The sequence below is a fragment of the Xanthomonas cissicola genome (genome assembly GCF_008801575.1).
Taxonomy (GTDB): domain Bacteria; phylum Pseudomonadota; class Gammaproteobacteria; order Xanthomonadales; family Xanthomonadaceae; genus Xanthomonas; species Xanthomonas cissicola.
Genome location: NZ_VZPL01000013.1, coordinates 1 through 100,937 on the forward strand (window position 1 = coordinate 1; position 100,937 = coordinate 100,937).

Genomic DNA, 100,937 nt, shown 5'->3' on the forward strand with positions numbered 1-100,937 from the left:
CGGCCTGCTTCAGCGTGGCGATGATCTGTGTCTCGGTGAACTTCGATGTGCGCATGGAACCTCCTGACTTGGGAACGATGCCAGAAAGATCTACTTATGCGGTGTCTGCGGATCGGGGGAGCTTACGAGAGCATCAGGGACGGAGGTAATTAAACGGCGGCCCTGGCCGCCAGCCTGGCCTGCAGCAAGGCGCAGCATCAGCGGCAGCGCGCTCAACGGCATCGGCGCACAGGTAGGCTTGAGCGGCGGTACCCGACAGACCGCAGCAACTGTCGGTGGCCAAGCGGTGGCCGGTCGTGCCAGCGGCAGCGCCGGCAGCATCCGAGTTGCGACAGGCACCAACGGCAGCACCGGCACGCAGGTCGGCGCCGACACGCAGGACGCCACGCTCGCCACCTCGGGCGGCATCGTCAAGATGTCGGTCGCACCGGTCATGTCCAACGACAGCGGCCTGGTGCGCAGCAGCGTCGATCAGACGCATGTGCAGACCAGCGCCGCCGGGACCGGTGTCACCGCAGGTACGAACGACACCCGCACGCGTGTCGATCCCGCCACCATTCCCGTCACCAACATCGTTGGCGGCGGCCAGACGTCGCTGACGCAGATCGATCTGCCCATCGGCGGCCTGTATCGCCTGTCCAATGGCACGGCCACCGACCGCACCGCGATGGGCCGCGCGGCAACCGGCCTGGTCGGCATCAACGCCTGGCGCAGCAACGGCCCGGGCCGTCGCTACCTGATCGAGACCGATCCGCGCTTCGTCAATTACGACAACTTCATCAGCAGCGACTTCCTGCTGGACAAGCTGGGCGTGGACCCGGAGTGGACCCGACGTACCCCGATTTTAAGTAGCACCTCAGTTTTGGAGTCCAACTCGCCCGGAGATTTGGACATGACGTTACCAATCCGTACGGCCTTAGTAGAGCTTTGACTTGCTCAGTTGCGTCGTCATGGCTTGCACACATGCTCTGGCAGGCTGGCGAACGTTGACAACTCACCTCGACCGTCATGACGCAACATCGTTTAAACACATCGCAATGGTTCGGTCTTCTCGGCTGGCTGGTGCTGTGCTACGCGGTCGCCGCGCTGGGCGCAATGGCATCAATCCAGGCGGCCAGCTTTTATGCGCAGCTGCAGCGGCCGGCATGGGCGCCGCCGGGTTGGTTGTTCGGGCCGGTGTGGACGGTGCTGTACGGGATGATGGCGGTGTCGGTGTGGTCGGTGTGGCGCCGTGGGGGATGGGCTGGCGCGCGTGTGGCGCTGACTCTTTTCTTGGTGCAGCTGGCGCTCAATGGGCTGTGGAGTTGGTTGTTCTTTGCATGGCATCTGGGGGCGTGGGCGTTTACGGACATCGTGGCGCTGTGGCTGGTGCTGGCGGCGACCATCGGTGTGTTTGCGAAGAGGCAAGCTCTGGCGGCGTGGTTGTTGGTGCCGTATCTGGCATGGGTGAGCTTTGCGGCGGCGCTTAATTTCTCGGTCTGGCAACTCAACCCTCAGATGCTTGGCTGATCTTCGCTGCTGACCTTGGCTCGCACCGATTCGGGTTTCCGATAGCGACGATCTGTTGCTTGATGCGAAGTGGCCTGTTGCTCGAAGCAACCTGATGCCTGCAGCGATGTGATGCCTCGGGCGCAACCGATCCAGCTAGCTATATGGCTTCAGCCAAGCACATGACTCGACCAATGAAGGTCAGAAACCTGCGCAGCACGGCTCTGCAAGGCCGATCCAAAAGTTTCCATAGCAATCAATTGCTTGCGCGCTCAGTGCTTAAATCCCTGAGCGGCAAGGTTTTCTGTTCCATGCGCCGGGCGCGTGCACCTGCCCATTCACGCAACGCTTGACAGGCCTCGTCCCGGTGATGTCTTTTGCATGCATGGGTAACGCCTCCGCCATAGCTTCGCTTCTCTGCCAGCCGCTGCTGCGGGTCGGTGCATGCGTGACTGGCATTACCACCATCATTACTACCGCCACCATTCGCCCGGTGCGGTCCGTCGTCTTCGCGTAACTTCCGAAAACAACGGCCCCGCACCCGGATCAGGATGCGGGGGCTTCCCTCTCTCATCCGATGCGGACGGGGCCTCCCCAACGAGGTCTGTCGATGTCATCGCATGCTGTTTCGTTCGAACCCGCTGCTGTTCTTGCGTCCTCTGCGCGCACTGTCGTGCACAAATTCGGCGGCACCTCGGTGGCAGATGCCGAGCGTTATCGGCATGTGGCCCAGCTGCTGCTTGCACGCGACGAGACGGTGCAGGTCACCGTGGTCTCGGCGATGAAGGGCGTCACCGATGCCTTGATCGAACTGGCCGAACTGGCGGCGAAGAATCGCCCCGAATGGCGCGAGCGGTGGCACGAAACGCGCGCACGCCATCGCGGTGCGGCGGTCGCCTTACTCGGCGAGCATTCCGGGCCAACGGTGGAGTGGCTGGACGAACGCTTCGCGCATCTGTCGCAGATCCTCGGCGCGCTTGCGGTCATCGGGGAATTACCGCGCGAAGTGCTCGACCGCGTGCAAGGACTGGGCGAGGTGTATTCGGCGCAGTTGCTGGCCGATCACTTTCGCGCGATCGGCGAAGGCTGCGCAGTGCTGGACGCGCGCGATGTGCTGGTGGTCAATCGCGGCGAACTCGGTGTGGATGTGGACTGGGAGGCGAGTGCGCAGCGCCTCGCAACCTGGCGGCAAGCGCATCCGCAGACGCGCGTGGTGGTGACCGGATTCGTGGCGCGCGACCGTGCCGACCGCATCACCACGCTGGGCCGCAACGGCAGCGATTATTCGGGTGCCATCTTCGCTGCATTGTTCGATGCAGACGAACTGCATATCTGGACCGATGTGGATGGCGTGCTGTCGGCCGACCCGCGCGTGGTGCCCGAAGCGGTGCAACTGGAAACACTGAGCTACGACGAGGCCTGCGAGCTGGCATATTTCGGTGCGAAGGTGGTGCACCCGCAAACGATGTCGCCGGCGATCGAGCGCGGCCTGCCGATCATCATCCGCAACACCTTCCAGCCCGAGCATCCCGGCACGCGCATTACTGCCAGTAGCGCGGTGAGCGGGCCGATCAAGGGTCTGACGTTGAGCCCGGATCTGGCGGTGCTGAATCTGGAAGGCACCGGTCTGATCGGTGTGCCGGGCACGGCCGAGCGCGTGTTCGCCGCGCTGCGCACCGCGCAGGTGTCGGTGGTGATGATCTCGCAGGGTTCGTCGGAACATTCAATCTGCTGCGTGGTCAAGCAGCACGAGTCCGAGCGTGCACGCAACGCATTGTTGCAAGCGTTCGCGCATGAACTCACGGTCGGGCAGGTGCAGCGCGTGCAGCTGACCACCGGCATCAGCGTGCTCGCAGCAGTAGGCGATGGTATGGCCGGTCAGCCGGGTGTGGCGGCGCGCTTGTTCGAATCGTTGGGGCGAGCCCAGGTCAATATCCTGGCAATTGCGCAGGGCTCCTCCGAACGCAATATCTCGGTAGCGATCGATGCGGCGCACGCCACCAAGGCGTTGCGCGCGGCGCATGCCGGTTTCTGGTTGTCGCCGCAGACGTTTTCTGTGGGCGTGATCGGCCCGGGCAATGTGGGCGCGGCATTGCTGGACCAACTGCGCAACGCGCAACCGCAGTTGTTAGGCAAGGCCAATCTTGATCTGCGCCTGCGCGCGGTGGTCTCACGCGGTCGCATGCTGCTGGACGAACGCGGCCTGGTCGGCGACTGGCGCGATGCGTTTGCATCGTCCGCAACGCCCACCGATCTGGAACGCTTCACCACGCATCTGCTGTCTGCGCATCTGCCGCATACGGTGATCATCGATTGCAGCGGCAGCGCCGAAGTCGCAGACCGTTATGCGGGCTGGCTGGCAGCCGGCATCCACGTGGTGACGCCCAACAAGCAGGCGGGGTCCGGCCCGCTGGCGCGCTATGAGGCGATTCGCGCAGCGGCCGACGCCAGTGGTGCGCGCTTCCGTTATGAAGCCACCGTGGGCGCCGGTTTGCCGGTGATCACCACACTGCGCGACCTGGTCGACACCGGCGATGCAGTCACGTCCATCGAAGGCATCTTCTCCGGCACGTTGGCATGGTTGTTCAACAAGTACGACGGCAGCGTGCCCTTCGCCGAACTGGTGACGCAGGCGCGCGGCATGGGCTATACCGAACCGGATCCGCGCGACGATCTGTCCGGCGTGGACGTGGCGCGCAAGTTGGTGATCCTGGCGCGCGAAGCAGGGCGCTCCATCAGCCTGGAAGATGTGCAGGTTGAAAGCCTGGTGCCGGAAGCGCTGCGCCAGGCCAGCGTGGACGATTTCATGGCGCGCTTACCGGAAGTGGATGCCGCCTTTGCGCAGCGTCTGGCCGACGCGCGTGCGCGCGGCAACGTGCTTCGCTATGTGGCGCAGCTGCCGCCGGACCGCGCGCCCAGCGTGGGTCTTGTCGAGCTGCCGGCCGATCACGCGTTCGCCAATCTGCGTCTGACCGATAACGTGGTGCAGTTCACCACGCGGCGCTACTGCGAGAACCCGTTGGTGGTGCAGGGCCCGGGTGCCGGTCCGGAAGTGACCGCGGCAGGCGTGTTCGCCGATCTGCTGCGCGTGGCGGCAGGCGAGGGCGCGCGGCTGTGACGCATGCTGTTGTCAGCCAGGCCGGCGTGAGCCAGGCGGCCGTGGCGCAGGCGCAGGGTAGCGATCACGCTTCCCTGGGCAAGCACGGCTTGCACGAAGCGCGCGCCTTCGCGCCGGCATCGGTTGCGAATGTCGCGGTGGGATTCGACCTGCTCGGCTATCCGATCGATGGAATCGGCGACACAGTGACCGTGCGCCGTATCGACGCGCCAGTGGTGCGCATCGCTGCGATTCGCGGCACGACGGTGGCGCTGCCACTGGATGCCGAGCGCAACACTGCAGGCGCTGCACTCATTTCGCTGCGGTCCGCCTTGCAACTGCCTTATGGATTCGAAATCGAGATCGACAAAGGCATTGCGCTGAGCTCGGGCATGGGCGGGTCTGCCGCGTCATGCGTCGCGGCGTTGGTGGCGGCAAACGCGCTGCTGGCCTCGCCGTTGGATCACCACCAGCTCTACCAATACGCGCTCGATGGCGAAGCGGTGGCCAGCGGCAGCCGCCACGGCGACAACCTGGGGCCGCTGTTTGTCGGTGGCTTGGTGCTGTGCACGCTGGAGCGCCTGGTACCGATCGCGGTGCCGCTAGCGTGGCATAGCCTGCTGGTGCATCCGGATGCAGTGCTGGAAACGCGGCGCGCGCGCGAAGCCTTGGCAGGAAACTATCAATTGCGCGAATTCGTCGCGCAGAGCACCAATCTGGCGTTGGTGTTGGCCGGTTGCCATGGCGACGATGCAGACCTGGTACGCGCAGGCTTGCGTGATGTGCTGATCGAACCGCGTCGCGCCCCATTGATCGCCGGCTTCGCCGAAGCCAAACAGGCAGCGCTGGACCACAACGCCTTCGGCGCCAGCATTTCCGGCGCCGGGCCGAGCGTGTTTGCCTGGTTCGAATCGCGCGCCGCGGCCGAAGCTGCGGCACCGGCAGTGCAGGCCGGGTTTGCGGCCGTAGGGTTCGATAGCCAGGCCTGGGTCTCGCCGATCGCAAGTCCTGCGGCGCGGTTGCTCGAATGAATCGGGACGCACGCAATGACAACGCGCCGCAGGCAGCCGGTAGCAGGTCTGGCCTGCAGCTTGCCACACGTCATTTAGTCGACGACGACTTCGCTGATCTGCATGACCGGGGTCAGGTCGGTGTAGTTGGCGATGTCGGCGAGGATTTCCTGTGCATGCGGCCCGAAGCTGGCGTTGAAGGTCTCCACCGACTCGCAAAAGATGTGGCACATGCCGATGAACGCCGGCGGGCTGCCGGCGTCGCCGCCGCTGATGCCTTTGTCCACGGTGTATTTCAAACAGGCCGCGCCCATGCGCGCGCTCACCAGCGGCATGTGCCGGTCGCGGTAGTAGGCGTGATCGAAGCGGGCGCCGTCGCGGTACGGGTACATCACACTGACCTTGATCATCTGCCGACTCCACGGAAGGGTGCGCGCAGCATAGCCCCGCGCCATCGACCGTACGCAACCCTGCGGCCGAACGCCGGCGCAACGCGACGCCCGGCGACGTCACACGCGGCACCGCTTGTCACGGGCACCGCCCAGCCTTCGCTTTATCTGGAGTCATGCTGATGTTTATCTCCACCCGTGGCGGTGCCCCCGCCGCAAGCCTGAGCCAAGCCATTGCCGCCGGGCTGGCACCCGATGGCGGCCTCTACGTGCCGCAGACCCTTCCACCTGCCCGTACGCTGGTTGCGGGCGCCGGCCTGGCCGACACCGCCACTGCGCTGTTGCAGCCATTTTTCGAGGGCGACGCACTGGCGGCCGAACTGCCTGCCATCTGTGCCGAAGCCTTCGATTTCCCGGCGCCATTGGTGGCGCTGGGTACGCCGGGCGATTACGCGCTGGAGCTGTTTCATGGCCCCACGGCGGCGTTCAAGGATTTCGGTGCGCGCTTCCTGGCGGCCTGCCTGACCCGCTTGCGCCGCGCTGAAGACCGCCCGCTCACCATCCTGGTCGCCACCTCCGGCGACACCGGCGCCGCCGTGGCCGCCGCGTTCCATCGCCAGCCCGGCCTGCGCGTGGTGGTGCTGTATCCGGACGGCCGCGTGTCGCCGCGGCAGGCGCATCAGTTGGGGTGTTTCGGCGACAACATCCAGGCCCTGCGCGTGGCCGGCTCGTTCGACGACTGCCAGGCGATGGTCAAGCAGGCCTTGAACGATGCCGCGTTGCAGACGCAGGTGCCGCTGAGTTCGGCCAACAGCATCAGTCTGGGCCGGCTGCTGCCGCAGATGAGTTACTACGCGCATGCCGCCCTGCAGCATCATGCAGCGTCGGGCAGCGTGCTCAATCTGGTGATACCCACCGGTAACCTGGGCAACGCGCTGGCGGCGATCATCGCGCGCGCGCTCGGGGTGCCGTTGGGCCGCATCGCGCTGGCGTCCAACGCCAATCACGTGTTGCCGGACTATTTCGCGGGCGATGCCTACGCACCGCAGCCCAGCGTGTCCACCCTGGCCAATGCGATGGACGTGGGCGCGCCGAGCAATTTCGAGCGGCTGCGGTGGCTCTACAACGGCGACGATGCCGCCTTGCGTGAGGAATTCCGGGCCTTGTCGGTGGACGATGCGGCGATTCGCAACACCGTGCAGCAGCGCTTCGCGCGCTACGGCGAGGTGCATTGCCCGCATACCGCCACCGCGGTGCATGTGCTCGAACAACTGCGTGCCGAACGCGCGGAGAGCGGCACTGGCGACTGGGCGGTAGCGGCCACCGCGCATCCGGCAAAGTTCGAGGGCGTGGTGGAGCCGCTGATTGGCCGTTCCGTAGAGGTTCCGCCGGCACTGGCCGCACTGCTGCAGCGCCCAGCGCATGCCGAAGCATTGGCGCCGGACTACGCCGCCCTTCGGCAGCGCTTGCTTGTCGATGCCAGTTGACCCAACGCGTTCAGCCACCGGGGTTGGAAAGTGGCCCATATGCGGCTATTTCTAGGGGGTGCGGCCCCGCTGTGGCGCCGCGTCCGCTGTGGGTTGTTGCATGTCTGATCGAATGATTGCCGTTGCCGCCGTCTTGTGCGGGTGGGCAGCGGCCGGTGCGGCCAGTGCGGCCGATGCATTGGCTGGATCGCCGGTCCCGCCACTGGGCGCCCTGCGTGTGGGTCTGGTCGAGGCGCTGGCGCGCCAGGCGCCGTCGCTGGACCGTCAGGTGCTGGCCCTGGCCACAGAGGCGCTGCAATGCGCCCGCCAGCACCAGCAGGTGGGTGCCGAACGGGTGCTCAGCGTCATCGACTACAGCCGGCCCTCGACCGAGCGCCGGCTCTGGGTGTTCGATCTGGACAAGCAACGCCTGTTGTTTCGCGAATGGGTCGCGCACGGGCGCAATACCGGCGAGAATCTGTCGGCGAAGTTCTCCAATAACGACGGCAGCTTCCAGTCCAGCCTGGGCGCATTCACCGCGCAGGAGTCGTACACCGGGCACAACGGTTACTCGTTGCGGCTCAAGGGTCTGGAGCCGGGGTTCAACGACCACGCGCGCGACCGCGCCATCGTGATCCACGGCGCGCCCTATGTCAGCGAAGCCATCATCCGCACGCAGGGCCGGCTCGGCCGCAGCCTGGGCTGCCCGGCGGTGCGGCCAGCGGTGGCCAAGCAGTTGATCGATACATTGCGCGACGGTGCGTTCGTGTTCGCCTACTACCCGGATCGCGCCTGGCTGCGCCAATCGCGGCTGCTGAGCAGTGGCTGTGGCGGTGCGGCAGCGCGTGCAGTGGCCGGGCGCTGAGTGATCGCAGGCGGGTGCCCGACGCCAGTGTGCGCTCGGCGTGAAGCACGGCGCCGCTTTCGAATCGGTCGGTAAGTCGCTGCGCGGCTGTCAGCATGCGGATGGCTTGCATCATTTTGGAGCGGCTGCCTGCAAGCAACTGCGTCGCCTCAGGCGAGCGCTGCCGAGCGGCACCGACGCCGACGAGTGTGCAATCATGCGTGATATTGGCGGGCTGTGCCGGATCGACCGCCTGGACACTGGGCGCCGCCGTGTCAATCGGTCAACCAGTCGCACGGGTAAGCGCACACTGGCGCTCACGCGATCCCACCAGCCTCACACCGTATCGCCGGCGAGACGGCGCAGGGCGGCGTAATCCAGGATCTGCACCACCTGCAGTTGCGGTAGCGCGATCAACTGCTGCTGCCGCAGCTTGGTGAAGGTGCGGCTCACCGTTTCCACGGTCAGCCCCAAGTGGTCGGCGATGTCGCTGCGGCTCATCGGCAGCGCCACGGTATCGCCGCTGGCGCCAGGCTGGGTGGAGCGGGCTGCAAGCCGGAGCAGGAAATGCGCCAGCCGTTCGCTGGGTTGCAGGCGCGCCAGCAGCAGGCCGGTGTCCTGCGCGGCGGCCAGTTCCATGCTGGCGCGTTGCAGCAGCTTGCGTTCCAGCTGCGGGTAGCGCTCGCGCAGCTGGCGCATGTGCGCCATCGGCGTGCGGCACACCCAGCTGTCGACGATGGCTTCGATATCGTGGCGGTGCCGCGCGGTTTCGGTGAGCCCGACGTAGTCGCCGGGCAGCACGAAGCCGGTGATCTGGCGACGTCCGTCGGCCAGCGTGCGCACCATGCGCAACGCGCCGGAGGTCACGGTATAGACGTTGTGCCGGGTCTCGCCCGCACGTACCAGGGTGCTGCCGGGCGCATAGGCCGCTGCATGGGTGACCTGGTCCAGTGCGTCCATTTCCTGCGCCGAGAGCGCCGCACAAATGGCCCGGCCGCGCACGGCGCAAAGGGCGCAATCTGAGGTGGGCGTGCCGCTGGCGGATGCCGCGCTGGGCGCCGGGCAGGTCGCGCTGGGGTCGGAAAGCTGCCGGTATATGGGCCACGCACTGCTGGGACGCATTGAATGATACGCCATGCGGTCAGCGCGGCCGCCCAGCCGTTAGAATTGTGCGTTCGCCACATTGTCCTGCAGGAGTTTCGCTCGTGATCAAGCCCCGTACGCCGCCCGGCATCATGGAATTGCTGCCGCGCGAGCAGATCGCGTTCCAGCGCATGCTGGACGTCATCCGCCGCAACTACGAGCGGTTCGGGTTCCTGCCGGTCGAAACGCCGGTGTTCGAGCTGTCCGATGTACTGCTGACCAAATCCGGCGGCGAAACCGAGCGCCAGGTGTATTTCGTGCAGTCCACCGGCGCGCTGGCCAATGCCGCCGCTGCGGCCGATGAGGGCGCCGAGAACGGCGGCTTGCCGGAGCTTGCGCTGCGCTTCGACCTGACCGTGCCGCTGGCACGCTACGTCGCCGAGCACGAGCATGACTTGAGCTTCCCGTTCCGGCGCTACCAGATGCAGCGCGTGTATCGCGGCGAGCGTGCGCAGCGTGGGCGATTCCGCGAGTTCTACCAGTGCGACATCGACGTCATCGGCAAGGATGCGCTGAGCATCCGCTACGACGCCGAAGTGCTGGCGGTGATCCATGCGGTGTTTGCCGAGCTGGGCATCGGCGACTTCAAGGTGCAGTTGAACAATCGCAAGCTGCTGCGCGGCTTCTTCGAAAGCCTGGGCGTGGCCGAAGGCGAGTTGCAGCTGGCGGTGCTGCGCGAGGTCGACAAGATCGACAAGCGTGGCGCCGATTACGTGCGCGACACACTGGTGGGCGAGGGCTTTGGCATTCCTGCCGAGCAGGTCGCCAGGATTCTCGCCTTCGTGGCGGTGCGCTCCAACGGGCATGCCGATGCGCTGGCGCAGTTGCAGGCGCTGGAAGGCTCGGTCGGGGCCAGCGCGACGCTGGGCGAAGGCATCGCCGAGTTGCGCGAAGTGCTGGAGCTGGTCAAGGCGCTGGGCGTGCCGGAGAGCGCGTACTGCCTGAACTTCTCGATCGCGCGCGGGCTGGACTACTACACCGGCACCGTCTACGAAACCACCCTGACCGACCACCCGCAGATCGGCTCGATCTGCTCGGGCGGCCGTTACGACAGCCTGGCCAGCCACTACACCAAGTCCAAATTGCCCGGCGTGGGCATCTCGATCGGCCTGACCCGCCTGTTCTGGCAGCTGCGCGAGGCCGGCCTGATCCAGGGCATCGCCGAAAGCAGCGTGCAGGCGATGGTGGCGCTGATGGACGAGACCCGCCTGGACGACGCGCTGGATATCGCGCGCCGGCTGCGCATCGGCGGCATCAACACCGAAGTGCAGATGGAGCCGAAGAAAATCGGCAAGCAGTTCCAGTATGCGGCTCGTGCCGGCATCCGCTTCGTGGTGCTGGCCGGCGACGACGAACTGGCCCGCGGCGTGGTGGCAGTGAAAGACCTGGTGCGCGAGCAGCAGTTCGATGTGGCCCGCGATGAGCTGGCCAGCACCTTGCAGGTGGAGCTGGAGCAGGCCAGGGCGATGCTTGTGCCGGTGCTGTTCGGTCCGGCTGATGCGTGACTCGATCGAAATCGTGCTGGACGCGCCGGTGTTCTTCGCCAGGCAAGACGAGGAGCAATTTTTCAGTTGGCTCGCCGCCTTGCCCGCCTACGCCGGGGTCGAGGGCAGGGGCCGTCAGTTGCATCTGGAATTGACCGTGCCGGTAGATCCCGCGACGGTTGAATCCTTGTTGGTGATCTGTCACCGATGGGAGATCGACAACGCGCCTCTGGCGCCTCTGAAAAGTGAGGCGGTGTCCTGGCACGTGTTGTGGGCTCCCACGGCACCGAAGGGGAATGGCGCCTTCTAGGGCAATGCCGCGGTGGTGATGCTCGTTGAGGCGTCCGGCCCGGTCACGTCATCGTTTGTGATCGTCACCCGGGCAGCTTCGATTTCGCTAGGACTGTCGGGGGCCGAATGATCGGCGTCATGCATCAGCCTTAACGTTCTCGATTCTCCAGACCCAGGCGGGGTGACAATGCTGCCTGCTTGCGTTAATGTACTAACACGCTATTACATTAACGCAATGAAACAACGACCCGCCACCCGCGAAAATACCGACGTTGCCGCCTCGCTGACGATACTGGCCGATGCGCTGGCATGCCTGCGCGCGCCCGAGGCGGTCGAAGCGTTTCTGCGTGACCTCTGCACGCCCGCCGAGCTGGAAGCCATGGCCGACCGCTGGCGGGTGGTGCCCTTGTTGATCAAGGGCGTGCCGTATCGCGAAATCCACGAGCTGACCCAGGTCAGCGTGACCACCATCGGGCGCGTTGCGCGCACCCTGGACCACGGTGCCGGCGGCTATGCCGCGGCCCTGCGCGAGCAGTCGTCGCGCCCCGACGACTCCCACTGAGAGAACAAGATGAGTGCTTCCACGGCAGCGCCGGCACGTGACCGGTTGCGTATCGCCATCCAGAAGAGCGGCCGCCTGGCCGAGCCGGCGCGCAGCCTGCTGGCCGCCTGCGGGCTGAGCTGGCGGCAGAGCCGCGACAAGCTGTTCTGCTACGGTGAGTCGTTGCCGGTGGACCTGCTGCTGGTGCGCGACGACGATATCCCCGGCCTGATCGCCGATGGCGTCTGCGACTTGGGCATCGTCGGCCAGAACGAGCTGGAAGAGCAGGCCGCCGAGCGCCGCCGTCATGGCTTGCCGGCCGCCTATCACGCGGTACGTGGGGTCGGCTTCGGCCAGTGCCGCCTGATGCTCGCCGTGCCGGAAGAATGGGACTGGCACGGCGTGGCGCAACTGGCGGGCAAGCGTATCGCCACCAGCTACCCGGCGATCCTGGCCGATTGGCTGGAGCGGCAGGGCATCGAAGCGACGGTGGTGGAGTTGTCCGGTTCGGTGGAAATCGCACCGCGCCTGGGCACTGCCGATCTGATCTGCGATCTGGTCTCCAGCGGCGCCACCCTGGCCGCCAACCAGCTCAAGCCGGTCGAACTGGTGATGGAAAGCGAAGCGGTGCTGGCCGGCGCGGTGCGCGAACCTGCCGATGCGCGTGCCGGCCTGCTGGCAATGCTGCTGCGGCGCATGGACGGCGTGCTCAAGCTGCGCGACAGCAAGCTGCTGATGTTCCGTGCCGAACAGACCAAGGTCGATGCGCTGCGCCGCCTGCTGCCCGATGCTGATCCGCTGGTGCAGTTGCCCGACGATGGCAACGGCGCGCTGCGCTTGCAGACCATGTGCCACGGCGCGGTGACCTGGCAGCGCCTGGAAGAACTCGAACGCGCAGGTGCGCAAGGCTTGATGGTGTTGACGGTGGAGCGCTCGCTGGCATGAAGATTCTCGATTGGTCCCAACTCGACGGTGCCGCACAGACCGACGCATTGACCCGCCCGGCGCAGACCGTGGCCGCACGCACGCGCGATGCGGTCGCCGCGTTGATTGCCGACGTACGCACGCGCGGCGATGCCGCATTGCGCGAGATCACCGCGCATTTCGATGGCGTGTCGCTGGACAGCTTCGCAGTGAGCGAAGCCGAATTCGCCGCCGCCGAAGCGGCCGTCCCACCGGAGCTGCGCCAGGCCATGCAGGATGCGGTTGCACGCATCGACACCTTCCACCGCGCCGGTATGAGCGGGGGCTATGCGGTGGAAACCGCGCCCGGTGTGGTGTGCGAAAAGATCGTGCGTCCGATCGGTCGTGTCGGTTTATACGTGCCGGCCGGCAGCGCGCCGTTGCCGTCGACGGCATTGATGCTCGGCGTGCCTGCGCGTCTGGCCGGATGCCGCGAGGTGGTGTTGTGCACGCCGCCGCGCAAGGACGGCAGCGTGGACCCGGCGGTGCTGGTGGCCGCGCGGCTCACCGGCGTGCGCCGCGTGTTCAAGCTCGGCGGTGCGCAGGCGATCGCGGCGATGGCGCATGGCACCGAATCGCTGCCCAGCTGCGACAAGCTGTTCGGCCCGGGCAACAGCTATGTCACCGAAGCCAAGCAGCAGGTGGCCCAGTCCGGTGCGGCGGCGATCGACATGCCGGCCGGCCCCTCGGAAGTCTTGGTGATCGCCGATGCGGGCGCGCAACCGGCGTTCGTGGCTGCTGACCTATTGTCGCAGGCCGAACACGGCCCCGATTCGCAGGTGCTGTTGCTCTCCGACAGCGACGCGTTGATCGATGCGGTGCAAGCGCAGCTGGAACTTCAGCTGGCGCAACTGTCGCGTGCCGACATTGCGCGCCAGGCGCTGGCGCAATCGCGGCTGATCAAGGTGCAGACGCTGGATGAGGCGTTTGCGATCAGTAATCGCTATGCGCCGGAACATCTGATTCTTGCGCTGCGCGAACCGCGCGGATGGTTGGCGCAAGTCGAAGCGGCCGGATCGGTGTTTCTCGGCGATTACACGCCCGAAGCGCTTGGCGACTACTGCAGCGGCACCAATCATGTATTGCCGACCAGCGGTGCGGCGCGCGCCTACAGCGGCGTGAGCGTGGCCAGCTTCCAGAACATGGTCAGCGTGCAGGCAGCCAGCAAGGCCGGCATCGACGGTATCGGCGCATGCGCTTTGGTCCTCGCACGGGCCGAGGGGCTGGATGCGCATGCCAACGCGGTGGCGCTACGCATGGGAGTGGCGGCATGAGCGCGTCGTCGATTCTGGATCTGGTACGCGAAGACCTGCGTGCATTCGCGGGCTATTCGTCGGCGCGCACCAGCGCGTTGCAGGGCGATGTGTGGCTCAACGCCAACGAGTCTGCCTGGGCCAATCCCGCCGATCCCGACGCCAGCACACGGCGCTATCCCGACCCGCAACCCAAGGGCCTGCGCAGCGCGCTTGCGGCGCTGTACGGTTGCGCACCCGAGCAGCTGTTGATCGGCCGCGGCAGCGACGAGGCGATCGATCTGCTGGTACGTGGCCTGTGCGTGCCAGAGCGCGATGCGGTGCTGGTCACGCCGCCGGTGTTCGGCATGTACGCCGTGTGCGCACGGCTGCAGAACGCGCCGCTGGTGGACGTGCCGCTGGTCGATGGGCCCGACGGTTTCCATACGGATATCCCGGCGATCGTGGCAACGGCATTGTCTTCGAACGCCAAGTTGGTGTTCCTGTGTTCGCCGTCCAATCCTGCTGGTTCGGCCATCGCGCTGGACCAGATCGAACAAGCGCTGCAGGCCTTGCAAGGCAAGGCGCTGGTGGTGGTGGACGAGGCCTACGGCGAATTTTCCGATGTGCCTTCGGCGGTCGGCCTGCTCGGGCGTTACGACAATCTCGCCGTGTTGCGCACGCTTTCCAAAGCGCATGCATTAGCGGCGGCACGTATCGGCACGCTGATCGCCAATGCCGAGTTGATCGCCTTGCTGCGCCGCTGCCAGGCGCCGTACCCGGTGCCTATACCATGTGCAGCCATGGCCGAGCAGGCTTTGTCTGCGCCAGCGCTGGAGGTTACCCGCCGCCGCATCGCCGAGGTGCGTAGCGAACGCGAACGTATGCACAAGGCGTTGGTGCAGCTGCTTGGCGTACGTCAGGTCTATCCCTCGCAAGGCAACTTCCTGCTGGTGCGTTTCGACGATGCCGAAGGCGCATTCCAGGCGCTCCTGGAGGCCGGGGTGGTGGTGCGCGATCAACGCGCAGTGCCGCGCCTGGCCGACGCGTTGCGGATCACGCTGGGCACGCACGAACAGAACCAGCGCGTGCTGAGCGCGCTACAACGCACGCAGGAGGCCGCCGCATGACCCCGATTCTTTTTGTCGACCGCGACGGCACGCTGATCGCCGAGCCGGCCGATTACCAGATCGACGCCTACGAAAAATTGCGCTTGGTCGATCACGTGATTCCGGCGATGCTCAAGCTGCGCGATGCCGGCTATCAGTTCGTCATCGTCAGCAACCAGGATGGGTTGGGCAGCGAGAGCTACCCACGCGCGTCCTTCGACGGCCCGAACAATCTGATGCTGCAGATCTTCGCCAGCCAGGGCATCGAATTTCGCGAAGTGCTGATCGATTGCAGCTGGCCTGCCGACAATGCGCCCACGCGCAAGCCCGGTATCGGCCTGATGGTGCCGTATCTGCAGGACCGCACCATCGACTGGGCACGCTCGGCGATGGTGGGCGACCGCATCACCGACATCCAGTTCGCGCAGAATCTGAATATCCGCGGGTTTCAGCTGCGCACCGATGAGTTCGGCGGCGAGTGGGACTGGTCCGGCATCGCCCACGAGCTGGCCGATGCGCCACGCCGTGCGCTGGTCCAGCGCAATACCAAGGAAACCAGGATCCGCGTCGAACTGGATCTGGATCGTGTCGCCGAGCCGAAGACTGCCACCGGTCTGCCGTTCTTCGACCACATGTTGGAACAGATCGGCAAGCATGGCGGTTTTGCGCTGGAGATCCGTGCCGAAGGCGATCTGCATATCGATGAGCACCACACCATCGAAGACACCGGCCTTGCGCTGGGCCAAGCGCTGCGTGAAGCGCTGGGCGATAAACGCGGCATCGGCCGTTACGGCTTCGATCCGGAAAGCAGCCCCTGGCGTGTCGCGGGCGACACGCCGCAGCACGGCTTCACGTTGCCGATGGACGAAACCATCGCAAGTGCGGCGCTGGATTTCAGTGGCCGCCCGTATTTCGTCTTCGAGGGCGAATTCAAGCGCGAGCGCGTCGGCGACATGCCCACCGAACTGGTGCCGCATTTCTTCCGTTCGATCTGCGATGCGTCCGGCTTGAATCTGCATCTGACCGTGCGTGGCGAGAACGATCACCACAAGGTGGAAGCCTGCTTCAAGGCCTTGGCGCGGGCATTGCGTCAGGCGATTCGCCGTGAGGGCACCGCGTTGCCGACCACCAAGGGCGCGCTATGACCGACGTTGCGCTGATCGATGCCGGTGGCGCCAACCTGGGCTCGGTGCGCTATGCATTGGAGCGCTTGGGCGTCGACGCGCGCTTGGTGCGCGATGCGGCTGGCCTGCAGGGCGCGCAGCGGGTGATCCTGCCCGGCGTCGGGGCGGCGCCAGAGGCGATGTCGCGTCTGCGCGCGCAGGGCTTGGTCGAGCCGTTGCGGGAACTGCAGGTGCCGTTGATCGGCATCTGTCTGGGCATGCAGTTGCTGTTCGAACATTCCGAAGAAGGCGATGTCGAGTGCCTGGGTCTGCTGCCGGGCATCGTGCGGCACATGACGCCTGCGCTTGGCATTCGCATTCCGCACATGGGCTGGAACCAGCTGGTGCCGATGCGCGACTCCGCGTTGCTGGCCGGTCTGCCCGAGCGCGCCAGTGCATATTTCGTACATGGTTACGCGGCGCCGGTGACGGCCGACACCGTGGCCGCCTGCGATCACGGCGGGTTGTTCACCGCCGTGGTGCAGAACGGGCTGCGCTGCGGCGCGCAATTCCACCCTGAGCGTTCGGCCGAGACCGGTGCACGCATCCTGCGCAATTTTCTTGAGATGAGCTTCCCATGAGTTTCACCGTTTACCCGGCGCTGGATATCCGCAACGCTCGCGTGGTCCGCCTGTTGCAAGGCGATTACGCGCGCGAAACGCAGTACGGCGACGACGTGCTGCCGCGTGCGCAGGCATTCGCCGATGCCGGTGCGCAGTGGATGCATCTGGTCGATCTGGATGCGGCCAAGGCGGGCGGCTACACCCTGGCCGGCACACTCGGCGAGATTGCGCGTGCCACCGGCTTGCGCGTGCAGACCGGCGGCGGTGTGCGCTCGCGCGAGGATGTGGCGCGCATCCTCGACGCAGGCGCCGCACGCGTGGTGATCGGCTCATTGGCAGTGCGCGATAGCGAGATGGTGGTTGGCTGGCTGCAGGAATTCGGCGCCGATCGTCTGACGATTGCGCTGGACACGCGCCAGGACGCCGATGGCGTCTGGCAGTTGCCGGTGCACGGCTGGACCGAAGCTGCAGACGCCACGCTGGATCAATTGGCCGTGCGCTACGCGCAAGCCGGGCTGCAGCATTTGCTGTGTACCGACATTGCCCGCGACGGCATGCTGTCCGGCCCCAACATGGCGCTGTACGGGCATTTGCGCGCGCTGACGCCGCAGTTGCAGGTGCAGGTCTCCGGGGGCGCGCGCAATCTGGCCGATGTCGCCGCTGCCAAGGCCGCGGGCTGCGCTGGCATCGTGCTGGGCAAGGCCTTGCTCGAAGGGCATCTGAATCTCGACGAGGCACTGGCATGCTGAGCCGTCGCATCATTCCGTGCCTGGACGTGCGCGATGGGCGCGTGGTCAAGGGCGTCAAGTTCCGCGATCACATCGACATGGGCGACATCGTCGAACTGGCATTGCGCTACCGCGCGCAGGGCGCCGACGAGCTGGTGTTCTACGACATCGGTGCCAGCCCGGAAGGACGCTCGGTCGACTACACCTGGGTCGAGCGGGTGGCGCGGCTGATCGATATTCCGTTCTGCGTGGCCGGAGGTATTGGCGATGTGGAAACAGCGCGCGCGGTGCTGCACGCCGGTGCCGACAAGATATCGATCAACTCGCCCGCGCTTGGCCGCCCGCAATTGATTTCCGAGCTGGCCGATGCCTTTGGCGTGCAATGTGTCGTGGTCGGCATCGACTCGATTCGTGAGGAAGATGGTCAGTGGCGCGTGCGCCGCTACACCGGCGATCCGAGCAAGACCCAGGCGCTGCCGATGCGCACGCTGGATTGGGTGGCCGAAGCGCAGCGGTTGGGCGCAGGCGAAATCGTGCTCAATTGCATGGACAACGACGGCGTGCGTCGCGGCTACGACATCGTCCAGTTGCGGCAGGTGCGCGCGTTATGCCGCGTGCCGCTGATCGCCTCCGGCGGTGCAGGCGAAATGCAGCACTTCGCCGATGTGTTCGACCAGGCCGATGTGGATGGCGCACTGGCGGCCAGCGTATTTCACAGTGGTGCGATTCCGATTCCGGAACTCAAGCAATTCTTGCGCGCGCAACAGATCGAGGTACGCGATGGGCAGTAACGAAGTGGCGACGGGCGACCCGCTCGCAACGCTGGATTGGAGCAAGGGCGAGGGCCTGTTGCCGGTGATCGTGCAGGACGCCGACAACCTGCGCGTGCTGATGCTGGGCTACATGAATGCCCAAGCGTTGGCCGTGACCCAGCAGCGCGGTGAAGTCACCTTCTTCAGCCGCAGCAAGCAGCGCTTGTGGACCAAGGGCGAGAGCTCGGGGAACGTGTTGCGCGTGGTGTCGATCCAGACCGACTGCGATGCCGACACGTTGCTGGTGCAGGCGCGCCCGCATGGCCCGACCTGTCACCTGGGCCGCACCAGTTGCTTCCCGTCTGCGCCCGGGCAGTTTCTGGGCAGCCTGGATGCGCTGGTGGCCGAGCGCGAGCGCGAACGACCGCACGGTAGCTACACCACCAAGCTGTTCGAGCAAGGCATCCGTCGCATCGCGCAGAAGGTAGGCGAGGAGGGCGTTGAAACCGCGCTGGCCGGTGTGGTGCAGGACGATGACGCGTTGCTCGGCGAATCGGCCGATCTGCTGTATCACCTGATCGTGCTGCTGCGCGCACGTGGACTGGGGCTTGGCGATGCGGCGGCGTTGCTGGAGTCGCGGCATCAATAACGCGGTCGCGTAGGAGCGCACCCGGGCGCGGCGCGTTATCGGTAACGCCCATCGCGCCCGGGTGCGCTCCTACAGGGTACGTGTCGGCGTGTCCTTCGCGCTGTGCGCCTCGCGATGGCATGTACAATTTCCGCTGATCTTCGCGCGGGAAAACGCATGCAACCTCGCTTCGCTTTGTTGGCTATCGGCTTGCTCGCAGCAAGCGCTTACGCGCGCGGCACCACGGTCGATGGCATCGTCTATGAAGAACGCGACGGGCGCGCCGGCCGCAGCGCGGATGAGCCGGGCGTCGCCGATGTGGCGGTTTCCAATGGCGAGCAAATCGTACGTACCGACGCACAGGGGCGCTACCGCCTGCTGGTGCGCGACGGGCAGACGGTCTTCGTGATCAAGCCGGGCGACCGCCGCTTTTTGCCCGCCGCCGACGGTCTGCCTGCATTCTGGCGCCACTACGCACCGCGTGGTTCTGCCAAGCATCGGTACAGCGGTGTCGCCGCGACCGGCCGCAACACGCGCAACTGGGATTTCGCGCTGACGCCACGCGCAAACACCGCGGCCGATGGTTTCCAGATGCTGGTGTTTGCCGACAGCCAGACCGCCAGCCTTGCCGACGTTGGCTACTACCAGCGCGACATCGTGCAACCGATCATCGACAAGACCACCGCCAGGCTGGGCACCACGCTGGGAGATATCGTCAGCGACGATCTAAGCTTGTATCCGGCTTTGAACAAGGTCACCACGCAGCTGAGCGTGCCGTGGTTCCACGTGCCGGGCAACCACGATCTCAACCTGGACGCGCACGACGATGCGCAGTCGCTCGACAGTTGGCATGCGGTCTACGGTCCGGACACCTATGCGGTGGAAGAGGCCAATGCCAGCTTCGTGTTCCTGGACGATGTGATCTACACGCCGGGCAACAAGCAGGCCTACATCGGTGGCCTGCGCGAAGATCAATTCGCGTTCCTGCAGAATTATCTGGCGCAGCTGCCACGCGACAGGCTATTGGTGCTGGGCATGCACATCCACCTGTTCGATGCAGTGCCGGGACAGGAAACCTTCCGGCATGCCGATCGCCGTCGCCTGTTCGCATTGTTGAAAGAGTTTCCGCATGTATTGGTGCTCAGCGGCCATAGCCACACCCAGCGCCAGGTGGATCACGGTGTGGACGAAGGTTGGCAAGGTGCACGCCCGCTGCACGAGTACAACGTCGGCGCTGCCTGCGGTGCGTTCTGGTCGGGCGCCAAGGATGCCGACGGCATTCCCGATGCGACGATGAGCGATGGCACTCCCAATGGCTATGCGGTGCTGCAGGTTGCCCCCAGCGGCAACTACACGCTGGCTTATCACGCCGCGCGCGCGGCCGACGATGCGCAATTGCTGCTGCACGCGCCCAAGGTACTGCGCAAGGGCGCGTATGCGGCGTGGGGCATCTACGCCAACGTCTTCATGGGCCAGGACGACACCGTGGTCGAGATGCGCATCGATAACGGCGCATGGCAGCCGATGAAGCGGGTAGAGCGTGGCGATCCGCGCGTGCTGGCAGAGAATGTGCGCGACGATGCGGCGGACGCGTTGCGCGGTTACGACCGCTCGCCGGAGGCCACGCCGTCCACGCATCTCTGGCGCGGCGCATTGCCGACCACGCTGGCGGTGGGCGAACACACCGTCCAGGTGCGCGCGACCCTGCCCACTGGGCAATACAGCGCGAGCACGGTGTACCGCCTGCAAGCCGCTGAGCCGTAAGGCGGCTAACAGTGACAGTCGCCTAATGCCCTTCCCCCACCGGCAGAAGGCGCTCAGAAGGGTGGATGAGGGGGCGCGCAATGCCTGACATCACCCAATCCTGCGGCACCTCGCGCCAAGCATCCAATCGCACCAAACGGTTGCTTGTTACCTTGCTCTTGATGCAGCGACAGGGCGCTGTGTCTGCGTGATCCAGCATGGACACAAGCGCGGCTGCGACATCGCGACGTTGAAGCATGCGTCAGCTGCGACGCAGCCTCCCTGATCGCCACCAACACAAACGCCTCCACAAGGGAGGCGTGTTGGGATCCGGGCTGGCAGGCGTTGGCGCGCTGGCGAAGATCGGTGCTGGCTGGCGGTTGCTGGCTGGCTGCGCGAGTGTAGCGATGCCCGGTCAGTGCTGCCGAAATGAGAATTAGTCTCAGCAATCGCCGTGGTTATCGCTTGGATGCTGCAGGTGCAGTTGGCGGCGTGGTTGGCGGGTTCGCGGGTGCCGGGGCCTTCGAACCAGGCGCGGCGTCCACGGGCGCATCGTCCGGTGAGTCGGTTGACTCGACGCCCTGGTCCGACTCGGTCTCCATGTCCACTGGCGGATACGGATACGCCACTGCCGGACCGAGATGCACGCCGGCACGCCAACGCGCCAGCACCGGCGCGATGCGCTTGCCCAACGACTGCTGCGGCAACGAGGGCTGCTCGCCTTCCTGCTTTTCGCGTGCGGTGATGGCGGCTTTGGCGATGTCGAATGCGGCCAATGGGTCGTCGCTCTGGTTCATCGCATCGATCAACCAAGCTTGCCCGAAATAAGTGGCGTTGGAGGTATTGCCGCAACCGAACGAGGGCCGGTCGGCGCGCGCAGCGGTGAGGATCAGCGTTTGCGGCGAACGCAGTGCGGGAATGAAACCTCCCGAATAGCAGGCCGATAGAACGATGACGCGATTGTCGATGCCGGCTTCGTCCAGCGCCTTGCGCAGATCCTGCGGGCTGATGAAATCCTCTTCCTTGTCGTCCACCTGCACGTACAGGCTGTGGTCTTCGGTACCGTGGGTGGTGACGAACAGCAGCAATGCGTCTTCCTTGCGATCCATATGCTTGCCGATCGCGGCAAGCGTGTCGTAGAGATTGTCGTAGGTCGCCAGTGGGGCGTAGGGATGTTCGCCCAGGTTGTCCGGGTTGTTGACCAGCGTGACCACGCGCCCGCGCGCATCGAAGCGTTGCTCGAACAGCTGCTTGAGGTAGAGCGTCTCGTTGCGGAAGACATCGTCGCTGGCATCGCCGGCAAAACCGACTACGTACAGATCGGTGACGCCTGGGCGCTGCTGTTGCAACGCTTTCAGCGCTTGCGCCAAGGCGGCCTGATCGACCGGATCGACCTCATCGTGGTTCTCGGCAGGCTGAGCCTGCAACGCCGCACCAGCGTCCGGATGGCAGCCGGCCATCAACGCCACCACGACGATCAGCGCGGAAAGTCGACGCCATACTGCATGTGGTGCGAAAGGGGAATGCAGCGACATGGCGCGCCGAGGTCCAGAGAAGACAGGGTGGAGCGGCGGAGCACGATGCCCGCAGTGCAGACCATCACCCCCGACAGAGAGATGCATGCGGCGCGTCGCAGCTGGAACATCTCAGCGGCCTGCGCAGCGCCAACGCCCGATCGCGCTCAAACGGCCAGGAGCGCAATCGGCTTGCAGATCGTGCTTACAGCACCAGCTGGCTGAAACTCTCCACGCGCTGGTGGCTGCCGACCTCGTCGGCCGAACGCGGCGTGGGGTAGTCGTCCAGGCGATCCAGCAGCGCGGTGCGCATGCCGGCACGCTTGGCGGCATCGAGTTCTTCGATCACATCCGACAGAAACAGGATCTCCGGCCCCGGCACGCCAATGCGCTCGGCGATGCGGCGGTAGCTGGCGCTTTCGCGCTTGGGGCCGACTTCGGTATCGAACCAGTCGGTGATCAGTCCGCTCAGGTCGCCCGCGTCGCTGTGCGCGAAGAACAATTTCTGCGCCGGCACCGAGCCGGACGAATACACATACAGCGGGATGCCCGCTGCGTGCCAGGCTTTGAGCTGGATCGCGGCATCGGCGTAGATATGCGCAGTGAAGTCGGCCGTCTTGTAGCCGTCGCCCCAGATCAGGCCCTGCAAGGCCTTGAGCGCGGTGTGCTTGCGGTCCTCGTCGATCCAGGTCTGCAGCGTGGTGATCAGCACCTCGTCCGGCACGTCCTCGCCGATTTCATCGGCCACCTGGTTGAGCCAATGGCGCACCTGCGGATGATTGCCGTGGTCGCGCACGTAGGCCGGCATGGCACGGCGCGCATACGGGAACAAGACGTCCTTGACGAACGAAATGCTGCTGGTCGTACCTTCGATATCGGTGAGGATCGCTTGCGGTCGTGTCATCGTCAGCTGGCCTTGTGAGGTTTCTCGGGGGCGTAGCGGGGGAATTGTTTGGCGATTTCGGTGCCGGTGAAGTGCCCGACCCAGCCGTCCGGCTCGGTGAAGAAGCGGATCGCCACGAAGTGCGGTTCCGGTCCCATGTCGAACCAGTGCAGGGTGCCGTCGGGCACGGCAATCAGGTCGTCCTTGACGCATTCGATCTCGTAAACCTTGGCATCGACGTGCAGCGTGAACAGGCCCGAGCCGGCGACGAAAAACCGCACTTCGTCTTCCTTGTGGAAGTGTTCGTCCAGAAACTTGGCGCGCATTTCTTCGCGCTTGGGGTTGTCCGGCGCGATGCTGACCACGTCCACGGTCTTGAAGCCGCGCTCGGCACTGATGCGGTCGATATCGGCGCGGTAGGCATCCATCACCTGCTCGGGCGTTGCGCCCGGTTCGACCGGCGCGCTGGCATGCCAGCGTTCGAAGGTCACGCCGATCTTGACCAGCTCGGCGGCGATCGCATCGCCGTCGCGGCTATCGAACTCGGGTGTGGCGGGATTGGTGTCGGCAAAGATACGCAGTCGGCTCATGGCGGTCTGGCTCACGAATGGGGGGCGGGCATTACTCAGCGCGTGCCGCGCAGTTTCAGCAGTTCGAGTTCGCAATGCAGCAGGAATTCGAACGCTTCCAGATGACGACGTGCCTCGGCCATGTTGCGGCCCCAGGCATACAGGCCGTGTCCTTCGATGAGATACCCCCACATGCTCTGTTTGTCCAGCAAGGCATCGACCTGCGCGGCCAGCACCTGCATGTCCTGGGTATTGGCGAACACCGGCACTTCCATCGCGGTTTCGTGGGTGGTGTTGCCATCGAAGGCCTTGAGCAGTTCATAGCCTTCCAGCCGAATCACGCCGCTGCCTGCATACAGGCGGGAGGCAATCGTCTGCACCGGCGAGTGCGTGTGCAGTACGCAACCGATCTCCGGGAAACGGCGATACAGCTTGGTGTGCAGCAGGGTTTCGGCAGACGGGCGCAACGGGCGGCCGACGGCCAGGCCATCGAAGTCCACCACCATGATGTCTTCTTCGACCAGGCGACCCTTGTCGCGGCCGGAGACGGTGATGGCCGCGTGCTGTTCGTCCAGACGGTGGGAGAAATTGCTGCTGGTCGCGGGTGTCCAGCCGGCATGGGCCAGCTCGCGGATATTGGCGATCAGCAGATGCGCCAGCTCGTGCAGACGCGCGGCGCTATAGGGCAGGGGGGCAGTGGTCGCATTCATGGACCTATTCTACTGCGCCCCCGGTGCATGGGCAGGTGCAGCGCAGCAGGCGTCGTCCTGCCGCGCCGACGCCGGATCATGCGTGGGCTCAGCGGCCGTCGCGCAGACGGCTGTGGCGATACCCGTAGCCGAAGTAGATCACCAGCCCGACCAGGGTCCACAGGCCCATCAGCATCCAGTTGTGCAGCGTCATTGCCGACAGCAGCGCAAGGCAGCTCAACACGCCGGCGGTGCAGATCAGCCAGGCGGCCGGCATGCGGAACGGACGCGGCAGTTCCGGGTGCGTGCGACGCAGGATCAGCACGCCGGCGCAGACCGCCGCGAAGGCGATCAGCGTGCCCATCGACGTCAGTTCGCCCAGCACATCCAGCGGGAACACCGCTGCCAGCAGCGCGATGCCGACACCGGTGATGACGGTATTGACATGCGGGGTGCGGTACTTGGGGTGGATGCGGGTGAAGATCGAGGGCAGCAGGCCATCGCGCGCAATGATCATGAAGATGCGCGGCTGCCCGATGATCATCACCAGCACCACCGACGACAGCCCGATCAACGCGCCCACTTCCACGACCACGCGCAACCAGGCCAGCTGCGGATGCGCTGCCACCGCGGTCACCACCGGCTCGTCGGTGCCGAGCAAGGTGTACGGCACCAAGCCGGTCATGACCGCCGCCATGGCGATGTAGAGCACGGTGCAGATCACCAGCGACAGGATCATGCCGATCGGCAGGTCGCGTTGCGGGCGATGCGATTCCTGCGCTGCCACCGACACCGCTTCGAAGCCGATATAGGCGAAGAACACCATCGCTGCGCCGCGCAGCACGCCTTCCATGCCGTATTTGCCCGGGCCTTCGTTGGCCGGAATGAACGGGTGCCAGTTGGAGGTGTCCACGTATTTCCAGCCCACCGCGATCACCAGCAGGATCAGGCCGGTCTTGAGGATCACCATGGCCATGTTCATTGCCGACGACTTGCGGATGCCGACGTAGCACAGCCAGGTCAGCAGCAGCACGATGCCGGCCGCCGGCAGGTTGGCGATCGCCCCGGTGGGTTGCAGTTTGCCATCCAGCGGCGCGCTGACGAATGCGGCCGGCAGGTGGATGTCGAAATGCTCGAGCAGGCTCAAGAAGTAGCCGGTCCAGCTGACCGCCACTGCCGAGGCGGACACGCCGTATTCCAGCACCAGCATCCAGCCGATGAACCACGCGGCCAACTCGCCGAAGGTGGCGTAGGTGTAGGTGTAGGCGCTGCCGGAGACCGGCACCATCGCAGCGAATTCGGCGTAGGCCATCGCACAGAACGCACAGCACACCGCTGCGAGCACGAACGAGAGCATGATCGCCGGGCCGGCATGGTCGGCCGCCGCTTGGCCGGTGATGACGAAGATGCCGCCGCCGATCACCGCCCCAATCCCCAGGGCTGTCAGCCCCCAGGGGCCAAGCGCGCGTTGCAGGCCCAGCCCATCGGCCGCCTCATGGCTGGCGTGCGGGTGTTTGGTGGCCCAAAGTTGTTTGAACATGAAGCGGTTCCGGCTTGGCGCTACGCGCGATCATTGAACAAGAAGACCGGCGTCGCGCACCGGTCTTGAGAGAAGGTCAGGCCCGTTTCGCGAGGCGACTGTGGTGGATGCCGTAGCCGAAGTAGATCGCCAGGCCAATCACGGTCCAGCCCACGAACACCTTCCAGTGTTCCTGGAAGGCCTGGAAGAACAGGAACAGACAGGCCAACGCGCCCAGCGGGCAGATCACCATCGCCAGCGGCACCCGGAACGGGCGCGCCAGGTCGGGCTTGGTGAAGCGCAGCACCAGCACGCCAGCGCAGACCGTGGCGAAGGCGAGCAGGGTACCCATCGAGACGAGTTCGCCCAGCACGTTCAACGGGATCACCCCGGCCAGCAGCGCGGCGACCACGCCCACGAAGAGCGTGCCGACGTAAGGCGTGCGGAATTTCGGGTGCACCTTGCCGAACAGCTTGGGCATCAGCCCATCCTTGGCCATGGTGTAGAAGATGCGCGGCTGCGCCATCAGCATCACCAGCACCACCGATGACAGGCCGGCGATGGCACCGATTTCCACCGCGGTCTTGAGCCAGGTCAGTTGCGGATGGGCTTCCAGCGCGGTGGCCACCGGCTTGGCGGTGCCGAGCTGGGTGTAGGGCAGCAGGCCGGTCAGCACTGCGCAGACGATGATGTAGATGATGGTGCAGATAGCCAGCGACACCAGGATGCCGATCGGCATGTTCTTCTGCGGATCCTTGGTCTCGCCGGCGGAGGTGGAAACCGCGTCGAAGCCGATGTAGGAGAAGAACACGATGGACGCGGCGCGAAACACCCCGTCCCAGCCGAACTGGCCAGGGCCGGTATTTTCCGGGATGAAGGGGTGCCAGTTCGCCGGGTCGATATAGGCAATGCCGAAACCCACGAACAGGCAGATCACCACGACCTTGATCGCCACCACGATCGCGTTGGCGAACGCCGACTGAGTGACGCCGACGTAGCACAGGATGCTCACTGCGGCGACGATCAGCACGGCCGGCAGGTTGACCAGGTTGCCGGAGCTGACAAAGCCGTGGCCGTCCCAGGCCAGCGGCGCACCCGCCAACTCTGCGGGGAACGGCAACCCCAGGGTCCCGGTGATGAAGCTGATCAGGTAGGCAGACCAGCCCACCGCAACGCTGGAGCCGGCGAACAGGTATTCCAGCACCAGACACCAGCCGATGAACCAGGCGATGCCTTCGCCGAGCGTGGCGTATGAATACGAATAGGCGCTGCCGGAGACCGGCATCATCGCGGCGAATTCGGCGTAGCACAGGCCGGCGAAGGCGCAGGCGATACCAGCGAACACGAACGACAGCATCACCGCCGGGCCGGCGTGATTGGCTGCGGCCTGGCCGGTCAGCACGAAGATGCCGGCGCCGATCACCGCGCCGATACCGAGCATGATCAGGTGCTTGGCTGTGAGGGTCCGTTGCAACGTGGCTTCGCCTTGCAGGCTACCTTCGACCGGTTCGCCCGCATCGACGTGGCCGGCGGGCTCGATCGGTTTGACCCTCAACAGAGACTTCAGCATTCGGTACATCCCCAAGTGGCAAAGCGCAGGCGCAGGCGCCCGGACGAATTGGTGCGCCGCATCCCGATGGGACAGGCAAGCGGCCTACCTTGCCAAAGCTACACGCTCACGACAAGCGCGTACGCAGCATGAATGGCGATAATGCCCGCCTGGCCCGCACCGGGCGACCGAGAAAGAGCGATGGTGGATGCAACCCTGCAGCAGCAATTGGCGGTCTACCGCCTGCGTTGGCCGGAGGAAGCCGCGCTGACCGAGCAGTTCGCGCAACTGCTGGACGATGCCACCGATCCGTTCGTGCGCGAGCGTGTCGAAGGTCATTTCACCGGCTCGGCGTGGGTGGTGAGCGCCGACGGCACACGCACCTTGCTGACCCATCACCGCAAGCTGCAGCGCTGGCTGCAACTGGGTGGACATGCCGACGGCGACCGCGATCTGGCCCAGGTGGCATTACGCGAAGCGGAGGAAGAATCCGGGCTCGGTGGCCTGCGGCTCGCCGATGGGCAGCTGTTCGATCTGGACCGTCACTGGATTCCGGCGCGCGGCGACGTGGCGGGGCATTGGCACTTTGATGCGCGATACGTGGTGGTGGCCGGTGCGGACGAGGCATTCAAGGTCAGCGAAGAATCGCTGGCACTGGCATGGCGCCCGATTGCCGAGCTGCTTGCCGAGCCCGAGCTCGATCCGTCGCTGCGTCGGATGGCGGAGAAGTGGCTGGAAAGCCGGGATTAGCGATTCGGGATTCGGGATTGGCAGAAGCGGTGGTCCGGCGCCGATCTACCTAGCCGGCCCCCATGTTCTACCTCCTACAGCGTGATTGGACCGGTGAACCCACAGGTTGCCGCGCAGCGCTGTTGCGAATCCCGAATCCCGATTCCCCAATCCCGCTTAATAAAGGACCCGTGTCCGCAAGGTGCCGGTGATCTGCCCCAGCTCGTCCTTCAGTACGCCGGCAAGTTCCTCGTTGGCGCCGACATCGATGACCACGTAGCCCACCTTGGGGTCGGTGCGCAGGAACTGGCCATCGATATTGACGTTATGGCGCGAAAACAGTTCGTTGATCTGCGACAGCACGCCCGGCACGTTGCGATGGATGTGCAGCAGACGCAGGCTTTCAGCGTGCTCGGGCAGGGTGACCTCCGGGAAGTTCACCGCCGACAAGGTGCTGCCGTTGTCGCTATAGCGCACCAGTTTGGCGGCGACCTCGATGCCGATGTTGTCCTGCGCTTCCAGCGTGCTGCCGCCCACGTGCGGGGTCAGGATCACGTTGTCGTGCGCAGTGAGCGGCGATTCGAACGCATCGCCATTGCCCTTGGGCTCGATCGGGAAGACATCCACCGCCGCGCCGCCGATCTGGCCGGAGATGAGCGCCGCATCCAGCGCGTCGATGTCGATGACGGTGCCACGCGAGGCGTTGATGAGATGCGCGCCGGGTTTCATGCGGGTGATCTCCGGCGCGCCGATCATGTCCTTGGTCGACGGCGTTTCCGGCACGTGCAAGGTCACCACGTCTGCGCGTGCCAGCAGGTCGTCCAGATCGATCGCCGCGCGGGCATTGCCCAACGACAGCTTGGTTTCGATATCGTGGAAGATCACCTGCATGCCCAGCGATTCGGCCAGCACGCCGACTTGGGTGCCGATATGCCCGTAGCCGACGATGCCCAGCACCTTGCCGCGCGTTTCGTGGCTGCCGGCGGCCGATTTCGACCAGCCACCGCGATGGCATTGCGCGTTCTTCTGCGGAATGCCGCGCAATAGCAGGATCGCCTCGGCGATGACCAGTTCGGCCACGCTGCGGGTGTTGGAGTAGGGTGCGTTGAATACCGGGATGCCAGCCAGCTCGGCCGCGTCCAGGTCGACCTGGTTGGTGCCGATGCAGAAGCAGCCGACTGCGATCAGGCGCTTGGCGTGCGCCAGCACGTCGGCGCTCAGCTGCGTGCGCGAGCGGATACCGACGATATGCGCGTCGGCGATGCGGGCGATCAACTCGTCTTCCGGCAGCGATTTGGCGTGCAGTTCGATCTGCGAGTAGCCGGCGGCGCGGAACACGTCCACGGCGGTCGGGCTGATGCCTTCCAGCAACAGCACGCGGATGTCCTGCTTGGGAAACGAGGTTTTCTTCGGCGACATGGGGGAACGCAATGCAGCAATCGGGTCGACAACTATGCCAGATGGGGTGCGCGATTGGGTGGCCGCAACGCAGTGTTCGCACCGGCCAAGCCCTTGCGGTGCAACGGTTTCAGCTGAATCCAACGCGGCGTCGGCCGGGAGTGCGCCGGCTGGACGAGGCAGGCCGGCGCTGGCACGCTGTGCGGTTACTACCGCAGCGCCGCGTGCCATGACCGATCCCCGCATCCTTTCGTTGCAACAGGCCGTGCCTGCGTTGCGTTTGAAGACCGAGCCGGCCGACCTGGAGCATTACGGGCGCGACTGGACACGCCGCTGGACGCCGAACCCGCTCGCGATCGCCTTGCCCGGCTCGGTGGAGGAAGTGCAAGCGGTCGTGCGTTGGGCGAACGCGCAAGCCGTGGCGGTGGTGCCGTCGGGCGGGCGCACCGGCTTGTCCGGCGGCGCAGTGGCGGCCAACGGCGAGTTGGTGTTGAGCCTGGAGCGCTTGAACAAACCGCTGGATTTCAACGCAGTCGATCGCACGCTCACTGTGCAGGCCGGCATGCCGCTGGAAGCGGTGCACAACGCCGCGCGCGAGCATGGGCTGGTGTACCCGGTGGATTTTGCGGCACGCGGCTCGTGTTCGATCGGCGGCAATATCGCCACCAATGCCGGCGGCATCCGGGTGATCCGCTACGGCAATACGCGCGAATGGGTGGCCGGGTTGAAGGTGGTCACCGGTAGCGGCGAGTTGCTGGAACTCAACAATGCGCTGGTGAAGAATTCCAGCGGCTACGACTTCCGGCATCTGATGATCGGCTCCGAGGGCACGCTGGGCATCGTGGTCGAGGCCACGCTGCGGCTGACCGACCCGCCGCCGCCCAGCAATGTGATGCTGCTGGCATTGCCGTCCTTCGACGTATTGATGCAGGTGTTCGCCGCGTTTCGCGCGCAGCTGCGCCTGGAGGCTTTCGAATTTTTTACCGATCGCGCGCTGGAGCATGTGCTTGCGCATGGCGCGCAGGCGCCGTTCGCCGAGGTTCACCCGTATTACGTGGTCACCGAATTCGCGGCAGGCGACGAGGCGCAGGAAGCTGCCGCGATGGCGGCCTTCGAGACCTGCATGGAGCAGGGCTGGGTCAGCGATGGCGTGATCAGCCAGAGCGATGCGCAGGCCGCCCAACTGTGGCGCCTGCGCGAAGGCATCACCGAAGCGCTGGCGCGCTACACGCCGTACAAGAACGACGTGTCGGTGCGCATCTCGGCGATGCCGGCGTTCCTGGCCGAAACCCAGGCGTTGCTGCACGATGCGTATCCGGACTTCGATGTGGTGTGGTTCGGGCATATCGGCGATGGCAACCTGCACATCAACGTGCTCAAACCCGATGCCACCAGCCAGGCCGATTTCGTTGCGGCCTGCGATCAGGTCACCAAGTTGCTGGCGCAGGCCCTGCAGCGTTTCGACGGCAGCATTTCCGCCGAACACGGCATCGGTCTGGTCAAGAAGGCCTATCTATGGAGCACGCGCTCTGCCGAGGAAATCGCCTTGATGCGCGGCATCAAACATGTGCTCGATCCTCATCTTTTGCTGAATCCCGGCAAGCTGTTCGAGACGCATGACGCACCTGCCAACACGCCCGCCGGTTAGTCTTCCAGCACCTTCACACGGAATCGATCAGCCCATGATGCGCTCCCTCGTGTTCTGCGCTTTGACGCTGCTGCCGCTGGCAGCGTTCGCATCCAGCCTGGCCGGCACTTCGGCAGGTGCCTCGTCGGCTGGCTCGTCCAATTCTTCCGGCAGCAGTTCCGGCGACGACAAGGTGGTGGCCGACGCCCGCGAAGATGCGGCCGGCTTTGTTGCCAGCGATGGCGTCATCCGCGGCGCGCGTCTGGAAGCGGCGTTGGTGCAGTTGCGTAGCCGTAGCGACGCGGCGCGGCTGGCCAGCGACCTGGAGCTGGCGCAGTCCATTCTGGCCCAGTGAGTCTGCGCCGGTGGTGCGGTTGGCTGCTGCTGGCCGCCTTGATCGCACCGCCGGCGCAGGCCGAACTGTTGTTCGAGGTTGTTCCGTCGGATTTGCCAGCGGCGGAAATCCAAGCAAGTAACGCGCTGGTACAGCAGGTCAGGCAGCGATTGCCGCAAGGCTGGGCGCAGCGGATGACCGCCCCGATCCAGCTGCAATGGCGCACCGATCTGCCGGCGCAGGTACACGGCCGTGCAATCGGCAATCGCATCCTGCTCGATCGCGCGCTGTTGCAGGCGTGGAGCGCGCAATCAGACGACGCACGTTCCGATCGCAACGCGGCTGCCACGCGCGCGGCGATGGCTGCGCTCATACACGAACTGGCGCATGTGCTCGATCGCGGCGCACGCAGCGCGTTGTCGCACGATCCGCGCCTGCGCGATCTTGCCGGCTGGCAGGTACGGCCGTGGCGGGTAGGGCGCGGCGCAAATCGGTTCAGCGACCGCAGCCCGGATGCGTACGAACGTCGCAGCCCGGCCGAGTTCGTTGCGGTCAATCTCGAGCATTACGTGCTGGACGGCGACTACGCCTGCCGGCGCCCTGCGCTGGCGGCCTGGTTTGCGCAGCGCCTGGGTACGCCGCAGGGCGCTACGCCCTGCGAGACTGCGTTGCCGTACCTGCAGGCCGACAACGATGCCGGTGCGATGTCGTTGCTGTCGCTGGATCCGGCGCGCGTGTACGCGGTGGACTATCTGCTTGCAGAGGGCAACGAGCAGCCGATGAGCCGCTGGGGCCATAGCATGTTGCGCCTGGTGATCTGTGCACCCGGGCGCGCACCGGGCCCAGCATGCCGGCTGGATCTGCAGTACCACCGTGTGCTGTCGTTCCGCGCGTTCGTGGGCGATGTGCAGATTTCCAGCTGGCGTGGGCTCACCGGCTCGTATCCGTCGCGGCTGTTCGTGCTGCCGTTGAACCAGGTGGTCGACGAATACACCAAGGTGGAATTGCGTGCCCTGTCGTCGGTGCCGCTGACGCTGGCGCCCGATGAGATCGCGGCCCTGCTCAAGCGCGCCGCGCAGGTGCATTGGAGTTACGACGGGCGCTATTACTTCATCGGCAACAACTGCGCGGTGGAGACCTACAAGTTGCTGCATGACGGGGTGCCGCGCCTGGCTGCAGCGAACTTGTCCTCGATCACGCCGCGCGGAGTGCGGCAGCGATTGCAGCGTGCCGGCATCGCCGATCTGCGGGTGCTGGACAACCCTGCACAAGCCCTCCGTCAGGGCTATTACTTCGAATCGGCGGCGGCGCATTACCAGGCCATGTTCGATGTCCTTCGGCGCGGCATCGCGGTGCCGCAAACAACTGTCGCGCAGTGGCTGGATGCCGCGCCCGAGGTGCGCGCGCAATGGTTCGAACGCGGTGGCCTGCGCGAGACTGCAGCGGCATTGTTGCTGGAACAGGCGGCCCTGCGTCGTCAGGAATTACTGGCGCGCGATGCGCTCAAGCGCCTGTTGCAACCGGGCATGGCCGCGCGCGACGCGGTGCAGGGACAGCTGCAAGCGCTGTTCGCGCGCCAGGCGCAACTCAGTCATCCGGCGGTGCTGCTGGGCAGCGCGGGGTATGGCTTGCCGCAAGCGGGCGAGCAGCAACAGCTGAGCGCGCGCGTGGCGCAGGAAAGCGCGGTGTTGGTCGGCGGCTGGAAACAGCTGCAGGCGGCTGGACGGCAGCAACTGCCGGCCAACGTGCGCAATGGATTGGAGCAGGGCGAAGCGAATGTGGAACGTTTGCGTGCGCGCCTGCGCGTGCTTGCGGGCGGTGATGCGGCCGCCGCCGATGTGCTCGCCCCCGCGCATGCGCAATCGCGACCCTGATTGGAACGGATGAACTGCTTGGCCCTCTCCCGTCGCAGGAGAGTTGGGGTGAGGGTAGGGCAGCCAGCAGTCTCCCGAATTGCCTCGCCCTCATTGAGGGGGCGGCGCGCCATCTTCTCGCGGCGAGAAAGAAAGGGCGGCAGTCCGCAGCTGTGAGTCCTGACGACGCTGCCACTAGCAGGAGTAACCCACCAAATCAGCACACAGCTGTCATCTCAGCCGATGTATCTCAGCCGGCTGGTTGCAGATCCGCTTGCTTTGCATACTGACGCAGCCATTGGCTGACATGCGCATCGTTGCGGTACTGCTGCATCAACTTGGCCAGGCGTGCCGGTGCCGGGGTGCAGAACTGTGCCACGGCCACTTCGATCTCATGCCGGCGGTCGGCGTCATACGGCTCTTCGCCGGCGAAGTGCTCGCAGGTGTCGTAGTCCTCGACCAGTTTGCGCACCTCCTCGGGCATGCCGCACAGGCCTGCCGGATGCTGCAGCCATTCCTCTTCCACCTTGGGATCGGTGCAGGCCACCGGCGCAGGCGTTGCGGCCTGCGTCGGTGCTTGCTGCACGCTGCAGGCCGCCAGCACACCTACGGCCACGACAACAGCCACGCGACGCATCAGTCGGCGCGACCGGCAAATTCGCCCGTGGTGGTGTTGACCAGCACGCGTTCGCCGTTGGTGATGTACTCGGGCACCATGATTTCCATGCCGGTGTTGAGCTTGGCCGGCTTGGGCCGCTTGGTGGCGGTGCCGCCCTTCAATTCCGGCGGAGTCTCCACCACTTCCAGCGTCACCGTCTGCGGCAGTTGGACGGCCACCGGCTGCTCGTCGATCACTTGCACATAGATGCCGGTCAGACCATCGGTGATGTAGCCGGCGTCGGTGCCGATCACGTCCGCATCCAGCGTGTACGGGGTGAAGTCTTCGTCGTCCATGAACACGAACGCCTCGCCGTCCTTGTACGAGAACGTGGACTGCCGGCGCAGCAGCTCGACTTCCGGCAGGTTGTCGTCGGCGTCGAAGCTGGCATCGGTTTTCACCCCGCCCGGCACGCTGTACATGATGAAACGAAAGCGCACATTGCCGCCGCGGCCCTGCGGCGAGCTGCGTTCGATGTCGCGGATCTGGTAAATGCCGCCGTTGTATTCGACGACGTTGCCTTTCTTGATGTCGTTGGCTTTCATGGGAATCGGGAGTAGGGAATGGGGAATCGAAAAACCGGGGGCCGGGGTGCTGAGAGCAGGGCGCCGTTACGATTCCCCATTCCCGATTCCCCAATCCCCGCTACTTGGGCGCCAACCGCACGCCGCCGTCCAGGCGGATCACTTCGCCATTGAGGTAGCGGTTGCGCAGGATGAAGGCGACGGTGTCGGCGTATTCGTCGGGCTGGCCGAGGCGCGAGGGGAACGGGATGGAGGCGGTCAGCGATTGCTGCACGGCCTCGGGCATGCCGTCGACCATCGGGGTCCAGAACACGCCCGGCGCGATCGTCATCACGCGGATGCCGAAGCGGGCCAGTTCGCGCGCCATCGGCAAGGTCATGCCGACCACGCCGCCTTTGCTCGCCGCATATGCTGCCTGGCCGATCTGGCCCTCGAATGCGGCGACCGAGGCGGTATTGACGATCACGCCGCGCTCGCCGTCATCGCCGGTGGTGTTGTGTTGCATGACATCGGCCGCGGCCTTGGCCACATTGAAGCTGCCGACCAGATTCACCAGCACGGTGTTGCGGAAGGTGGCCAACGGCATTGGCGCTTCCTTGCCCATTACGCGGCCGGCGCCGAGGATGCCTGCGCAATTGACCACCAGATTCAATCCGCCCAGCGCCTGCGCGGCTTGCGCCACATTGGCCGCGACCTGGGCCTCATCGGTGACATCGGTGGCGAGGTAATGCGCGTTGCCGGCACCGAGCAGCGCCAGCGCCGCCTCGGCCTTGTCGGCGTTGACATCGAACAGCGCGACCTTGCCGCCGTCGGCCACGAGACGCTGTGCGACAGCCAGGCCGAGGCCGGAGACGCCGCCGGTCACGATGGCAAGGACAGAAGATGGCTGCATGTGGTGGTTCCCTGAGTCGCGTTGATGGCCGGTGGTGGCGGCAAACGAACGATCGGCGGAGCGGTCGGCCATTCTAGCCCAAGCCCCTGCGTGATCGCGGTGGTAGGTGATGCGCGATGCGCGGGCAGGCAGACCTCAGCCGGCGGCAGCCAGCGCCTTGCCGACCTTGCTGCCGGTGTCGCGACCGAGCAGCCGCGCCAGCCAGCGGCCGGTGCGGGCCAGGGCGGGCAGGTCGATGCCGGTGGGCATGCCCAGCCCCTGCAACAGGTACACCACGTCTTCGCTGGCGACGTTGCCGCTGGCGCCCCTGGCATACGGGCAGCCGCCCGTACCGGACACGGCCGCATCGATCACACGTACGCCTTGCTCCAGGCAGGCCGCGATATTGGCCAGCGCCTGCCCATAGGTATCGTGGAAATGCACCGCCAATGCCGGCATCGGCACGGCCTGCGCCACTGCGGCCAGCATCCGACGCGCCTTGACCGGCGTGCCCACGCCAATGGTGTCGCCCAGCGAGATTTCATAGCAGCCGAGCGCGTGCAGACGTTGCGCCACATCCACCACGTCGGTCACCGGCACCTCGCCCTGGTACGGGCAGCCCAGCACGGTGGAGACGTAGCCGCGCACGCGTATCCCATCGAGCGCGGCCTGCTGCAGGATTGGCCGAAACCGTTCGATCGATTCGTCGATGCCGGCGTTGGTATTGGTGCGATTGAACGCCTCCGATGCTGCGGTGAATACCGCCACTTCCTGCGCCCCGGCGGCGCGTGCGCGTTCGTAGCCCTGCAGGTTGGGCACCAGCACCGGATATGCGATGCCCGGCGCCTGCGCGATGCCGGCAAACACCTCGGCGGCGTCGGCCAGCTGCGGTACCCAGCGTGGGCTGACGAAGCTGGTCGCTTCGATCGTGCGCAGCCCGGTGGCCGAGAGTTGATCGATCAACGCGATCTTGTCGGCAGTGGCGATCGGCTGCGCTTCGTTTTGCAGGCCATCGCGTGGGCCAACTTCGACAATGCGGACGAAGTCGCTCATGCGCTCACATCGCGGCGCGCATGACCGCGTACAGGCATCGCCACAACCGCATGCGTGGTGGCGGCCGAATGCGCGAATAAGGAAACCAGGGACATCGGAAAGATACTCATGCGGGGAGGTGGCAGACCGCTTCGCAATTGTGGCCATCAGGGTCGAGCACGAAGGCGCTGTAATAGTGTGGGTGGTAATGCGGGCGCAGGCCGGGGGCGCCGTGATCGCGGCCGCCGGCGGCCAGCGCAGCACGATGAAACGCATCGACGCTGTCGCGGTCGGTCGCCGTCAGCGCGACATGGGTGGTGCCCGGCGTCTGCGCGTGGGAGCCCAGCCAGAGAAACGGGCGTTCGGTGCCGAAGCCGGCATGCGCGCGGCCGCCGGTCTGCGCGGCCGTCAGTTCCACCAGCAGCGCGATGCCCAGGGGCGCGAGCGCGGCCTGGTAGAACGCGGTGCTGGTTTGCAGATCGCTGCAGGCCAGGCCGATATGGTCGATCACGCCATGCTCTCCGGCACCCACGCGGCGCTGCGCTTGTCGAGGAACGCCCCCAGGCCTTCCTGGCCTTCGGGCGACACGCGCAGACGGGCAATCAACGCCGCATTGGCGGCATCGATGGCATCGCGGTCGGCAGGTGGCAGCACCGAGCGCACCAGCGCCTTGGCGCTGCTGGTGGCCAGCGGCGCTGCAGCCAGCAGCAGACGGACCTGCCGCTCCACGGCGATATCCAGCTGATCGGCGGCCACCAGTTGGTGCAGCAGACCCAGCAACTGCGCGGTGCCGGCATCGAAGATCTCGGCGGTTGCGAACCAGCGCCGCGCCTGGCGCGCACCGATCGCTGCAACCACATAAGGCGAAATGACCGCCGGCAGCAGGCCGAGCTTGCTCTCGGTCAGGCCGAAGCGCGCCTCGGTACAACCGATGGCGATATCGCAACACGCCACCAGGCCGACACCACCGCCGAAGGCGGCCCCGTTGACGCGCGCGATGGTGGGCTTGGGCAGTTCATCCAGGGTGCGCATCAACTGCGCCAGCGCCAGTGCGTCGGCGGCGTTCTCCGCTTCGTTGGCGCTGGCCATGCCGCGCATCCAGTTCAGGTCTGCGCCGGCCGAAAAGGCCGCGCCATCACCGGTCAGCACGACGATGCGGATCTGCGAGGCCCGGCCAGCCTCGCGCAATGCATCGGTCAGCGCGGCGATCAGCGTCGCATCGAAGGCGTTGTGGACTGCGGGGCGATGCAATCGCAAGGTGCGGACCGCTCCGTGGTCTTCGACAATCAAGCCGGTGTCCTGCATTGCGTACGTCCATGAATGGGATGCGAACCATGATAGCGGGCCGGGTCGCCGGAGCCATGACGCGGTGCGTCGATGCTAGAATTGAGAACCATTCCTAACAATCAGGCCGTCTTTGTGACGCTGTCCGACATGCCTTTGCATCGCGCCGCCATCGTGGATTCCGTGGAGGATCGTCTCCCCAACGACACGATCGCCCGGCGCTTGCGGGAGTTGGGGTTTGTCGCAGGCGAGGAAGTCACGGTGCTGGCCACCGGGCCGGTCGGTCGCGAGCCATTGTTGGTGCAGGTGGGCTACACGCGTTTTGCCCTGCGCCGCAGCGAGGCTGCGCGTGTGCAGGTGCGCCATGCGGGAGGATCGGCATGAGCGCGGCCAGCGTTCCGCTGCGTCTGGCGCTGGTTGGCAACCCCAACAGCGGCAAGACCGCACTGTTCAACCAGCTCACCGGTAGCCGGCAAAAAGTGGCCAACTACACCGGCGTCACCGTCGAGCGTAAGGAAGGGCACTTCCGCGCACCGTCCGGGCGCGATTTTGCAGTGCTGGATCTGCCCGGCGCCTACAGCCTGCAACCGGCGAGCCTGGACGAGGCCATCACCCGCGACCTGTGCCGTGGCTTTTATCCGGGCGAGCCGGCGCCGGATGTGCTGGTCTATGTGATGGACGCGACCAATTTGCGCCTGCATCTGCGCTTTGCGTTGGAGCTGCGCGAGCTCGGCCGGCCGATGATCGTGGCGCTGAACATGATGGATGCCGCACAGCGGCGCGGCATTGTCATCGACCTGCCGGCGCTGGAGCAGGCGCTCGGCGTGCCGGTGGTCGAAACGGTGGCGGTGCGGCGCGGTGGTGCCAAGGTGCTGGTCGAGCGACTCGATGCGCAGGCGGCGCGCCTGGCGGCGCCCGCCGCCAATCCGCCGGCCGACGGTAATTATCACGCGCTGGTGCGGCAGATCCTGGGCGCAGCGGTGACCATGCCCACCCGCACCTCGCGCGTGGACGATGCGCTGGACCGCTGGCTGGTGCATCCGATCTGGGGCCTGGTCACGCTGGCGGTGGTGATGTTCCTGATCTTCCAGGCGGTCTATGCCTGGGCTGCGCCGGTCATGGACCTGATCGACGGCGGCACCGCTGCCTTGGGCGATTGGGTCGGCGCGACCCTGCCGGAAGGTCCACTCAACAGCTTGCTCAAGGATGGCGTCATCGCCGGGCTGGGCGGGGTGATCGTGTTCCTGCCGCAGATCCTGATCCTGTTCGCCTTCATCCTGGCATTGGAAGAATCCGGCTATCTGCCACGTGCGGCGTTTCTGCTCGATCGCATGATGTCGGTGGCCGGTTTGTCGGGGCGCTCGTTCATTCCGCTGTTGTCGAGTTTTGCATGTGCGGTGCCGGGCATCATGTCCACGCGCAGCATCCAGGACCCGCGCGACCGGCTCGCCACCATCATGGTCGCGCCGCTGATGACCTGTTCGGCGCGGCTGCCGGTGTATGCGTTGTTGATCGGCGCCTTCATTCCGCAGAAGACCGTGTGGGGCATCTTCAACCAGCAGGGGCTGGTGCTGTTCGGTCTGTACGCTGCGGCTATCGTCAGTGCGCTGCTGGTCTCGTGGACGATGAAGAAATGGCGGCGCGACAAGAGCGAGCACCCCTTGATGCTGGAGCTGCCGTCCTATCGCGTCCCGCAGGTGCGCGATCTGGCGCTGGGGCTGTGGGAGCGCGCATGGATCTTCCTCAAGCGCGTGGGCGGCATCATCCTGGCGCTGACCATCCTGCTGTGGTTCCTGCTGTCGTTTCCCGAGGCGCCGGCCAATGCCACCTTGCCGGCAATCGACTACAGCTTCGCCGGTCGTATCGGTCACGCAATGGCAGTGTTCTTCGCACCGCTGGGCTTCAACTGGCAGATCTGCATCGCGTTGATTCCCGGCCTGGCTGCGCGCGAAGTGGCGGTGGCCTCGCTGGCCACGGTGTACGCGTTGTCCGCTGCCGACGACGACGCGGCAGCCCAGGCGCTGTCGCCGCTGATCAGCGACGGTTGGTCGCTGGCCACCGCGTTGTCGCTGCTGGTCTGGTACATCTACGCGCCGATGTGCATCTCCACGCTGGCCACGATCAAGCGCGAAACCAACTCGTGGAAGCAGATGACCATCAGTGCGGTGTACCTGTTCGCGCTGGCCTACCTGGCGTCGCTGGTGACCTACCAGCTGGCCGTGCTGCTGGGAGCCGGCTGAGATGACGCTTTCGCTCACGCTGCAATACCTGGTGATCGCCATCGCAGTGCTGGTCAGCCTGTGGGTGGTGATGAAGAAACAGTTTCCCGGTGTGCTGCGTCGCCTGCGTGGCGCGCTTGCGCTTGGGCTGCTGCGCCGCGGGCGGCCGGCATGGATGCAGGCACTGGGGCGTCGCGTGGCGCCGCCTGCCACCCAAAACGTCTCGGCCTGCGGCGGTTGCGACAGCTGCGGCCCGACACCGCCCCGCAGCCACTGATCCCCGGCGTCTGGTCTACACGTGCGCGGCCGCAGGACGCGGCCAGACAAGGGGGCGGTGATGCGTTTGCTGGTGTTGTTGGCGGTGCTGGCCGCCGTTGCGGGTGTTTATCACCATGGCGGCAACGCGCTCGACGAGAAGCAGGTGCGCGATTTCTATGCTGCGCATGACAAGGCGATGTTGAGCCAGGACGGCGAAGCGCTCTGCGCGATGACCGCGCCGGAATTCGAAATGGTGGTGCTGTACCGCATGGATTCGCATCAGCAGCGGCAGACCGCCAACCGCGAAAAATATTGCAAGTCCAACGGCGAATGGGCACAGGTGCTGCGGCAGATGAGCCACGTGGCCGATCCGGAAGAGCTGATCGACTACAAGCAGTCCATCACCAAGATCGACATCGCCGCGGACGAACAATCGGCAATAGTCGAAACCCGCGCCACGCTCGGTCTGCCGGGCGTGCGCATGACCTTTCGCAGCACACGCGACAAGGTGATCCGCAAGCGCTGGAAGACGCTCATCGCCCACAGCGAAGGCACTGCCTGGATCGGCCCGGCGTATCAATAAGCGCAGTTGACCAAACGACTGCGCTGGCTGCCCGGTGGCGCGATCGTCGCTGGGTGCGGCTTGTGTCGTGCGGCCAGGGCGCTGCAGTGCACCCTGCACGGTTGCCTGGTGATGGCGGGCGACGTGCTGCCGGCCTTTGGACTCCGTGCCGGGCGAGGCAAGCGGCCAGCGATCCATCGCTGCACTGCACAGCGCCGCAGCCACTTGCGTTCGCTATGCTTGCGCCATGACAACTTCCTTCCAGATCTCCCGACGTGCGCAGGCGCTGACCAGTTCGGCGCTTCGCGAAATCCTCAAGGTGACCGAACGGCCGGAGGTCATTTCCTTCGCCGGCGGCCTGCCGTCGCCGGCCACCTTTCCCGTGGAGCGCATGCGCGCAGCCAGCGACCAGGTGCTGCGCGACGCCCCGCAGGCGGCACTGCAATACGGCCCAACCGAAGGTTATGCGCCGCTGCGCGAATGGGTGGCCGCGCGGCTGAGTCGCGATGGCGCCAGCATCCGGCCCAGCCAGGTGCTGATCACCACCGGCTCGCAACAAGGCCTGGACCTGCTCGGCAAGGTCTTCATCGACGAAGGCAGCAAGGTGTTGGTGGAAACGCCGAGCTACCTGGGCGCATTGCAGGCGTTTTCGTTGTTCCAGCCGGCATTCGTCGGCATGCCTTCGGACGAGGGCGGCGTGGTGGTGGATGCGCTGGATCCGTCGCTGCTGGCCGATGCGCGCTTTCTGTATTGCCTGCCGAATTTCCAGAATCCCACCGGCCGGCGCTTGCCGTTGGCGCGTCGCCAGGCCTTGGTGGCACGCGCGGCCGAGGCAAGCGTGCCGATCGTCGAAGACGACCCGTATGGCGAGCTGTACTACAGCGGGCAACCGTTGCCGAGTCTGTTGTCGATGAACCCGGAAGGCGTCATCTACATGGGCTCCTTTTCCAAGGTGCTCGCGCCCGGCCTGCGGCTGGGCTATGTGGTGGCGCCCGAAACGGTGCTGGGAAAACTGATCCAGGCCAAGCAGGCGGCCGATCTGCACACTCCATCGTTCACGCAGCGCGTGGTGTACCAGACGCTGCAGGACGATTTTCTCCAGACCCATATTCCGCAGATCCGTGCGCTGTATGCGCGTCAGTGCAGCCTGATGCTGGAGGCGCTGGACCGGCACTTCCCGCCGCAGGTGCAGTGGAATCGCCCGGAGGGCGGCATGTTCTTGTGGGTGACCTTGCCGCCGGGTCTGGACGGGACCGCGTTGCTGGCGCGGGCCATCGCGCGCAATGTCGCGTTCGTTCCCGGCGCGCCGTTCTTCGCCACCTTGCCGCAGACCAATACGCTGCGCCTGTCGTTCGTCACCGTGCCCGGCGAGAAGATCGATGCCGGCATCCAGGTGCTGGGGGAGCTGTTGCGCGAGGCGCTGGCCGAGTCGCCAGGGTTGGGCGGGTGACGGTGGCGACGGCGGAGCAGAGTGCGCCGATCGCGACCAGGATCGATCATGTTGCCATCGGCAGTGCGCGCGACTTCACTCGCCCTGGCAGCCGCAGCGCGATCGACAAGCGCGCGCTGCAGGGAGTGGTGCAGGTGGGCCTCGAAGGCCTGGAGGGCGACGAACAAGGCGACCGGCGCGTGCATGGCGGGCCGGACAAGGCCATCCATCATTACCCGCGCGATCACTACGCTGCCTGGCGCGATGAACTTGGTCCGCACGTGTTGCTTGAGGCTACAGGTGCGTTTGGCGAAAACCTCAGCAGTGTGGGCGTGACCGAAGCCGATGTCTGTCTCGGCGATCGCTTCACCTTGGGCACGGCGGTGGTGGAGGTGTCGCAGTTGCGACAACCGTGCTGGAAGCTGTCGGACCGTTTTGGTGTGCGCGAGCTGGCGCGGCGGGTGCAGGAAACCGGCCGTACCGGCTGGTATTACCGCGTGCTGCAGCCGGGCAGCGTCGCGGCCGGCGACCTGCTGACCCTGCAGGCGCGGCCGCATCCGGATTGGCCGCTGTCGCGTCTTCAGCAGGTGCTGTACGCGCGCCAGGTCGATGTTGCAGCCGTCACCGCGGTATTGCAGCTGCCGCTCGTGCCGTCCTGGCGCACGCTTTTCGAACGCCGCCTGCAGCGCAGCGAAGTGGAAAGCTGGAGCAAGCGGCTGGATGGTATTGGCGACTGAGGAGGGATAACAAGACTACTGCGTAGTGTCAGGCGGATGTGGTCGCTGCGTACGTCGGCCAGTACAGCACGTGCACGCGCTTGCGCCGCGCAGTCCGCGCCTGCATGACGATTGCGCGCTATGTTGCGATAGCCACGCGGAGAGCGGCCGACATCATCGCCTCATAGGGTTGGCTGCGTGCCGGCTTGCGGAATCGGCAGAGTCCAGTCGCATCTGCGGCTCTCCGTTCGGCAGTACATCTCCAGGAACCGTTCGCCACGCCTCGTCGCCCGCCTCGAAAGTAACCGGTCGCATCACTGCGCAACGCCTCATCGCGCGCAATGGGGCACCGCAGTGACGAATCGCTAATCCCAGATCCCCAATCCCGGCTATCGTGTACCACCCACATCGCCAAGCCAGCCTGCCGCCATGACAACCTCTGCTGTGAAAGTTCTGATCCACGGCGCCTCCGGGCGGATGGGCAAGGCGTTGCTGCGATTGGCTGCCGAAGACCAGACCTTGCAGGTGGTCGGCGCCGTGGTGGGCCGCTCGCCCTCCCAGCGCGTGGTCGATGGGGTGCCGTTTTTCGCTGCCAGCGAACTCGGCGGCGCGCCTGCGTTCGATGTGGCGATCGACTTCAGTTTGCCGCAGGGCTTCGCACCGATCCTGGCGTTGTGCGCGCAGCGCGGCAAGCCGCTGGTGTCCGGCACCACCGGGCTCGACGAGGCGCAGCGTGCGGCCTTGCGCGATGCCGCCCAGCAGATTGCGCTGGTCTGGGCGTCCAACTTCAGTCTGGGCGTTGCGGTGCTGACAGAGCTGGTGGAGCGCGCGGCCGGCACCTTGCCGGGGTGGGACTGCGACATCCTCGAATCGCATCACGTGCACAAGCAGGACGCGCCCTCCGGCACTGCATTGACGCTGGGCGAGGCGGCGACCGGCAGCGGCGCGCAGCCGCGCTATGTCAGCCTGCGTGCCGGCGACATCGTTGGCGAGCACACCGTGCAGTTCACCGGGCTGGGCGAGCGGGTCGAGCTGGTGCACCGCGCGACCAACCGCGACATCTTCGCGCGCGGTGCCTTGCATGCGGCCAAGCGGCTGATCGGCAAGCCGGTAGGCAGCTACCGCGTACGCGATCTGGTGCTGTAGGCGCGCCGCAGCCATGCATGAACGGTAGCCGCACGTCGCGGCCTATTCATGCCTCAACGTTGATGCCGTGACGGCATCCGATGCTCTTCAGACTGGCATGGCGGGGCAGTTGCCTTTACAATTCTCGCTTGCCCGAACCAGCGTCGGACCGGTCCCCAGCACCGCGTCCGCGCTTTGCTGCAACCGGAATTTGGCCGGGAGCGCATCGGAGTCCCAGGCAGCCAGAGCGAGACCCCCACGTGACCCAACCCGCAATCCTTGTCCTCGAAGACGGCACCGTGTTCGAGGGCGAATCCGTAGGCGCCAACGGGCTTTCCGTCGGTGAAGTGGTGTTCAACACCGCCATGACCGGCTATCAGGAAGTCCTGACCGATCCCTCCTACGCCCGCCAGATGGTCACGCTGACCTATCCGCATATCGGCAACACGGGCTTCACCGATCAGGACGACGAAGCCCGCAAGATCTGGGCGGCCGGCCTGATCGTGCGCGATGTGCCGCGCCGCCCCAGCAACTGGCGCAGCCAGGTGGCCTTGCCGGAATGGCTGCAGGCCCGGGGTGTGGTCGCCATCTCCGGCATCGACACCCGCAAGCTGACCCGCCTGCTGCGGCAGAAGGGCGCCCAGAACGGTGCGCTGATGGCCGGCGACATCGACGTCGAAAAAGCGCTGGAAGCCGCACGCAAATTCCCCGGCCTGAAAGGCATGGATCTGGCCAAGGTGGTCTCGACCGAGAGCACGTACAACTGGAAGGAAGGCTCGCTGGATCTGAACTCAGACAGCTTTTTGGGTCTGGGTGCGTTGAATATTGGAAAGTCCGCACATGCAAGTGCGGGCTCTGGCGAGGAACTCGCATTCAAGGTCGTGGCCTACGACTACGGCGTGAAGCTCAACATCCTGCGCATGCTGGCCGAGCGCGGCTGCGACGTCACCGTGGTACCGGCGCGCACGCCGGTGGCCGAGGTGTTGGCGCTGCAACCCGATGGCGTGTTCCTGTCCAACGGCCCGGGCGACCCGGAGCCGTGCGACTACGCGATCGATGCGATCAAGGAACTGATCGCGCAGAAGGTGCCGACCTTCGGCATCTGCCTGGGCCATCAGCTGCTGGCGCTGGCCGCTGGCGCCAAGACGCTCAAGATGACCACCGGCCATCACGGCGCCAACCACCCCGTGCAGGATCTGGACGGCGGCCGGGTGATGATCACCTCGCAGAACCACGGTTTTGCAGTGGATGAAAGCACCTTGCCGGCCAATGTGCGGGTGACCCATCGGTCGCTGTTCGATGGCACCAACCAGGGCATCGCGCTGACCGACGCACCGGCGTTCTCGTTCCAGGGCCATCCGGAAGCCTCGCCCGGCCCGCGCGATGTGGGGCCGTTGTTCGATCGGTTCGTGGATCTGATGGCGGCACGCACCTGATGAAAACAGGGCTGGCCTCGCTGCCGCGCACACGCCATTGGCGGGTGTTTGCGTTGGCGATGCCGGCGCTGTCGATGTATCCGGCGTTCGTGTTGATTGCGGTGTATTCGCAGTGGTTGGGTTCCGGCCTCCCCGGCGGGCGCAACGGCCCGGCCGATGCCTACCGACACAGCCTTGCGAGCGCCATCGTCGCCTACACCTTGTCTCCGCGTTGCGTGGATTGGGTGACTGACGTGATGGAACGCGGTGGCGTTGGCACGCCGAGCCGCGCGATGGATGCGCATAACAACGGGATTGGCGCGCGCATCGGCGCCGCCGCTCCCAGCTGGGCCGCGATGCAGCGAGAGGTTCGCGCCGCGGTCGACCATGGCGCGATCGATGCCCGATCGCCCGACCAAATTACCTGGCTCGCCGCTACGGCGTGGCAGGACCGACTTTACTGAGGAACCCAATGCCAAAGCGCACCGACCTAAAAACCATCCTGATCATCGGCGCCGGCCCGATCGTCATCGGCCAGGCCTGCGAGTTTGACTACTCCGGCGCGCAGGCGTGCAAGGCGCTGCGCGACGAGGGTTACCGCGTGGTGCTGGTCAACAGCAATCCGGCCACCATCATGACCGACCCGAACATGGCCGACGCCGTGTACATCGAGCCGATCAACTGGCAGACGGTCGAAAAGATCATCGCCAAGGAAAAGCCCGATGCCCTGCTGCCGACCATGGGCGGCCAGACCGCGCTGAACTGCGCGCTGGACCTGGCCGACCACGGGGTGCTGGAGAAGTACAACGTCGAGCTGATCGGCGCCAAGCGCGAAGCGATCCGCATGGCCGAAGACCGCGAGCTGTTCCGCGTGGCGATGGGCGAGATCGGCCTGGACTGCCCGACGGCGGCGGTTGCCCACACGCTGGAAGAAGCGCTGGAGATCCAGACCCGCGTCGGTTACCCGACCATCATCCGCCCCAGCTTCACCCTGGGCGGTAGCGGTGGCGGCATCGCCTACAACCGCGAAGAGCTGATCGAGATCGTTGGCCGCGGCCTGGAACTGTCGCCGACCACCGAAGTGCTGGTGGAAGAGTCGGTGCTGGGTTGGAAAGAATTCGAGATGGAAGTGGTGCGCGACACCGCGGACAACTGCATCATCGTGTGCGCCATCGAAAACCTCGACCCGATGGGTGTGCACACCGGCGACTCGATCACCGTTGCGCCGGCGCAGACGCTCACCGACAAGGAATACCAGCGCCTGCGCGATGCCTCGATCGCGGTGTTGCGCAAGATCGGCGTGGATACCGGCGGCTCGAATGTGCAGTTCGGCATCAGCCCGACCACCGGCCGCGTGGTCGTCATCGAAATGAATCCGCGCGTGTCGCGTTCCTCGGCGCTGGCCTCCAAGGCCACCGGCTTCCCGATCGCCAAGGTCGCCGCCAAGCTGGCCGTGGGCTACACGCTGGACGAATTGAAGAACGAGATCACCGGCGGTCTGACCCCGGCCTCGTTCGAGCCGTCGATCGACTATGTGGTCACCAAGATTCCGCGCTTTGCGTTCGAAAAATTCCCGCAGGCCGATGCGCGCCTGACCACGCAGATGAAGTCGGTGGGCGAGGTGATGGCGATGGGCCGCACCTTCTCCGAATCGCTGCAGAAAGCGCTGCGTGGCCTGGAAACCGGCAAGATCGGCCTGGATCCGACCGGCCTGGACCTGAGCAGCGAGGACGACATCGCCACGCTCAAGCGCGAACTGAAGGCACCGGGCCCGGAGCGCTTGTTCTACGTCGCCGATGCCTTCCGTGCCGGCATGACGGTGGCCGATGTGTATGCGCTGTCGTTCATCGACCCCTGGTTCCTGGACCAGATCGAAGAAATCGTCAGCCACGAACAGCAGTTGGCCGACGACGGCATGGCGGCGCTGGATGCACCGCGCCTGCGCATGCTCAAGCGTGCCGGTTTCTCCGATGCGCGCATGGCGCAGCTGATCGGCAGCAACGAAGAATCGGTACGCACGCTGCGCCGCGCGCTGAAGGTACGCCCGGTCTACAAGCGCGTGGATTCGTGCGCTGCCGAATTCGCCACCAGCACGGCGTATCTGTATTCGACCTACGAGGACGAATGCGAGGCGCTGCCGACCGATCGCGACAAGATCATGATCCTGGGCGGTGGCCCCAACCGCATCGGCCAGGGCATCGAGTTCGATTACTGCTGCGTGCACGCGGCACTGGCGCTGCGCGATGATGGCTTCGAAACCATCATGGTCAACTGCAATCCGGAAACCGTCTCCACCGATTACGACACCTCCGACCGTCTGTACTTCGAGCCGCTGACGCTGGAAGACGTGCTGGAAATCGTCGAGCTGGAAAAACCCAAGGGCGTGATCGTGCAGTACGGCGGCCAGACTCCGCTGAAGCTGGCGCGTGCGCTGGAAGCCAACGGCGTGCCGGTGATCGGCACCTCGCCGGACTCGATCGACCTGGCCGAAGACCGTGAGCGTTTCCAGCAGCTGGTCGACAAGCTCGGCCTGAAGCAGCCGCCGAATCGCATCGCCCGCAATGCCGAAGAAGCCTTGGTGCTGGCACGCGAAATCGGCTACCCGCTGGTGGTGCGCCCGAGCTACGTGCTGGGCGGCCGTGCGATGGAAATCGTCTACGGCGAGTCCGACCTGGCGCGCTACGTGCGCGATGCGGTCAAGGTCTCCAACGATTCGCCGGTGCTGCTGGACCGCTTCCTCGACAACGCGGTGGAAGTGGACGTGGACATCATTGCCGACAAGGACGGTAACGTGCTGATCGGCGGGGTGATGGAACACATCGAAGAAGCCGGCGTGCATTCGGGCGATTCGTCCTGCTCGCTGCCGCCGTATTCGCTCTCGCCGCAGACCCAGGCCGAGCTGCGTCGCCAGGTGGTGATGCTGGCCGAAGGCTTGAACGTAGTCGGCCTGATGAACACCCAGTTCGCGGTGCAGGTCAACGAGGCGGGCGACGACATCGTGTACCTGCTGGAAGTGAACCCGCGTGCCTCGCGCACGGTGCCGTTCGTGTCCAAGGCGATCGGCATGCCGCTGGCCAAGATCGCCGCGCGTTGCATGGCCGGCAAGACGCTGGCCGAGCAGGGCGCCACCAAGGAAATCGTGCCGGACTACTACTCGGTGAAGGAAGCGATCTTCCCGTTCGCCAAGTTCCAGGGCGTGGACCCGATCCTCGGGCCGGAGATGCGCTCCACCGGTGAGGTGATGGGCGTGGGCCGCAGCTTCAGCGCCGCCTTCGCACGCGCGCAGGAAGCCGGTGGCATCAAGGCGCCGCCGCTGGGCAAGGCCTTCGTCTCGGTGCGCGACCCGGACAAGCAGCGCGTGCTGCCGGTGGCGCAGGCGCTGGTGGAGCGTGGCTTCACGCTGGTGGCCACGCGCGGTACCGGTGCGTGGCTGCAGCAGAACGGGCTGAGCTGCGAAATCGTCAACAAGGTGGCCGAAGGCCGCCCGCACATCGTCGATTCGATCAAGAACGGTGAGATCGTCTACATCGTCAACACCACTGAAGGTCGCGCTGCCATTTCGGATTCGTTCTCGATCCGCCGCGAAGCGCTGCAGCATCGCGTGACCTATTCGACCACCGTCGCCGGCGCCAAGGCGCTGGTGCAATCGCTGGAATTCCGCGGCACCGGCCCCGTGTGGTCGCTGCAGGAACTGCACAAGGAGCTGGAAGCATGAGAGCACCCATGACATCGAAGGGCGCGCAGCGCCTGCGCGAAGAGCTGGAACACCTGAAGTCGGTCAAGCGCCCGGAGGTGATCAATGCGATCGCCGAAGCGCGTGCGCATGGCGATCTGAAGGAAAACGCCGAATACCATGCGGCGCGCGAGCAACAGAGCTTTATCGAAGGCCGCATCAAGCAGCTGGAAAGCGAGCTGTCGCATGCCGAAATCATCGACATCACCAAGTTGTCGGCCGGCACCAAGATCGTGTTCGGCGCCACGGTGACGCTGGCCGATACCGAGACCGACGAAGAGAAGCGCTACCAGATCGTTGGCGATCTGGAAGCGGACATCAAGATGGGCCTGATCGCGATCTCCTCGCCGTTGGCGCGTGCGCTGATCGGCAAGCTGGAAGGCGATTCGGTCACCATCGATGCGCCGGCCGGCCAGCGCGAGTACGAAGTCGTCAGCGTCGCCTACCTGGACTGACCGGCATCACTGCGCGATGACCACCGCCACATTGCTGCTGCCGGAAAAACGCCGCCTGCCCGGAACCCTGGGCGATACGGCAGTGGCGCGTGCGCTTGCGCGCGCCGATCAGCACACCGCCAATGCGGGCGAAGTGGCGCAATTGCAGCGCCATTTCAGTCTGACTCCGGCGTACTGGCCGGTGGCCGCGTTGACGCGCCAGCTGGATGCCGGCGATGCCGCCGGCGCCACCTGGGTGCGCGCGGATCCGGCCTATGTGGTGCCGGATATGCAGGGCGCGCGGTTGATGGGCTACGGCGAGGCGCTCGGTCCCACCGCCGACGATCTGGCGGTGCTCTTGCCCATCCTCAAGCCGATGTTCGGTGATGCTGGTTTTCTGCTGGACGCGCCCACGCCATCGCGTTGGTATCTGCGCCTGTCGCCGGATGCGAAATTGCCGGACTTCGCGCCGCCCGATATCGCCATTGGCGACGACTTGTTCGAGCACCTGCCGGCCGGCGATAGCGGCCGCCGTTGGCGGGCCTTGCTGACCGAGGCGCAGGTGCTGCTGCATCAACATCCGTGGAATGAAGGCCGCATCGCCAGCGGCAAGCCGGCCATCAATTCGCTGTGGTTCTGGGGTGGCGGCGTCCTGCCGCACGCGGTGAGTTCGCCGCATCGCCAGGTGCGCAGCCGCGAATCGCTGCTGCGCGCGCTGGCGCTGGCGGCAGGTGCCGACGCGCAGGGCGAACAACGCGTCGATGCGCTGGTGGATCTGCGTCATCTGCGTTCGCTGCAGCAGTTCAGCGACGATGCGGTGGCGCCGCTGTTGGCGGCGATGGCGCGCGGCGAACTGGATCGGTTGGTATTGGACTTTCAGGACGGCGAAAGCGTGTCGCTCACGCACGCCCAGCGCTGGCGTTTCTGGCGCAAGCCGCGGGTACAGCTGGCGCAATGACCTCGAGTCCGCGGATCGTCCGGCGCCCCTCCGGGCAGGCCGGCAGTTGGCCCGATACCATGTTGCCGCTGCTGCGCCGCATCTATGCAGCGCGCGGTGTCACCGATGCGCAAGGCGCGCAGCCGCGACTGGGCCAGCTGTTGTCGCCGGAATTGCTGCACAACAGCGGCGTGGCCGCCGAGCTACTGGCCGACGCGATCGCGCAGCAACGGCGCATTCTGGTGGTGGGCGATTTCGACTGCGATGGCGCCACCGCCTGTGCCGTCGGTGTGCGCGGCCTGCGCATGCTCGGTGCGCTGGATGTGCACCACGCCGTGCCCAATCGCATGGTGCATGGCTATGGCTTGTCGCCTGCGTTGGTCGACGAACTGGCGGGGTTGCAGCCGGATGTGCTGGTCACCGTCGATCACGGCATCGCCTGTCACGCTGGCGTCGCCGCAGCCAAAGCGCGCGGCTGGACGGTGCTGGTTACCGATCACCATCTGCCGGGCGAGGTGCTGCCGCCGGCCGATGCGATCGTCGACCCGAATATGGCCGAAGACACCTTCCCCAGCAAGACCCTGGCCGGGGTCGGGGTGATCTTTTACGTGTTGTTAGCATTGCGACAGGTGTTGCGCGCACGCGGCGCCTTCGCCCAGCGTGCCGAGCCTGACCTGTCGGTGCTGCTGGATCTGGTCGCAGTCGGCACCGTTGCCGATTTGGTACCGCTGGACACCAATAACCGTGCGCTGGTGTCGGCTGGATTGCGTCGCCTGCGCGAGGGCAAGGGCTGCATCGGGTTGCGTGCCTTGATCGATGCCAGCGGCCGCGATGTGGCGCGGCTGAGCGCCAGCGATATCGGGTTTGCGCTCGGGCCACGCCTCAATGCCGCCGGGCGGCTCGAGGACATGGCGCTGGGTATCGAACTGTTGCTCAGCGAAGACTGGAGCCAGGCCCGCGAGATTGCCGGCACGCTGGAAGAGATCAACGCCGAACGCCGCGCGGTGCAGCAGTTGATGACCGACGATGCCGAGCACGCCGTCACCAAGGTGGTGCTGGATGGCGATGGTGCATTGCCGATCGCCGCATGCCTGTTCGATGCCGAATGGCACCCGGGCGTGATCGGTCTGGTGGCCTCCAAGCTCAAGGACCGCCTGCACCGTCCGGTGATCGCGCTGGCACCGGCCGAGCCGGGCAGCAGCCAGTTGCGGGGTTCGGCGCGTTCGATTCCCGGCCTGCATATCCGCGATGTGCTGGCGGCGGTGGACGCGCGGCATCCCGGATTGATCCAGAAGTTCGGCGGCCATGCGATGGCGGCCGGGTTGAGTATCGACCATGCGGCATTGGCCACGTTCGAGCAGGCCTTCCAGGCGCAGGTGACGGCGATGGTGGATGCCTCGCTGCTGCATGCCCAATTGCATAGCGACGGCGAACTGGCCGCGCACGAACTCGATCACCTGCACGCCGAAGCGCTGCGCGTGGCCGGTCCATGGGGGCAGGGCTTTCCCGAGCCGCTGTTCGATGGTCAGTTCGAGGTGCTGCAGCACCGCGTGCTCAAGGAACGCCACCTCAAGTTGACACTGCGGTGCCCCGGACGCGCGGAACCGCTCAATGCCATCCACTTCAACGGTTGGCGTGGCAGCGATCCCGCGCGCTTGGTGCGGCTGGCCTATCGGTTGGTCGCCGACGACTATCGCGGCGGCACGGCAGTGCAGTTGATCGTGGAGCATTGCGAGCCGGCGACAGTCACTGGCTGATCTGCGGTCTTGGCGCCCCGAAGTTTGCGACAGTCGCACTTGGCGTCATCTCGATGGACATCAGTTGGTGGGCTGCTGAAAGCGCTCGCTTGGCCCAAGTTGAGAGCAGATCAGGCATCGGCCCACTCGCCTCAAGCGCGCCTGATGCCGACCACAGGATCGGCGAAGCGGCAATCGGGCGAGTAGTACGGCGGCGCGCACAGGGCGGGGCACATGGTGGTTTCGAACGCATCCCGACACGCAGCTTGGATTGCGCCAGATGGCGCGTCCAAAGATGGCCCACCCAATGAATCGCACGTTGCAAGCAGCGTGCGTCCGCAAGATTGTTACGACGCAGCTGACGTAACACCGACCTGGCGGTTCACCGCCTGCGTGCGTCCACGCAACCCAAACAACGGCCGCAGCCAACCCACCCGGCGGATCACGTACTCATGCAGTGCCAGACAGCCGATCACAGTGGCCGCGATCACCAGCGCCGGTTCCAGCCAGGCATTTAGATGTAGCGGGGCCAGCCAGTACAGTGCCACGATGATCAGGCTCTGATGCAGGATGTACCAGGGAAACACCGCTTCGGTGCAATACGGCAGCCAGCGGTACGGTCGGTTCAAGCGGTGCCTGGCCCAGCCAAGAAGCGTCAGCAGCGCGAGCCAGGTATAGGCGGAACGCGCGATGCGTTCGATGCGGTCCCACGGCAGGCTTGCCAGCAGCGCGTCGAGTTGTGCGGGAGGCAGGTGCCTGCCGACGTAGCGGATCGATAGTTCGGTGCCGATCGCCAGCAGGGCGCAGCCCAGGGTGGGCCAGCGCAGTTGCACGGTCCAGGCCCAGAAGCGTTGGTTGCGTGCCAGCAGATAGCCCAAGAGAAAGAGCGGGAACGATTCGGCATGCACGAACCAGTCGCCAACCAACGCATGGGTCGGCGGATGCCGCGGCATCACCCACATCACGCAGAACGCCTCCCACAGGATCGGCAACACCAGCAGGGCCGGCACCGCCACGGCGGCGGGAAGCGGTGGTAAGGCCGGCAGCCGCACCAGCCTGGCCAGCGACACCAGCGCCATCAACGCCACGGTGTAGGGCAGCAGGTAGGCCAGGTACCACAGGTGATTCCAGGTGATGCCGTGTTCCCAACCATCGAAACTGCCGGCCGGCCACGGGCGCACCTGCCAGTAGCGCAGCAGGAAGCTGCCGAACCCGGTGGCGACCTTGCCGTTGCTCACGCCCTGGCAGTAGGCCTGCACCGCCACCACCACGAACATGCCGAACAGCAAGGGCGGCAGCAACCGCCCGCAGCGACGCAGCGCGAAGCGCCAGGGCGCGGCTTGCGGCTGCGACAATCCGATCGCAATGCCGGAGATCATGAACAGCAACGGCATTCGCCACCGGTTGAGCACGATCATCGGCCACTGCAACCACTCGGCCGTGTGCACGCTCTTGAGGTGGAACCCCCAGTCGGCCACATAGGCCATGCCCACGTGGTAGAGGATCAGCAGGGCGAAGGCGAAAACGCGCAAGGCATCGATATCGTGGCGGCGCTCGGTCATGGTCGGTGGCTGGTGAAGGAGTGGCTGCATCCTGCCCGCGGCCCCGCTCCAGCAGTGGTGTCAGGGGCGGAAAGCCCGGCCCGCGGTGACCAGTTGTGCCCATCCAGGGACGAATAGGGCCGGCAGGGATGGCGGTTTCGCCTTGTAGCGCAGGCCTCTATGATCGGCAGCTGCCAACTGCGGACGTGTGCAATGCAATCGATCGGGGCGCGCCCGCCAATCCTCCACGACAGCGCTGGCCGCGCTGCGACACGCTGGGCGGTGGTGATCTGGTCGCTGGTGTTCTATGTGAGCGCGCTGGGCAACGTCTGGACCGCCTGGCTTGCCGCGCGCCGCGATGGCCAGCCCATCGTGGTGTGGCAGGTGCTGAGCTGGGAGCTGAGCAGCGCCACCGCAGCGCTGCTGCTGTTGCCGGCGGTGGTGTGGCTCTGCGCACGCTGGCCGTTGCATGCCGATGTCTGGGTGCGACGCCTGCCGGCGTATGTGATGGCTGCACTGGGCTGGTGGCTGCTGCATGTCGGCGGCATGGTGGTGCTGCGCATGCTGGTCTTTGCCCTGGCCGGCGCACACTACGACTTCGGCGGCTGGCTGCAGTGGGTCTACGAGCTGTCCAAGGACCTGCGCACCTTTGCACTGCTGGTGGCGGTGCAGCACGCACTGGCCTGGTACGCACGGCGTCGTCAGGGCGAGGCGCACCTGCTCGCCGCACCTGACGAAGGCCCGCCAGTGGAGCCGCTGGATCGCCCGGAGCGTTTTCTGGTGCGCAAGCTGGGACGCGATTTCCTGGTCGCGACCGCCGATATCGAGTGGATCCAGGCCTCGGGCAACTACGTCAACCTGCACGTGCGCGGTCACGATTACCCGCTGCGCAGCACCATGGCGGCGATCGAGGCGAAGCTGGACCCGGCCGTGTTCGTGCGCATCCACCGCAGCTATCTGGTCAATCTGGGGCAGGTGCAGGCGATCGAGCCGTCCGATTCCGGCGACGCACGCGTGCATCTGCGCGATGCCAGCGTGCTGCCGTGCAGTCGCAGCCACCTGGCCGGTTTGCGTACCCATGCCGGGCGGGGCGCCGCTGCGCCGAGATCCGACGCACTGGTGGCATAACCCCCCGCTGGGTGCCTGGGGTGACCAGCCTCTGGTCCCAGATTCGTCCCTGGCCCAGGCGCCCCAAGGTCGCAGCTGCTGCGACACCGACACGCCATGGTGGCCACCAGCCGAGCCTGCGGTCGCGCGGCAGCCAGGAGCCTGGGGTGTCGCAGGTGTCCCCGCACGCGCGGCCGCAGTTCCATTGCGTTCCGCCGCCGCCCGCTTGCTAAACTAGCCCGCTTGTTTGCCGGAAGTCCGTCATGATCGAAACCAATCCGATCCGCCAGCGCATCACCGATCTCAACGATCGCGTGCTCTCGCTCAGGGGGTATCTTTGACTACGACGCCAAGAAAGAGCGTCTAGAGGAAGTCAGCCGGGAGCTCGAGAGTCCGGATGTGTGGAACGACGCCGAACGCGCGCAGGCCCTGGGCCGCGAGCGTTCGATGCTGGAAAAGACCGTGATCGGCATTGCCGATGTGCTGGCGGGCCTGGCCGATGCGGGCGACCTGCTGGAGCTGGCCGAGAGCGAACAGGACGAAGACACTGCGGTGGCGGTGATCGCCGATCTGGACAACTACCAGGCGCATGTCGAAAAGCTGGAATTCCAGCGCATGTTCTCCGGCCAGATGGACAGCGCCAACGCGTTCGTCGACATCCAGGCTGGCGCCGGCGGCACCGAGGCGCAGGACTGGGCCGAAATCCTGCTGCGCATGTATCTGCGCTGGGCCGAGTCGCGCGGCTGGAAAACCGAGTTGATGGAAGTCTCCGGTGGCGAAGTGGCGGGCATCAAGTCGGCCACCGTGCGCATCGAGGGCGAATACGCCTACGGCTGGCTGAAGACCGAGATCGGCGTGCATCGGCTGGTGCGCAAATCGCCGTTCGACTCGGACAACCGCCGGCATACCAGCTTCACCTCGGTGTTCGTGTCGCCGGAAGTGGACGACAACATCGAGATCGACATCAATCCGGCCGACCTGCGTACCGACGTGTATCGCTCGTCCGGTGCCGGTGGTCAGCACGTCAACAAGACCGAATCGGCGGTGCGTATCACGCACATCCCGACCAATACCGTGGTCGCCTGCCAGACCGGCCGCAGCCAGCACCAGAACCGCGACAACGCGATGAAAATGCTGGCCGCCAAGTTGTACGAGCTGGAAGTGCAAAAGCGCAACGCCGAGAAGGATGCCTTGGAAGCGACCAAGTCCGACATCGGCTGGGGCAGCCAGATCCGCAATTACGTGCTCGACCAGAGCCGCATCAAGGATCTACGCACCGGCATCGAGCGCAGCGATACGCAGAAGGTGCTGGACGGCGACCTGGACGAATTCGTCGAGGCCAGCCTGAAGGCCGGTCTGGCAGCGGGCTCCAAACGCCTGGATGCCTGACCGCCGCGCCAGGTGACCGTCGCGACGGCATCCTGGCGCATCGCCGCAGTGCCTGTGACGCAGCGGTGGTCATGCGCTGCGGCTTTCGGGTAACCCGATAACCGCCTGCCTCCGTCACATCCTCGTTCTAATAAGCGTGCCGGCACCGCCGGTTCCTCATTCCCCACCGGGCACCCGCCCGACCCACAGCAGACCGATCCCCGCCATGACCGAGCAGACCCCCGCGCCGCAGACCCCCGCCGACGAGAACAGCCTCATCGCCGAGCGCCGCGCGAAACTGGGCGCGTTGCGCGGGCAGGGCATCGCCTACCCGAACGACTTCGTGCGCGAACACTTCGCCGGCGATCTGCAGGCAGAATTCGCCGACGCCGACACCTGGACCCCGGAAGCGCTGGAAGCCAGCGGGCGCACGGTCAGGATGGCCGGCCGCCTGATGGCCAAGCGGGTGATGGGCAAGGCCAGCTTTGCGCAGATCCAGGACGAATCCGGGCGTGTGCAGCTGTTCCTGCAGGGCAATGTGCTCGGCGATGCCTATACCGCGTTCAAGGGCTGGGATGTGGGCGACATCGTGGCGGTGGAGGGAGGGCTCACCCGCACCAAGACCGGCGAGCTGTCGGTCAAGGCCAGCGCGCTGCGCCTGCTGACCAAGTCGCTGCGCCCGTTGCCGGACAAGTGGCACGGCCTGTCGGATGTTGAGCAGCGTTACCGCCAGCGTTATGTCGACCTGATCGTGACACCGGAAGCGCGCGAGGTCTTCATCAAGCGATCCAAGATCATCCGCGCCATGCGCGCCTGGCTGGACGCGCGCCGCTTCCTGGAAGTGGAAACGCCGATGATGCATTACATTCCCGGCGGCGCCACGGCCAAGCCATTCACTACCCACCACAATGCGCTGGACCTGGACCTGTACCTGCGGGTCGCCCCAGAGCTGTATCTCAAGCGTCTGGTGGTCGGTGGCCTGGAGCGCGTCTACGAGATCAACCGCAATTTCCGCAACGAAGGCGTGTCGACCCGGCACAACCCCGAGTTCACCATGCTCGAGCTCTACGAGGCTTATGCCACGTACCACCAGATCATGGACCTGACCGAGCAGGTGATCCGCGACACTGCGCAGTCGGTGTTGGGCACCACGCAGGTGAGCTGGGATGGTGCCGACATCGATTTGGCGCCGGCTTTCCGGCGCTGGCGCATGGATGAGGCCGTTCGTCACCATAATCCGGAAATCAGCGCGGCCGACTGCACCGACCGCGAGGCGCTGCTGCGCCATTGCGAGCGGCTCAAGATCCGCGTGAAGCCGTCTTACGGCTGGGGCAAGCTGCTGCTGGAGATTTTCGAGGCGACCGTGGAGCACACCCTGGTGCAGCCGACCTTCATCACCGACCACCCGGTCGAAGTGTCGCCGCTGGCGCGCTCCAGCGACACCGAGCCGGGTTACACCGACCGCTTCGAGCTGTTCATCAACGGTAAGGAGCTGGCCAACGGCTTTTCCGAGCTCAACGACCCCGAAGACCAGGCCGCACGTTTCCAGGCGCAGGTGCAAGCCAAGGACGGCGGCGACGACGAAGCGATGCATTTCGATGCCGATTACATCCGTGCCTTGGAGTACGGCATGGCGCCGACCGGCGGCCTGGGCATCGGTATCGATCGTCTGGTGATGCTGCTGACCGGCAGCACCTCGATCCGCGATGTCCTGCTGTTCCCGTATATGCGTCCGGAAGCCTGATTTTTTTGTGCCGGCGGTGTGCCGACGGCACAGATACTGCATATGCTAGGGCGGAGCCCCGAACAGCGTATCGTTTGGGGATAGTCGGCACAGGGGCCGGCGTCATCGCTTTTCCGTTCTCGAGATAGAGGAGCAACGGCTATGCAGGATGTTTTAGGGGGTCCGGGCGGCGCATTGTCGACGGATACATGGGGAAGCTGGGCGGAAAAGGCGGATCTGGGATTGAACATCGTCATTGTCGATGACCAGATGTCCGCTCGGACGATGCTGCGCCATGTCATCGAGGACATTGCGCCGGAGCTCAAGGTCTACGACTTCGGCGATCCGCTCGACGCCTTGGCCTGGTGCGAAGCCGGGCGCGTGGACCTGTTGCTGCTGGACTACCGCATGCCGGGCATGGACGGTCTGGAATTCGCACGTCGGCTGCGCCGGCTGCCCAGCCACCGTGATATTCCGATCATCCTGATCACCATCGTGGGCGACGAACCGATTCGTCAGGCGGCGCTGGAAGCCGGCGTGATCGACTTCCTGGTCAAGCCGATCCGTCCGCGCGAGTTGCGGGCGCGCTGCTCCAACCTGCTGCAGCTGCGCCAGCAGAGCGAAAGCGTCAAGCAACGCGCGTTGTCGCTGGAGCAGCGCCTGCTGGCCAGCATGAACGAGGTCGAAGAGCGCGAGCGCGAAACCTTGTCGCGGCTTGCGCGCGCGATCGAGTATCGCGATTCGGGCACCAGCGCGTTCCTGGAACGCATGTCGCACGTGGCCGGCCTGATCGCCGAGCAACTGGGGCTGTCGGAAGAAGAGGTGCGCATCATCGAGATGGCTGCACCGTTGCACGACATGGGCAAGATCGCCATTCCCGATTCGGTGCTGCTCAAGCCCGGCAAGCTCACCGACGACGAGATGAGCGTGATGCGGCGCCATCCGCGCATCGGCTACGAGCTGCTCAGCGGCAGCCAGAACCGTTTCATCCAGGTCGGCGCCTTGATCGCGCTGCGTCACCACGAACGTTATGACGGCACCGGTTATCCGGATGGCCTGGTCGGCGAGGCGATTCCGCTGGAAGCGCGCATCGTGGCGGTGGCCGACGTGTTCGATGCGCTGCTGTCGCCACGCCCGTACAAGGAAGCCTGGACCATGGACGCCGCGCTGGCCTATCTGTATGCCCAACGTGGGCGTCTGTTCGACCCGCGCTGCGTGGATGCGCTATTGCGTGGCCGTGCGCAGTTGGACCAGATCTGTGGCGAGTTCTCCACCGCATCGGCGCGACCCGGGGTGTGAGGTGAGGGCGGCGCTTGCCCAGCTGCGTAGGCGACTCGCACGGCGCTCCGACAGCGAGCAGGGTCAGGCGTTGGTGCGCGTTGATGCTCTGGCTGATCCTGGCCCATACGCTGGTCTGCGCCCCGCATCGGCAACCGAGCGATGGCCTCTGCAGCGATTGCTGCGCCCGATCGCGATCGGGAACGGCGGGGCACTGCTGCTGTTTGCGTGGATCGTTGCGAGGCCGCGTCCCTCGCATCTGCGCCGGACGCTCGGCATGCTGTCGGACGATGGCCTGCTCAGTCTGGCGATGACCTGGTTCGCCGCGCCGATGGTCTGCTTCTACGCCATGGTGATGTGGGTCACGCGCGGCAATGCTTTGCGCTTTGGCAGGCATGCGCTGCACACGGCGGTGGCCATGGCTGTCCTCAGTTTCGGGGCGACGTTTGCCAACAGCCCGTATGGGCAACAGCGGATCGAGTTCGGAATCGCCCTGCTGGCGGCGCTGGTGGTCATTCCCCTCTCGTTGCTGTGGCCGATGCACGATGGTGCCGATGCCGCTGCGCGTATCGCCGCGTATGCCCATGGCGCCGATGCTGCAGGACCGCGCAGCGCACTTTCATCCTCATCGAAGCGACCGCAGGTCTGAGGCGTCTATGAAGTCTCCATTGCCATGGTTGAAGCGGCGTCTTTCGGGGCGGGCGGATTCGGAACACGCGCAGAATCTGATCCGCATCATCATCACCACGCTTTTCATTTCCTACCTGGGTTGGCGCTACCACCACACCCACGGCGACACGTTGATGGCCACCTGGTTGATCCTGGTCGGCGAGCTGGTGGTGTCGCTGGGGCTGATGGTGGCGATCCTGCTGCGGCCGCAGGTGTCGCATACGCGGCGCCTGATCGGCATGGTGCTCGACTACACCTGCACCGGCGCGATCATGGCAATCCAGGGCGAACCGGCGTCGCCGCTGTATGCGGTCTGCATGTGGGTGACCATCGGCAATGGCTTGCGCTATGGCAGTCCCTATCTGCGTGCCGCCACGGCGATGGCCAGCCTGAGTTTTCTCAGCGCCATCCTGATTTCGCCTTACTGGAAGGCCAACCCCTATCTGAGCTGGGGCTTGTTGCTGGGTTTGATCGCGGTGCCGCTGTACTTCGATTCGCTGTTGCGTGCGATGACGCGCGCAGTACGCGAGGCGCGGCATGCCAACCAGGCCAAGAGCCGCTTCCTGGCCAATATGAGTCACGAATTCCGTACCCCGTTGAACGGGTTGTCGGGCATGACAGAAGTGCTGGCCACCACGCGTCTGGATGCAGAGCAGAAGGAATGCCTGAATACCATCCAGGCTTCGGCGCGCAGCCTGCTGTCGCTGGTGGAAGAAGTGCTCGATATTTCTGCGATCGAGGCGGGCAAGATCCGTATCGATCGCCGCGACTTCTCGCTGCGCGAGATGATCGGCTCGGTCAACATGATTCTGCAGCCGCAGGCCAAGACGCGCGGACTGGATTACGGCACCGAGGTCGCCACCGACGTGCCGGATCTACTCAAGGGCGACACCGGCCATCTGCGCCAGGTGTTGCTCAACCTGCTGGGCAATGCGGTCAAGTTCACCGAGCACGGGCATGTGCTGCTGCGGGTCGCGCGGATCTCCGGCAATGGTGCCGACACGGTGCGGCTGCGTTTCGATGTCGAGGACAGCGGCATCGGCGTGCCGATGGACATGCGTTCCCGTCTGTTCGAGGCGTTCGAGCAGGCGGACGTGGGTTTGTCGCGCCGCTATGAAGGCACCGGCCTGGGCACCACGATCGCCAAGGGCCTGGTCGAGGCCATGGGCGGCGCGATTGGCTTTGCGCCCAATCCATCCGGCGGCAGCGTGTTCTGGTTCGAGTTGCCGCTGGAGATCGGCGTATTGGACGCGGCGACGCCGGCTCGCTCGCCGGTCGGGGCGCTACTGGAGACTCCCGACGAGCTGGAAGCCTCCAACGTCATCGCCTTTTCCAACCCGTTCCTGCGTCATCGCGCGCGCGTGCGCAGCATGCGCATGCTGGTGGCCGACGACCATGAAGCCAATCGCATGGTGTTGCAGCGATTGCTGGAGAAGGCAGGGCATAATGTGACGTGCGTCAACGGCGCCGAGCAGGTGCTGGACGTGATGGCCGACGAAGATTTCGATGCGGTGATCGTGGATCTGCACATGCCGGGCATGAGCGGCCTGGACATGCTCAAGCAGTTGCGCGTGATGCAGGCCAGCGGCATACGCTACACCCCGGTGGTGGTGCTCAGTGCCGACGTCACGCCAGAAGCGATCCGCGCTTGCGAACAAGCTGGCGCACGCGCGTTCCTGGCCAAGCCCGTCGTGGCCGCCAAGCTGCTCGATACGCTGGCCGAACTTGCCGTCAGCACACGTGCACTGGCAACGCCGGCGCCGGTGGTGCAGGCATCGACCAGTTTCGAGGGCGTGCTCGATGCCAGCGTGCTGGACGAACTCGCTGCGTTGGGCATGGGCGAAGAATTCGAACGGCAGTTCGTCCGGCAATGTCTGGATGATGCGCACAACTGCGTGGGCGCGATCGAGCGCGATGGTACGCGCTCGGATTGGGAACAACTGCGCGAAAGCGCCCACGCGTTGCGCGGCGTTGCCAGCAATCTGGGGCTAGCCCAGCTGGCCGGCAGCGGCGGTGAGCTGATGCGCATGGCCGATTGGCAGCTGCAGGCCGAATGGCGACAGCGGCTGTCGGCGTTGCGCGAACAGCTGCAGACCGGAAAGGACGCACTCGCCGCGCGCGTACAAGGCGCCAACGACGACGAGCGCTCCCCCCGGAGTAGCGAATAGCCCGCCGACGCATCAGCCGGCGTCGAGCCCTGAGCGGCGCGATTGCGCGCGGACCAGACGGTCCATGGTGCGCAATGACTTTTCGCCCAACTGCATTGCCGTATCGACCCAGATTTCGGTGATGCGCATCATTTCCTCCAGCGGTACCGCCGTGGTCATTTCGCGCACTTGCTGCATCGCCGCCCAGGCATGCGGTGTGCGCTTGCTTTCGCGGATCACTTGCTCGACGGCCGCCACGCCCTGACCGCGCGGCACGACGCGATCGACCAGGCCCATGCCGAGCAACTCTTCGGCGGAGTACAGATTGCCTTCGAGCATGATTTTTTGCGCCAGTTGCGCACTGACGCGCTGGCACATGAAAGAGTAGGCGCCCATCCCCGGGAACAGGTCGAACAGCACCTCGGGCAATCCCATCATCACGCCTTCCTCGGCGACGATGGTGTGGCAACTCAATGCTGCTTCGAAACCGCCGCCGAGCGCGTTGCCCTGCACCAGGGCGATGCTGTGCGCGCGTGCGCCGAGGCCGACATGGAATGCGTGCACACCGCGTACACAGCGTTGGGCGTAATCAAGCAGTCGAGCACGGTCGCCTTCGCGAATGAGTTGGCAGAACAACGCCAGATCGCCGCCCAGGTTGAACACGTCGCTGTCGGATGCCAGCACCACGTGCGGAGCCAGCACGCCGGCGTTGTTCAGTCGTTGACCAAGGTTGCTCTGGTAGCCGGTGATGTCGTCGACCAGGCGCGTCGAAAAGCAGGCACGCCCCGGGTTGACGGCGAGGTCGGCATGCATATGGATCCAGTACACGTCACGCTGCGGTTCTTCAACGATGCGTAGGGTCGAGCCGATGTTGGTGCGAATGAAGGGTTGAACTGCAGACATGGTGGTTCTCCGTGATGACCGTCCGGCCGGCCGCCTTTCGGACGGAGATGAGGTTGAACGCGTGAGCGTGCGCCGACATCGGATTCTATGCGTGCAAAAGCGAACGCCCGCAAGGCCTTGCGGCGTTGCGGGCGTCAAAGAAGGCTGAACGCCTTCGGCTGCGGCATAAGCGGTATTACGCCTTCGGCGCGTCCCGTAACTCGCGGCGCAGGATCTTGCCGACATTGGTCTTGGGCAATTCCTTGCGGAATTCGATCACGCGCGGCTGCTTGTAGCCGGTGAGGTTGGCGCGGCAGTGCGCCTTCACAGCGTCGGCCGTCAGGGCCGGGTCCTTCTTCACGATGACCGCCTTGACGATCTCACCGGACTTGTCATCCGGCACGCCGACGGCTGCCACTTCCAGCACGCCGGGCATTTCGGCGATCACGTCCTCGATCTCGTTGGGGTACACGTTGAAACCGGACACCAGAATCATGTCCTTCTTGCGATCGACGATGTAGACGAAGCCCTGTGCGTCCATGCGCGCGATGTCGCCGGTATGCAGCCAGCCTTCGGCGTCCATGACCTTGGCGGTTTCATCGGGCTTCTTCCAGTAGCCCTTCATGACCTGCGGGCCCCTGATGCACAGCTCGCCGATCTCGCCCAACGGCAGTTCCGCGCCGGCGTCGTCCTTGATGCAGGCATCGGTGGACGGAATCGGCAGGCCGATCGAACCGTTGTAGTCCTTCAGATCCATCGGGTTGATGCATGCGGCCGGCGAGGTTTCGGTCAGGCCGTAGGCTTCGACCAAGGTCAGGCCGGTGACTTTCTTCCAGCGCTCGGCGACCGAGCGCTGGACGGCCATGCCGCCGCCAAGGGTCATCTTGAGCGAGGAGAAATCCACCTGATCGAATCCGGGCGTATTGAGCAGCCCATTGAACAGCGTGTTGACGCCGGTGAACGCGGTGAAGCGGGTCTTTTTCAGCTCCTTGACGAAACCTGGCATGTCGCGCGGGTTGCTGATCAGGTGATTGCAGCCGCCGATCTTCATGAAGACCAGGCCGTTCGCAGTCAATGCGAAGATGTGGTACAGCGGCAGCGCGGTGATCACCACTTCGTTGCCTTCTTCCAGCTTGCCGGTGCCCGCCAGCCACTGGTGCGCCTGCTGCATGTTGGCGACCAGATTGCGGTGGGTCAGCATGGCGCCCTTGGCCACGCCGGTGGTGCCGCCGGTGTACTGCAGGAAGGCGATCTCGTCGGGTTCGATCTGCAGCGTCGGCACGCGGTGCTTGCGGCCCAGCGCCAGCGCCTCGCGGAAGCGAATCGCGCCGTTGATGCGGTAATCGGGCACCAGCTTCTTGACGTACTTGACCACGAAGTTGAGCAGCGCCGCCTTCGGGAAGCCCAGCATGTCGCCCAGGCCGGTGGTGATGACTTGCCTGACCGGCGTGTCGGCGATGACCTGCTGCACGGTGGTGCCGAAGTTGTCGATGACCACCAGCACGCTGGCGCCGGAGTCGATCAACTGATGCTTGAGTTCGCGGGGGGTGTACAGCGGATTGACGTTGACCACGGTCAGGCCGGCACGCAGCACGCCGAAGGTCGCGATGGGGTATTGCAGGCAGTTGGGCATCATCAGGGCGACGCGGTCGCCTTTCTTCAACTGCAACTCGCCAAGCAGATAAGCGGCGAAGTGCTCGACCAGCTGATCCGCCTCGCGGTAGGTGATGGTCTTGCCGAAGCTGTGGTACGCAGGCCGGTCGGCGAAGCGTTTCACGGAGGTGGCAAACACCTCGGCCACCGTGCGGAACTGCTCAAGATCGATTTCGGCGGCAACGCCGGCCGGATAACTTTGCAACCAAGGACGTGCCTGATTCATCTGCCCCCCTCCAGGGTGTTCTCGACGCGCCGCAGTGTGTTCCACGGCGTTACAACAGCTGGCAGCATACCGTCATGCATGGAAAAGGCGAAGCGTGATGCAGAGCAGCATTCAAGGGCAGTGACGCGTGGTGTGGGTGGGGTTTTGCATGCTGGTCTTGCTCGGCTGCACACGTGCTGCGCCGGAACAACGTCTGCGCGCGACGCTGGAGCAGATGCATCAGGCAATCGAAGCACGCGAGATCGGCGATGCGATGGCGCCGGTGGCGGAGGATTTTGTTGGCGAAAACGGATTGGACGCCGACGGGTTACGGCGCTTGATGCGAGTGCAGATGCTGGGCAACCAACAGATCGGCGTGACCATGGGACCGGTCGACGTGGCGCTCGCCGGTGATACCGCCACGGTGCGCTTCACGGCGTTGTTGACGGGCGGCAGCGGGCGCTGGGTGCCCGATCAGGCGCAGACCTACCAGGTCACCACCGGTTGGCGATGGCAGGGCAGCGACTGGCAGCTGTATCACGCGCAATGGGTGCCGGCAGCACGCTGAACGCGCCGACGCAGCGGGGGCGTGGCTGGCCGCGTGGTACGGCCGATTTCTGGTGCCGGTGCACGGGCGGGGCGCGTGGGGCATTCGGTCCAGGCGCGGGTCGCCCGGTAATGCCGGCGCGTGGCGCTGAGCTCGGAGGTGGCTCATCCGGCTGGCCGCCGTTAGCTGGGTCATCCAAGGGTGTCGCCGCCATCTTCTCGGCCAAGCATTTCGGCGGTGATCGATGTCCGTGGTGCCGGCGATGGCATAGGGCAACACCAACGGCGGGGAGGCCGCGCGCTTTGCTTACCGCGGCGTGATCGCCGGTTTCACAAGGCCTGAAACGCCGCTCCCGCCGAGCGGCGGGAGTGCGTTGCATCGTTGGAGCGCGATACGCGTTGTGGTCAGGCGGCGGCCTTGCGTGCCGCTAGCTGACGCAGCACATACTGCAGCAGGCCGCCGTGCTTGAAGTACTCCACCTCCTTGGGTGTCAGCAGCAGCACCTTGACCTGGAACTGTTTGACGCTGCCATCGGGCTTTTTCGCATTGACGGTGGCACGGCGGCTGGCGCCGTCCTGCAGGCCGGTGATGTCCAGCACTTCCGAACCATCCAGGCCGAGCGTCTGGGCGTTTTCGTTTTCCAGGAACTGCAGCGGCAGCACGCCCATGCCCACCAGGTTGGAGCGATGGATGCGCTCGAAGCTTTCGGCGATCACGGCCTTGACCCCGAGCAGGTTGGTGCCCTTGGCCGCCCAGTCGCGTGAGGACCCGGTGCCGTATTCCTTGCCCGCCAGCACCACCAGCGGCACGCCATCGGCCTTGTACTTCATCGCGGCATCGTAGATGGCCAGCTTTTCCGGCTGGCCGCCGTTGGCTGGGTAATACAGCGTGTTGCCGCCTTCTTCGCCGCCGAACATCAGGTTCTTGATGCGGATGTTGGCGAAGGTGCCGCGCACCATCACGTCATCGTTGCCGCGGCGGCTGCCGTAGCTGTTGAAGTCTGCCGGCTGTACGCCGCGTTCCTGCAGGAAGCGGCCTGCCGGCGAATCTTTCTTGATGTTGCCGGCCGGGGAGATGTGATCGGTGGTGATCGAGTCGCCGAACAGGCCCATGATGCGCGCGCCGTGCACGTCGTCCACGTTGCCCACCTGCATGGTCATGCCGTCGAAGTAGGGCGGGTTCTTGATGTAGGTCGAGGCTGCGTCCCACTCGTACAGCGCGCCATCGGGCGAGGCAATGGTGTTCCAGCGCGTGTCGCCCTTGAACACGTCGGCGTAGTTCTGCTTGAACATCTCCGGGCCGACGGTGGCGGCGATGGTGTCGCCGATTTCCTTGTTGCTCGGCCAGATGTCGCGCAGATACACCGGCTGCCCATCGCTGCCGGTGCCCAGCGGCTCGGTGGTGAGGTCGATATCGGTGGTGCCGGCGATGGCGTAGGCCACCACCAGCGGCGGCGAGGCCAGATAATTCATCTTGACCTCGGGGTGCACGCGGCCTTCGAAGTTGCGGTTGCCCGACAACACCGAAGTCACCACCAGATCGTCCTTGGCAATGGCTGCAGACACGTCTTCCGGCAGCGGGCCGGAGTTGCCGATGCAGGTGGTGCAGCCGTAGCCGACCACGTAGAAACCAAGCTTTTCCAGGTCGGCGAGCACGCCGGCCTTTTCAAGATAGTCGGTGACCACGCGCGAACCCGGCCCGAGCGAGGTCTTGACCCACGGCTGCGCCTTCAGTCCCTTGGCTGCGGCATTGCGCGCGAGCAGCCCGGCGCCCAGCATCACCGCCGGGTTGGAGGTGTTGGTGCAGGAGGTGATCGCGGCGATGACCACCGAGCCATCGCGCAGCTGCCAACCGGCACCGCTGGCGCTGGCGCTTTCTGCCTGTGACGCCTTCGCACCGACGGCGGTGCCGCCGCCACCTTCGTTCTTGAGGCGGTCTTCCTGCTTGAGATCGGCCAGCTTCTTGCTGCGCGCGTCGGAGAACGGCTTGAGGCTTTCGCGGTAGTTGGACTGCATGTCTTCCAGCAGCACGCGGTCCTGCGGGCGCTTGGGGCCGGCCAGCGATGGCTTGACCTGGCCCATGTCCAGTTCCAGCGTGGCGCTGTATCGGGCGGGTGGGGTGGCGGCGTCGTGCCACAGGCCCTGCGCCTTGGCATAGGCCTCGACCAACGCAATCTGCTCCTCGCTGCGGCCGGACAGGCGCAGATAGGTCAGCGACTCCTCGTCGACCGGGAAGATGCCGCAGGTGGCGCCGTATTCGGGCGCCATGTTGCCGATGGTGGCGCGGTCGGCCAGCGGCAGGTGCTGCAGGCCGTCGCCATAGAACTCGACGAACTTGCCCACCACGCCGAGCTTGCGCAGCATCTGGGTGACCGTCAGCACCAGGTCGGTGGCAGTGGCGCCCTCGGGCAACTTGCCAGTGAGCTTGAAGCCCACGACCTGCGGAATCAGCATCGAGGAGGGCTGCCCCAGCATGGCCGCTTCGGCCTCGATGCCGCCCACGCCCCAGCCCAGCACGCCGATGCCATTGATCATGGTGGTGTGGCTGTCGGTACCGAACACGGTGTCGGGGTAGGCGACCAAGGTGCCGTCCTTGTCGGCGCTCATCACCACGCGCGCCAGGTTTTCCAGGTTCACCTGGTGAACGATGCCGGTGTTGGGCGGCACCACCTTGAAGTTCTCGAACGCCTTCTGGCCCCAGCGCAGGAAGCCGTAGCGTTCCTGGTTACGCTGGAATTCGATCTTGCCGTTGAGGTCGAGCGCGTCCGGCTTGCCGAATACATCCACCTGTACCGAGTGGTCGATGACCAGTTCGGAGGGAATCTGCGGATTGATCTGGTCGGCATTGCCGCCGAGCTTGACCACCGCATCGCGCATTGCGGCCAGGTCGACCACGCAGGGCACGCCGGTGAAATCCTGCAGCACCACGCGCGCCGGCATGAAGGCGATTTCGGTATCGGGCTCGGCGCTAGGGTCCCACTTGGCAACCGCTTCGATATGGTCCTTGCCAACGGTCACGCCGCCGTCTTCATGGCGTAGCAGGTTCTCCAGCAGGATCTTCATCGAATAGGGCAGGTGGCCGATATCGAAGCGTTCGCCCAGCTTCGGCAGGCTGTAGTACGCGTAGCGCTTGCCGTGGACCTCAAGTGAGGTGCGAGTGGAAAAGGAATCGCTCATGCATCACTCCTATGGCATCGAAGGCTTTAGGTAGGCGCTCATTCTGAGCGATTCAGTGTGTACGTACGGTGTGTCCAGACAGATCTGCGAACTTGAGTAGGACGGCGTAAGTACGTATGATGCATGCATACTTTCTGGAGCATGCTCATGGAAGCCACCGTTGCCGAACGCGGACAGATCACGCTGCCAAAGGCAGTGCGCGATGCCCTGGGCCTGACCAAGGGCACCACGTTGAAGATCGAGCTCGACGGCGGGCGCATCATCCTGCGCAAGGACGTCAGCGAGGCGCTGCGCAAGGTGCGCGGCAAGTTCAAGCTGGTCGACGGCCTGACCAGCACAGATGCGGCGATGCGCGTGATCCGTGGCCGCGCCCCCGGAGACCCGTTCGACCCATGATCGCCCTGGATTCCTCGGTCCTGCTGGACATCCTGATCGGCGACCCGGTCTATGGCGAAGTGTCGGAGATCTGCATCGGCGACGCCCTCGCGCGCGACGAAGTGGTGGTCTGCGACGCGGTGGTGGCCGAGGTGCTGGCCATGCTCGACACCCAGGTCGACCTGATGGAAACCCTGGCCTCGATCGGCGTGCGCTACGAAGCCACCCAGGAAGCGGCGGCAGTGCGCGCCGGCCATATGAACAAGCGCTTTCGCGCGCGCGGCGGCAAGCGCGAGCGGGTGGTGGCCGACTTTCTGATCGGCGCCCACGCGATGCTCCAGTGCGACGGGTTGATCACCCGCGACGAGGGCTTCTTCCGCGATTACTTCAAGGGTTTGAAGATCGTCGTTCCCAAACCCGCCCCCTGATCCACGTTTTGCGCTTTACCACCTTCACCGCTGCTTTTTTGGAGAACCCGCATGTTGGAAGCCTATCGCCACCACGTTGCAGAGCGCGCCGCGCTCGGTATCCCGCCGTTGCCGCTGACCGCGCAGCAGACCGCCGAGGTCATCGAGCTGCTCAAGGCGCCGCCTGCCGGTGAAGAGGAGTTCCTGGTCGAACTGCTCAGCCAGCGCGTGCCCGCCGGCGTCGACGACGCTGCCAAGGTCAAGGCCTCGTACCTGGCCGCGGTGGCCTTCGGCACCGAGACCACCGCGCTGATCAGCCCCACGCGCGCCACCGAACTGCTCGGCACCATGCTGGGTGGCTACAACATCCAGCCGCTGATCGACCTGCTGGACAACGCCGAGCTGGGCGCCACCGCCGCCGAAGCGCTCAAGCACACCTTGCTGGTGTTCGATGCGTTTCACGACGTGCAGGAAAAGGCGCAAGCCGGTAATACGCATGCCAAGGCCGTGCTGGAGAGCTGGGCCGATGCCGAGTGGTTCACCAGCAGGCCGGAAGTGCCGCAGAGCCTGACCGTCACCGTGTTCAAGGTGCCGGGCGAGACCAATACCGACGACCTGTCGCCGGCGCCGGACGCCACCACCCGCCCGGACATCCCGTTGCACGCGCTGGCGATGCTGAAGAACAAGCGCGACGGCGCCGCGTTCGAGCCGGAGGAAGACGGCAAGCGCGGCCCGATCCAGGCGATCGCCGAGCTCAAGGACAAGGGCCATCTGGTCGCCTACGTGGGCGATGTGGTCGGGACCGGTTCCTCGCGCAAGTCGGCGACCAACTCGGTGCTGTGGTGGACCGGCGAAGACATTCCGTACATCCCGAACAAGCGCTTCGGCGGCGTGTGCCTGGGCAGCAAGATCGCCCCGATTTTCTACAACACCATGGAAGATGCCGGCGCCTTGCCGATCGAGCTGGACGTGTCGCAGATGGAGCATGGCGATGTGGTCGAGCTGCGTCCGTACGACGGCAAGGCGCTGAAGAACGGGCAGGTGATCGCCGAGTTCGCGATGAAGTCGGACGTGCTGTTCGACGAAGTGCGCGCCGGTGGCCGCATCCCGTTGATCGTCGGCCGCGGCCTCACCGCCAAGGCGCGCGAGTTCCTCGGCCTGCCGGCCTCGGACCTGTTCCGGCTGCCGATGGACCCGCCGGACACCGGCAAGGGTTTCTCGCTGGCGCAGAAGATGGTCGGCCGCGCCTGCGGCCTGCCGGAAGGCCAGGGCATGCGCCCGGGCACCTATTGCGAACCGAAGATGACTTCGGTGGGCTCGCAGGACACCACCGGGCCGATGACCCGCGACGAGCTGAAGGACCTGGCCTGCCTGGGCTTCTCCGCCGATCTGGTGATGCAGTCGTTCTGCCACACCGCCGCGTACCCGAAGCCGGTGGACGTCAAGACCCACCACACGCTGCCGGAGTTCATCTCCACCCGCGGCGGCGTGTCGCTGCGTCCGGGCGATGGCGTGATCCACAGCTGGCTCAACCGCATGCTGCTGCCCGACACCGTCGGCACCGGCGGCGACTCGCACACCCGCTTCCCGATCGGCATCTCGTTCCCGGCCGGCTCCGGCCTGGTGGCGTTCGCAGCGGCCACCGGCGTGATGCCGCTGGACATGCCCGAGAGCGTGCTGGTGCGGTTCAAGGGGCAGATGCAGCCGGGCGTGACCCTGCGCGACCTGGTCAACGCGATCCCGCTGTACGCGATCAAGCAGGGCCTGCTGACCGTGGCCAAGCAGGGCAAGAAGAACATCTTCTCCGGCCGCATCCTGGAAATCGAAGGCTTGCCGAACCTGAAGGTGGAGCAGGCGTTCGAGCTGTCCGATGCCTCGGCCGAGCGTTCGGCGGCCGGTTGCACCGTGCACCTGGACAAGGCGCCGATCATCGAATACCTGACCAGCAACATCACCCTGCTGCGCTGGATGATTGCCGAAGGCTATGCCGATGCGCGCACCCTGGGCCGCCGCATCAAGAAGATGGAAGAGTGGCTGGCCGATCCGCAGCTGCTGCAGCCCGATGCCGACGCCGAGTACGCTGCGGTCATCGAGATCGACCTGGCCGATATCCATGAGCCGATCGTGGCGTGCCCGAACGACCCGGACGACGTCAAGACGCTGTCGGACGTGGCCGGTGCGGCCATCGACGAAGTGTTCATTGGTTCGTGCATGACCAACATCGGCCACTTCCGCGCAGCGGCCAAGCTGCTGGAAGGCAAGCGCGACATCCCGACCCGGTTGTGGGTGGCTCCGCCGACCAAGATGGATGCCTCCGAGCTGACCAAGGAAGGCCACTACGGCACCTTCGGCGCGGCCGGGGCGCGTATGGAAATGCCGGGCTGCTCGCTGTGCATGGGCAACCAGGCGCAGGCGCGCGAGGGCGCCACGGTGTTCTCCACCTCCACGCGTAACTTCCCGAACCGTCTGGGCCGCAACACCAATGTGTACCTGGGCTCGGCGGAACTGGCGGCAATTTGTTCGCGCCTGGGCCGCATTCCGACCAAGGACGAGTACATGGCCGATGTGGGCGTGATCAAGACCAGTGGCGAGCAGATCTATCGCTACATGAACTTCGATCAGATCCAGGAGTATCAGAACGTGGCAGAGACCGTCGCCGCCTGATTCATCCAGAAGGTTGGTCGTCCCGAAATGCCCGGCACTGCCGGGCATTTCGCTTTCCAGGCAATGGCTTCGTGTTGTGCTCACGATGCCCGGCGTTAAAACAAATACCAGCTGACTGGATTGTGGCATTGCAACAAAAATCTGAAGTACGCAGGTCTAGAGTCCGGCCGCTCTACCACTGCCCGTTGATGCCCATGCCCACTTGCACAATCTCCGGTCAAACCCTGCATTACACGCAACACGGCCGCGGTTTCCCGGTCTTGCTTGGCCACAGTTATCTCTGGGACGCTGCGATGTGGGAGCTGCAGATACAGGCGCTCTCGCAGCACTACCAGGTCATCGTTCCCGAGCTGTGGGGGCATGGGCAGTCAGGTCCGTTGCCGCACGGCACGCAGCAGATCGGCGATCTTGCCCGGCACATGCTGGCCCTGCTGGACGCACTGAAGTTGCCGCAGTGCGCGGTGGTCGGCCTGTCGGTGGGCGGCATGTGGGCCGCCGAGCTTGCCCTGATGGCGCCGGAGCGCGTGTGCAGCCTGGTGTTGATGGACACCTTCCTGGGCGCCGAGCCAACCGCCACGCGTGCGCGCTATTTCGGCCTGCTCGATGCGATCGAGACGGCCGGGCAGGTGACGCCTGCGTTGATCGAGGCGATCGTTCCGATCTTCTTCCGCCCCGGCATCGATCTGAGATCGGCACTGCCGGCCGCCTTTGCGCAGCGTCTGGCTGCCATGTCGGCCGAGCAGTTGCGCGCATCCATCGTGCCACTGGGCCGGCTGATCTTCGGCCGAACCAATCGACTGGATGCCCTGTCTGGACTGGATCCGGCCAACACCTTCCTGCTCGGTGGCGCCGAGGATATTCCGCGCCCGCCCGAAGAGGTGTGGATGATGGCCGAGGCAATCTGCTGCGATTACGAGCTGATCCCGGACGCAGGACATATCGCCTCGCTGGAGAACCCGGCCTTCGTCAACGCGCAGTTGCTGGGATGGCTGAAGCGGACGGTGGGTGAGACCGAGGTGGAGCTGATGCGTGTGGGATGAGGGCGATGACCTCGCCTGGTGCCCGCGGGGCGGATGCGGGTACGGCGTCGGCGCGCTGCGTGGTTGGCCGTACCCTCACCCCAACCCCTCTCCCGCGGGGAGAGGGGCTTAAAGCCCTCTTTCGTAGGGAAGGGCTTGCAGCGCTGCTCTCCTGCAGGAGGGAGGCTCGTTACTTGTCACGCCATGGCCCGCCTTTCCTGGCTGGAAGGGAGTTCGAAGCTGCGCGATTACGGTTGCGCGTCCAGCCAGGCTTCCAGTGCCGGGGCGGGTAGGGGCCGCGAGAACAGATAGCCTTGCAGCACCTCACAGCCCAGGTCGGCGAGGAACAGGCGCTGCGCTTCGTTTTCCACACCTTCGGCGACCACGTGCTTGCGCAGGTGCTCGCCGATGCGCAATACCGAGGTGGTGAGCGCGCGCGCGTCTTCGCTGTGTTCGATATCGCGGACGAAGCTCATGTCCAATTTGAGTTCGTCGATCGGCAGGCGATGCAGATGGCTCAGGCTGGAATAGCCGGTGCCGAAATCGTCCAGCGACAGCGAGATGCCGGCTTCGCGAATGGCATGCAGGTTTTCCAATACGCCCGGTTGCCCGGACAGCATCACGCTTTCGGTCAGTTCCAGGGTCAGATCGGAGGGCTGTACGCCCATCTCGGCGATGAGCCGGAGCAGATCCGACAGCATGCGCGGACTTTCGAAACCACTCGCCGACAGGTTCACCGACACGCGTGCGACCGGCACGCCACGCTGGCGCCAGTCGGCGACCTGCTGGCAGGCGCTGCGCAGGACCCACGCGTTGATCTGCGGCATCATGCCTTGTTCTTCGGCCACGGGCAGGAAGCGCGCCGGCGACACTGCACCCAACTGCGGGTGATTCCAGCGCAGCAGCGCTTCCACGCCATAGAGCGTGTGCGGCGCGGCGCTGTGCATCTGCGGTTGGTAATGCAATTGCAGTTGATCGCGGTCGATGGCCTGACGCAGTTCCGCTTCCAGCGCAACGCGTTCTTGCGCCATGCGGTTCATGTCGGAACTGAAGAAACGGAAGCGCCCACCGCCTTCCTTCTTGGCGCGATTCATCGCCAGATCGGCGTGGCGCAGCAGGATGTTGATGTCTTGGCCATCCTCGGGAAACATCGCCACGCCGATACTGGCCGACGAATGCACTGTCATATGGCCGACCGGCAGGGGGCTGGCGATGCTGACCAACAAACGCTCGGCGGCGGCACTGGCCTGCTCTGCGCTGCATTGCGGCAGCGCAAGCGCGAATTCGTCGCCGGAGAGTCGCGCCAGCATCGCCGTGGCGGCGACCTGGTCGTTGACGCGCAAGGCGATATCGCGCAGCAGCCCATCGCCTGCGGCGTGTCCCTGGCTATCGTTGATGAGCTTGAAGCGATCGATGTTGATGAACATCAACGCGGCCGGTTCGCCTGCGTATTCGGCCTGCGTCAGCGCCTGCTCGGCACGCGCGCTGAACATGATGCGGTTGGGCAGGCCCGTGAGCGTGTCGTAGAACGCCAGTTGATGCACGCGCTGGCGGATCTGCTCGCGTTCCAGCGCCAAGGTGCACAGCTGCTGGCACAAATCGGTGAGCCGCATATGCCAGGCATCGGCACGTTGCGGCTTGCGGTAATACAGCGCGAAGGTGCCAAGCACGCGCGCGCTGTTGGAGCGGATCGGCGTGCTCCAGCAGGCGCGCAGGCCCCAAGGCAAGAGGGTGTCGCGATACGCCTCGAACAATGGGTCGGTGGCGATGTCTTCCACCATCACCGCGCGACCGCGCCAGGCCGCGGTGCCGCAGGCGCCTGTGCCCGGGCCGATCTTCAAGCCGTTGACCGCATCGGCGTATTCGGGCGGCAGGCTGGGCGCAGCCAGCGAATGCAGGCGACCTTGATTGTCCGCACTCATCACCGTGGCCAGCACTTCCGGTGCGATGCGTTCGACCTCGGTGCAGATCAGCGTCATCACCTCGATCAACGGGCGTTCCTGCACCAAGGCTTCCAGCACTCGGTGCTGCAATACCTCGTGCATCTTGGTGTCGGTGATGTCGGTCAATACCGCCACGTAATGCGAGGGAGCGTGGTTGGCGTCGTAGATCGGGTTGAAGTTGAGCGAGATCCACAGCGGTGTGCCGTCCTTGCGATAGACCAGCAAGTCGGCGCGGGTGTGCTGCAAGGCATCGGCGCGATCGCGAACGCGGGCGACCTCGCTTTGGTCGCTTTGGGCGCGGGTCAAGACATCGGAGGGACGCAGACCGACCAGCTCGGCTTCGGTGTAGCCGAACATGCGCTGGAAGCCGTCGTTGGCGTACAGCAGGCGCGATTGCAGATCGCAGATGAGAATGGCGCTGCTGCTGCCATCGAGGGCTTCTGCGAGCAGGCGCGAACGGCGCTGCTCGGGCTGCTCGCCGGCCTTGGCCATGCCGGCGGTGACCGGGCCGGGCCTGACCAGACCAGCGCTTGGGGCGTTGGCATGGATTGGCTCAGCCGTCAGCGGCATGCTGTCCATCGCTGCATCCACGCCAGCGCCCGCCGCGCTTCCCGGTGCTGGAGGAAGCGTTTGGTTGGTCGGGTGCGAGGGATGCGCGGCCATGCCGGATCAGCGCGCCTGCGCCGACAATGCGAGCAAGCGCTCGGCTACGCGGTCCAGCGGCACCACTTCCTGTGCGGCGCCAAGCTTGTACGCCGCACCGGGCATGCCCCAGACCACGCTGCTGGCTTCGTCCTGCACCAGCGTCGGCGCGCCGGCCTGCAGCATTTCCAGCAGGCCGCGTGCGCCGTCGTCGCCCATGCCGGTGAGGATGGCGCCCACCGCATTTGGGCCGGCATTGGCGGCAACGGAACGAAACAGCACGTCCACTGCCGGTTTGTGGCGATTGACCGGCGGGCCGTCGTCGATACGGCAGCGCCAACGCGCTCCGTCGCGAATGATGCGCAGATGCTGGCCGCCCGGCGGCAGATACGCATGACCTGGCAGGATCGCCTCGCCATCGGTGGCTTCGCGTACCGACATGGCCGAATGGCGGTTGAGGCGCTCGGCGAATGCGGTGCTGAAGCTGGCAGGCAGATGCTGGGTCATCACCACCGCGGGCGCATCGGCGGGCATGTGTTCGAGCACCACGCGCAGCGCTTCGGTACCACCGGCGGAGGCGCCGATGGCGATCAAACGGTCGGTCGTGCGAAAGCGCAGCGCGCTGCCGGCCACCGGTGCCGATTGCATATCCAGCGTGACTTTGGGCGCGCTCGGGCGATTGAGTGCGCTGACCTTGGCCTTGGCGGCCATTTTGACCTTGCTGACGATCTCTTCGGCGTAGCCTTCCAGCCCGCGTGCAACGTCGATCTTGGGCTTGGACACGAAGTCCACGGCGCCCAGCGACAAAGCCTGCAAGGTGGTGTCGGCGCCGCGCTCGGTCAGCGATGAAATCATCACCACCGGGGTAGGGCGCAGGCGCATCAGGTTTTCCAGAAACACCAGGCCGTCCATGCGCGGCATTTCCACATCCAGCGTGATGACGTCTGGATTGAGGCGCTTGATCTTTTCCCGCGCCAGCAACGGGTCGGCGGCCGAGCCGACCACTTCGATGCCGGCGTCGCGCGACAAAATTTCGGTGAGCATCTGACGCACGACCGCCGAATCGTCGACGATCAATACACGCACAGGAGTTTCCAGCGTCATTCGAACAACTCCACTCCACCGGTAACCGGTGCTTTGGACAGACGGGCGCGCACGGCCGATTCGGTGGCGGCGACTTCCGCTTCGTGTGCGTGCGGCAAACGCTGCACGACGACGCGGCCAGTCGTCGCGAAGAACCACACCTTGCGCGGATGGATGCCACACAGGTCTTCAGCGATGATGGGAATATGTTCGGCCTGCAGGTACTGGCGCACGAACTCGGCGTTGCGGGTGCCGACCGGGTTGCTGGTGAAGCCCTTCAACACGTTGGCGCCACCGAAGACCTTGGCTTCGATGCGTTTGCGGTGGGCGCCGCGCTTGAGCATGTCGTTGATCAGCAGCTCCATGGCATAACTGCCGTAGCGCGTAGGTGCGCCATCGCCGACCTGGCCTTCCGGCAACAGAAAGTGGTTCATGCCGCCGATCTTGAGCACCGGGTCGCGCAGACAGGCTGCAACGCACGATCCCAAGGTGGTCGTCAACGCGGTGTCGTCGTCCACCACCAGGTATTGGGTGGGCAGCAGTTTGGCGGCAATGGTCTGGAACCGCGAATCGCGGTAGCGCATGACGTCGTCGACTTGCACGGCAGTACTCATGCTCACGCTCCTGCGCGCGGTGCGCGCCGATACAGCGTGCGCCCGCACGGCTGGATCAGATCGGCCGCGTGCAGGTAGTTCTCCGAGTGCCCGGTGTAGAGCAGGCCGTCGTCGCCCATGTGGCTGACCAGGCGCGACAGGATGCCGCGCTGGGTGGGCTTGTCGAAGTAGATCATCACGTTGCGGCAGAACAGTGCCGCATACGGACCGCCGACATCGTAACGCGGCGCCAGCAGATTCAACTGGCGGTATTCGATGAGCTGGCGCAACGCCGGAATGACCCGACATTTGCCTTCATTGGGGCCGCTGCCGCGCTGGAAATACTTGCGCTTGATCGCGGCATCCAGCGAGGCGACGCGGTCGATGGCATACACGCCGCGCGATGCGGTTTCCAGTACCTGGGTGTCGACGTCGGTGGCGACGATGCTCACTGGCGGGGTCAGCGTGCCGAAGGCTTCGCAGGCGGTAATGGCGATGGAATAGGGCTCCTCGCCGGTGGAGGCGGCGCACGACCAGATCTTCAACGGCGCCTGCGAGGCGCGCTTTTGCAGTTCTTCGCGCAGTTTGTCGAAATGGTGCGGCTCGCGGAAGAACGAGGTCAGGTTGGTGGTCAGCGCATTGGTGAATGCCTGCCATTCTTCTTCATCGTTGCCGGCTTCGAGCTGGTCGAGGTAATCGCGGAACGAGCGCAGGCCGAGCACGCGCAGACGACGCGACAGGCGGCCATACACCATGTCGCGCTTGGCTGGCGCCAATGCGATGCCCACACGCTGGTAGATCAGGTCGCAAACGCGCTTGAAGTCGCGGTCGCCGAAATCAAATTCGCGTGTGTCTGAAGCGGAAGTCGTAGTCGTCATATCCATACGCGTCGTTAGCTATAACTGGATATCGGCCACGGAGCCGCGCAACTGAAGCGCTAATGCGTGGATCGGACGCGGTTGTGTTCGCTACCTCGTCCGATGGGGACGGCGGCTGTTGATGGGATGCTCGGAGGGCAAAGACGCCCCATCGGCGTGCTGCCGCATCGTACGCGCGAGGACCAGCGTCGGTGCCTGGCCTAAATGCACAACGCCCCGGCAATGCCGGGGCGTTGTGGGTGACAGCGGTGGATCAGAACTCTTGCCAGTTACCGTCGGCCAGCGCGGCCTGGGATGTGGCTGGCCGTGAGGCGCTCGCTGCTGCGCGCGCTACCGGCCTGGCGGCGCTTTTCACTGCAACCGGGCGCGAGGTGATCGGGCGTACGCGTGCGCTCTGCGGCGCCTGCGCAGCCGAGTCGTCCAGCTTGAACACCGACACCGCTTCGGCCAGATGACCTGCCTGCTCTTCCATCGAGCGGGCGGCGGCAGTGGCTTCTTCCACCAGCGCGGCGTTCTGCTGGGTGGTTTCGTCCATCTGGGTGATGGTCTGGTTGACCTGCTCGATCCCGGACGACTGCTCCTGTGAAGCGGCAGAGATCTCGCCCATGATGTCGGTCACGCGTTGCACGCTGGCCACGATGTCGGCCATGGTGGCGCCGGCCTTGCGCACCAGTGCCGAGCCTTCGGCCACCTTGTGCACGGAGTCGTCGATCAGGCCCTTGATCTCCTTTGCCGCACCGGCCGAACGCTGTGCCAGCGTGCGCACCTCGGAGGCGACCACGGCAAAACCGCGACCCTGTTCGCCGGCACGCGCCGCTTCCACCGCTGCATTCAACGCCAGGATATTGGTCTGGAACGCGATGCCATCGATGACGCTGATGATGTCGGCGATCTTCTTGGACGAGGCTTCGATGCCGGACATGGTGGTGACCACTTGCGACACCACTTCACCGCCTTGCGAGGCCACGCCGGTGGCGCCGATGGCAAGCTGGTTGGCCTGACGGGCGCTTTCGGCATTCTGCTTGACGGTGGAGGTGAGCTCCTCCATCGAGGCGGCGGTTTCTTCCAGATTGGCGGCCTGCTGCTCGGTACGGTGCGACAGGTCGCTATTGCCCGAGGCGATTTCGCCGGCGGCCGAATTGATCGCGATGGACGACATCTTGATGCGCCCGACGATGTCGGCCAGCTGCTCGGCGGTGGCATTGGCATCGTCGCGCATCTGCGCGAACACCCCGCTGAACTCACCATGCATGCGCACGGTCAGGTCACCACGCGACAGCGCGGACAGCAGGGTCGAGATCTGTTCCAGGCTGCCGGCATTGGCATCCAGCAAACCGTTGAGCTGCTGCGCCAACTGCAGGAAGAAACCCTGCTTGCCGTCGGTTTCCACACGCCCGCTCATGTCGCCGCTGGCGGCCGCGCGCACGATGCGGGCCACTTCTTCTTCCACCTGCACTTCGATGGTGCGGTCGCGCCATTCGCAGACTTCGCCGCTGGTCTCGCCCTGTTCGTTCTTGATCGAGGTGACGGTCTGCGCCAGCACCACTTCGCCGAAACGCTCTTCGAAGCTGGTGACGCCATCGCGTTCCAGCGCGGCAATGGCCTTGCGCACGGTCGCATCCGACAGACCCAGGTAGCTGATGTGCTGGCCGATGACCTTGCTCGCGTCGAACTCGGGCGATGCCAGGCGGATGCTGCTTTCGTACTGCGCCACGATCTTCTTGAAGGCATCGTTGGCGTAGATCATCACGCGTTCGGGATCGGTGATGAAGGTGCTGGTCGAGGACTTGTCCAGCGCGGTGCGGATGCGCAGGTTTTCGTCGGCAATCTCCTGGTCGCGTTCGATGCGTTCCCTCAGGTCGCGCTGCATGCGCTGCATGGAGCGCATCAACTCGCCCACTTCGTCCTGGCCCTGCACGTTGATCTGGCCGTCCAGCTTGCCGCCGGCAATTTCGGTGGCCGTGGTGACCGCGCCGCGCATGCTCTTGACGATGGAACGGGCGAACAGGAAGGCCAGGCCCAGGCCGCCGGCGATGCCGATCAACAGCACCACCAGGGTCAGCGTGACGGAAGTGGCGTGGACCTTTTCGGCCTTGGTCTTGGCAGCCTGCGCGAGCAGGTTGTCTTCGGCAATCAAGGCGGCCAGCGAATCCTTGGCCTTGTTGTGCAGGGTACGGGTTTCGCCGACGAAGGTGTCGATGGCGTCGTCGGGCAGATTCAGCTCCATCATTTCGTCGACGCTGGCATAGGAGGCCGACGCCTTCTTCCAGTCCGCCATGAACACGTCGAACAGCTTCTTCTGTTGCGGGCTTTCGATCAGACGCGGGTAGCCCTTGATGGTGGCTTCGATCTCGCCATTGAGCTTCTTGGCGCGGACCTTGGCCTCCTGCTTGACCGAATCGCTGGCGCGCACCAGGTTCTGGTAGGCCGCATTCCGGTATTCGCCGAGCATGCCGCGCAGATCGCCTGCCTCGCGCACGCTGGACATGGTGTTGCCGGCCAGGTCGCGGGTGACGTTATTGAGCGACGCCAGACCCGAATAGGCGATGACGCCCTGGACGAGCATGATCAGCAGCACGATGCCGAACGCCAGCATCAGCTTGGGCATCAGTTTCAGATTGTTGATCCATTGCATTGACACGATTCCCCGTAGAAGTCAGTCCGCATAGCCGCAACAGCACATCGCCACGCGCAAGGGCGTGGCGATGTGCGAGGCGATTACTTGATGGTGGCGAGCTTCAGGCTGGCCGGGGAGCTGACTTCGATTTCGGCGCGCGAACTGTCGCGCTGGATCTTGCCGAGGACGCAGACGTCCTTACCTTCGAGCGTTTCCGGGGCGAAGCTGAACTTGCCGCGGTTGGCACCGTCGATGCGTGCGGAGAAGGTGTGGCGCGGGAACATGCCGCCCATGTACAGGAAGGTAGGTTCGCCTTCCGAGCTCTGCGCGTACTTGGCCTTTTCGACCTTGCCGCACACCATGCCGTCCTTGCCGACGAAGCGCGTCGCCATTTCCGGCGGAATCATTTCCTGCGACTGAGCCGACAGCGTGGGAGCAACGATGACAAGAGCAGCGACGGGGAGGAGCGAGAGCAGGAACTTCATAGGGATTCTCCAGAAATCAAAAGTCGAACGGTGACCCGTTGTGTGGACGCGGGCTTCATTCAGCTATCGGCTAACCGCCGTTCAACTTGAATCCAGAAAACGTGATTTTTATCTCAGTTCCATCGCGTGGTGCGTCGCGTGTCGGGAGCTTCCTGACACGCGATCGTCGTAGATGCGGTCGCGCCAAAGCGTTACGGCCGCCGGAGCGGTGCAGCGGGTGCCGGGCGGCGCCTGTACCTTGACGGTGGCTACCGAACGGAGCGAATCAGCCACCGGGTGGGTGCGGGCGGGGCGCGGAAGCCGGAGCGCACGTGTGCTACCTCGGGATTCCGAGCACCAACCGCGCCTTCTGGCGGCTGGGCAGTCGTTTGGTAGCCGCCTGTCGTACATGGCGGCTCCTGCATTCCTCTACACCTCTCCGGCGACCGCAGGCGAGGCGACACAGCCGTTTGAATCAGGCGGCTTCTTCGACCAGTTGCTGACCCAGCTCGGTGCTGTCCAGCAGGGTTTCGATATCCAGCAGGATCAACATGCGATCGTCCTGGGTGCCGATACCGGAGATGAAACGGGTGTCGACCGACGCACCGAATTCGGGGGTAGGCCGGATCTGGTCGTCGTTGAGCGGAATCACGTCGGACACGCTGTCCACGACGATGCCCACCACGCGGTCCTCGACGTTGAGCACGATCATCACGGTGAAAGCGTCGTAGCGCGCTTCTTTCAGGCGCAGCTTCAGGCGCAGGTCGATCACCGGCACGATGGTGCCGCGCAGGTTGATCACGCCCTTGATGTAATCCGGCGCGTCGGGCAGACGGGTGACCGAATCGTAGCCGCGGATTTCCTGCACCTTCAGGATATCCACGCCGTAGTGTTCTTCGCCCAAAGCGAAGCTGAGGAATTCACCACCGGTGCCGGTGGCAGTGCTTTTATCGTTCATGGAAACTCCGGGCGTTGCGGCTAAGTGTCGGGTTGAGGCAGGACTGCGGCAGCAGAGACGGATGCGGGATGCCCTAGCAACATCGGCGGGGTAGGCAGCAACTTTAGGTGCCGGCCCCGCGTGGTACGCGAGGGTTCAGAACACGCCGCTCTTGCGCGCATTGCGCTGGCGGTCGACACGGAAAATGTAGCGCTGGATGGTTTCGTCGGCGCCACGCGGCAGGTCGCTGAACTGCATGCCGATCCGGAAGCCTTCGCTGCCGTTGGGCAGGGCCTGCTTGTGCTGGCTGCATACGGTCAGCGGCAGCGTGATCGGGGCGGTGTCGGGCAATTGCAGGATGCAGTTGCGGTAGGTGCGTTGCAATTCGAGCAAGGGCATCCCGTCGGTGAGGGACACCGCCAGGCCGCCGCTGCTGATGTCGATCACGCGCAGCTGCAGGTTGAACTCGTTTCCCTGCGCGGCATCCTGGCGGATGGTGCAGACGGGCGAATCGGTGATCGGCGTTTCCAGCCGATACGATTCGCGTCGCTGCATGTGGTACATCGCAACTGGCAGGTCGACGCGGAAGGCGACGTGGATGTCGCGATCGATCCGCTCGGCCTTTTCCAGGCGGAAGCGGATGTTCACCCGTTCCAACTGGGCGTAGCACAACAGGTATTTGGCGCCTTCGATGGCGCGGTTGGAAGCATCGTTATGGCTGCCGTCCAGGATCACGCAGTCGTCGTCTTCGTCCACTTCCAGCACGGCGGTGGGCACGGCCATGTCGCGGCCGGCCACATGCATGGTCACGATGGCGCGTTGATCGAGCAGCTGGCGCAGCAATCCACGGATCTGCCGCTTGTTGCGCAGCAGGTAGCGCTCGTCACCTTCGGCGAGGTGATCGGTGTCGTGGTCCAGCTCTGAGGTATCGCCTTGGGACATGGGCACAAGCACAGTGGAAGCGGGAAGGCGCCTGGCGGGTTGTCCCGGCGTCGCCTTGATATCGGCGGCAAAGCCAAATCTTTAAGGCGGCTGACGAAACTCTATGCCAGTCGGTGGCAAGGACCAGTCGCGATGGTCTGTGTGCAGAGCGTTCAGCCAAGCAAGCATCAGCGTCTGGCGCGAAGTCTTCGTTCTTCAATACGCCACCAGACAACTATCTGGTGAGGGCACCGAACCCTCGACGTCTTCTCGCTTGCTGCGGGGGCCCTTGCCCGCCCACCATCGCAGGACACGCTGCAAGTACGTCCCTGTCAGCGCCGTGGCGGCATCCATGCCGCCAAGGGTCCGCGACGGTGGGCGGGCAAGGGCCAGTCGCGTTGGTCGGTGTGCAGAGTTTTGAAGCCAGCCAGCAACCGCCGACGAGGTGTCCCTCGCTCGTCAACAAACCACTGGCCAACTGTCTGGTGCGGTGTCCTTGCCGATTGCAGGACCGTTGGCGGCATGGATGCCGCCATCGAGCCCCATGGACGGGTTCACGGCGTGTCCGGCGAGCGGTGAGGGCACCGCGCACTCGACGCTGCGACGTTGCTGCAGGTCGTCGTGTTGGCGTCTCAGCTATAGGCGTGGCGTGCATTGGCCAGCAGGGTACTGAGGCGGTCCTGCGGCTCCAGGCGGAACACTGCGACCGCATCGACCAGCTGCGCGGCCTGGTCTTCCATCGAGCGTGCGGCGGCGGTGGCTTCTTCCACCAGCGCGGCGTTCTGCTGGGTGGTTTCGTCCATCTGGGTGACGGTCTGGTTGACCTGGGTGATGCCCGCGGCCTGTTCGCGCGAAGCGCTGGTGATTTCGCCCATGATGTCGGTGACGCGCTGCACCGAGGTCACCACCTGCTGCATGGTGCTGCCAGCTTCGGAAGCCAGTGCCGCGCCGTTGCCGATGCGGGTCACCGAGTCTTCGATCAGGTGCTTGATCTCCTTGGCCGCGCCGGCCGAGCGCTGTGCCAACGTGCGAACCTCCGAGGCCACGACGGCAAAGCCACGGCCCTGTTCGCCGGCACGCGCCGCTTCCACCGCCGCGTTCAAGGCCAGGATATTGGTCTGGAAGGCGATGCCGTCGATGACGCTGATGATCTCGGCAATCTTTTTCGACGAGGCGTCGATATCGGCCATGGTCGTAACCACGCGGTTCACGACGTCGCCGCCCTTTGCCGCCACACCGGCAGCATCGAGCACCAGGCGATTGGCCTGATCGGCGTTGTCGGCGTTCTGCTTGACGGTCGCGGTGAGTTCTTCCATGGAGGCTGCTGTTTCTTCCAACGCGGCCGCTTGCTGTTCGGTGCGACGCGACAGGTCGCCGTTGCCGGTGGCGATCTCGGTGGCGGCCGAATTGATCGTCAGCGAAGCGTCCTTGATGCGGCGCACGATACCGGCCAACTGGTCGGCGGTGGCATTGGCGTCGTCGCGGATAGTGGCGAATACGCCCTGCAGCGCGCCGTCCATGCGCGCGGTCAAATCGCCTTGCGACAGTGACGAGAGCAGGCCGGAGACGCGCGACAGACCGTCGGCGTTATTGTCCAGCAGCGTGTTGAGCTGTTGGGTCAGCAGCAACAGGAAGCCATGCTTGCCGCGCACGTCGATCCGCTCGCTGAGGTCGCCGGCGGCGGCGGCTTCCACCACGAGCGCAACTTCCTGTTCCACCTGCACTTGCTGGGTACGGTCGCTCCATTCGACCACATAGCCCATGCGCTCGCCGGTCGCAGCCACGACCGGGCTGACCACTTCCTGCACGATGCGGCCGCCGATTTCGATCTGTGCGGTGTGCGTGCTCTTGAGTTGATCCAGCAGGCGTGATTGCTCGGGATTGCGATGGAACTGGTCGATGCGGGTCGTGCTCAATGCCGTGGCATCGAAGTTGGGCAGGTCGTGTCGCAGGACGTCCTGCATTTCCGACAGCATGCGCTGCAGCGGGCGATTGACGTAAATGATGCGGCGCTCGGCGTCGGCGATCATCACATTGGTGCTGACGTCGTCCAAGGCGGTGCGCACGCGCAGTGCTTCGCTGGCGATCAGGTGGTCGCGTTCCAGGCGCGCGCGCAGGTCATCGCGCATGGTGCGCGCGTTGAGCAGCAGGCGGCCGAGTTCGTCATGCCGGTCGATTTCGATCGGGTTGTCCAGGCGGCCGGCCGCCACGTCGCCGAGCACGCGTTCCACCGCCAGCAGCGGGCCGGTGACCATCTTGCGCGCGGCGATGAACACCACCGCGATGCACAGTGCCAGCACCACCAGCGAGAACAGCAGCATGCTGCCCATCAGCGCGTCCAGCGGGCCGTCGATGGCACTGCGCGGCTGCGCGCCGATCACCGCCCACTGCCACGGCGCATAGCGCTGTGCGGTGACTTCGAACGCCTGGCTGGCGCCCTTGGCATCGCGCAGCTGCAGGCTGGCGCTGGGCTGCTTGCCGTCCAGCACTGCCTGCAACAGGGCCTGCTGTTCGGCCGGCACCAGTGCCGCCAATGTGGCCGGGGTGCCCGGCGGAGCCGCGATGACCTGGCCCTGGTGATCGCCCGGCGCCATGTCGACGATCACGAAATAGCCGTCCTGGCCCAGTTTGGTGGTGCTGACCTGGGCCTTGAGCGCGGCCAGGCCCTGGGTGTAGTTACGCCCGACGAACAGCGCACCAATGACCTCGCCGGCGGCATCGCGCAGCGGCTGGTAATGGGTCATGTACTGCTCGCCGAACAGCTGCGCCTGGCCGGTGAAGCTCTTGCCTTGCGACAGGGCGGCGTAGGCCTTGCCCTTGCGATCGAGCAGGGTGCCGATGACGCGTTCGTCCTGCTTGTTGCGCAGCGAGGTGGTGATGCGCACGAAGTCGTCGCCGGTACGGGCGAAGATCGTGGCAACGCCGCCGGTCGCCTTCGCGAAGCGGTCCACGGCGTCGACATTGAGATTCAGTGCCTGCTTGCCGGCATGTAGCGACGGGGTGTTCTGTTGGCCGATGGTCACCGTGCTGGCGCTATCGAGTTCGCGCGCGCCGGCGGGGAGCATGTCGTCGAACACGCTGCCCAGACGCTGGGTGCCTTCGCTGAGGGTGACGTCGTACATCGCCACCGACTGCTGCATCAGCCGGGTGCTGGAGCGCAGTTCGGCCTTGACCTGCGATTCGATATCGCCAGCGGACTGGCGATAGATGGTCAGGGCCAACAGCCCCAGCGAGGTGGCAATGACCAACGTGAGCAGTGCGGAGAGCCGCGTACCGACCGAGAGTCGGCTGAAGGATTGCATGAGAAATCGGCCTTGCCCGGGGGAGGGCGTTAAGAATACGTGAACTTGGTAGCGGCCGTTTATGCTCGAAATTGATTTTTGCCGTTGAAATCAGCACAAAATTGAGCGTTCCATTCAGTATTCGATGGCTGAAAGCGGTTTCATAACGTGTGCCTCGTCGTCGGCAATTGTAAATTTCGGGTGAAATTAGGATGCTCTTGAAGAACTCGAGGGGCCGCGTATCGCTGGCGAAAAGCACGTCTTGCAGCTGCCATCGGAGCACCATCTTGGGCAACCAATCCGATGGCTGCGCAGCCGTCGAGCGGTTGCGACCTGGGGCTTGGAATTCGCTCCCATGCCTCGGTTCCGATGCATCGCTCCTCCTGGAGATTGCGCATGCGGTTTATCGGTTGCCGCACTGGGAGGGCGGCACAAAAAAAGGGCCGCTTCCCCTCGCAAGGGAAGCGGCCCACAAGATCTGCGGAGCGCGGATCAAAGGCTCTCGAAACGTGTGTGTGTGGCTGGACAACGGTGTTACGTGAAACGCGCATCGGCAGCTGCGACTGGGTGACGATGAGGACGGCAGCCGATTGCGCCACAGGGACTAAAAACGATCCCGGTGTCTGTGCCGGTCGCCCGCCACTGCCGGCGACCGATGAGCTCTGGCGCTGCCGCTTAAAACTCCTGCCAATTGACACCGCCAACGGTCGACGCGGTTGCACCGACCGCCACGCGCGGCGGTGTCGCCGCGGCCACGGGGGCACGTGCAGCCGGGCGCGTCGCCGGCCGCTGGTGGCCCACTGCGCCGGCGATGGCCGATAACCTGCGTGCCACCGGCGCGTTCGCATCGACCTTGAAGACCGCCACCGCTTCGGTGAGTTGCTGTGCCTGTTCTTCCATCGCGCGCGCGGCGGCAGTGGCTTCTTCCACCAGGGCAGCGTTCTGTTGGGTGGCTTCATCCATCTGCGTGACGGTGAGGTTGACCTGTTCGATGCCGGCCGATTGTTCCTGCGACGCGGCGGAAATTTCGCCCATGATGTCGGTGACGCGCTGCACCGATGAGACGATGTCGGCCATGGTGCGGCCGGCCTGGTCCACCAGCTGCGAGCCGTCGGTGACGCGCTGCACCGAGTCGCCGATCAGATCCTTGATCTCCTTGGCGGCGGCCGCCGAACGCTGCGCCAGCGTGCGCACCTCACTGGCCACCACGGCAAAGCCGCGGCCTTGCTCGCCGGCACGCGCCGCTTCCACTGCGGCATTCAGGGCCAGGATATTGGTCTGGAACGCGATGCCGTCGATGACGCTGATGATGTCGGCGATCTTCTTCGACGAGGCCTGGATGCCAGCCATGGTGTCGACGACCTTGCCGACGACCTCGCCGCCTCGCGACGCGACGCTGGCCGCACCGATGGCCAGTTGATTGGCCTGGCGTGCGCCTTCGGCGTTCTGCTTGACGGTCGAGGTGAGCTCTTCCATCGAGGCAGCGGTTTCTTCCAGGTTTGCGGCCTGCTGTTCGGTGCGCTGCGACAGGTCGTTGTTGCCGGCGGCAATCTCGCTGGCGGCCGCATTGATGGAGACCGCCGAGGTCTGGATGTGCCCGACGATGCCGGCCAGTTGCGTGACCGTGGCATTGGCATCGTCGCGCATCTGCGCAAACACACCCTGGAATTGGCCATCCATACGCGCAGTGAGATCGCCCGCAGCAATCGCCTGCAACATGCCCGACAACGCTTGCAGGCTGCCATCGGCGGTGGCCATCAGCTGATTGAGGCTCTCGACCATGATGCGGAAGTCGTACTGGAACTGCGCTGCGTCGCCCCGTGCACTGAAGTCGCCGGCCGCAGCGGCTTGCGCCAGCTGCTTGATCTGCTGATTCATCGCGGCCAGGTTATGTTTGACCTGCGCCATGGTCTGGGTGAGTTTGGCCTGTTCGCCGGGCAGGGCCTCCATGTCGTCGCTGAGGTCGCCGATCGCATAGCGGCCCATGATCTGCGCCAGGCGCGCGGTCACCTGGATGTGGCTGTCGACCAGCGCGTTGGTGTCGCCGGCCATGCGGCCGTAGTCGCCGGGGAAACCGCCGGCATCCATACGGAAGCTCACCTGGCCGGCATCGTGGCGCTTGGCCATGTCCAGCTGCGCGGTAATGAGGTTGCGCACCTGCGACTGCATCTTGTCCATGGCCTGCAACAGACGGCCGGTTTCGTCGCTGGCATCGCTGTGCACGGCGTTATCGAGCTTGCCCTCGGCAATCGCTTCGGCAGCGCGGGTGGCGCGGCTCAGCGGCCGGGTGAGGCTGCGGGTGATCAGCAAGCCCAGGGTTCCACTCAGCAATACCACCATCAGCGAACCGCCGACCAGCAACTTGCGCGAATCGTCCATCGACTGCAGCGCCACGCCGGCTGCTTCGGAGGCGAGCTTGTCCTGAAGGGCGATGTTCTCGCCGATCTTGTCCTGCCACTTTTGCAGCGCGGGCGCGGCTTTGGTGAGCAGCAACGGCAAGGCTTCGTCGCTGTGGCCGGACATCACCAGGTCGATGATCTGATTGTTCAATTCGCGTACTTGCGGAGTGAGGCGATCGATGTCGTCCCGGATGACTTGGCCAGGCGGCGAGACCGGCATGGCGTACAGGGCTTCGCGCGCTTTTGAATAGTCGGCACGCGCGGCCTTGATCTTCTCGATGAATTTCAGATTGTCTTCATTGCTGGTCGGCAACACGACATTGCGCAGCTCCGAGGCGATGACGTAATTGGCATTCATCATGTCGTTGGAGAGGCGGATCTTGGTCATGTTCTGATGCACCAGGGCATCCACCAGCGCACGTGCGGAGCTCAGCCCGCGATACCCGATGAAGGCGATGAACCCGGACAGCAGGATCAACACGATGAAGGCGGCAGCCAGGCGCGGCCCGACATTGAAACGCAGCAAAAGAGAGGTCATAAGATCGCTCGACTCAAAAGGGTAGGAGGGCGGGTGCGTCGACAGTCCTGCAAGGTGCGCTGCGCTCGCGTCTGTTTGTCATCACGCCTGCTGGTAACGGCGCGGCCTGCAGTCAATTGAGCGAGCTAGATGAGCTGATAAAGCGGGTTCTCAGGCAAGTGATGGACGCGTGCTGGCAGGCACTACGTGATTCCATCATTAGGCAAAATTCCGCGTTTTAGTCGATGAAAAACCGTGTTTCTGGCCGATTCGCGTGATCCTATAATTCACGATGTCGCATGACAGCTCACATGCTCTGCACACGTCATGCGCTGCGACTGCGCGCCTGACGCGGCACTCGTGCATCGCCACGACAGCCGTTTGCGACGGACTGTCTTGGCGATGCTGCCGATGCGATCAGAACTCCTGAGGCGATTAGAATTCCTGCCAATTGCCCGAATCTGCATTCGATGCTGCGCTGCCCGCAACGCTGCGACGTGCCGATGCGGCCGCCGGGATGACGCGTGCTGCCGGGCGCGGAGCGAAGCGGGCATTGGCCGGTGCGCTGGCAATGGCCGACAACTGGCGTGCCACCGGTGCGTGCGCAGCCACCTTGAAGACCGCCACCGCTTCGGTCAGCTGCTGCGCCTGTTCTTCCATCGCACGTGCGGCAGCGGTGGCTTCTTCCACCAGGGCGGCGTTCTGCTGGGTGGCTTCGTCCATCTGAGTGACGGTCTGGTTGACCTGTTCGATACCCGCGTACTGCTCCTGCGAGGCCGAGGAAATCTCACCCATGATGTTGGTGACGCGCTGCACGCTGGCGACAATCTCGGCCATGGTGGTGCCGGCCTGATCGACCAGGGTTGCGCCTTGCGTGACCTTTTCGACCGAGTCGTCGATCAGGTGCTTGATCTCCTTGGCGGCACCGGCCGAACGCTGCGCCAGCGTGCGGACTTCAGACGCGACCACCGCAAAACCACGGCCCTGTTCGCCGGCACGCGCCGCTTCCACTGCCGCGTTCAAGGCCAGGATATTGGTCTGGAACGCGATGCCGTCGATGACGCTGATGATCTCGGCGATCTTCTTGGACGAGCCCTGGATGTCGGACATGGTGGTGACCACCTTCGCCACCACGTCGCCGCCTTGCGAGGCGACCGCAGCAGCGCCAATGGCGAGCTGGTTGGCCTGGTTGGCGTGTTCGGCGTTCTGCTTGACGGTGGAGGTGAGCTCTTCCATCGAGGCAGCGGTTTCTTCCAGATTGGCGGCCTGCTGTTCGGTGCGCTGCGACAGATCCTGGTTGCCGGAGGCGATTTCGCCCGAGGCCAAGCCGATCGCATCGGCCGCGATCTGGATGCGGCCGACGATGCTGGCCAGTTGTTCGGCGGTGGCATTGGCGTCGTCGCGCATCTGTGCGAACACACCCTGGTACTGGCCGCTCATGCGTGCGGTAAGGTCGCCGGCAGCGATCGACTGCAACAAGCCAGAGAGCGATTGCAGGTTGCCGTCGGCGGTGGCCATCAAGGTGTTGAGGCTTTCCACCATGATGCGGAAATCGAACTGGAACTGCTCGGCATCGCCGCGCGCGCTGAAGTCGCCGTTGGCCGCGGCCTGCGCCAGCTGCTTGATCTCGGTGTTCATGGTCGACAGGTTGTGCTTGACCTGGTTCATTGCCGCGGTGATGGCCGCCTTCTCGCCGGGCAGCTGCTGCATGTCTTCGGACAGGTCGCCGATGGCATAACGCTCGATCAGGTGGATGGTCTGCATCTTGACCTTGATGTGCGCGGCCACCAGCTCGTTGGTGTCATGGGCCATGCGGCCGAAATCGCCCGGGAATGCGTCGGCGTCCATGCGGAAGCTGATCTGGCCTTCTTCGTGGCGCTTGGCCATGCCCAGCTGTGCGGCAATCAGATTGCGCAGCTGGCCCTGCATGTTGTCCATGGCATGCAACAGGCGGCCGGTCTCGTCGTTGGAGTTCGCGCTGACGTCGTTGTCCAGATTGCCTTGGGCAATGGCTTCGGCGGCGCGCGTGGCGCGTGTCAGCGGAACCACCAGGCTGCGGGTGATCAACCAGGCGAGTACGCTGCTGATCAGCACCACCGCCAGGCCGCCACCAATCAACATGGCACGGCCGCGGGCCATCGCGGTGGTGGCCAGCGCATTGGCCTCCTGGGCGCGCTGGCGCTGCAGCGCCGAATATTCGAGCAGCGTGTCCTGCCATGCCTGCGTGGCGGGTGCGGCACGTTGCAATAGCAAGGACAGGGCTTGGTCCGCCTTGCCGGCAAGACCCAGATCGATCACCTGCTGGTTGAGCGCGCGGGCGGCCTTGTTGTTGGCATCGATCCTCTCACGCAGCGCCTGGGCGACAGGCGTTGCCGAGAAGGTGTAGAGCTTCTCGCGTGCATCCTTGTAGATGCTGCGCTGGTCTTCGATGATCGCAGCGAAGCGACGATTCTCCGCATCGCTGGTCGGCAACACGATGTTGCGTAGCTGCACGGCAATCACCGACACCGCGTTGTTCATTTCCTGCAACCGCTGGACGATCACCATGTTGCGGTTGGTGAGCGTGTCCAGGGTCTGGCGCGCCTGCGCCAGCGTGTACAGGCCAGCCACGACCAGGGCGCAGGACAGCAGGATCAGCGTGCCGAAGGCGAAGCCAAGGCGCTTGCCGACGTTGTAGCGTTGAAGAAGAGCAATCATGGTTGGGATCTCGAGAGCGATGGGCAGAAAGGGGGCGGTGCGCTGGGCGGGAGGCGTACTGGGTACGCTGGTGGCGCCGAAGCGGGCGTGCGTCGAACCGATCCATCGAGCGTTGCGACATCAAAGGGTCGTAACGCTGGCGATTGCAGGGCAGGTACGCGTGCTTGGGGTTGGTAACGGCACCGTGTCGGTGCTGCTGAACTCGCTAGGCCAGGCGCGTATGGGTCGGCGTCACCGAGGTGAGGCTGGTGTGCACAACCGCCTGGAAATGCCTGTCAAAAGAGGCATCTCGGTGATTCCAAAGACTCGTGCTTTCACTTCTTGCTCACGCGCCTGACCGTCGCTCAGCCCTTCGAAATCCAAAGCGGCTTGGCGTCTGGCTTGTACCTGCACCATCGCGCAGGGCTGATCGACGCCTGCGCGCGTGTCGTAGAGCTCTGCTGATCGCACTGCGCATAACGCGTGCGCGTTAGTGATGTGCAAAGTTGCGCCGTTGCCTGATCGATGCGGGCAGCGGGCAGTCACTAAGGTGGGACGCATGCGTGCGCGCAGCGTCCCAGGGCAGATCGACCGCCGGTCGCTCTAGGCAGCGTGGCCCAGGCGGCGACGCGGAGGCCCTGCCTGCAACTGGAACACAGAGACCGCATCGCGCAATTGCTGCGCCTGTTCTTCCATCGAACGGGCGGCGGCGGTGGCTTCTTCCACCAGTGCGGCGTTCTGCTGGGTGGCCTGATCCATCTGCGCGATGGTCTGGCCGACCTGTTCGATGCCTTGCGACTGCTGCTGCGATGCCTCGCTGATCTCATGCATGATGGTGGTGACGTTCTGCACCGAGTCGACGATGTCCTGCATGGTACGACCGGCCTGGCCCACCAGCTGGTTGCCGTGTTCGACCCGGCTGACCGAGTCCTCGATCAGTTGCTTGATCTCTTTTGCCGCATCGGCCGAGCGCTGCGCCAGCGTGCGCACTTCGCTGGCCACGACTGCAAAGCCGCGGCCCTGTTCGCCGGCGCGCGCCGCTTCCACCGCGGCGTTCAAGGCCAGGATATTGGTCTGGAAGGCGATGCCGTCGATCACGCTGATGATGTCGGCGATCTTCTTGGATGCAGCCTGGATGCCGGCCATGGTGCCCACGACCTCACCCACTACCGCACCGCCTTGCGAGGCGACCGTGGCCGCATCGACCACCAACTGGTTTGCGCGGCGCGCATGCTCGGCGTTGTTGCGCACGGTGGAGGTGAGTTCTTTCATCGAGGCAGCGGTTTCTTCCAGATTGGCCGCTTGCTGTTCGGTGCGTTGCGACAAATCCTGATTGCCGGTGGCAATTTCGCTGGCGGCGTCGTTGATGGCATTGGTGGACTGCTGGATGCGCCCGACGATATTGGCCAGCTGGGTCACGGTAGTATTGGCATCGTCGCGCATGCGCGCGAACACGCCGTGGAAGTCGCCGTGCATGCGGGCGGTGAGGTCGCCCGCCGCGATCGCCTGCAATACCGTCGAGAGCGCGTGCAGATTCGCATCGGAGGTGGCCATCAATTGATTGAGGCTGTCCACCATCGCGCGGAAATCGTACTGGAAGCGCTGTGCGTCGCCGCGCACGCTGAAATCGCCATTGGCTGCGGCCTGCGCAAGCAGCTTGATCTCGCTGTTCATCGCCGACAGGTTGGCCTTGACGGTATCCATGGTGTCGGTGAACACCGCCTTTTCGCCAGGCAGGCGCTCCATGTCCTGGCTCAGGTCGCCGATGGCGTAGCGCGACATGATCTGCGCAAGTTTCATCTTGACTGCAATGTGCGAGCCCACCAGCGCGTTGGTGTCGCGCACCATGGTGGCGTAGGCACCGGGGAAACTGTCTGCCTGCATGCGGTAGCTGATCTGGCCGGCGTCGTGGCGCTGCGCCATTTCGCTTTGCGCGCTGAGGACGCGCTGCAGTTGCCCTTGCATCTGGCGCATGGTGTCGAGCAATTGACCGGTTTCGTCGCGGCCGGCGGCACTGACCTGATCGTCCAGCTGGCCCTGCGCGATATTGGCTGCCACCGTCGCGGCGCGGCGCACATTGCGGGTCAGGCGCGACAAGGTATACCAGCACAGGGCGGCGATCAGCAGCGCCAGCACCGACAGGCCGGCGATCGCTTGCCACATCGCGTTGCGTGCGTCGACCAGGTGGCGCTCGGATTGCCGCTGCAGCGCCTGCAGGGACACGTTGCTGAGGTCCCGCATGCTCTGGCCAAGCGCATCGAGTGCGGCATTCCACTGCGCGTCGGCCTTGGCATCGCTGCCCTCCAAGGCGGTACCCAGTGCGGCCAGTGCGGCGCGTGACTGGGTGGCTTCGACCTTGGCGGCATCGGCCAGGGCAGGGTCGGGCTGCTCCAGCAGGCCCATCGCCTTGTCCAGCTCATGGCGGAAACGCACATGGTTTCGGGCAAGTTGATCGAGCTGCTCGCGCAGCATGGCGCGGCTGTCGCCCGCCTGCGAGGGGTCGCTGGCGGCGTCCAGACGGGTCAGCGATTCGGTGGTCTCGGGGCTGTAGATCAGCGTGGAGACCACCAGGTGATAGCTCTCGATGTACGGGGTGTAGACCAGCTGGCTGTCGTCGCGTAATGCATCCAGCGCGGCAAAGGCCTGTTCGCTCACGGCGGCGTAGCCCTCCGCGGCGGCACCGGCAACATGGCGCTGCTGCAGGGCCAGCAATTGCTTCTGGCTGCGTTCGAAGCCGGGAAGCTTGGCCGTGGTGGCGAGCAGTTGGGTGAGATCGCGCTCGGCGCGCTGGGCGGCGTCTTTGGCGGTGCTGCCGCTATCTACGTGGGCTGCGTGCAGGTCGGTGATCAGGCCCAGCATTTGCCCAAGCGGCGCATAGCTGCGCAATTCGTTGCTGCTGATGGCGACGCTTTCGTTGAGCTTGCCGCGATAGAGCAGCACCGGAATGACCAGCCCCACCAACGCAAGCACGCCGATGATGCCGAGTTTCCTGGCGATGGCCAGGTCGTCCCAACGGCGGGTCCAGCGGCGTGGGGACGCTGGAACGGTCTGCGGCGACAGCGTGGGTGAGGTGGTCATTGATGCGTCTCATGGATGTAAGCAGACTATCGGCTAACGACGTCTACGCCTTTAATGGATCGGCAGCGCTGCCGATCCGTCCAGTTCAGTCAGTGCTGGCGACCTGTTCAGAACTCCTGCCAGCTGCTGTCGTTGCCTGGCGCAGCGACCACGGCGCGCAGCCTGGGGGCAGGAACGCGGCCGGCTGCCACCGCCTTGGCCGCAAGCGCCGGCGTTGCTGCCGGGCGTCGTGATGCTGCACGCGATGCGTCGTTGCTGTCGGTCTTGAAGACCGCCACTGCCTCGGTCAATCCGAGCGCCTGTTCTTCCAGTGCGCGGGCGGCGGCGGTGGCTTCTTCCACCAGTGCGGCGTTCTGCTGGGTGGTTTCGTCCATCTGGGTGACGGTCTGGTTGACCTGCTCGATGCCGGCCGACTGCTCCTGCGAGGCCGCGGAGATCTCGCCCATGATGTCGGTGACGCGCTGCACGCTGGACACGATCTCGGCCATGGTGGTGCCGGCGCTGTGCACCAGCAGCGAGCCTTCGGCGACGCGTTGCACTGAATCGTCGATCAGGCTCTTGATCTCCTTGGCCGCTGCGGTGGAGCGCTGCGCAAGCGTACGCACTTCGCTGGCCACCACGGCAAAGCCGCGGCCTTGTTCGCCGGCGCGCGCCGCTTCCACCGCGGCGTTGAGCGCCAGGATGTTGGTCTGGAACGAGATGCCATCGATGACGCTGATGATGTCGGCGATTTTCTTGGACGAAGACTCGATCCCGCTCATGGTCTCGACCACCTTGCTGGCGATCTCCCCGCCCTGCGACGCAACGCGGGCGGCGCCGATGGCGAGCTGGTTGGCCTGGCGTGCGCTTTCGGCGTTCTGCTTGACGGTGGAGGTGAGCTCTTCCATCGAGGCAGCGGTCTCTTCCAGGTTGGCGGCCTGTTGTTCGGTACGCTGCGACAGATCCTGGTTGCCGGCGGCGATTTCGCCGGTGGCCGCGCCGATGTTGCCGGCCGCGCCCTGGATCCGCACCACGATGCGCGTGAGCTGTTCGGTGGTGGCGTTGGCGTCGTCGCGCATCTTGGCGAACACACCGTGGAAGTTGCCGTGCATGCGGGCGGTGAGATCGCCGGCGGCGATGGACTGCAACAGCGCCGACAAGCTGCCCAGGCTGGTGTCGCTGACCTCCATCATCGCGTTGAGATCCTGCACCATGCGCAGGAAATCGTGCTCGAACCGCTGCGCATCGCCGCGCGCGCTGAAGTCGCCGGCAGCCGCCGCGCTGGCCAGGCGCTGGATCTCGGTGTTGATCGCCAGCAGGCTGGCTTTGGCCGCATCCATCGACTCGTGCAGCACCGCACGGCTGCCCGGCAGGCGCCGTGCATCGCGGCGCAGATCGCCGCGGGCGTATTCGTTGAGCACTTCGACGGCATCGACGATGGCGTCCAGGTGCTCGAACATCATCGTGTTGATGCCCTTGCTCAGTTCGCCGTACACGCCGGGGAAGTCCTGCGGCATGCGGTGGCTGATGTCCTTGTCGGCGTGCAGCTCGATCATTCGCGTGGTTTCGCCGGAGAAACGCTGCAACTGCGTCTGCATCTTGGCCATGGCGCTGAGCAGCCGGCCGGGCTCGTCGGTGGCGGTGGTGTGCACATTGCTATCCAGGCGGCCCTCGGCGATGGCCTCGGCGGCACGGGTGGCGCGGCTCAACGGCTGGGTCAGGCTGCGGGTGATCAGCCAGGCCAGCAGGCTGCTGATCACGACAACCGCAATGCCGCCGGCGATCAGCAACGCCCGGCCACGATCCATTGCGGCATTGGCATCGGCGTAGGCGCTGGCGCCACGTGTGCGCTGGCGTGCGGCATACGCATTGAGCGCGTCCTGCCATTGCTGGTTCGCCGGTACGGCCTGCTGCATCAGTGCCTTGAGCGCCTCGTCGGGCTTGTAGTTCATGCCCAGGTCCAACACCTGCTGGTTGGCAACACGCGCTTTTTCGCGAGCAAGATCGATCTGCCGACGCATTGCTGCACCATTGGCGTCGGACGGCGGGATGGCGTACAGCTTGTCGTGGATGTCGCTGTAGTACTGCCGTTGCTGCTCGATGATTTTTGCGAAGCCGATGTTCTCTTCCTGCGTGGTCGGCAGCACGATGTTGCGCAGGTTGATGGCAATGTCCGCACTGGCGGTGCGCATCTCGCCGACGTACTCGAGGATGGTCATATTGCGCTTGACGATCGACTCCATGCGCCCACGCGCTTGCGCCAGGGTCATCAGGCCAGCGGCCACCAGGCCGCAGGACAGCAGGATCAGGAAGCCGAACGCAGCGGAAAGGCGGGTGCCGACGTTATAGCGTTGGAGAAAGCCGATCATGAAACATACCTGCCGGAAAGGAGGAAAAGGAGGCGGTTCGAGGCAAACGGCGGCGGCCTCGCGATCACGGTCGGCACCCGCTGCAAGCGGGGGACGGCCGCGTGACGCCTGGCGCTGGTCGCCCGCGTCGGCTCCGTCCCGATTGCAGGGCAGGTAGCGGCGAATCGGTCGTATACTTGAGCTCGCTATTTAGCTTTTGTTATAGCTGGCATCGTTCCCTGGTGCAGGGAACGATGCTTGCCGATGCAAGGCCATACCGCGTGAGGTTCGACTTGGCGGTTCGACGTCATCCAGGGCGCATCAGGCTGGCCCATCGCCAGCGGCTACCATCAATGCAATGAGGGCCCGATCAAACGCGTGCGGGTGGCATGCGCTTGGTCGGGCCCTGCGTGTTGCAACGACCGATGTGTGGAGCGGTCGCCTGGCGCAGATGGCATCGGTGTCCATTTCCCACCGATGCCAGTGCGTGTTGGTCAGAACTCCTGCCAGTTGGTCTCGACGGTCGTCGATGCAGCGACCGCGCGCGGCTTGGCGGCCGCGGTGCCGCCGATCGAGGTCAGCTTGGCGCGCACCGCGGGCGCGGCCTTGGCGACCGATGCCGTGCGGACAGTGCTGGCGGTGCCTTGTTCGGTCTTGAAGACCGCCACGGCCTCGGTCAATCCGACCGCCTGTTCTTCCAGCGAGCGCGCGGCGGCGGTGGCTTCTTCCACCAGCGCGGCGTTCTGTTGGGTGGTTTCGTCCATCTGGGTGACGGTCTGGTTGACCTGTTCGATGCCAGCCGACTGTTCCTGCGAAGCGGCGGAGATCTCGCCCATGATGTCGGTGACCCGCTGCACGCTGGTCACCAGCTCGCTCATGGTCCTGCCTGCGGTATTGACCAGCACCGAACCGGCGGCCACACGTTCGACCGAGTCGGCGATCAGGTCCTTGATCTCCTTGGCGGCGCCGGAAGAGCGCTGTGCCAGCGTACGCACTTCGGAAGCCACCACGGCGAAGCCGCGGCCTTGCTCGCCGGCACGCGCCGCTTCCACCGCGGCGTTCAAGGCCAGGATGTTGGTCTGGAAGGCGATGCCGTCGATGACGGAGATGATATCGGCGATCTTCTTCGACGAGGCCTCGATGCCGGCCATGGTCTCGACCACCTGGCCGGCGATCTCGCCGCCCTGCGTGGCCACGCTGGCCGCGCCGATGGCGAGCTGGTTGGCCTGGCGTGCGCTTTCGGCGTTCTGCTTGACGGTGGAGGTGAGCTCTTCCATCGAGGCCGCGGTTTCTTCCAGGTTGGCGGCCTGCTGTTCGGTGCGCTGCGACAGGTCCTGATTGCCGGCGGCGATTTCGCTTGCCGCACCACTGATCGACGTGGCCGAGGCCTTGATGCCGCTGACGATCTCGGCCAGCTGGGTGGCGGTGGCATTGGCATCGTCGCGCATCTGCGCAAACACGCCATGGAACTCGCCACTCATGCGTGCGGTGAGGTCGCCGGCAGCGATCGACTGCAACAAGCCCGAGAGCGATTGCAGGTTGCCATCGGCGGTGGCCATCAAGGTGTTGAGGCTTTCCACCATCACCCGGAAGTCGTACTGGAAACGCTCGGCATCGCCGCGGGCACTGAAGTCGCCATTGGCCGCCGATGTGGCCAGGTGCTTGATCTCGGTATTCATTGCCGACAGGTTGAATTTGACCTGCGCCATGGTGTCGGTGAGCACGGCCTTTTCGCCGGGCAGCTTGTCCATGTCCTCGCTGAGATCGCCGATGGCGTAGCGGCCCATGATCTGCGCAAGCTTCAGGTTCACCGCGATATGCGATGCGACCAGATTGTTGGTATCGCTTGCCATGCGGCCGTAGTCGCCTGGGAACGCATCGGCATCGATGCGGTAGCTGATCTGGCCTTCATCATGGCGCCGGGCCATGTCGGTCTGCGCGCTCAGCAGATTGCGCAACTGTTGTTGCATCTTGCTCATCGCCTTGAGCAGGCGCCCGGCCTCGTCGTTGAACTGGGTATCGACATCGTTATCCAGCCGGCCGCCGGCGATGGATTCTGCAGCGCGGGTCGCGCGGCTCAACGGCTGGGTCAGGCTGCGGGTGATCAGCACGCCCAGGGCGCCGCTCAGCAGCACGACCAGCAGCGAACCGCCGATCAGCAACTTGCGCGACTCGTCCATGGACTGCAGCGCAGCAGCAGAGGCGTCGCCCGCCAGCTTGTTCTGCAATGCGATGTTTTCTGCGATCTTGTCCTGCCACTGCTGCATCGCCGGTGCAGCCTTGGTCAGCAGCAAGGGCAGGGCGTCGTCGCTATGGCCAGTCATCACCAGCTCGATGACCTTGTCGTTCAAGCCCTTGACGATCTCTCGGCGGCGATCGATTTCTGCACGAATTTCCTTGCCTTCTTCCGAGGGCGGGGTTGCGTACAGGGCCGCGCGTGCCTTGACGTAGTCTGCACGGGCATTCTTGATGTTTTCGATAAACTTGAGATTGTCCTCGTTGGAGGTCGGCAACACGACATTGCGGATCTGCGTGGCAATGACGGAGTTGGCATTCATCATGGTGTTGGACAAGCGAATTTTCACCATGTTCTGATTAACCAGGTGATCCACTAGCGCACGCGACGCGCTCAGGCCACGATAGCCGATGAACGCAATCAGCCCCGACAGCACGATCAGAATAGTGAAGGCGGCGGCCAGTCGTGGGCCGACGTTATAACGTTGGAGAAGATTAGTCATGGCTGGTTCCTTGGACGCGTTGAGCAGCGGGAGAGCGATACGCTGACGGCAGCGATACTCGCCTGACCTGTCGCTATGTGCTGTAACGGCGCCCACGTATATTCTCTGAATACCTCGATATCTAAAAAAGTATAACTCAAGTCAGGTTTGTGAAATAAGCCGATGATTTATTGAATCGAAGCCATCAAAATAGCCCATGGATAATGCGAGCTCTACTGATCATTCATTTTTTACATTTATAAAATGTATCCGGATAATCCATTTTGACGTGCCGATGGGTTTATTCGATCTGGCGACGCAATAAAAAAAGCCGCGCTCCAGAGAGCGCGGCTTGCATGGCGGCGACTATTTCAGCCGTGCGGGATGTTCAACGCAATGGCCGGCACGCTGCGAACAGCTGCCCCGGCGCCGGTCGCGCCCACCTGGCGGCGAGCGCAGCCGTCTCGCCGCTTAGAACTCGGACCAATCGGATTCGTTGGACGGTGCCACTGCTGCTGCGGCACGGCCCGCCGGGCGCGCAGCATGCGGCTTGCTGGCCGGCATGCTGGCAGCAACCGGGCGCTTGGCGGCGATGTGGCGCACCACCGGCGTAGCACGGGTTACCGCTTCCAGCTCGGCCGAGAGGCGGAACTGCGCCACCGCTTCGGTGAGCTGCTGCGCCTGCTCTTCCATCGAGCGTGCCGCGGCGGTGGCTTCTTCCACCAACGCGGCGTTCTGCTGGGTGCGTAAGCTCCCCCGATCCGCAGACACCGCATAAGTAGATCTTTCTGGCATCGTTCCCAAGTCAGGAGGTTCCATGCGCACATCGAAGTTCACCGAGACACAGATCATCGCCACGCTGAAGCAGGCCG

77 protein-coding genes and 3 pseudogenes are annotated in these 100,937 nt (G+C 65.0%); 46 read left to right on the forward strand and 34 right to left on the reverse strand.

All coding sequences use genetic code 11. The features are described from left to right. Nucleotides 1-190: 190 nt before the first annotated feature. The 4 genes and pseudogenes from F7R02_RS26875 to F7R02_RS07730 form a co-directional block, all read left to right on the forward strand. Nucleotides 191-832, forward strand: a pseudogene (locus tag F7R02_RS26875) (hemagglutinin repeat-containing protein); the annotation flags it as partial. A gap of 176 nt (nucleotides 833-1,008) precedes the next feature. Continuing rightward, the gene (locus tag F7R02_RS07720; RefSeq protein ID WP_005932068.1) at nucleotides 1,009-1,509 is read left to right on the forward strand and encodes a TspO/MBR family protein; all 501 of its coding nucleotides are present in this window, start codon (nucleotides 1,009-1,011) and stop codon (nucleotides 1,507-1,509) included. 589 nt (nucleotides 1,510-2,098) lie between these two features. Continuing rightward, nucleotides 2,099-4,606 carry a bifunctional aspartate kinase/homoserine dehydrogenase I gene (gene thrA, locus F7R02_RS07725; RefSeq protein ID WP_078591027.1) on the forward strand — a complete coding sequence of 836 codons (2,508 nt, stop codon included), beginning with the start codon at nucleotides 2,099-2,101 and terminating at the stop codon, nucleotides 4,604-4,606. 41 nt (nucleotides 4,607-4,647) lie between these two features. Continuing rightward, nucleotides 4,648-5,616 (forward strand): homoserine kinase, encoded by a 969-nt coding sequence (locus F7R02_RS07730; RefSeq protein WP_078591049.1) that lies wholly within the window; start codon nucleotides 4,648-4,650, stop codon nucleotides 5,614-5,616. Nucleotides 5,617-5,690: 74 nt separating this feature from the next. On the opposite strand, the gene F7R02_RS07735 is transcribed toward F7R02_RS07730, so the two are convergent. Continuing rightward, the gene (locus F7R02_RS07735; protein WP_015463099.1) at nucleotides 5,691-6,005 is read right to left on the reverse strand and encodes an EthD family reductase; all 315 of its coding nucleotides are present in this window, start codon (nucleotides 6,003-6,005) and stop codon (nucleotides 5,691-5,693) included. Between the two features lie 155 nt (nucleotides 6,006-6,160). Between F7R02_RS07735 and thrC the strand changes: the two genes are divergently transcribed. Both thrC and F7R02_RS07745 read left to right on the forward strand, forming a co-directional pair. Then, nucleotides 6,161-7,471 carry a threonine synthase gene (thrC, locus tag F7R02_RS07740; RefSeq protein WP_172397278.1) on the forward strand — a complete coding sequence of 437 codons (1,311 nt, stop codon included), beginning with the start codon at nucleotides 6,161-6,163 and terminating at the stop codon, nucleotides 7,469-7,471. 100 nt (nucleotides 7,472-7,571) lie between these two features. Further along, entirely contained in the window at nucleotides 7,572-8,315 is a 744-nt protein-coding gene (locus F7R02_RS07745; RefSeq protein ID WP_078591028.1) for a murein L,D-transpeptidase catalytic domain family protein, read from the forward strand. Nucleotides 8,316-8,630: 315 nt separating this feature from the next. On the opposite strand, the gene F7R02_RS07750 is transcribed toward F7R02_RS07745, so the two are convergent. Further along, complete coding sequence (locus F7R02_RS07750) at nucleotides 8,631-9,296, reverse strand: Crp/Fnr family transcriptional regulator (RefSeq protein ID WP_172107289.1); 666 nt, start codon at nucleotides 9,294-9,296, stop codon at nucleotides 8,631-8,633. A gap of 203 nt (nucleotides 9,297-9,499) precedes the next feature. Between F7R02_RS07750 and hisS the strand changes: the two genes are divergently transcribed. The 12 genes from hisS (at nucleotide 9,500) to F7R02_RS07810 (ending at nucleotide 20,655) form a co-directional block, all read left to right on the forward strand. Then, a complete protein-coding gene (gene hisS / locus F7R02_RS07755) occupies nucleotides 9,500-10,942 on the forward strand; it encodes a histidine--tRNA ligase (protein ID WP_078591029.1) in 1,443 nt (480 codons plus the stop codon). Beyond that, nucleotides 10,935-11,231: a hypothetical protein gene (locus tag F7R02_RS07760; protein ID WP_078591030.1), complete on the forward strand. Its 297-nt coding sequence runs from the start codon at nucleotides 10,935-10,937 to the stop codon at nucleotides 11,229-11,231. Before hisS ends, F7R02_RS07760 begins: the two co-directional genes overlap by 8 nt. 216 nt (nucleotides 11,232-11,447) lie before the next feature. Next, the gene (locus F7R02_RS07765; protein ID WP_078591031.1) at nucleotides 11,448-11,774 is read left to right on the forward strand and encodes a YerC/YecD family TrpR-related protein; all 327 of its coding nucleotides are present in this window, start codon (nucleotides 11,448-11,450) and stop codon (nucleotides 11,772-11,774) included. A gap of 9 nt (nucleotides 11,775-11,783) precedes the next feature. After that, nucleotides 11,784-12,698, forward strand: coding sequence for an ATP phosphoribosyltransferase (gene hisG / locus F7R02_RS07770; RefSeq protein ID WP_005932045.1), 915 nt, complete (start codon nucleotides 11,784-11,786; stop codon nucleotides 12,696-12,698). Further along, nucleotides 12,695-13,990 (forward strand): histidinol dehydrogenase, encoded by a 1,296-nt coding sequence (gene hisD, locus F7R02_RS07775; protein ID WP_078591032.1) that lies wholly within the window; start codon nucleotides 12,695-12,697, stop codon nucleotides 13,988-13,990. The genes hisG and hisD overlap by 4 nt, the downstream gene beginning before the upstream one ends. Next, nucleotides 13,987-15,078: a histidinol-phosphate transaminase gene (hisC, locus tag F7R02_RS07780; protein WP_078591033.1), complete on the forward strand. Its 1,092-nt coding sequence runs from the start codon at nucleotides 13,987-13,989 to the stop codon at nucleotides 15,076-15,078. Before hisD ends, hisC begins: the two co-directional genes overlap by 4 nt. Further along, a complete protein-coding gene (hisB, locus tag F7R02_RS07785) occupies nucleotides 15,075-16,202 on the forward strand; it encodes a bifunctional histidinol-phosphatase/imidazoleglycerol-phosphate dehydratase HisB (protein ID WP_005932038.1) in 1,128 nt (375 codons plus the stop codon). The genes hisC and hisB overlap by 4 nt, the downstream gene beginning before the upstream one ends. Further along, nucleotides 16,199-16,801 (forward strand): imidazole glycerol phosphate synthase subunit HisH, encoded by a 603-nt coding sequence (gene hisH, locus F7R02_RS07790; protein ID WP_003486219.1) that lies wholly within the window; start codon nucleotides 16,199-16,201, stop codon nucleotides 16,799-16,801. Before hisB ends, hisH begins: the two co-directional genes overlap by 4 nt. Continuing rightward, nucleotides 16,798-17,532, forward strand: a complete 735-nt coding sequence (gene hisA, locus F7R02_RS07795; protein WP_005915376.1) for a 1-(5-phosphoribosyl)-5-[(5-phosphoribosylamino)methylideneamino]imidazole-4-carboxamide isomerase — start codon at nucleotides 16,798-16,800, stop codon at nucleotides 17,530-17,532. Before hisH ends, hisA begins: the two co-directional genes overlap by 4 nt. Beyond that, complete coding sequence (hisF, locus tag F7R02_RS07800; RefSeq protein WP_039579989.1) at nucleotides 17,526-18,302, forward strand: imidazole glycerol phosphate synthase subunit HisF; 777 nt, start codon at nucleotides 17,526-17,528, stop codon at nucleotides 18,300-18,302. Before hisA ends, hisF begins: the two co-directional genes overlap by 7 nt. Then, complete coding sequence (hisIE, locus tag F7R02_RS07805; RefSeq protein WP_005915380.1) at nucleotides 18,292-18,912, forward strand: bifunctional phosphoribosyl-AMP cyclohydrolase/phosphoribosyl-ATP diphosphatase HisIE; 621 nt, start codon at nucleotides 18,292-18,294, stop codon at nucleotides 18,910-18,912. The genes hisF and hisIE overlap by 11 nt, the downstream gene beginning before the upstream one ends. Before the next feature lie 156 nt (nucleotides 18,913-19,068). Further along, complete coding sequence (locus F7R02_RS07810) at nucleotides 19,069-20,655, forward strand: calcineurin-like phosphoesterase C-terminal domain-containing protein (protein WP_078591034.1); 1,587 nt, start codon at nucleotides 19,069-19,071, stop codon at nucleotides 20,653-20,655. Nucleotides 20,656-21,092: 437 nt separating this feature from the next. Here F7R02_RS07810 and F7R02_RS07815 read toward each other — a convergent pair whose 3' ends face one another. The 6 genes from F7R02_RS07815 to F7R02_RS07840 all read right to left on the reverse strand — a co-directional run bounded on the left by F7R02_RS07815 (nucleotide 21,093) and on the right by F7R02_RS07840 (nucleotide 27,378). Then, complete coding sequence (locus F7R02_RS07815) at nucleotides 21,093-22,169, reverse strand: C13 family peptidase (protein WP_078537330.1); 1,077 nt, start codon at nucleotides 22,167-22,169, stop codon at nucleotides 21,093-21,095. 184 nt (nucleotides 22,170-22,353) lie between these two features. Next, the gene (mtnC, locus tag F7R02_RS07820) at nucleotides 22,354-23,052 is read right to left on the reverse strand and encodes an acireductone synthase (RefSeq protein WP_003486234.1); all 699 of its coding nucleotides are present in this window, start codon (nucleotides 23,050-23,052) and stop codon (nucleotides 22,354-22,356) included. A 2-nt stretch (nucleotides 23,053-23,054) separates the two neighbouring features. Next, nucleotides 23,055-23,621: a 1,2-dihydroxy-3-keto-5-methylthiopentene dioxygenase gene (locus tag F7R02_RS07825; RefSeq protein WP_005915388.1), complete on the reverse strand. Its 567-nt coding sequence runs from the start codon at nucleotides 23,619-23,621 to the stop codon at nucleotides 23,055-23,057. 35 nt (nucleotides 23,622-23,656) lie between these two features. Beyond that, complete coding sequence (locus tag F7R02_RS07830; protein WP_078591035.1) at nucleotides 23,657-24,310, reverse strand: methylthioribulose 1-phosphate dehydratase; 654 nt, start codon at nucleotides 24,308-24,310, stop codon at nucleotides 23,657-23,659. 88 nt (nucleotides 24,311-24,398) lie between these two features. Further along, the gene (locus F7R02_RS07835; RefSeq protein WP_003486240.1) at nucleotides 24,399-25,829 is read right to left on the reverse strand and encodes an amino acid permease; all 1,431 of its coding nucleotides are present in this window, start codon (nucleotides 25,827-25,829) and stop codon (nucleotides 24,399-24,401) included. A gap of 76 nt (nucleotides 25,830-25,905) precedes the next feature. Further along, the gene (locus F7R02_RS07840) at nucleotides 25,906-27,378 is read right to left on the reverse strand and encodes an amino acid permease (protein ID WP_003486242.1); all 1,473 of its coding nucleotides are present in this window, start codon (nucleotides 27,376-27,378) and stop codon (nucleotides 25,906-25,908) included. 141 nt (nucleotides 27,379-27,519) lie between these two features. Here F7R02_RS07840 and F7R02_RS07845 point away from each other — a divergent pair, with 141 nt between their 5' ends. Next, the gene (locus tag F7R02_RS07845) at nucleotides 27,520-28,107 is read left to right on the forward strand and encodes an NUDIX hydrolase (protein ID WP_139370400.1); all 588 of its coding nucleotides are present in this window, start codon (nucleotides 27,520-27,522) and stop codon (nucleotides 28,105-28,107) included. A gap of 156 nt (nucleotides 28,108-28,263) precedes the next feature. On the opposite strand, the gene serA is transcribed toward F7R02_RS07845, so the two are convergent. Then, the gene (gene serA / locus F7R02_RS07850; RefSeq protein ID WP_078591036.1) at nucleotides 28,264-29,505 is read right to left on the reverse strand and encodes a phosphoglycerate dehydrogenase; all 1,242 of its coding nucleotides are present in this window, start codon (nucleotides 29,503-29,505) and stop codon (nucleotides 28,264-28,266) included. 208 nt (nucleotides 29,506-29,713) lie between these two features. Here serA and F7R02_RS07855 point away from each other — a divergent pair, with 208 nt between their 5' ends. The 3 genes from F7R02_RS07855 to F7R02_RS07865 are packed head-to-tail and all read left to right on the forward strand — an operon-like array spanning nucleotide 29,714 to nucleotide 33,319. Then, nucleotides 29,714-31,132 carry a D-2-hydroxyglutarate dehydrogenase gene (locus F7R02_RS07855; protein ID WP_078591037.1) on the forward strand — a complete coding sequence of 473 codons (1,419 nt, stop codon included), beginning with the start codon at nucleotides 29,714-29,716 and terminating at the stop codon, nucleotides 31,130-31,132. 34 nt (nucleotides 31,133-31,166) lie between these two features. After that, nucleotides 31,167-31,466 (forward strand): DUF2388 domain-containing protein, encoded by a 300-nt coding sequence (locus F7R02_RS07860; protein WP_005915396.1) that lies wholly within the window; start codon nucleotides 31,167-31,169, stop codon nucleotides 31,464-31,466. Beyond that, nucleotides 31,463-33,319: a DUF7844 domain-containing protein gene (locus F7R02_RS07865; protein WP_078591038.1), complete on the forward strand. Its 1,857-nt coding sequence runs from the start codon at nucleotides 31,463-31,465 to the stop codon at nucleotides 33,317-33,319. The genes F7R02_RS07860 and F7R02_RS07865 overlap by 4 nt, the downstream gene beginning before the upstream one ends. Nucleotides 33,320-33,548: 229 nt before the next feature. Here the strand turns inward: F7R02_RS07865 and F7R02_RS07870 are convergent, their stop codons facing one another. The 6 genes from F7R02_RS07870 to F7R02_RS07895 form a co-directional block, all read right to left on the reverse strand. Further along, nucleotides 33,549-33,935 (reverse strand): hypothetical protein, encoded by a 387-nt coding sequence (locus F7R02_RS07870; RefSeq protein WP_005915400.1) that lies wholly within the window; start codon nucleotides 33,933-33,935, stop codon nucleotides 33,549-33,551. Beyond that, entirely contained in the window at nucleotides 33,935-34,501 is a 567-nt protein-coding gene (gene yeiP / locus F7R02_RS07875) for an elongation factor P-like protein YeiP (RefSeq protein WP_003486255.1), read from the reverse strand. The genes F7R02_RS07870 and yeiP overlap by 1 nt, the downstream gene beginning before the upstream one ends. A 100-nt stretch (nucleotides 34,502-34,601) precedes the next feature. Further along, nucleotides 34,602-35,372 carry an SDR family NAD(P)-dependent oxidoreductase gene (locus tag F7R02_RS07880; protein ID WP_078591051.1) on the reverse strand — a complete coding sequence of 257 codons (771 nt, stop codon included), beginning with the start codon at nucleotides 35,370-35,372 and terminating at the stop codon, nucleotides 34,602-34,604. A 135-nt stretch (nucleotides 35,373-35,507) separates the two neighbouring features. After that, nucleotides 35,508-36,404, reverse strand: coding sequence for a hydroxymethylglutaryl-CoA lyase (locus tag F7R02_RS07885; protein ID WP_003486259.1), 897 nt, complete (start codon nucleotides 36,402-36,404; stop codon nucleotides 35,508-35,510). 106 nt (nucleotides 36,405-36,510) lie between these two features. Then, on the reverse strand, nucleotides 36,511-36,894 hold the full coding sequence (locus F7R02_RS07890; RefSeq protein ID WP_003486262.1) for a VOC family protein: 384 nt from the start codon (nucleotides 36,892-36,894) through the stop codon (nucleotides 36,511-36,513). Further along, complete coding sequence (locus tag F7R02_RS07895) at nucleotides 36,891-37,688, reverse strand: enoyl-CoA hydratase-related protein (RefSeq protein WP_003486265.1); 798 nt, start codon at nucleotides 37,686-37,688, stop codon at nucleotides 36,891-36,893. Before F7R02_RS07895 ends, F7R02_RS07890 begins: the two co-directional genes overlap by 4 nt. Before the next feature lie 114 nt (nucleotides 37,689-37,802). On the opposite strand from F7R02_RS07895, the gene F7R02_RS07900 reads away from it, so the two are divergent. The 13 genes from F7R02_RS07900 (at nucleotide 37,803) to recJ (ending at nucleotide 52,252) form a co-directional block, all read left to right on the forward strand. Further along, a complete protein-coding gene (locus F7R02_RS07900; RefSeq protein WP_003486267.1) occupies nucleotides 37,803-38,051 on the forward strand; it encodes a FeoA family protein in 249 nt (82 codons plus the stop codon). Continuing rightward, nucleotides 38,048-39,907, forward strand: coding sequence for a ferrous iron transporter B (feoB, locus tag F7R02_RS07905; protein WP_005931040.1), 1,860 nt, complete (start codon nucleotides 38,048-38,050; stop codon nucleotides 39,905-39,907). Before F7R02_RS07900 ends, feoB begins: the two co-directional genes overlap by 4 nt. Before the next feature lies 1 nt (nucleotide 39,908). After that, a complete protein-coding gene (locus F7R02_RS07910; RefSeq protein ID WP_078591039.1) occupies nucleotides 39,909-40,163 on the forward strand; it encodes a DUF6587 family protein in 255 nt (84 codons plus the stop codon). Between the two features lie 60 nt (nucleotides 40,164-40,223). After that, nucleotides 40,224-40,727 (forward strand): nuclear transport factor 2 family protein, encoded by a 504-nt coding sequence (locus tag F7R02_RS07915; protein ID WP_167520991.1) that lies wholly within the window; start codon nucleotides 40,224-40,226, stop codon nucleotides 40,725-40,727. A gap of 226 nt (nucleotides 40,728-40,953) precedes the next feature. Continuing rightward, complete coding sequence (locus F7R02_RS07920; protein ID WP_078591041.1) at nucleotides 40,954-42,156, forward strand: aminotransferase-like domain-containing protein; 1,203 nt, start codon at nucleotides 40,954-40,956, stop codon at nucleotides 42,154-42,156. Then, nucleotides 42,153-42,872, forward strand: a complete 720-nt coding sequence (locus F7R02_RS07925; RefSeq protein ID WP_078591042.1) for an MOSC domain-containing protein — start codon at nucleotides 42,153-42,155, stop codon at nucleotides 42,870-42,872. The genes F7R02_RS07920 and F7R02_RS07925 overlap by 4 nt, the downstream gene beginning before the upstream one ends. Nucleotides 42,873-43,280: 408 nt before the next feature. Further along, entirely contained in the window at nucleotides 43,281-43,997 is a 717-nt protein-coding gene (gene dapB / locus F7R02_RS07930; protein ID WP_033482562.1) for a 4-hydroxy-tetrahydrodipicolinate reductase, read from the forward strand. 239 nt (nucleotides 43,998-44,236) lie between these two features. Beyond that, nucleotides 44,237-45,412 carry a glutamine-hydrolyzing carbamoyl-phosphate synthase small subunit gene (carA, locus tag F7R02_RS07935; protein ID WP_033482564.1) on the forward strand — a complete coding sequence of 392 codons (1,176 nt, stop codon included), beginning with the start codon at nucleotides 44,237-44,239 and terminating at the stop codon, nucleotides 45,410-45,412. After that, nucleotides 45,412-45,855 (forward strand): DUF6973 domain-containing protein, encoded by a 444-nt coding sequence (locus tag F7R02_RS07940; RefSeq protein WP_078591043.1) that lies wholly within the window; start codon nucleotides 45,412-45,414, stop codon nucleotides 45,853-45,855. The genes carA and F7R02_RS07940 overlap by 1 nt, the downstream gene beginning before the upstream one ends. Before the next feature lie 8 nt (nucleotides 45,856-45,863). Beyond that, complete coding sequence (carB, locus tag F7R02_RS07945; protein WP_003486287.1) at nucleotides 45,864-49,106, forward strand: carbamoyl-phosphate synthase large subunit; 3,243 nt, start codon at nucleotides 45,864-45,866, stop codon at nucleotides 49,104-49,106. An 8-nt stretch (nucleotides 49,107-49,114) separates the two neighbouring features. Continuing rightward, nucleotides 49,115-49,579 (forward strand): transcription elongation factor GreA, encoded by a 465-nt coding sequence (greA, locus tag F7R02_RS07950; protein ID WP_003486289.1) that lies wholly within the window; start codon nucleotides 49,115-49,117, stop codon nucleotides 49,577-49,579. 16 nt (nucleotides 49,580-49,595) lie between these two features. Beyond that, nucleotides 49,596-50,516 carry a phosphoglycerate mutase gene (locus tag F7R02_RS07955; protein WP_078591044.1) on the forward strand — a complete coding sequence of 307 codons (921 nt, stop codon included), beginning with the start codon at nucleotides 49,596-49,598 and terminating at the stop codon, nucleotides 50,514-50,516. Continuing rightward, nucleotides 50,513-52,252, forward strand: coding sequence for a single-stranded-DNA-specific exonuclease RecJ (gene recJ / locus F7R02_RS07960; RefSeq protein WP_078591045.1), 1,740 nt, complete (start codon nucleotides 50,513-50,515; stop codon nucleotides 52,250-52,252). The genes F7R02_RS07955 and recJ overlap by 4 nt, the downstream gene beginning before the upstream one ends. 326 nt (nucleotides 52,253-52,578) lie before the next feature. Here recJ and F7R02_RS07965 read toward each other — a convergent pair whose 3' ends face one another. Further along, nucleotides 52,579-53,793, reverse strand: a complete 1,215-nt coding sequence (locus tag F7R02_RS07965; protein ID WP_078591046.1) for an acyltransferase family protein — start codon at nucleotides 53,791-53,793, stop codon at nucleotides 52,579-52,581. 159 nt (nucleotides 53,794-53,952) lie between these two features. Here F7R02_RS07965 and F7R02_RS07970 point away from each other — a divergent pair, with 159 nt between their 5' ends. The 6 genes and pseudogenes from F7R02_RS07970 to rpfC all read left to right on the forward strand — a co-directional run bounded on the left by F7R02_RS07970 (nucleotide 53,953) and on the right by rpfC (nucleotide 62,085). Further along, nucleotides 53,953-54,900 carry a LytTR family DNA-binding domain-containing protein gene (locus F7R02_RS07970; RefSeq protein WP_078591047.1) on the forward strand — a complete coding sequence of 316 codons (948 nt, stop codon included), beginning with the start codon at nucleotides 53,953-53,955 and terminating at the stop codon, nucleotides 54,898-54,900. A 242-nt stretch (nucleotides 54,901-55,142) separates the two neighbouring features. Then, a protein-coding gene (gene prfB, locus F7R02_RS07975; protein WP_098477619.1) for a peptide chain release factor 2 occupies nucleotides 55,143-56,268 on the forward strand; the annotation gives its coding sequence in 2 pieces (ribosomal slippage) (nucleotides 55,143-55,217 and nucleotides 55,219-56,268; 1,125 coding nt in all). A gap of 205 nt (nucleotides 56,269-56,473) precedes the next feature. Further along, on the forward strand, nucleotides 56,474-57,991 hold the full coding sequence (gene lysS, locus F7R02_RS07980; protein WP_005922788.1) for a lysine--tRNA ligase: 1,518 nt from the start codon (nucleotides 56,474-56,476) through the stop codon (nucleotides 57,989-57,991). Between the two features lie 141 nt (nucleotides 57,992-58,132). Continuing rightward, nucleotides 58,133-59,269 (forward strand): cyclic di-GMP phosphodiesterase response regulator RpfG, encoded by a 1,137-nt coding sequence (gene rpfG / locus F7R02_RS07985; RefSeq protein ID WP_033480511.1) that lies wholly within the window; start codon nucleotides 58,133-58,135, stop codon nucleotides 59,267-59,269. A 1-nt stretch (nucleotide 59,270) separates the two neighbouring features. After that, nucleotides 59,271-59,897 (forward strand): annotated as a pseudogene (locus tag F7R02_RS07990) (RpfH protein). A gap of 7 nt (nucleotides 59,898-59,904) precedes the next feature. Continuing rightward, on the forward strand, nucleotides 59,905-62,085 hold the full coding sequence (rpfC, locus tag F7R02_RS07995) for a sensor histidine kinase RpfC (RefSeq protein WP_078591103.1): 2,181 nt from the start codon (nucleotides 59,905-59,907) through the stop codon (nucleotides 62,083-62,085). Nucleotides 62,086-62,097: 12 nt separating this feature from the next. Here the strand turns inward: rpfC and rpfF are convergent, their stop codons facing one another. Next, a complete protein-coding gene (gene rpfF / locus F7R02_RS08000; protein WP_003486308.1) occupies nucleotides 62,098-62,967 on the reverse strand; it encodes a diffusible signal factor synthase RpfF in 870 nt (289 codons plus the stop codon). 175 nt (nucleotides 62,968-63,142) lie between these two features. Beyond that, a complete protein-coding gene (gene rpfB, locus F7R02_RS08005; RefSeq protein WP_078591104.1) occupies nucleotides 63,143-64,825 on the reverse strand; it encodes a fatty acyl-CoA ligase RpfB in 1,683 nt (560 codons plus the stop codon). 148 nt (nucleotides 64,826-64,973) lie between these two features. Between rpfB and F7R02_RS08010 the strand changes: the two genes are divergently transcribed. Further along, on the forward strand, nucleotides 64,974-65,372 hold the full coding sequence (locus F7R02_RS08010) for a hypothetical protein (RefSeq protein ID WP_078591105.1): 399 nt from the start codon (nucleotides 64,974-64,976) through the stop codon (nucleotides 65,370-65,372). A 383-nt stretch (nucleotides 65,373-65,755) separates the two neighbouring features. On the opposite strand, the gene acnA is transcribed toward F7R02_RS08010, so the two are convergent. Continuing rightward, nucleotides 65,756-68,527, reverse strand: coding sequence for an aconitate hydratase AcnA (gene acnA, locus F7R02_RS08015; protein WP_078591106.1), 2,772 nt, complete (start codon nucleotides 68,525-68,527; stop codon nucleotides 65,756-65,758). Nucleotides 68,528-68,674: 147 nt separating this feature from the next. On the opposite strand from acnA, the gene F7R02_RS08020 reads away from it, so the two are divergent. The 4 genes from F7R02_RS08020 (at nucleotide 68,675) to F7R02_RS08035 (ending at nucleotide 73,013) form a co-directional block, all read left to right on the forward strand. Beyond that, on the forward strand, nucleotides 68,675-68,923 hold the full coding sequence (locus F7R02_RS08020) for an AbrB/MazE/SpoVT family DNA-binding domain-containing protein (protein ID WP_003486316.1): 249 nt from the start codon (nucleotides 68,675-68,677) through the stop codon (nucleotides 68,921-68,923). After that, nucleotides 68,920-69,330: a type II toxin-antitoxin system VapC family toxin gene (locus tag F7R02_RS08025; protein WP_003486318.1), complete on the forward strand. Its 411-nt coding sequence runs from the start codon at nucleotides 68,920-68,922 to the stop codon at nucleotides 69,328-69,330. Before F7R02_RS08020 ends, F7R02_RS08025 begins: the two co-directional genes overlap by 4 nt. Before the next feature lie 51 nt (nucleotides 69,331-69,381). After that, nucleotides 69,382-71,973, forward strand: coding sequence for a bifunctional aconitate hydratase 2/2-methylisocitrate dehydratase (locus F7R02_RS08030; protein WP_078591107.1), 2,592 nt, complete (start codon nucleotides 69,382-69,384; stop codon nucleotides 71,971-71,973). 194 nt (nucleotides 71,974-72,167) lie between these two features. Beyond that, the gene (locus F7R02_RS08035) at nucleotides 72,168-73,013 is read left to right on the forward strand and encodes an alpha/beta fold hydrolase (RefSeq protein ID WP_078591108.1); all 846 of its coding nucleotides are present in this window, start codon (nucleotides 72,168-72,170) and stop codon (nucleotides 73,011-73,013) included. Between the two features lie 227 nt (nucleotides 73,014-73,240). Here F7R02_RS08035 and F7R02_RS08040 read toward each other — a convergent pair whose 3' ends face one another. From F7R02_RS08040 to F7R02_RS08115, 15 genes and pseudogenes are all read right to left on the reverse strand, one after another. After that, entirely contained in the window at nucleotides 73,241-75,526 is a 2,286-nt protein-coding gene (locus tag F7R02_RS08040; RefSeq protein WP_139371090.1) for a sensor domain-containing protein, read from the reverse strand. A gap of 78 nt (nucleotides 75,527-75,604) precedes the next feature. Beyond that, entirely contained in the window at nucleotides 75,605-76,681 is a 1,077-nt protein-coding gene (locus tag F7R02_RS08045; RefSeq protein WP_003486327.1) for a protein-glutamate methylesterase/protein-glutamine glutaminase, read from the reverse strand. After that, nucleotides 76,678-77,274, reverse strand: coding sequence for a chemoreceptor glutamine deamidase CheD (gene cheD / locus F7R02_RS08050; protein WP_003486330.1), 597 nt, complete (start codon nucleotides 77,272-77,274; stop codon nucleotides 76,678-76,680). Before cheD ends, F7R02_RS08045 begins: the two co-directional genes overlap by 4 nt. A 2-nt stretch (nucleotides 77,275-77,276) precedes the next feature. Beyond that, nucleotides 77,277-78,137, reverse strand: a complete 861-nt coding sequence (locus tag F7R02_RS08055; RefSeq protein ID WP_005914920.1) for a CheR family methyltransferase — start codon at nucleotides 78,135-78,137, stop codon at nucleotides 77,277-77,279. A gap of 247 nt (nucleotides 78,138-78,384) precedes the next feature. After that, the gene (locus F7R02_RS08060) at nucleotides 78,385-80,766 is read right to left on the reverse strand and encodes a methyl-accepting chemotaxis protein (RefSeq protein WP_167520992.1); all 2,382 of its coding nucleotides are present in this window, start codon (nucleotides 80,764-80,766) and stop codon (nucleotides 78,385-78,387) included. Nucleotides 80,767-80,849: 83 nt separating this feature from the next. After that, nucleotides 80,850-81,233: a hypothetical protein gene (locus F7R02_RS08065; RefSeq protein WP_003486337.1), complete on the reverse strand. Its 384-nt coding sequence runs from the start codon at nucleotides 81,231-81,233 to the stop codon at nucleotides 80,850-80,852. A 454-nt stretch (nucleotides 81,234-81,687) separates the two neighbouring features. After that, nucleotides 81,688-82,170: a chemotaxis protein CheW gene (locus F7R02_RS08070; RefSeq protein ID WP_003486339.1), complete on the reverse strand. Its 483-nt coding sequence runs from the start codon at nucleotides 82,168-82,170 to the stop codon at nucleotides 81,688-81,690. Between the two features lie 135 nt (nucleotides 82,171-82,305). After that, the gene (locus F7R02_RS08075; RefSeq protein ID WP_005930032.1) at nucleotides 82,306-83,091 is read right to left on the reverse strand and encodes a flagellar brake protein; all 786 of its coding nucleotides are present in this window, start codon (nucleotides 83,089-83,091) and stop codon (nucleotides 82,306-82,308) included. A gap of 611 nt (nucleotides 83,092-83,702) precedes the next feature. Beyond that, nucleotides 83,703-86,372 carry a methyl-accepting chemotaxis protein gene (locus F7R02_RS08085; protein WP_033483091.1) on the reverse strand — a complete coding sequence of 890 codons (2,670 nt, stop codon included), beginning with the start codon at nucleotides 86,370-86,372 and terminating at the stop codon, nucleotides 83,703-83,705. A 654-nt stretch (nucleotides 86,373-87,026) separates the two neighbouring features. After that, nucleotides 87,027-89,288 (reverse strand): methyl-accepting chemotaxis protein, encoded by a 2,262-nt coding sequence (locus F7R02_RS08090; protein WP_005914925.1) that lies wholly within the window; start codon nucleotides 89,286-89,288, stop codon nucleotides 87,027-87,029. Nucleotides 89,289-89,702: 414 nt separating this feature from the next. Beyond that, a complete protein-coding gene (locus F7R02_RS08095) occupies nucleotides 89,703-91,964 on the reverse strand; it encodes a methyl-accepting chemotaxis protein (protein WP_151210076.1) in 2,262 nt (753 codons plus the stop codon). Between the two features lie 582 nt (nucleotides 91,965-92,546). Then, a complete protein-coding gene (locus F7R02_RS08100) occupies nucleotides 92,547-95,021 on the reverse strand; it encodes a methyl-accepting chemotaxis protein (RefSeq protein ID WP_139370905.1) in 2,475 nt (824 codons plus the stop codon). 107 nt (nucleotides 95,022-95,128) lie between these two features. Then, nucleotides 95,129-97,369, reverse strand: a complete 2,241-nt coding sequence (locus F7R02_RS08105; RefSeq protein ID WP_078589675.1) for a methyl-accepting chemotaxis protein — start codon at nucleotides 97,367-97,369, stop codon at nucleotides 95,129-95,131. Nucleotides 97,370-97,842: 473 nt separating this feature from the next. Further along, nucleotides 97,843-100,086: a methyl-accepting chemotaxis protein gene (locus F7R02_RS08110; protein ID WP_078589676.1), complete on the reverse strand. Its 2,244-nt coding sequence runs from the start codon at nucleotides 100,084-100,086 to the stop codon at nucleotides 97,843-97,845. A 450-nt stretch (nucleotides 100,087-100,536) separates the two neighbouring features. Continuing rightward, nucleotides 100,537-100,937: pseudogene (locus tag F7R02_RS08115) on the reverse strand (hypothetical protein); the annotation flags it as partial.

Bases quoted from the DNA above. Each gene is read 5' to 3' on its own strand.
- F7R02_RS07825 (WP_005915388.1), bottom strand. From the start codon at position 23,621: ATGAGCCGACTGCGTATCTTTGCCGACACCAATCCCGCCACACCCGAG.
- F7R02_RS07745 (WP_078591028.1), top strand. From the start codon at position 7,572: ATGTCTGATCGAATGATTGCCGTTGCCGCCGTCTTGTGCGGGTGGGCA.
- greA (WP_003486289.1), top strand. From the start codon at position 49,115: ATGACATCGAAGGGCGCGCAGCGCCTGCGCGAAGAGCTGGAACACCTG.
- F7R02_RS07840 (WP_003486242.1), bottom strand. From the start codon at position 27,378: ATGCTGAAGTCTCTGTTGAGGGTCAAACCGATCGAGCCCGCCGGCCAC.
- F7R02_RS07965 (WP_078591046.1), bottom strand. From the start codon at position 53,793: ATGACCGAGCGCCGCCACGATATCGATGCCTTGCGCGTTTTCGCCTTC.
- F7R02_RS07845 (WP_139370400.1), top strand. From the start codon at position 27,520: ATGCCCGCCTGGCCCGCACCGGGCGACCGAGAAAGAGCGATGGTGGAT.
- F7R02_RS07830 (WP_078591035.1), bottom strand. From the start codon at position 24,310: ATGAATGCGACCACTGCCCCCCTGCCCTATAGCGCCGCGCGTCTGCAC.
- F7R02_RS08060 (WP_167520992.1), bottom strand. From the start codon at position 80,766: ATGCAATGGATCAACAATCTGAAACTGATGCCCAAGCTGATGCTGGCG.
- acnA (WP_078591106.1), bottom strand. From the start codon at position 68,527: ATGAGCGATTCCTTTTCCACTCGCACCTCACTTGAGGTCCACGGCAAG.
- hisH (WP_003486219.1), top strand. From the start codon at position 16,199: ATGACCGACGTTGCGCTGATCGATGCCGGTGGCGCCAACCTGGGCTCG.
- F7R02_RS08030 (WP_078591107.1), top strand. From the start codon at position 69,382: ATGTTGGAAGCCTATCGCCACCACGTTGCAGAGCGCGCCGCGCTCGGT.
- F7R02_RS08095 (WP_151210076.1), bottom strand. From the start codon at position 91,964: ATGATTGCTCTTCTTCAACGCTACAACGTCGGCAAGCGCCTTGGCTTC.
- carB (WP_003486287.1), top strand. From the start codon at position 45,864: ATGCCAAAGCGCACCGACCTAAAAACCATCCTGATCATCGGCGCCGGC.
- F7R02_RS07815 (WP_078537330.1), bottom strand. From the start codon at position 22,169: ATGTCGCTGCATTCCCCTTTCGCACCACATGCAGTATGGCGTCGACTT.
- F7R02_RS08035 (WP_078591108.1), top strand. From the start codon at position 72,168: ATGCCCACTTGCACAATCTCCGGTCAAACCCTGCATTACACGCAACAC.
- F7R02_RS07735 (WP_015463099.1), bottom strand. From the start codon at position 6,005: ATGATCAAGGTCAGTGTGATGTACCCGTACCGCGACGGCGCCCGCTTC.
- F7R02_RS07920 (WP_078591041.1), top strand. From the start codon at position 40,954: ATGACAACTTCCTTCCAGATCTCCCGACGTGCGCAGGCGCTGACCAGT.
- thrA (WP_078591027.1), top strand. From the start codon at position 2,099: ATGTCATCGCATGCTGTTTCGTTCGAACCCGCTGCTGTTCTTGCGTCC.
- F7R02_RS07970 (WP_078591047.1), top strand. From the start codon at position 53,953: ATGATCGGCAGCTGCCAACTGCGGACGTGTGCAATGCAATCGATCGGG.
- F7R02_RS07955 (WP_078591044.1), top strand. From the start codon at position 49,596: ATGACCACCGCCACATTGCTGCTGCCGGAAAAACGCCGCCTGCCCGGA.
- F7R02_RS07720 (WP_005932068.1), top strand. From the start codon at position 1,009: ATGACGCAACATCGTTTAAACACATCGCAATGGTTCGGTCTTCTCGGC.
- lysS (WP_005922788.1), top strand. From the start codon at position 56,474: ATGACCGAGCAGACCCCCGCGCCGCAGACCCCCGCCGACGAGAACAGC.
- rpfC (WP_078591103.1), top strand. From the start codon at position 59,905: ATGAAGTCTCCATTGCCATGGTTGAAGCGGCGTCTTTCGGGGCGGGCG.
- F7R02_RS08085 (WP_033483091.1), bottom strand. From the start codon at position 86,372: ATGCAATCCTTCAGCCGACTCTCGGTCGGTACGCGGCTCTCCGCACTG.
- F7R02_RS07860 (WP_005915396.1), top strand. From the start codon at position 31,167: ATGATGCGCTCCCTCGTGTTCTGCGCTTTGACGCTGCTGCCGCTGGCA.
- serA (WP_078591036.1), bottom strand. From the start codon at position 29,505: ATGTCGCCGAAGAAAACCTCGTTTCCCAAGCAGGACATCCGCGTGCTG.
- F7R02_RS08110 (WP_078589676.1), bottom strand. From the start codon at position 100,086: ATGACTAATCTTCTCCAACGTTATAACGTCGGCCCACGACTGGCCGCC.
- hisIE (WP_005915380.1), top strand. From the start codon at position 18,292: ATGGGCAGTAACGAAGTGGCGACGGGCGACCCGCTCGCAACGCTGGAT.
- F7R02_RS07940 (WP_078591043.1), top strand. From the start codon at position 45,412: ATGAAAACAGGGCTGGCCTCGCTGCCGCGCACACGCCATTGGCGGGTG.
- F7R02_RS07760 (WP_078591030.1), top strand. From the start codon at position 10,935: ATGCGTGACTCGATCGAAATCGTGCTGGACGCGCCGGTGTTCTTCGCC.
- thrC (WP_172397278.1), top strand. From the start codon at position 6,161: ATGCTGATGTTTATCTCCACCCGTGGCGGTGCCCCCGCCGCAAGCCTG.
- hisC (WP_078591033.1), top strand. From the start codon at position 13,987: ATGAGCGCGTCGTCGATTCTGGATCTGGTACGCGAAGACCTGCGTGCA.
- hisD (WP_078591032.1), top strand. From the start codon at position 12,695: ATGAAGATTCTCGATTGGTCCCAACTCGACGGTGCCGCACAGACCGAC.
- hisA (WP_005915376.1), top strand. From the start codon at position 16,798: ATGAGTTTCACCGTTTACCCGGCGCTGGATATCCGCAACGCTCGCGTG.
- F7R02_RS07855 (WP_078591037.1), top strand. From the start codon at position 29,714: ATGACCGATCCCCGCATCCTTTCGTTGCAACAGGCCGTGCCTGCGTTG.
- F7R02_RS08020 (WP_003486316.1), top strand. From the start codon at position 68,675: ATGGAAGCCACCGTTGCCGAACGCGGACAGATCACGCTGCCAAAGGCA.
- F7R02_RS08055 (WP_005914920.1), bottom strand. From the start codon at position 78,137: ATGGATATGACGACTACGACTTCCGCTTCAGACACACGCGAATTTGAT.
- hisG (WP_005932045.1), top strand. From the start codon at position 11,784: ATGAGTGCTTCCACGGCAGCGCCGGCACGTGACCGGTTGCGTATCGCC.
- F7R02_RS07910 (WP_078591039.1), top strand. From the start codon at position 39,909: ATGACGCTTTCGCTCACGCTGCAATACCTGGTGATCGCCATCGCAGTG.
- F7R02_RS07915 (WP_167520991.1), top strand. From the start codon at position 40,224: ATGCGTTTGCTGGTGTTGTTGGCGGTGCTGGCCGCCGTTGCGGGTGTT.
- F7R02_RS08105 (WP_078589675.1), bottom strand. From the start codon at position 97,369: ATGATCGGCTTTCTCCAACGCTATAACGTCGGCACCCGCCTTTCCGCT.
- F7R02_RS07885 (WP_003486259.1), bottom strand. From the start codon at position 36,404: ATGAGCGACTTCGTCCGCATTGTCGAAGTTGGCCCACGCGATGGCCTG.
- F7R02_RS08075 (WP_005930032.1), bottom strand. From the start codon at position 83,091: ATGTCCCAAGGCGATACCTCAGAGCTGGACCACGACACCGATCACCTC.
- yeiP (WP_003486255.1), bottom strand. From the start codon at position 34,501: ATGAAAGCCAACGACATCAAGAAAGGCAACGTCGTCGAATACAACGGC.
- hisB (WP_005932038.1), top strand. From the start codon at position 15,075: ATGACCCCGATTCTTTTTGTCGACCGCGACGGCACGCTGATCGCCGAG.
- feoB (WP_005931040.1), top strand. From the start codon at position 38,048: ATGAGCGCGGCCAGCGTTCCGCTGCGTCTGGCGCTGGTTGGCAACCCC.
- F7R02_RS08045 (WP_003486327.1), bottom strand. From the start codon at position 76,681: ATGACGCTGGAAACTCCTGTGCGTGTATTGATCGTCGACGATTCGGCG.
- F7R02_RS08070 (WP_003486339.1), bottom strand. From the start codon at position 82,170: ATGAACGATAAAAGCACTGCCACCGGCACCGGTGGTGAATTCCTCAGC.
- rpfG (WP_033480511.1), top strand. From the start codon at position 58,133: ATGCAGGATGTTTTAGGGGGTCCGGGCGGCGCATTGTCGACGGATACA.
- cheD (WP_003486330.1), bottom strand. From the start codon at position 77,274: ATGAGTACTGCCGTGCAAGTCGACGACGTCATGCGCTACCGCGATTCG.
- F7R02_RS07835 (WP_003486240.1), bottom strand. From the start codon at position 25,829: ATGTTCAAACAACTTTGGGCCACCAAACACCCGCACGCCAGCCATGAG.
- hisF (WP_039579989.1), top strand. From the start codon at position 17,526: ATGCTGAGCCGTCGCATCATTCCGTGCCTGGACGTGCGCGATGGGCGC.
- rpfF (WP_003486308.1), bottom strand. From the start codon at position 62,967: ATGTCTGCAGTTCAACCCTTCATTCGCACCAACATCGGCTCGACCCTA.
- F7R02_RS07880 (WP_078591051.1), bottom strand. From the start codon at position 35,372: ATGCAGCCATCTTCTGTCCTTGCCATCGTGACCGGCGGCGTCTCCGGC.
- F7R02_RS08090 (WP_005914925.1), bottom strand. From the start codon at position 89,288: ATGACCTCTCTTTTGCTGCGTTTCAATGTCGGGCCGCGCCTGGCTGCC.
- F7R02_RS07870 (WP_005915400.1), bottom strand. From the start codon at position 33,935: ATGCGTCGCGTGGCTGTTGTCGTGGCCGTAGGTGTGCTGGCGGCCTGC.
- F7R02_RS08010 (WP_078591105.1), top strand. From the start codon at position 64,974: ATGCTGGTCTTGCTCGGCTGCACACGTGCTGCGCCGGAACAACGTCTG.
- recJ (WP_078591045.1), top strand. From the start codon at position 50,513: ATGACCTCGAGTCCGCGGATCGTCCGGCGCCCCTCCGGGCAGGCCGGC.
- F7R02_RS07765 (WP_078591031.1), top strand. From the start codon at position 11,448: ATGAAACAACGACCCGCCACCCGCGAAAATACCGACGTTGCCGCCTCG.
- F7R02_RS08100 (WP_139370905.1), bottom strand. From the start codon at position 95,021: ATGACCACCTCACCCACGCTGTCGCCGCAGACCGTTCCAGCGTCCCCA.
- F7R02_RS08065 (WP_003486337.1), bottom strand. From the start codon at position 81,233: ATGAAGTTCCTGCTCTCGCTCCTCCCCGTCGCTGCTCTTGTCATCGTT.
- mtnC (WP_003486234.1), bottom strand. From the start codon at position 23,052: ATGACACGACCGCAAGCGATCCTCACCGATATCGAAGGTACGACCAGC.
- F7R02_RS08025 (WP_003486318.1), top strand. From the start codon at position 68,920: ATGATCGCCCTGGATTCCTCGGTCCTGCTGGACATCCTGATCGGCGAC.
- dapB (WP_033482562.1), top strand. From the start codon at position 43,281: ATGACAACCTCTGCTGTGAAAGTTCTGATCCACGGCGCCTCCGGGCGG.
- F7R02_RS07895 (WP_003486265.1), bottom strand. From the start codon at position 37,688: ATGCAGGACACCGGCTTGATTGTCGAAGACCACGGAGCGGTCCGCACC.
- F7R02_RS07810 (WP_078591034.1), top strand. From the start codon at position 19,069: ATGCAACCTCGCTTCGCTTTGTTGGCTATCGGCTTGCTCGCAGCAAGC.
- rpfB (WP_078591104.1), bottom strand. From the start codon at position 64,825: ATGAATCAGGCACGTCCTTGGTTGCAAAGTTATCCGGCCGGCGTTGCC.